Raw genomic sequence first — 115,343 nt, forward strand, 5'->3', positions numbered from 1 at the left:
CGACAATTGCCCAGAGTCCGTCGTCGACGAGAGGCTTGGCCATATGCGTGTCCTCCATGACACCCGGTGTCGTCGCATCCTGCAACACCCTGGCTATCGGCACTCTTCGTCATTGTTTATGAAGTTCTTTTAGGGACTCTAACAACAATACGCACCGTTCACGGCTGTCGCGAATCATCGCGTCGCCTCCCTGCAACCGGCGTCCACTCAACCAACGCGACAAAATGTACAAAACGGATTACTCTTCCCCAAGAAAAAAAACGGACTTTTCAACAGCCCCCCCTGTCCCTAGTTTCCAGTTTTTCAACAGTCCCGCTGTCCCTAATTGTTATTGTCTGCGCCCAGCGTGGCGCTGCGCGAGATTCATTTGCCGTACACTTCATTGACGATGGCCGTATAGCAGGGGATGCAAAAACCTGAATTAATCCCCAATTCGACTGACAATATTCCGCACTTGGAAATCGCGCTGCGCAGTGCTTCCTTCTTGTCCACTCCTTTTACACGATACGCGTCGAAGCTTTCGAGTTCGCGAATAAGAGACGAGTCTGGCATTGGCTTTCCGTCGTAACTGCACGCCATCCGCAGCTCATCGTTGACAACAAACGGGCCATGAGGCGGCGTGTAATCACAATATCCCTTGAGTCCACCACCCACCACGATGCAAATGACGATTGCAATTACCTTGACCTTGGATACGTTTCCCTGTCGATCCAGCCACAAAAAGGAAAACGGATGGTCCTTTGACAACGACATGATGCCGCAAACTGTAGCCCAGCCTCGCCATTTTGTCGATTCAACCGCCGCCCCAATTCGATCCACGCCTCGTCATCGGCCTCGCGGGCGCAGTCGTCATCGTCGCCGCTTATTCCGTTGTCGCCCTAGTCCGCTGGATGGCGGCGTAGCCCCGCCAAGGTCAGCATAGCCTTGACCGCCGCCTCGAAGTCCGCGCGGCGTGGGGGCGTCAAATCCACCGGGCAATTCTCAATCCAGACCGCCAGCGCCCCGTCGTCGGGCCATATTGGTATTTCAGGGCTTGAGCGCGCATCCGTTTGCAGCGCGCCGACCGATTCGCGCGATTTTCCTAATGATTTGCGGGTGTGTTCGAATCCTTGGGGGATTAAGAGCCAGGGCCGATCTTCGACTTGGGGCTTGTGGCTTGAGGGAACCTGGAAGGGGATGGAACGTCGGAAGCCCGCCGCGGCGGGCGGAGGAGGGGAGCGGGGGTGGGAGGATCGCGTCGTCCCGTGACCCATGGCTGAAGCCCTAGGCTAACAGCCCTCCGGGAAAGGCGGCTGAAACGGCCTGAAATGATCATCGTTTGAGATCATCGTCAACGGTAAATAGATACTCCTGCGTTTTGACCTTCGTGCCTTTTCTTCCGTCAAGCCAATCGACGAAGGCTTGGGCGACGCCCCATGCGAAATTTGATCTATGCGTGCGTGGCGAGGGATTCGATGACTCGTACGCGACCCTTTTCATGAATTCTTCTATGAGAGTTCCCTCGTCGGCCTTGGCATTAAGCCGCTCAGCGAACGCCTCGATGCTGCCCTCTGCGTTGCGATTCCTCGCAATTGCTTTTACCGCCTCGAATACCGGCAGAACCTCTCGTAAAGTTTTTTTATCCACGGATTCGTGACTTATCAGCCATTGCTCCAAGACTTCCTTGGATACAGCGTCAGGTTGTTCTTTGTGGCACACTTCGCACAGCAGGACATAATTCTCGGGGCTATTTGCTCCTCCTCGGCGATCTGCAAGAACATGAGCTCGCTGGGGTTTGAAGTCCTTTGAATAATAACCACAGGCCCAACAGGTATGAGCGGCGTACTCAAATTCGATGTACTTCGCGTCCACGACCTCCGCGTTGATCGCCTCAATGAATTCCCTATTCGCCTTGGCTATTCGTGCATATCCCGGAGGTGGTGGTCGCCGTTCTCGGTTCATGGCTAATTTCTGTCTCCCCGGGGCTTTGGTTTCTGCAATGGGCGATTGCACGATTCGATTAGGGAGAGGATCAGGCATTCTACTGCTGCCCGATCCTTCAACAAATCGGTATTGGGGATTCGCAGGATGTCCACGCCGCGAGCCTGCATGAAATGGTCACGCTCGGCATCCTGCTTGCCGCGATTGGCGTGGGAGTGACCGTCCAGTTCCACGACGAGGGAGGCGGATTCGCAGAAGAAATCAGCGATGTAGGGGCCGATCGGTTGCTGCCGTCGGAACTTGAGGCCGCCGAGGCGGCGGTTGCGGAGGCAGTGCCAGAGCATTCGCTCGGGGACGGTCATCCTGGCGCGAAGCTCTCGCGAAAACTTCTTGGTTCGTTCAGAAGACTTGGGTTGCTCGCGATGAAGCACCGTTGGCGCTCCATTAAGAAAATGCCTCGCCCTGGGGAGAGGAAGGGGAGAAGACCAAACCATGAGGTTAGCCCTCACCCCGTCCCTCTCCCAAGGGGAGAGGGGGGTTTACATTCCCATACCACCGCGCGGGCCGCCCTTGGGCTTCTCTTCCTTGATCTCGCTGACGACGCAGTCCGTCGTGAGCAGGAGTGTCGCCACGCTCGCGGCGTTCTGCAGCGCGATACGCTCGACTTTCGTCGGGACGATCACGCCCATGTCGATCATGTCGCCGTACTCGCAGGTCAGGGCGTTGTAGCCGAAGTTGGCCTGCTTGGACTCAAAAACCTTCTGGGCGACGATTGAGCCGTCGAGACCGGCGTTCTCGGCGATGCACTTGATGGGGGCCCAGAGGGCGCGGCGGACGATGTCGACGCCGGTCTTCTGATCGCCCTTGAGCTTCTTCTCTTCCTTCTCCAGGACGGCCGCGAGCGCTCGCAGGGGAGCGACGCCGCCGCCGGGGAGGATGCCTTCTTCGACGGCCGCGCGGCAGGCGTGCATGGCGTCTTCGACGCGGGCCTTTTTCTCCTTCATCTCGACTTCCGTGGCCGCGCCGACGCGAATCTGCGCCACGCCGCCGGCCAGCTTGGCGAGCCGCTCGTCGAGCTTCTCCTTGTCGTAGTCGCTGGTCGTCTTGTCGATCGCGGTCCGAATCTGGGCGATGCGGCCTTTCACGTCGTTCGTGCTGCCGGCGCCCTCGATGATGGTGCAATTGTCCTTATCGACGACGACGCGCTTGGCCGAGCCGAGGTCCTTGAGTTCCAGGGCTTCGAGCGTGATGCCCAGGTCCTCAAAGATCGCCTTGCCGCCGGTCATGACGGCGATGTCCTCGAGCATCTCCTTGCGGCGATCGCCGAAGCCGGGGGCCTTGACGGCGCAGCACTGGAGCGTGCCGCGAAGCTTGTTCACGACGAGCGTCGCCAGGGCCTCGCCCTCGGCGTCCTCGGCGATGATCAAGAGCGAGCGGCCGGCCTTCGCGACCTTCTCCAGGACGGGGATCAGGTCCTTGATGGACGAGATTTTCTTCTCGTGGATCAGGATGTACGGCTTCTCCAGCCGGACTTCCATGCTCTCCGGGTTGGTGATGAAGTGCGGGGAGAGGTAGCCCTTGTCGAACTGCATGCCTTCGACGAGTTCGACGGTGGTCTCAAGTCCCTGGCCCTCTTCGACAGTGATTACGCCGTCCTTGCCGACCTTGTCCATCGCCTCGGCGATCTTCTTGCCGATCTCGGCGTCGTGGTTGGCGGCGCAGGTGCCGACCTGGGCGATCTGCTTGGATTCTTTGACCGGGCGGCTGATCCGCTTGTATTCCTCGACGATGGCTTCCACGGCGATATCGACGCCGCGCTTGAGTTCCATCACGTTCGCACCGGCGGCGACGTTCTTGAGTCCCTCGTTGAAGATGGACTCGACATAGACCGTCGCGGTCGTGGTGCCGTCGCCCGTGTCGCTGGAGGTCTTGCTGGCGACTTCCTTGACCATCTGGGCGCCCATGTTCTCGTACGGATCGTCGAGTTCGATCTCCTTGGCGACCGTGACGCCGTCCTTGGTGACGGTCGGCGAGCCGAAGGACTTTTCCAACACGACGTTTCGGCCGCAGGGGCCGAGGGTGACCTTTACCGCGCGGGCGAGTTGGTTGACGCCGCTGCGAATCGCCTCGCGGGCTTCCATCTCAAATGCAATTTTCTTTGCTGCCATTTCCTGTTTCTCCCTGTCGCTCTCTTGAGTTACTCGGTGCTAATTCTTGTTTTTGCGGGACGACGTGATCGCCGCCCGATACGCCTACTTGTTTTCCAGGATGAACTGCTGCGGGTCGTAGCCGATCCCGCGCGCCGCCGTGGCGGCCTTTTCGCGGATGATCATGAGCAGATCATCGGAACCGGCATCCACCACGCCTTTGGCGAGTTCGCTTTGATCGTCGAGCGACAGCGCCCGCCAGGTGCGCGTGATCGCCGGCTCGCCGATTCCCGCCGCCGCCTCGGCGCTGATCGCCAGGCAGCACGGTTTCATCTTCGCCTGCTTGATAGCCGTCGTCGGAATGATCGGAGCATCAATCATTGCTCGTCTCCTTCTTCGTCGATGCCTTGAAAGGGCTCGTCCTGCCAGACGCTGCCCTGCTGTTTCACCTGCAACTCGACGGTCTCAATCGCCCCGCAGTCGACAAAGACCACGTCGTCCACGACCTCGGCGTCGTCGTATTTCGAGACGCGGATTTCGATGCGAAAGCCGCCGTCCTCGATTTTGTTGTAGGCCAGCGGGTGGATGTGCATCGCGTCCTCGTTGCCGGGAAACGTGAGCACCAGTCGCGCCGCCGACCCGAACTTGATCGCCTCTTCCAACGCGGACTCAAACAGTTTTGATTTCATGGGTGCCAGCCAATAGGACCTATTGGGCCTATGGGCCCTTTGATCCGCGTTAGTCCAAAATCGCCAGGATGTCCGACTCGTCCATGATGATCAGCTCTTCGCCGCTGACCTTCACTTCCGTCCCGGCATAGCTGGTAAAGAGCACTTCGTCGCCCTTCTTCACCTGGAGCTTGGCGCGCTCGCCCGTGTCCAGCAGCTTGCCGTCGCCGACGGCCTGAATGCGGCCGCGCTTCGGCTTTTCCTTGGCGCTGTCCGGAAGGACGATCCCGCCCGCCGTCACCGCCTCCGCCTCGATCCGCTTGACCAGTACCTTGTCGCCCAGCGGGCGAATCTTTACTTTCGTCACCGACATGGAAGCTACTCCTTCTTTCACTCTTTCCAGAAAACTACGATTTCGCACTTAATTCCGGTTTTCGGTCCCCGCCACGGGGGGCCAATCCACATGATAGAAACGCTGAAACACCTTCAGCACCTGCGGGAGCAGGGAGGCCTGCGCCGTCCCCTCGTCCACCACGCTGAATACATCCAACTCCAGGGCCTCGCGCAGAATCCGTGGGTCCGGTCGCGGAGAGACCAGCAAGGCGGGCATCGCCAAGCCCAGCCGTCGAATCCGCCGCAAGAGCGCCAACCCGCCGATGCTCGGCATCCGGTCATCGACGACCGCCAGGTGCACCGGACGCTCCGATACCACGCAGATCGCCTCCGTCTCGGAACGGGGCCAATGCAGGTCCACGGGCCGATCCGCCAGGAACCCGGCCAGGTCGGTCGCCCACGGATTCTGAGACCCATGGGCGATGAGGACATTCCAACGATTTTCGATATCGATGACCATAGTTCGCAAGGCGCGGCCCGAGCGCCTACATCGGTTCAAAGCAACAGATATGCCAACCCGAACCTAAAGCAGGTCTCGGCCTGATTCTTTTATAACACCATGTCATATAAATAGTTATGGCTAAGTTACTGATTGGTGGAATTGGCGTTTTCCCGCGCAGATAGGCCCATTTGGCAGGCCTTGTCGGAACTCACGTCAGGTAGCTGTCAATATGGCACCTCCCGGCCCAGCGCCCGCCGCCCCCGCGACCGGCTAGCATTAGGCCAATGTCCACCAGGGAACCGCTGCCCCCGAGTCTCCCTTATTGGCTGGCCAGCGAGTCGGTTGCCGCACCGGCGAATCTCTTCGTAACCGACAAGTTTACCGGCGAAACGTGTACGCGCGTCGCGCAGGCCGATTCCGCCGCCATCGAAAAGGCGATCACGCGTGCAGCGGCTGCCGTTGATGCATGCCGCAAGATGCCCAGCCACGCCCGCGCGGGCGTCCTTCATCATGTCGTGCGTCGGCTCGGCGAACGTGCCGAAGAATTCGCCAGGGTGCTGGCCGGCGAAGTCGGCAAGCCCATCCGCGACGCCCGGGGCGAAGTTGAACGGGCGATCGACACGTTTCGCATTGCTGCCGAAGAGGCCACGCGGATCACCGGCGAGTATCTGCCGCTGGACATTTCCCCGCGCGCCGAGGGTTGCGAGGCGATCTGTAAGCGCGTGCCTATCGGCGTCTGCGCTTTCATCACGCCGTTCAATTTCCCGCTCAATCTCGCCGCGCACAAGATCGCCCCGGCCATTGCCGCCGGCTGCCCCTGGCTGCTAAAGCCGGCATCGCTGACGCCCATCTCCGCCCTGATGCTCGGCGAAATCCTCGCTGAGACGGATTGGCCCCGCGGCGCGTTCAGCATTCTCCCCTGCAAGAGCGAAGACGCCGGACCCCTGACCACCGACGATCGGATCAAGCTCCTTTCCTTCACCGGCTCGCCCGAGGTCGGCTGGAGGCTGAAATCCAAAGCGGGCAAGAAGAGAGTCGTGCTCGAACTCGGCGGAAACGCCGCCTGCATCGTGGACGAGGGCGCGGACCTGGACTACGCCGTCAGCCGCCTCATCGTCGGGGCGTTCTACCAATCCGGCCAATCCTGCATCAGCGTGCAGCGGATCATCGCGCACCGTTCGGTTTACGACCCACTCAAGACCAAGCTCGCCGCGGCGGCGGCAAAGCTCAAGTCCGGCGATCCCCTCGAAGAGGAGACCTTCCTCGGCCCCATGATCACGGAATCCGACGCTCAACGGGTCGAGCAATGGGTCGGCGACGCCGTTCAGCGCGGCGCAAGAGTCCTTTGCGGCGGCCGACGAAACGGCGGGTTTTATGACGCCACGCTCGTCGAGAATGTGCCCGACGACCTGCCCCTCTCCTGCCGCGAAGTTTTCGGCCCGGTCGCCATCCTGGAGCCCTTTGACGACTTTGCTGACGCCTGCCGCCGCGTCAACGCCAGTCGTTACGGCCTGCAGGCCGGCCTCTTCACCAGAAATATCGATGCCGCCTTCTACGCCTTTAACGAGCTGGATGTCGGCGGCGTTATCCTCAACGACGTCCCGGCCTTCCGCGTGGACAGCATGCCCTACGGCGGTGTAAAGGACAGCGGCCTGGGCCGCGAAGGGGTCCGCTACGCCATTGAAGAAATGACCGAACCCCGCCTCCTTGTCCTCAGTAAGGTGGGCAGGAAGCCGGGCTAAGCTTCTCGCCGCTACAATGGGGCAGCGGCGCGGGCAAACTTGGCCCATGCACGATACGGAGCGAAAGATGTATTTCAAATCCGCCATTACGACCGAAGCGGATCCGACCGCCGCGGTCAGCCACCTGAAAAAATCCCTGGACGGCGTCCATCCGGACCTGCTCTTGATCTTCGTCTCGCATCACTACGGTCCGGATTACGACGAACTCCTGACCGCGATCCGCGACGCCATCAATACCCGCAATCTCATCGGCTGCACCGGCGAGAGCATCATCGGTCCCGACCGCGAGATCGAACGCGCCCCGGCCATCGCGGTGTGGGCGGCGAAGCTGCCTGACGTCCGCGTCCTTCCCTTCGTGGTGGATCAGAACGACGTCCAGTCCCTCGACGGCGCCGAGGCCTGGCGCGATCACCTCGGCGTCAAGACCGACGAGGCACCCGGCTTCATCGTCCTGCCCGACCCGTTCTCCATCGATGCCGAATCCTGCCTCGAGCAGATGGACGACGCCTTCCCCGGCAGCAAGATCGTCGGCGGCCTGGCCAGCGGCGCGAACGCCCCTGGTCAGAACCGCCTCTTCCTCGGCGATCAAGTCCTGCGCCAGGGCTTGGTCGGCGTCTCGCTCTCCGGCCCCATCGCCATTCACGCGGTGGTGTCACAAGGCTGCCGTCCGATCGGCGAGCCTTTTGTTGTGACCAAGGCGGACCAAAACGTCATCTTTGAATTGCGCGGCAAGCCGGTTCTCGAAGTCCTCCGCCAGGTCTACAACGCCGCCCCGCCCGCCGATCAGGAACTGATGCAACAAGGGCTGCACGTCGGCCGCGTCGTCGATGAACGACTCGGCAAGTTCGGCCCCGGCGACTTCCTCATTCGAAATCTCATGGGCGTCGTCAACGATGAGGCCGTCGCCATCAACGCCCTCGTCCGCCCCGGTCAGACCATCCAGTTCCACGTCCGCGATTCCAAGACCGCCGACGAGGAGATGAAGAACTTGCTGACCGGAAAGGTGACGACGATGCCCCGTCCGCCGATGGGCGGCCTCTTGTTCTCCTGCAATGGCAGGGGATCACGCCTCTTCGGCGCGGCGAATCACGACATCGGGCTGGTCAACAAGATCGCGGGCAATTGCGAAGTGGCCGGCTTCTTTGCGGCGGGCGAGATCGGCCCCGTCGGCGACAAGACCTTCATCCACGGCTTTACCAGCAGCCTGATTCTTTTCCACAAGGCGTGAGGCTAGAGCATTTCACGATTGCGCGGTTCGTGGTCCTTGACAGCTTCGCCGGTGATCCACGGCCGGCGCCCTTGACATCGCTGCGCGACGTCAAGGGCGAGTGGCCGAAAAGCCCTACGGGCAAATATGAACTACTCTACTTGAGCGTGATCAGAACGCGAATCTTGCCCGTCCCCTTATCGAGCCCTTCGATGGCTTTTCCGAGGATCGCGCCGGTCGGGTACACCTCGGCGTCGCCGATTCGGATGGACTTTGCCTTCATGGCGTGTCCGGGCGTCGTTGAGGTCGTCAACAAATCGCCGGGTGCGATGGGGCCGTTTTCGCAACTGACCTTCGTGGGAACAATTCCCGTGATCGCAACGGGAATGTCCTGCGGATCGATCCGCGTTTCACCGTGTTTCTCCGCGCCGAGGACGCCGGGCCGCGTGGAATATGCGCCGGCCAATTTCGTGTCGGCTGGACGCCTGCATTTCTCGACGGAGCCGGCGGCGGCGGCGCTGAACACGACGACGTCACCGGGTTCGAAGGACTTCCGATCTCCCGCGACCGGCAGGGCTTCGGCGAAGTCGCTGCCGGCTACGAATGTGCCAGCTCCATTGACGTGGAACTTGCGGACCGCGGCGTTGATCCCGTCCCAGGTGAGGCCATCGATGAAGTTGTTTGTGCCGGTCGGATGCCGGTGAAGCTTGACGACCGGCGTGGTATGGTCGGCGAGTCGCGTCCGCAGCCACATCGCCTCGCCCATGGTATTGCCTATTTCCGCCTGGATCACTGCCCTTGTAAACACCGCGGGGTCTGCGTCGACAGTAAATACGCCGGCTTGAGCATCCCCGGTCTGTTTGGTCTCGAGGGCCGCGGAAGTTCTGTTGACTTGAATATCCACCAGGCCCGAGAAAACGCTGTCTCCCGATTCGCTGATTCGCAGGCGCTCGACGGCATTTGTCCTGAGGGATAGCGGCCTGAAATCCGTAGTGCCAAAGTAGTCGCTGGCCGCGTCAATGTTCGTATTTCCCCCTAGCTTCCAATACAGCCCATCCGTGAAGGCCACGTCGAGCGCGACCTCTCCGTTGTTCACAGTGATCCCGCTCCCGGCGGTAACGCTCGCATTGCTGCCGGGCGCTCCTGGAAGACCGGCCGGACCGGCTGGACCGGGCACCGGACTGCCTGCGGGAAGCGTAGGCCCCGGGTCCGACGGGCAGGCTTGGCCCATCAAAACAAAAGCGCCGCACAGGGAAAGTAAAACCATGCTCAATGTACGTTTGGTGAACATAGGACGGCTCCTTGAAAAAAGACCTGCCGGCTCGCAACAATATGCGATACCTCTTTTTTGCCACGGGGACGGCTGATAGCCCGGCCGCGGGTTTCAAGGACATAAAGGACATCGGGGCGGGGAGTTCTCCGGGTTTTTTGGAGAAAAAACGAAGCGGTGCTTCATTGCCGCAGGTTGAGGTGGAAACCGAGAATATGATCCAATAATCGGTCGATCTCTGCCGCTGGTGAAACCGACCCCCTCGGCTACAAGGCCTTTGCGGTAGCCTCACCTTGTTTCACGAAGCGCGGTAACCGAATCTCGCTTCTCGCTCACTGCCTTGTGGGCCGTGAAGAACAGCGCGCCCCCGCACTTCCCGGGAAACGTCTTTTCGATAAGGCGTATCGCCCAGCGCGGATAGAGCCGCCACCAAATCCGGTAGGGCACCGATTGATACTTCTTTCCGGGCTTGATCAGCAACAAATCCCCGAAACTGATCTTCGCGATCACTTTCTCGACGGTGAAACCTGAGGCCGTCAACAGGTCTCCGGCCTCTTTGCGCGTATAGACCTTCGTCCCCGGGCTCTCCAGGTTCTCGAAGACGGCCTGACGAACGGATTTGAACGGCCGGCCGGCCAGGAGACCGTAGCGCAGCCACATCATAAACATGACCGGTGAGTACAGGTGGTAGATCATCCCGCGGAAGATGCCTCCCGGCCTTAGCACGCGATAGACCTCCCGAAAGGTCCGCGCCGTATCCGGCGAATGGTGCAGAACCCCGAAGGAGTAAACGATGTCAAAGGATTCGTCCTTGATCGCGAGGTTCTCGGCGTCGCCGACCAACAGGCGATAAGTTCGCGGGTCGAACTGCTTTTGGGCAAGATAGGTGCGGGCCATTCGGATGCCCGCCTCCGTCAAGTCCACGCCGGTCGCATCCGCCCCGTTCGAGACCCAGCCTGAGAAATCGACCCCTCCGCCGATCCCGAGTTCCAGCACGCGCTTGCCGCGGGCCGATGGAAAATCGGCAAAAGGCGGAATATAGGGTTCCAGCCGATACCGAGTCTCGGCCATTCGATCCAGGTCGACGGCGCCATCCGGGCTCGCGCGGCCATACGTCGCCCCACAGACCTTGGCTTCCCAGTAATCCTTAACCGCGCTCTTGGTGGCCACGCTCGTCTTTTTCCGCCTCGACAATCGCTCGTCAGCCTCTGGGCAGCTTGTCAATCTTCGCCGCCAGGATGAAATCATTCTCCGTCAGCCCGTTGATCGCGTGCGTCCACGTCTCCACCCGGACCATGCCCCACGACAGATAGATGTCGGGATGATGGCCTTCCGCTTCTGCCACTTCGCCGACCTTGTTCACGAAGGAAAGGGCCTTCTTGAAATCCGGAAACGTAAACGTCCGCAGGAGATGGTGATTTTTCTCCACTCCCCATCCGTCCAGCCGCCCAAGCAGTTCGCGCACTTTTTCGTCACTCAACGGAGGAACACCGCCCTCGCAAGGCACACATTTCTGACTTGCCAAATCCGCCATGCGTCTACCTCCTCACCGCTCCCTTTTCCACGATTCGATACACGACACCGACTGGCGACAGATCATAGACCTGCCCGAACCAGGGTGGTAGGTAGGCCGGCGCGTCCGTACAGGAAAACGCGGTCCCCTGCCAGACAAATGGGCCGATCGTCTCCGGTCGCAACCTCCGAACGACGGGAGCCGCGGGCCGCACGTCGGCCGTGGCGCCCACCGCCACGCCGTGACAGACACCCAGTACATCCCGCACATAGATGATGGCGTTGAGAATTGTCGCGTCACCGATGAGCAGGCCTTTGGGAGCGGCTGTCGCGAGTGCCTCGCGCGCGAAGCGCTCCGCTCCGCCGTCGCCATTCTTGCGCGGTCGAAGAAAGAAGGAATAGGGGTCCCGGTAGGGAAGGTGTCGGTTCTGTCCCAAGGCCAGGCCGCGATCCCGCGCCAGTTTCGGGGCAATTTCGTACACGCCGGCCGGCAGTAGCGCGAAGATGAGGCACATCACCTGCAAGGACCGCGACCGCGCGACGCTCGGAATTGCCAGGGCCGCGAAGAGGGCGAATGTCACGTAGCACGGAAAATAAAAAACGAACTGGTCGGGCACTCGATACCGGAATGCGAAAACAAAACCGACGAGAAAGATACCGCCTGCGAAGAGGGCCATCCTCCGTAGCGCAGCATGGCGGCAGGCGGCCCAGAATCCAATCGGCGCCAGGATCACCAGAGGCGTCGGAAAATTCAGCGTGAAATATTGAACCGCCTTCACCAACTGCTCCGCCAGCGAGAATGAATGAGTGAGGACGACCTCCGCGCGCTCCGGTGGGCCGACCAATGCCTCGGTCAGCGTGCTGCCGATCGGTCGGCCGGCGAGGATCTTGGCGGCGACAAGCGCCAGATACTGCAACCCGCCAAAGAGCACGATCAAGGGGAGCAGGGGCAGCCACCGAAGGGTCAGGGCCCTGGCGCGCACCGCCCAGATGATGATTCCCACATAGGCCGGCCAATGCAGGATCGCCAGGAGATGATTGGAGAGATTCAGCCCGTTGAGAAAAAGCGCGGCGAACAACCACACGCGCCGGCGCGTCAAGCAGAACCGTTCGACGAGCCACAATTCGCCGAGCAGCGCCAGGGCGTAGAGGCTGTAGACCTCCGCGATCACGGCGTGCATCCAAAAGGTATGGCTGACTCCCAGGAGGACCGCCCCGCAGACGGCCGACCACTTCGATCGCGTCAGCGAGTAAAGCAGGTCCGCCAGGATTCCCAGAGCCACTGCCGCGCAGACGCCGGAAAACAGGTTCACGCGGAACGCAAACGGCCCGAGCGGCAGCCAGCAAAAAGCCCTGGCCAGGAGGATGTACAACGGGTGCGCCAGCGGCAGCCCCTGTATCCCCGCGACATCGCCGTGCCACACACGAAACTGAAACATCCCGCTGTCCTGCCACAATACGCCCGGCGCGCAGGTCAGGGCGTAGAGCAAGAGGAAAGCAAGCGTGACAGGAATGGCCGGAGAATGACGAATGGCAAATGGCGAATAGCGAATTGAAGAGAGGGTCAAAGGGTCAGTGGCGTGTGAAACGATCCTATCGCTATTCGCCATTCGCCATTCGCTATTCGATGTTGACCCCATGTTGCCCAAGCAGCCGCTTCAACCCCGCGACGGATTGATAGTCCGCCAGATTCTCCGCGGTCAGATGGACGCTGAACTCCTGCTCCAGCGCCCCGATCAGATTGATTTGGTTCAGCGAGTCCCACGTGTCGACCGTATCGGGCGAAAGCCTCTCGCCAACCTCCTCGGGGCGGACTCCCAGCACGGCGCAGACCACGGATCGAAATCGGTCATCAGCGGAAGGCATCATCTACTCTCGTCGGCGTTGTTTACGGTGATCTTCAACCAATCAGGCAGCGTCGGCGACCGGCCATCCAGCGGCTTCATCCATCGCTGCAGCGTCCCCTCCGCAGGACCTGCCGCGAACCCACAGGAACCGTAGAACCCGGCGAAGGGAGCATTCTTTTTGGTCGGCACGAATTCACCCACCAGCTTGCTTGCGCCCGAGGCGCTCGCCCGCGCGGCGATCCAATCCACAAATGCCTGTTCGACGGTTCGGCCCAGGATGCGACAACTCATCAGCAGCAAATGAAGGACCCATTCGTCGCGGCCGCGCCTCACAACGGCCAGCCCGACCGTCCCATTGTCCCCGAATCGATCCTTCAGGGCAAGCGTGACCACCAGGCTGTCGCCGGACGCCATGAAGCGGCGGATGTCATCCTCACTGCACCGGATCGTGTGCATGTTGAACTGATTGGTTCGCTGCGTCATCTGCGCCGCCCGTGAAACGGCCGCCGGCTCATTGACGCCGAGCGTCATCTCCATTTCAAGCTGTCGATAGAACGTCGGCATATCCACCGCCGCTGTTTGCAGCGAACGCCGGCCCGCCTCCGCGCGATACAGCGCGCCGCGCTGCCGGTCTTCGGCCGAGATCGACCACTGCTCGAAGCAATCCAGCGCCTCGATCGCCGCCGCATACTCCGCCGGCTCCGCCGGCAGCGCCACCGTCAATACCGAAGGCAACGTCGTACGCACCAAATCGCACTCGACGGGGCTGTCATCCACGAACACAAAACTGTCGATCCCCAGGTTGAGTTCCGCCGCCATATCCTGCAAATTTTCCGGCTTTGACCGCCAGTTGATCCGCATCGCCGAGAAATGCTCGCGCCGCAGGACCATCTCCGGATGCCGGTCCAGGACTTCCTCGACGCTGCCCGGCTCATTCTTGCTAGCGATGCACAACACAATGCCGCGATGATAAAGCTCCAGCGCCCGCCGCTGCATCGCGACATACGCGCTGCCGGGATAATCCGGCCCCAGGGCGATGCCTTCCATCCCGACATCACCCACCACGCCGCCCCACAGCGTGTTGTCCGCGTCCAACACGAGCACCTTCTTCGACAATCCGTACAGCGGCCGAAGGTGCTGTACATAAAAACCCGCCAGCGCCCAATAGTTCTCCGCCGACACGGGAATCCGCGCATAGAGGGCCATCCGCCGGTCGGTCCACCGCGCCCGACCGTGCCGCGCGACAAGGGCGTCGTAATCCATTACGTAGACATTTTCCATCGACGACGCCAATTCACGGAGTGCCTGGCCGGCCCTCTCAATCAACGCCGCTTGCGACAGTGGGGCGGCCGCGCCCGCGATCCCCAGCGCCGGCCAGGCCGGCACTTCGTAATTCTGAAGGAGCACTGTCGCTGCCGAGTGCTGACGAAACGTCGTCAACGCCGAACGCAGCCGTGCCATCCAATCGTCTATCCGTTGCTCGGCCTCAACGGACGACAGGGAATTAAACCCGTCGTAAATCGCCGGCGATACGTCGTGCAATCGAACGGCGAGCAGGACCACATCGGGCTTGAAGGCCGTCGTCCCCGATGCGGGATCAATCAACTCACGATCGAACTGCCCGTACGGCCCGATGTGTACATCGAACGCGAAACCCGCGCGCAATCCCTGGAGTTCCAGCGCCGACTTGAGTGGATCGAAAGTGAACGACGACAGACACGCCACCCGCACCGGCGCCGTCGCAAGTGCCGATCGGTGGGGCCCGAGAACCCGCGCCGCCTGAGCGATCTTCGCGATGGTCGGCTGCCGATGGACCTCGTCCAGCAGCGCGTTCGCTTGTCGCGGATCGAATTCCCCCCCGAGTGGTTTGGACGACGCCATCAGCCTATTCGCCCTCCACGAGCTCGATCATCAGTCCCTGCACCATCACAAATGCGACCCGCCGACCGCCGAACGCGACGGCCGGCTTGGGCGCGGACAGTAAATTCGCCCCACCGTTCACCAGGCCAAGCAACCGCTCATCCAGATCGTCGACTTCGTAACAAATATGATAGAGAGCGATGCCGCGCCGCAGGATCGAGTCCAGTGGCCCGGGCGATCCCGCCGGCTCCAGCAGTTCGATTCGCAAGTCCGCCGCGCGGAGAAACTGAACGAATACGCCTTGATTCGAATCTTCGTACCGCGGTCCTTCCGGCTCCGCCCCCAACAGCGCGCGCAAAAGTCCCATCGCCTGTCCCGTGTTTTGCACGGCCATCCCCACATGGTGAAATCGTCCGAAGGGTGTTCCTGTCATGCCGTAGCCTTGATGGGTGCCCTCGTCATGATTTCGATCGCTGCGAGGATTCATTGCGTTCGTCGATCGCCGGGGAATTTGATCCCTGGGGGGTTGTGCGCTCCGTTGTCTTCTGCGGCGACTTGCCCCACTCCGACAAATTTCCATTTCCATCCGTTCCCAAAAGGAGGCTTCGCCGCAGCGGTTTTCGCCAGCCGATGTGACGGCCCCGCGGGGTGCCCCCGAAGTTGGAAAAGGCAGGCACGCTACGGGCGAGCTCGGTATTCGCATGAATGATCGCCCCGCGGCCAATGGTCACTCCGGGCATGATGCGAGCCATGATTCCGATGAAGGCATAGTCTTCGATCAGCACGGGCGCTTCGTTGACCAATTGTTGATCCTTCGGGGCCATGTGCGACATGCTGACGAGCAGGCCGGGATCGCTGGGAATCATGGCCACTCCCGTCGCACTGTAGATGTGCGCGTTGGCCGAGACACCGACGAGATCGCCGATCTTCACGCCCCCGCGACCGGCAATGTGTACGCCGGGCCCGAGATGGACGTAGTTGCCGATTTCGATCGAGCCCCGTTGGCCCTGTTTGCGATTGCCGGCCCCCAGGCGAACGAAGGTGTCGATGTGGCAATGCGATCCGATCGTCACGTTTTCGGCGCCCCAGATTTCGACGTTCTGATCGATGATGGTGTTCTGGCCGAGGGACTTCAGCTGCCCTTTCCAATAGGCGCTCCGCAGAAAGAAGCCAAAGCCATTGCGAGTAAAGGTACGGGCAATTATCTCAACGGCCCAAGATAAAACAGGGATTCTCGCCAGACCAATGATTATCGCCTGAAGCACGGCCATGACGGCCATGACGATCCGCGTCAGCAGCATCCACGGGCCGGTCGGCCGGGCCAGTGTCGGATCGGCCATGCAGCCCTGCAGCGCGGCGAGGACAAAGTCTTTATTAAAGACCAGCCAGCCACGTGGCGGCGGAGGCGTCGGAGCGGTGTACCACTGCCGCCCAATGGAATCTGATTCCTGCTGGATCGGATCAGCGGTCATCGTGAACACCCATCTCCCTCCTCAGATTTCCCGGCCGGCGCGATCTTGGGGCAATTCACCATTTGAGGCCGGCGCCTTAATGACGAAGCACTGGCCATTCCGAAGCGAAATCGGATTCTCCGGCTTGTCGGCAAAGAACTCGTCGACCGCCAGTTTCGCAGCACGGATGTAGGCCGGTGCGCCGTAGTCGTCGCAAACCATGATGCCGCCGGGAACGACTCGGGAATAAAAGAACTCGAAGGCGTCGCGAGTAGATTGGTAAAGATCGAGGTCGATGTGAACCATCGCAAAACGTCGATCCTTGACCACGCCGAGCGTGTGCGGAATGAAACCGGGATTAAACGTGATATTTGGATAGTCGCGCAACAGGGACTTTACATGGTCCAGGCTGGTGTTGCCGAAATCCCCTTGTCGGTGGGAACTGGCATCGCCATCCGCGGACTTCGGCATCCCCTCGAATGTGTCAAATAGATGGATCTGCTTGTCGGTCTCCCCGGATTCACGCAGCGTCGAGGCCAACAGAAGCGCCGTTCCGCCGCGGAAGACGCCGCACTCCGCCAGGTCGCCAGGCAGCCTGGCGCAATGCTGGCAAAACCGGTAAAGCGAGTAACAGCGGTCCTCCTTCACGCAGGTGTGGTCTTGGATGCGGCGATACTTCTCTTGGAACCACTCTTCGAACCACGGCGCGTAGGTGAAGTAGCCGTAGGGCGGGCAAAGCGTGTAGGTCTCCGGCGTCCCGCGGCGGGTGATTTCGTAGCCAAGGGCACGGACACATCTCTGAATAATGCCCTTCCACGACATGTCTGAACATTAGCTCCTAAGAGATAGAGGGCGTCGCGGCGAACCTGCGCGGCGACGCTTTTCGCTTAATTCCACTCTTGTTGTACAAATCGTAATGGCGACATTTGCACGTGTCCAGAATAGTCCGGCCGCGCCGACGCATCCTCCGAAACATCCAACGCGTTCCGCGCGCTGCGAATGCGATCGAAAACCTGTATCGCTGACGTATCCCCCCCGACGGACCCGGATCGGCCGTGAATTCGCAATACACCCGCCGGGTGGCTACCAGTCGTTTCGATTTCCGTCGAATCACCCCCACGGTCAGTTTACCGCCGACGGTCGGCCACACTCGGCCGTGACCAGCGCCTCGCGGCGCGCGGGGAGTGCCCGCGCAATCACCTCGCCCAGCGGACCGAATTGATTCCGAGACAGGATCGCCCGCAACTTCGGCTCCACCGTCTCCCGATTGCGCATCTGCATCGCGTGCATTCGATGGAACCTCCGCGCCTCCTCCACTGAAAGCATGCTCGCATCCAATTGCGCCGGGCATGTCGTCTCAATCTCGTAGGGATGTAAATACACAATCGCCGGTCGCTCGCGCCCGATCCGCCGCAGCGCCCATTGCGTATAGGCCGCGGGAAAATGCCGAAAATAGCCGCCGCCGCACGCCGGCAGCCTCTTGCCGAACAAGACCACGGGCGTCATCGGCGCCTCGACGATCGTCCGCCCACCGGACAACTGCATCTCGTGGATATCCAATGGAAATTCCGGCCACCCATACCGCCGCCCCTTGATCGGAAACACGCTCGAATCGTATCGAAACCCCAGATCGACCAGCACCTCCAGCGCCCAACGCGTCTCCGGCATGATGGAGAACGCCGGCGCCCGATGCCCCTCCGTCGCCGTCCCCGTGATATCTTCAATGAGCTTCTTGGCCGGTTCCACCTCCCGCCGAAATCCCTCCGGCGTGAGCTTGAAGACCTGCCGGTGATAGTACCCGTGGACCCCCAACTCGTGACCGGCTGCCGCAATTTCCCGGATCAGCTCGGGAAACGTCTCCGCCACTTCCCCCAGCACAAAAAAGGTCGCTCGCACAGAATGATCCGCCAGACACGCCAACAGCCGTTGCGTATTCTCCACCACCGCCCGCGTCGGCCGGCCATCACCCTTCTGCCAGTCGCGCGCCGTCACGCTGTGGTAGTCTTCAACGTCGATGGTCAAGGCATGAATCATGCGATGAGGGTATCGTCCCGCAGAAAGGCCGACCGAACTCTCGCCTTGGGGACGACGCGTCCCCTTCAGCATTACCATTATAGTTACGTTTAGCGGTTCATGCGTATCGGACGTTCGATCAGAGCCGCGTGGTGCGAGCCCGCGGTTTGAACTCCAGGTGACCTCATGACAAACAAGAATTCCCCTGAATCTGCCCCGCCGCCTCCTCCCCCAGTCCGACCGCGCCGCCGTTGGCTTCGCTGGATCGAGCACGCCCTCGCCCTTATCGGCGGCGGTCTGCTCCTGATGGTCTTCACCCCTGCGACTCAATGGCTCTACGATGCCCTCGATCGCCAGACCGCACTCGCCAAGTCCAAATACGTCATCTGTCTCGGCGGCGATCCCGCGCGGGTGATCGAAGCCTGTCGCCTTCTGAACGAAGGTTACGGCGAGAATCTCATCCTTAGCAATCACGGCGAAAACACCGACCGCATGCGCGACCTCGCCCTCGAATGGGGCGCCCCCGCCGATCGCATCCTCCTTGACCACCGGTCACAAAAAACCAGCGACCACGCCCCGGCAATCCGCGACGGCCTGCACGTCGACCCCGCCAACGACCTCTGCATCGTCGTCACCAGCTACACCCACCTGGCCCGCAGCAAGGCCTGTTTTGAAAAGGCCGGCTATCGCCATTTGATCCTGCGCGAGCCCCGCTGGGAGCGCCAGTTCCGCGCCGCCGGCGGTTGGAAGTACCGCTTTCGCGTCCTTCCCACCGTCGTCTACGAGTATGCCGCCTGGCTCGAGTATTACGTCCGCGGCGCTGTGTAGGATTCACCACAGAGGCTCAGAGACGGACGAGATCTCGTTAAGAGAACTCACTGTTGCCAAACCAACAACAATTGTCTTCGTCTCTGTGTCTCTCTGCCTCTGTGGTTAGACTTTCTTCTTTTGGCGTTTTGTCGTTTCGGCGTTTTAATGGTCCCCATGGCCCCGCACGAACCCGCCTCCGCCGACGACCACGCCTCCGCCGTCTCACTCGGCGAACTGCCCCCTGACGAACTCCTCCGCTATGCCCACGCCCTCGGTCTCGAACTCGACGCCGGCGCTTCAGCCCCCGAAATGGTCCGCCTTATTCGCAAACGCCAGGAACTCCTCATCGAGCTCGACCGCGATGCCATGCTCGACATTATCGTCTGGGCCCGCCGTCCCATCCGCCAATCCGCCGGCAAGGAGGAGCTGGCCCGCGAGATCGCTCGCGTCCAGCGGCTGGACTACGACCGGCTCTCCCCTCGTGGTCTGGCCTCCCTCGCCAGGCTTCGGGGCGTGTCGTGCCGTGAATCCGACACGCCCGATCGGCTTGTCGACGCGCTTAAGCACCAGGACGGCTTCTGGAAGCGGCTCTCGGGCAAGCGCCGTGCGTGGGTCGGCTCCATGCTCACCAAGATGATCGAGGGCAAGAGCGAATCGGAGAGCGATTATCGCTTCCTCCCGGAGGACAAGGGCGCCGCCGCCGAATTGAATCGCCGCACCCTGAAGACCCACGTCGAGGAGCGCGGCATCGTCGGCGGCATCGCCGAGCGCCTCCGCGGCGCGGCCGACGACTACATCCGCGTCAAGCTCGACGAGATCGAAACGCGGATCGACGAGAAGCTCGATCAGATCGACGCCCGCCTCGCCGAATGGCGCGACCGCGAAATCGCCAACCGCCTGAAAATCCTCCGCATTACTCTCGTCTTCACCGTCCTTGTCGCCGCCCTTAGTTTGGGGTACAATTGGCTCAAGCATCTTTGGCAGTAATTGATGTGGTGGGCGGGTTGGGTCATTGAGTCCCGCCGCCGATTTGAAGCGCATAGCTAAAGGCTAACGGCTTATTCCGATGTACGAAAAACTCACCCCGCGAATGGAACAGGTCATCAAGCTCTCGCAGCAGATCGCGCGGGACTACGAGCAGGACTACGTCGGTACGGAGCACCTGCTCCTCGCCATCCTCCGCGAGGGCACCGGTCTTGGCGTCGCCGTCCTCCGCGAGCTGCGAATCGATGAGGCCAAGGCCAAGGAACACATCGACCGTTTCATCAAGAACAGCCTGGAGGACACGTGGGTCTTCGGCCGCCTTCCCGGCACGCCGCACTTCCGTAACGTAATGGCCGTGGCCATCGAGGAAGCCCGGCAACTGGAGAGCAAGCAAATCGACAGCGAACACCTGCTCATCGCCCTCGCCCGCGAAGACGGCAGCGTCGCCCAGGCCACACTCAACGAACTCGGCGCCAAGGCCGGCACCCTCCGCGCCCGCCTCCGCGAACACATGGACCGCACCCCGGCCAATCCCCCCAAGCCCGAAATGTAGCTCAGCCGCCCTTGGCTGAGTTTTCTTGCTCAACAAATCGATGCGCTTCGATCAAAGCCGCGACCGTGGCGCAGCGCCTTCCGTAACTTGAACGCGGAACGCTTGTCGCCAGCGGCGCGATCATCGCCCCGTTATCGGCCGCGCCGCGCGCAACATTCGCGCCCTTTGCTTAAGCGACGTGCCGCATGGGCCGAAATGACGAGGGCGACAGGCCCGCCGCAGCGCGGAGGGAACGCGGGAAGCGGCAGGAGAGAAGCAAAGTGGATATTGCCAGTCTTATCGGCGTCCTCCTCGGCATCGGTGCCCTCGGCTGGGTCGGCTTCGAGGCCTCGCACGGCCATTGGGGAATGTTCTACTCCTCCGAAGGCGTGCTCATGGTCTTCGGCGGCTCCATCAGCGTCACTTTCATGGCGATGCCCATGGACAAGCTCAAGTGTATCCCCGGCTATCTCAAGCGCTTTATGTTCAACAAGGGCCGCAGCTCCACGGAGACCATCAAGCTCCTCACCAACCTCGCCGACAAGGCCCGCCGCGAAGGCATCCTCTCCCTCGAATCCGAATACGACGGCATCAAGGACACCGATCCGTTCCTCGCCTCCGGACTGCGCATGGCCATCGACGGCGTCGAGGCCTCCAACGTCAACACCACACTGCGCATGGAAATCCTCGCCATGCAGGACCGCCACAAGGCCGGCAAGAAGTTCTTCGACCTCATCAAGCTCTACGGCCCCGGCTACGGGCTGGTCGGCACGCTGGTCGGCCAGATCGGCATGTTCGGCCAATTGGGCGGCGACGTCGGCACGATGGGGCACATGCTCGCCGTCGCCGTTGTCGCCACGATGTACGGCACGATTTTGGCGAACGCCGTCGCCGGCCCCATCGGCGACAAGCTCTCGCTGCGCTCTTCCGAGGAGATGCTCAATCGAGAGATGATTCTCCAGGGCATTCTCTCGATCCAGTCCGGCGACAACCCGCGAATCACCGTGGACAAGATGATGGCGTTCATCCCGCTGGCCAGCCGCCAGCGTCTGAGAGCCGCCGCGTGACACTGGCCACTAACCCTGATCCCGGCGCGCCGGGACCACGAATCCCATGGCCGATCAAGAACACGACAAAGAACACAAAGACCACGGCGCCCACGACCACGGCCCTCCGCACGGCGGCGGTCACGAGGAAGGACACGAGGGCGCGCCGGAATGGCTCATCTCCTTCGCCGATAACGTCACGCTCATGATGGGCTTCTTCGTGATCCTCCTGGCGATCAACATGAAGCCTGATGCGCCTGCAGCCGCCGCCGCCGCATCGCCGCCGGGAACGCCCTCGGCCGCGGCGCTGGACATGGCCATTGCCGTCCGTGACGCGTTCAACAACCCCGTCGATCTCAACTCGACCAACCCCAACGACCTGCCGCTCATCGCCCGCATCCGCCAGCGCCGCATGGACGGCCTCGCCGAAAACCCCAATGCCGAAGGCACGGAACACGACGTGCAGACCGTGCGGCCCGGCGAGCGGCATGACATGGGCGGAAATCTGCCGTTTGAAGAGGACTCCGCTGATTTAACCTCTGCGGCCCGCGACGCCGCGGGCAAGCTCGCCGCCGAGCTGCGCGGCAAACGCACCATGATCGACGTCCGAGGCCACGTCAGCGCCGCTGAGGCCTTCAGTTCCGACGACAAAGGAATGCGCCTCTCCTTCGATCGTGCGCTGGTGGTCGCCCGCTATCTGACCCAGCAGGGCCTCGATTGGCGGCAGCTCCGCCTCGTCGCCTGCGGCGAAAATGATCGCGTTAGGCCGATCGCCTATGAGAAGACCGGCCATCACGCCAACGCGCACGTCGAAGTCATCGCCACCGACGAGATCATGCCGGTCTATACGCCGCGCGACGCGGCGGCGACGAGTTCGCCCGCGGATTGACTCACGATAAGTCACTCACCCAAATCATTTACGATCTCATCCAACAACCGCTGCGCGAGGGCGTCGGGCACGGCGGACGTAATGTACGACAACATCAGGTTGATCCGGCCCGAGAACTGGTTCACCTGAATCGTCACGCCCGGCGGCGAGAGCGCGGTGTTAAACGTATAGACATTTTTAACGGGGATCCCGCAGAAGCGCGTCAACTCCTTGATCACCGGTCCGAGGTAACTGAAGCCCAGCGTGAAGGGGCGGCGCTTCATCCGCGTGATAATGTGCGAGCGCAGCAGCGGCGCGAAGCGGCACATGACGGCCATCATTTGCAGGTTTCCCACATCGATTCCCCGACGAAGTTGGTCGCGCATTTGCGCGCTGAGCCGCCGCGTGGCTTCGTCGCGGTCGGCCAGGTCGCCCTGCCGCGCGCAGATCTGAATGAACGACATGAAGTTCCTGAACATCGGCTCGCGCGTGCCCGGTGGCCGGAGATTCAACGGACAATCGGTCTGATACACGGTCCGATCCGTCGTAGGATGCGGCGTGCAGCGGGATATCGCGCGGAAGATACTCGCGGCAAGGGCGGGAGTGAGGTTGGGGAAACCACAAATCCGTTTGACGCGATCGGATAGCTTTGCCGCCGCCGCCTCGTCAATCGTGCGTGCTAATACTCCGAAGGGGCTGACGCACCATTCCTTTTGCTCCGGTGGGGCCAGAGTGACCGGCGTCACGGGCAGCCCGATTTGGCTGCGAATCACTCGGCCGGCCCAGCGCGCGCGTTGCCATCGATCAAATCGGCGGAGGTGGGCGTTTATTGCGTCAAGCGGTCCGCAGGCGTCGCACATCGCGTCATTTTCGGCGCGATCATCGAAGCATTCGTCCAGCGCCCGCAGCGTCCACTCGGGAGATTTTCCATCCATGAGGACGTGGCTGAAGCGAAGTACGAGCGTATCGCGGCCGTCCGGCGCATGCAGCAGGTGAAAGGAGATGGGCGATTCGCGCTCCAGATCGAGTGGCGCTTCCAGAAGCCGCGCCGATTCGCGCCATCGATCCGACTCCGACTCGATCGTCAACTCTTGCAATTCGGGAGGCGCGCCGGTCGGTTCCCAGTACGGTAAGCCGTGTTCGTCCCGCCGCAGCCGGGCGGAGACGACGGGGTGCTTCAACGTCAAACGGTCCACCGCGGCGCGAAGTGCGCCAAAATCGACTCGGCTTTCGAGGAGAATCTGCGATTGACAGACGAAGCCAGGATGCCCGATGCCGCGCATGCCGTCATGACCGACCAGCATGAGCCGGTCGGCGGCGTTGAGATAACGTGCTCCGTCGGCGCGCATGACAGGCTAGTGTAGGGTCGGGCCGTCGGGATCGGGATGGCGCTGGAAAAAGTTGAGGATCAGGCTGAAATAGTAGGCCCGCGCGTAGGCGGCGAATCCAACATGCCCGCCGCCGGGTAGAACGATAGCGGCGACATGGGGATTCGGCGTCTTGGCGATCAGGACGGCCACGTCCTGCGCACAGGCCAACGGGTCATTGGCCGCCTGCACGATAAGCACGGGCACGCGGGCGCTGGCGAGTTTTTCGCCGTCCGGCTTGTCTTTGTAGGGAAGAAACCGGTTCATGCGAAAGGTATCCTCCACGCAGCCGGGATAATAAATCTCCGATCGCTGGATTTCGTAATCGATCAATTTTCGCAGGCTGCCGGCGCAGGCGCGAGGATCGAAGCCGGGAAATTTGTCGTGCGACTTCTCCACGACGCGGCTCTGAACCGTCGCCTGCAGGTTCGTGAGCACGGGATTCACAAAGATCGATCGCTCGGTGTCCAACGCGTCGATGATCTCTTCAAATCGCAGGACGGGGGAAAACGCCATGATCCCTGCTTCGTAGTGCCGCGCCGCCGACACCGGTCCCAACGCAGACGCCATGCCCGGCGTCAGGCTCGGATGGGACTCGGACCGTCCGTCGAACCACGCGGCGAGCAAGGCCTGGTTCGCCCCCCAGCAATAACCGATCAGTCCCGTCCGGCGGATATGCGGTCGGCTCTGCAGCCATTCGGAGACGATCATCAGGTCGCGGGTCTCGATCGTGCAGAAGTTGTAATACACATCCGGATACTTGACGCCGGTCTGACCGTGGGAGCGCAGCTCAATCGCCAGGACGTGCAGCCCGGCGCCCACCAGCGCGGCGGTCAGATCGCGTGTCCGCCGGGAGCCGTTGTGACCCAGAAGGCCAGGCAACAACACAATGCAATCGGCGTCCCGAAATTCGCCGTGTTCGTCGCGGGCATAGCACAAGAGACCGTGCAAAGAGAGATCGTCGCCGACGGGTATCCAGACATCCTCGCAGCCGGGCAAGGTTGTTGGCGGCCGATTTGGATTGAAATCGGGCCCCGTCAGTTGGGCGGAGTGTTCCAGTCCCTTGCAGTTGCCGACTAACGATTCCAGCGTGTCGCGATTGACGTGAAAGTGCTGGAGGACATCGATCGGGCGCCCTTGCGCGTCGAGCAGGTCTTCGGTGAGCAGCGCCTTGGGGCGTCGGCGCGGCAGCAGGTGATGGAGTTCCTGGTGCGCGCTTCGGAGCCATTCGCGCGTCGAGGCCGGGTCGTCCGCCACATCGCCGTGAGACGACAACCGCACGTAATCGCCGTGGCGCATGGGAAACGACTGTTCCGAGAAACAGCCGGTCGAGATGACCAAGAAGCAGGCCATCAACACCGCGACGAGAGTGGCGCGAACTTTGACGTGAATCATGTGCGTGGGCGAGGGCCGTCGTAAGGCGGGCCGGTCATGTAGAGGTCCGAGTTGAAAATAAAGCTGGCCAGATAGCGATCCCAGTCGAACTCGCTTCGCAGGTAGGTAAGGTCATCGAAATCGTGGCGATGCAGCCAGAGTTCGCGAAGCTGCTGGTCGTCGATGCTCGTTTGCCACCAGTCGCGGAGCCGCTGCCAGTCCTCGCGGCTAAGCTGCGGACGATCGAGGATCGATTGCACCGGCGCGCCGGTCGCGCGGGCCATGTATTGGACGACGGGGAATAGCGATTCGGAGGCCTTGCCGGCGGGTTCGACTTCGTTCGACAACACGGCCCCAAAGAGCGGCATCGCCGCGGAGGCATGTCCGGCGTCCAACTGGGCGCCGGCTTCAATTAAGTTCAAAGAGCTGGGGACGTCCGCAAGTTGTTGGCCGGTCGTACGAAAGCGAAGCCGCGCCGCGCCGCAATCGACACTGGTTAGATAAAAACAATAGCTCGGATCGTTGAGGGGCCTGGGGAAGGTGAACATCATCTTCCATACCCCCTCTACGTCAGCCTCCACTATCTTCACATCGAAGGCCTTGCCCGCGAAATCCTGTCCCTGCAAGAAGGTCCCCTTTCCGCGAAACGCCTCGAGGAGGAAGCGGCCGAGCAGACGCGAGAAGTAGGGCTGGCCCTGGATCGCGACAGTAAACCGGCGATCATCCATTTGCTCGACGATGGTCGTCAGCCGGGTTTCGTCGACCCCGGTGGCCAGCGAAGTCCGACGGTCCAATGCGTGCGGCTGCGGCGCGTAGGTAAGCACATGGACCGTCGTATCTTCAAACCACGGCCCCAGCCGCGCGACGAGATTCGGTTTGCAGTAAATATTGACAAAGGGCATGTTGATGAAAAAGACGTCGCGGGCCTCGCGCGGCGGGGGCGAAACCATTACCCAACTGGGAAGATGGCGCTCAGCGGAATAGGTCGCGACCCATTGAAGGCGATTAACCGGCGACATGAAGGCCATGCCGAGGATTAAGAGCACGATCAAACCCCCGGCGGTTCGGACGAGCCATTTCTGGGAGACGGCCTGTAGGCACGCCCCGGTCAGGGCCATCCCGACGCCGAAGCCGACGCCGCACATGTAACCGGAGTGCGGCGTGGCGATAACAGCCGTGACAGGCAGGACGGAGAGGCCGATCCAGAGCGGCCAGATCCACCAGCCGCGGGCGCGGCGCGTTACGAGCGCATAGACCGTGCCGATTGCGGCAATAATGGAAAGCATGAGCAGGCAATCGCCCGGGACGGTGCTCCACGGATTGAAACGGCCGGTCGGACCAATGGTCATCGGCGCGGGCCAGATGGAGACGCAAACGTAATGCAGGAATTTGGCCGCAAGCCAACCGGCGTATTCGAGATTGTCGCCATCCGGTCGGCGGCAGTACACGTCGGGCAAGGGGTGAATCTGCATCCACTCGCGCCAGGCCATGAAGGCGGCGACGACCACACCAGCGACGACGTAAAGCCGGCGCCTGGCCCAGAGCCGCCGCCATGATCCGAAGGCGACCTCAAAGGAGGCGAGAATCGCCGGAAGGAGGATGGCGTTTTCCCGCGTGAAGATGGCCAGGAGCCAGAAGATCGCCGCGAATGCGAGGGGACGGCGAGCAACCGGTGGAATGGACATCGCGGGATCGTCGTGATCGCGATCAGCGAGCCGGAGGCCGACGTCGAGCTGCGAGGCGCGAAGATAGCAGAGTATCGTCCCCAGCAGGAGCGTTGTTTGTATCACGCAATTCAGCGATGAAGGCCAGGCCACGCTGATGATCGAGTGCGGATAGATGACAAACATCAGTCCGCCGATGAGGCTCCACGGTTCATTGCGCGTCAACTTTCGGCAGAGTTGCCAGACCAACAGGCCGGAAATCGTGTGCAGCAGGATGCTGAAGGCGTGCAGGGCAACGGGGTTTTGGCCCCCGAGGAAATACACGGTCTTCATGCAAACGATGAAGAACGGTCGCAGGTAATGCCAGCAGACGTCTTTCGTCTGCCACCAGGTTTCGAGGAAGTCCACGGGGGCAATATTGAGGGTGCGGAGCAGTTCGGAGAAAGACCAGCCGTGTTCGCGAAGGCCCTTTTGATGCCAGAAGTCGTCGAGCACGACACCGTCGAAAAGGGCCAGACCGTGCGCGGCGAGGGTAATCGCGACGAGCAGCAGCGCGCGGCCGATGGTATGAGGACGTTTTCGGCGCGAGGGCGTATGGATGTCGGGCGTCGGCGCGACGGAGACGCGGGTTGGGATGGGCTCGGCGGTAATCAAGGGTGAATAACCCTGGTATCAAGGGGTACGATACTATAACCGCGGAGGACCGGCCCGGCAATCCATGCAGATGAGGCGATCAAGAGGTCAAATGGTGTGCGAGCGACGCCGACGAGCCGCGACCGGGTTCGGCGCGCGGCGACAAACCGTCGACGTACGTTTCGTATGCGCTCCATAACATATCCGCGTCGGAGTAGTGCGGCCGCCATCCGAGTAGTTGCATCGCCCGCGACGTATCCAGGACATAATCGACGTCCGCGATGCGGAATTGTTCCGGTGACAACGGCGCGGCGCGGAAGGCGTGCAGTCCCCATAGGCCCCCGCGAGCGAGAAGGCGCGGCCACGCGCGCGGCCTCGAATGCGACCCGGCGCGTTCGCAGAGCGACTCCAGCAGAGCGCGGACCGTCGGCGGGTCCGCGGAGCCGAGATTGAGCGTGGCATCGACCGGCTTCTCGATCGCGAGCCGGCATGCCGCGACGACGTCGGAGACCGCGACCATTTGATAGCGATTGCGGCCGTCGCCGAGCATGGGCACGGAGAGGCCGGCGCGAATCCGATCGAACAGCTTCTGGAGGACGCCGAGGCGGCCGGGGCCGATGATGAGGCGGGGGCGGAAGATGGTCACCTTAAGGCCGCGGTCGCGCGCGGCGGAGCAGATCGCTTCGGAGGCGACCTTGCTTTCGCCGTAGGGTCCGATGGGTCGGGGGGTGTCGGATTCGGTAAATGGGCGGCCAAGGGGAAGGCCGTAGACCATGTCGCTGGAGATGAAGACCAAATGACCCGCGCCTGCGGCGAGTGCGGCGTCAACGAGATTGCGGGTCATCCCACGATTGGCGTCGAAGAAATGGCGGCGGCCCCATCGAGGGACGTTGCTGTGGTATTGCCGCGCGGCGGTGTGGACGATCGTCCGCGCGTCGACGCAAGCACGGGTGCACACACCGGCGTCGAGCAGATCGCCGACCATCTGGTCCGCGCCGCCCGCTGATTCCATCGGTCGAAGGTCCACCGCGCGAACGCGGGCACCGGCGGCGGCTAATTGGCCGACCAGTTCTCGCCCCACCAGACCCGCCGCGCCGGTGACAAGGATCATGCGGATGATTTGAGGCGCGGCGGGCGGTATGGTCAAGCCGCATTACACAGCGGCGGCGTAATTCAGAAGGCCACTTCGAAAAGCACGATGGAAAGATTTCCGTAGGCGTCGTCGAATCGGGCGACCGGCCGGCCGGGGACCGCGATGTCCGGTCGCTCGACCACAAGAACTCTGGCGCGCGGCGGCAGGCGCCGGGCTACCTGGTCCAGTTGCTCGCTGGACACGAAATAGAACTTGCCGAACTGCACCAGGTAATCTCCGCTTTCGATGGGTTGGTAGCGGGGATCGGAATGAAGAAAAGTAGCCGGATCGGTCGCGCTCCAGAAGAGATAGAAGACGCCGGCGTTCCCGCTTCCGAACTCCGTGATCATGACGGCGTCGTAGTGTGATTCAATTCGTGCGACCTCCTGGAAGGCTGGTCCCCACTCGGCGAGGAAATCGTGCGCGGCCTCCACCGGATAACGCACGAAAAAGTGGTACCCGAAGTGCGCGGCGGAAGCGACGACCACTGACAGCGCCGCGGCGCGGGCGGAGCCAAGGACCGGAGGCCAGAGGCGGCAGGCGGCATCCAGAAGGACGCCTATTCCAAGCGCCGCCAATATGTCGTACGCGGGCACGGCGCCGGCGGCCCGGAGGCAATGGCCGGACGATTCACCAATTTGCGTCAGGGCGGCGGGGATCGGGGCGAGAACGATCCAACAGATGATGAAGCGACCAAAGCGCTCCTGCCGCCATCGGCCGATCACGCGAACAAGTCCCAGCGGCAGCAGGAGCGCATAAAGATGGTGCAACTGCCCGTAACGGGAAACGGACTGCATGAGCGACCGGTCACCTTCCAGAAAGAGAAACGAGGGCGAGAAGTGGCGGAAGTAATTGGCGGCGACTTGTTGTGCGGCGGACATGGCGTCCGGGGCCTGGCGGAAGAGGGACTGCGACGACGCCCGCGTCCAGACCTGCTCAGGTGTGCGGATTGACGCCCAGGCAAATGGGGCAACGCCGATGCAGAAACCGATGAACAATGCCGACAACGCCGCGCGGCTGCCGCGCCGCTTCATGAAGGCGTGAATTCGACGCCAGCCGATCAGCACGGCGGCGAACAACAGCAGGGGGACAAAAACGATCATCGCATGATAGGTCCAGGGAGTCACACCGAATGCCAGCCCGGCACCGGCCAACGCCAGCATCGTTCCTCGATTCACCGGGGAATCACCGGCACCGCCGCGCATCCGACTGGCGACCAGATAGATACCGAGGGTGATGAGACAGAGCGCAATGGCGATACCAAAGGCCAGGCGCGAAAGGTGAATATGCCACGGCGAGACCGCCAGCAGAGCGGCCGCCCAAAACGCGGAGCGCTGGCCGTAGAACATACGGACCAGCAGGTAAGTGAAGACGATGTGCGCGATGCCAAACAAAGCATCGGGCAATCGCGTGCTCCAGATGTTTATCCCGAGGACTGCCTGAAACGGGATTTGAAGGTAGATGGGCAGCCCTGGGTGGTAGTCTCCAAAGGACCGAAAGAAGATGGGCCAGGGTGTGCCATAGTGATCCGTGCCAGTCTTGAGGATGCAATACGCGTCGTAGGCATTGACCGCCTCATCCTGACCGATGGCCGGGGGGACGCGATCGAGCGCGATCAACCGCAGCGCGGCGCCGAGGAGGACGATGACACCCACGGCCAGCCGAGCGGAGGGAGTCGGTCCCGAGGTAGGAGCGACAGACGGCGCGAGGGGTCCATGAGCATCCGTTGCGATCATGAGTCTCTGAAGTATGCCGATTCGCGGCCTCGCCCGATAGGTTATTGAGTTCGCACTTCGTATAGAACGGCCATGGGGTTGCCCTTACGGTCCAGGAACTGTTTGAGTACGTTGCCGGGTACGGGGAGTCCCGGCCGCTCAACCACGAAGAGCCTCGTTCCCGGGCGAAGCACCGCGACCACTTCGTCGATCCTTTGTGCACTGGTAAAAAAGGTCGTGCCTACTTGTATCAGGAAGTCCGCCTCAGGCCCCGTGACAATGTTCGGTCTGGCTTTGAAGTAGGCGATAGGATCCGTCTTGCTCCAAAACAGGTAGTGTGCGCTGATGTGTCCGTTTCCAATATTCGTGATGATCACGGCATCGGAGGATGTACGACGCCGTTCGATGTCCGTTATGATCGGGCCCCAATCTCCGTTGAAATACAGCGCCGCTTCATCGGGATAGCGAAAGAAAAACTGATACCCGAAATATGCCGTGCCCAAAGCCATCGGAGCCAGGACAAGGGCGGCGGCCACGGTCGCGGCTCTGCGGAACCGGCGAGCCAGGGCACGCACGAGAAGATCGGCGCCCATCGCGGCGAGGATGTCGTATGCCGGCAGCACACCCGCCGCCCTGAGACAATGCCCCGACGGCGTATCCAGTCGGGCCAGCGCGGCTGGAATCGGCGCGATCACAATCCACCACAGGACGAAACGACCGAATCGCTCCGTCCGCCAATGGCGGATCACTCGATAAAGTCCGAAAGGCAGAAAAAGGGCATAAACGTGATGAAGCTCGCCATAGCCAGGGATGGATTGCACAAGCGAGTGATCGCCTTCCAGAAAGAGAAATGACGGCGTGAAATGGGCGGAGTAGTTGTGGATCACGAGCTTCATTGCCGCGAACCAATCGGCGGACTGATGAAAGGGCGACAGCGAGGAAGCCCGCGCCCAAACTTCCTGCGGCGCATGTGCCCACGTCCAGAAGAAGGGGAAGGTTCCCACGGCAAGTCCGCCTGCCATTGCGGCGCCGGCCATGATTCCGCCCGGCGTTCGCGCGAGCGTCCGCAGCCGCCCAAGGTTGAGCAGGATGCCGCCTGCTAACAGAAGCGGCACGACCGCGCGCATCGCGTGGTACGTCCACGAAGCGGCGCCGAGGGCCACCCCCGCCCCGGCCAGCTCCAAATACGCCGCTGCGGAGAAGCGTTTCGAAGCCGATTTGCCGCCGATCCGTCGCGCGATGAGCAGCAAGCCGAGGGTCGTGAGGGAGGTTGAAATGCCGATGCCGAACGCCAGCCGCGAGAGGTGAATGTGCCAGGGAGAAACGGCGAGGAATGCGGCTGAAAGGAGCCCCACCCCATCGCCGTAGAATCGCCGGACGAGAAGGAAGACCCAGAGAACCAGGGCCGTACCGAACAGGGCGTCGGGCAGGCGTGTGCTCCAGACGTTCAGCCCCAGGATCGCCTGGAAGGGGATTTGCAGGTAAATCGGTATGCCCGGGTGGTAGTCTCCGAAGGAGCGGAAGAAGACGGGCCACGGCGTGCCATAGTGGTCGGTCCCCGTCTTGAGTAGGCAATACGCGTCGTAAGCGTTGACCGCCTCGTCCTGATTGATTGCGGGCGGCACGCGATCGAGGGCGATCAGGCGTAGCGCGGCGGCGAGCAGCACGATCAACAGGATTGCTCCGCGCGACGTGCGTTCGATCGGCCCGACGGGAGCGATGTGATCCGGCGCGATCATGTCGCGATCGTACGCCGGGCGGCGGCGTAGAGCGACAGGCCGTTGATGACGCTCAAGTTCGTGACTGTGAATCCCTGTCCGGCGAGCACGCGCCGGAGATGCCGCTTCGCGAAGTGGTTCACGTGACCGCAACGGTAACGGTGATAGCGACTGCCCTTGACATAGCCTTGATAGAGACAGTTGATGTTGAAGAGGATGAAAAAGGGGCCCAGGAAAAAATCGTAGGGGACGGTAATCAGAAACGTGCCGTCGGGCTTGAGGATCCGGCGGACTTCGGCGAGTACGCGGTCGACGTCCAGCAGATGCTCCAGCGTCTCGGACATGATGACGATATCGAACGCGGCGGCGGGCAGTCCCGTATTGCCGAGGTCGGTGCAGATGCGGTATTCGCTGACGCGGCCGTGCGCCTGGGCCCAGCGGAGCATGTTTTCGTTGATATCCGCGCCGGTGACCGGCAACCGGGAGTTGTTCCACCAGCAGTTTCCGCAGCCGAGATCGGCGATCGTCATACCCGGCCGGTAGCGCGCCGCCACCCAGCGCTCCAGTTCTTCGTATCGGGCGCGATGAAACCAGGCGCGGAAGCGGCCGACCTTGCCGGCGTCGGTCTGGTCGTCGTAGAACGTCTCGCCCATTTCACGGTACTCGACCTCAGCGAGTTGGGCGGAGCTGAAGGTGGAAATGCGAATCAGGAGAGAATTGAGCAAGGAGAGGAGGATGATGGTGGACAGCACCGCGGTGATGAATTTCAGCCCCACGACATTGAGAAAGAACCAGAGCGGGGCCTGCGCGAGGATCGCTACGAGGACATACATCGCGAACAGGACGAGCAGTGAGTTGCGGAGCTTGATCTCCTGGTTGACGTGGACGAGGTGGTAGTAGAGGTAATGGAAAAGCTGGTTGCCCATTGTGCCGGCGAAGAAGGCAGCGTAGTGGTTGAGGCCAAGCCACGAGTGCAGGGCCGCGCTAAGAGCGAGGTTCAGTCCCGAACCGAGAAATCCGCCCAAAAGAAAAATGAGAATGGCGGGGTGGCGCAGGCGCTGGGGACGAAGAGAGTTCATGGAAGGAGCTATTCGGATACCTGCTTCGCGCGGCGCGTGGGATTGTCCATTAAAAGTCGAAAGATTGCGACCTGAAGTTGGAGGGCGTGAAGCGATCGGTGTTTTGCCAGCGGAGCGAATCGACCGGCGACGCGAGGAGGCCCGCCACGGCCCGGCGTGGGCGCTTTCGCGCCGGCCAATGACGGCCAAAAAGTACAAAGGAGCGTGGCGGCGGCGAGTTTCAAGCCAGAAATTCGATGGGGCGCGAGGAATGGTTTCACCGATAACTACCTACATGGAAGCGAGATACGATTCGCGACGGACGGGCTCTGGACATTGCCACGCCGCGCGTCAAAAATATAGTGAATCGGCGGCGTTGAGGGGAGCCCGCGCCTATCGCCGAACCACCTCGCGCTTCAAAGGGTAAGGACTCGACCATGGATCTCGGTCTTCGGCATCGGGCGGCTTGGAGCCTAGCGGCGTTGACATTGCTTCTCGTCGTCGGTCCCGGAAGGGGCGACGTCACCGGCGTTCGCGGCAGCGCGACGGCGCGCGTCATTCAGTTCACCAACGGAATCTCCGTGCAGACGGATTTCGGGCAGGAGATCGTCCCGCTCACGAAGGCCACTCCCCCGGCGATCGCCCGCGCGCGGCTGGAGCAACTTAACGAGTTGGAAGAGGCCACGGCGGTTGGCCAGGGCGTCACGGTCATGACGGAACCGAACATGGCGCTGTTTGGGAACCCGAACGATGTCGGAATGAGCATCGGCGGTTTCTCCGACGACGAAAAAACCAGTTGGACGATTGAGGGCGGCGCCACATCGACGCGCACGCTGATCCTTTCGATCGCCGACGTGGGCGGACGAGTCGGCCTGGGAGACACGGGTCAGGCGAAAAGCACCCTGGTTCTATCCGGATTCCTCATCCTCTTTTCCCAGGATGCGGCGGCCGATTTGACCGGCAATCAAGTGGACTTCTCTTTCAGCCTTTCGCGCCATCAAGCCGGACGCGAGAGTACCACGCCGCTGACCGGCAACATGACCATGGCCGGCGGTCCGAACGGCGAAGTCGTGTTTCCCGTCCGCGCCGGCGCGCTGAACACGATCGACGTCCCAGTGGCCGATTTTCCCCTGGGGGACGAGTTTCCGCTGGTACGGGCCGTGATTTTTCAGGGCGTGCAGTTCCCCTTCGAGTACGACTTTACCGTGGGGGAGTCCTTCGATCTCGAATTGAACGTGGCGGCGAAAGTGGCGACGACGCCGGGTGGGGTCGGGGCATGGGCCCTGTTCGGTCTGCCACAGGATGAGATCGCTTCCATCATCGACAAGGTAAAGAAGGATGATCGGGGGCAACGCCTGACGCGTATGCTCGCCGAGCACGTCGACACTACCGGGGCGGCCTATGTGAACCGGCCGCCCGTGAGTTTTTTGCCCGCCTGCGGGGTGCTGGGATTCGAGTTGGCGGGAATGTCGGTGGTCGGCGGGTTTCTCGCCGCGCGGCGCCGCAACCGCCGCCGAAGGTGACGTCGCGCCGTGCCGTCGAAAAGCACAGACGCGATCGACGCAGCCCTGTGGGGGGCCGTCCTGATCTTCGCCATCGTCGTTCTGGCGCTGGCCGTCTGGCTTTTGAAACGCCGGCTCTTTTCCACACCAGACCGGACTGAGCAATTCGATGTGCTGTCGCTGCAGCAATTGCGCAAGATGCTGGCGGACGGTCAGATAACGAACGATGAATTCGAACGTCTGAAGACTACGGCCATTGGCGAGGCGCAGCGTCCGGCCATCGGCAAAAGCGGCGGCGCGCGATCGGCGCCGCGCGGCGAGGGCGGCGCGAAAGGCGTAAAGTAACCCTGTTAGGCCAGTCGATATGTTGCAAGCCGCGCGATAGAATACCGTAACAGGCCCGGAGTGTCGGGCGGCGAGCACCAATCGCCTCGGCGAGATAATCGAAGGAAACCCTCCCTTGAAAAATGGATCGAAAGACGGCGGCGGAATGGGCGGCGACTCCAATCGCGGCGGCGGCCTGCCCCCACCCGGCGGCATGAAGCGTCGCCGGGCGAGCACGTGCAGCTTCTGCGGCAAGACGCATCGCGAGGTCGGCCCGATGGTCGAGGGGCCGAACGACGCGTACATCTGCTCGAACTGCGTCGACCTGTGCCACAACATCATCCGTCAGGAGAAGCGCCGCTCGACGGGGCTTCGCCCGCTGTTTCACAAGATCCCCACCCCCCGGGAGATCATGGAATTCCTCGAACGCTACGTCGTCGGCCAGGAATACGCCAAGAAGACACTCTCGGTGGCCGTACACAACCACTACAAGCGCCTGACCTACGCCGAGCGGACCGAAGCGGAAGACATTGAGATCGACAAAAGCAACATCCTGTTGATCGGTCCGACCGGCTCGGGCAAGACGCTGCTGGCCAAGAGCCTCGCCCGGTTGCTCGATGTGCCCATCGCCATCGGCGACGCGACGACGCTCACCGAGGCCGGGTATGTCGGCGAGGACGTGGAGAACATTCTCCTCCGCTTGCTGCAGTGCGCCGACTTCGATCTGGAGTCCGCCCAGCGCGGAATCGTCTATATCGACGAGATCGACAAGATCGCGCGGAGCGCGGGCAATGTCTCCATCACTCGCGACGTATCGGGCGAAGGCGTGCAGCAGGCGCTGCTCAAGATGCTCGAAGGGACGATCGCCAACATCCCGCCCCAGGGCGGCCGCAAGCATCCCGAACAGCAGTACATCCAGATGGACACGTCGCAGATCCTCTTCATCTGTGCGGGGACCTTCTCCGGCGTCGAGGAGGTCATCAAGCGCCGCATCGGCGGCAAGAACATCGGCTTTGCCAGCGAGGCCAACGGCGAGGAGGAATCCGCCAACGCCCGGTCCGAACTGTTGCACCAGATCGCGCCGGAAGACCTGATCGAATCCGGCATGATTCCCGAGTTCGTCGGCCGCCTGCCGGTCGTGGCGACCCTCGGCCCCCTCGACGAAAAGGCGATGGTTCAGGTCCTGACGGACCCGAAGAACGCCCTGTGCCGGCAGTATCAGAAGATGTTCGAGCTCTCCGGCAGCACGCTCGAATTCACCGACGGCGCGCTGCACGAAATCGCCAAGAAGGCCCTCAAGCGCGACACCGGCGCCCGCGCCCTCCGCGGCGTCGTCGAGGATTTGATGATGGACATCATGTTCCACCTCCCGGAGGAGAACATGCGCGGTCATTACGTCATCACCGAAGCCATCGCCCGCGGCGATGAGCCCGTCATGGACGCTCGAACGGCGCTGCGCAAAGAATCCGCCTGAGGGCGATCCTGCCAAAACCCGTTGAATGAGCCAGCGTCCGCTTTCGTTGCGATGAAAGTGCGGACGTTGACGATCGGGCGATTTAACTCCCGTCCCGCGGTCGCATTTCATCAATTTCTCGGACCGCCGGATCGCCCGTCATCGACTTGAGATAAATCGTAGAATTGACTCGCTTACGTTTGCGGCTGGCCGATAGTAATGACGAAGCCGGCCGCTGTTTTTTTTGAAGGCCCGCTGCCCCTCGGAGGCGCCCATGGAAGCTACTACCTCTACTGCTCCAACCGTGATGATGATCTGCCCGAACTTGAAGTGCCGGAAGGTCTTGCAGGTCCCCGCGCAATACCGCGGTCTGCAGGTCCGGTGCCACTATTGCAACATGACGTTCGCCGTACCGACGGGGAAGGCGAATGAGAAAAGCGGCGGCGAGGGGAAGGATCAGTAGAGCAAGCTCACGTCCAGAAATCGGCGGGCAGTGCCCGCCCTACGTTATTTTCAATTCCAACGGCGCCGGCTGCGTGGCCGCCTTGATGCTGACCTGACCCGCAAGGCGGCGGACGTAGTTCATGACCGCCTCCTGCGTGGCGGCGTCGGTCTTCTCGAAAACATCCGCCGGAGTGCCCTCGTCTCCGCTCGTGCGGATGAAGACGTTGACGGGAATCTCGCCGAGAAACGGCACGCCGACGCGCTCGGCTTCCGCTTTCGCCCTGCCCCGGCCGAAGAGGTCGTATTCCTTGCCGGTATCGGGGGCCTTGAAGTAACTCATGTTCTCGACGATGCCGAGGATGGGGACATTGAGCTGCTGATACATCCGTAGCGCCTTGATCGAGTCGAGCAGCGCGACGGCCTGCGGCATGCACACCACGACCGCCCCGGTCATGGGGATCGACTGCGCCAGCGTCAGCGGGACGTCGCCGGTGCCCGGCGGCAGGTCGATGATCATGTAATCGAGTTCGCCCCAGTCGACCTGGTCGAGGAATTGCTTGAGCACGCCGTGGACCATGGGCCCGCGCCAGATCACGGCTTTTTCGGGATCGACCATGAAACCCATCGACATCACCTTAAGACCGGCGGCTTCCAGCGGCATGAGCTTCTCGCCGCGGACGCGGGGCTTTTCGTGTTGCAGCCCGACCATCATGGGGATCGATGGTCCATACACGTCGGCGTCCAGCAGGCCGACCTTCGCTCCCTCGCGGGCGAGACCGACGGCGGAGAGGACCGCGATCGTCGATTTTCCGACGCCGCCCTTGCCCGCGCCGACGGCGATGACGTTTTTGACTCCCGGCAGGCGCTGGGAGAGGTTGGGCGTCGCGCGGACCTGCGCGGACCATTCGATCTCGACGGCCGCCGCGCCGATCTTCTTTAATTCGCGCTCGACGTCCTTTTGGATCTGGTCCTTCATCGGGCAGGCGGGCGTGGTCAGCTCGATACCGATCTTGACGCGATCGCCGGACAAGTCGACGCGCTTGACCATGTTGAGCGTGACGAGGTCCTTGCCGAGTTCGGGGTCCTTGACGCCGCGCATGGCGGTCGTGACTTGGTCGTTGGTGATATTCATTAGATTCCCGAAAGTATGGCGTCGACGAAGGGTTGCAGGTCCGCCGTGGTCACGGAACCGCTCGCGTTGAGATCGCCGCGGAGGAGGCTGCAACAGGGACATGATAGCGCGGCGGCGGGCGGGTCGAGCAGGGCGAGGACAAATCGATCCACATCGTCGAAGTCGGTCGCGCCGTCGCAATTCATGTCGCCCGGCATCTGCGCGAACGAGGGGCAGTCGAGTTCGGAGATAAAGAGGGAGGATTCGCCATTCGCCGCGGTAAAGAAACCGCCGGTAAAGACGTCCGAATCGGAAACGGCCAGCGCGCGGACGCTGTCGTTCGTTCCTTCACCGATCGCGAACCAGCCGGCGCCATCCCAATAGGCGATATGCGCGGCCGTCACGCCGCCCGCCGTCGTAAAGGAGCCGCCCGCGTAAAGCCGGCCGCCGATGGCCGCGAGGGCGAAGACGCTGTCGTTCGTTCCGGTCCCGAGCGCGTGCCATCCATGGCCGTCCCAGCGAGCGATATTGTTCGCCGGTGTGCCGGTCGCGGAAATAAAATCGCCGGCGACGATCAAATCGCCGTTGTAAGTTGCCAAAGCGTAGACATAGCCGCCGATCCAGCCGTAATAGGGCGTCAGATTCGCGCCGTCATACTGCGCGATGCCCATCGCTGGTGAGTGATTGACCTGAGTAAACGATCCGCCGACAACGAGCACGCCGCCATATTCCAGAAATGCGTACACATATGGAAATGCACCGCCGGTTATGCCTTGACCGAGCGGCGCCCAATTGAACCCGTCCCACCGAGCGATGCTTCCGATGTTCGTGAACCAGCCTCCGATAAAGAGTTCGCCGTCGAAGACGCGAACCGCGCGGACGGTTGCGTTGACGCCGCCGCCAAAAGCAGCCCAGGCGTTTCCGTTCCACGCGGCAACGCGGTTGACCGTGAGCGCACCAGCATTGGAAAAATTGCCGACGGCGATCAATTGACTCTCAAAAACATCGAGCCCGAAGACCGGCCCGTTTACGCCGGTCACCAGGGCCGACCAACTCGTCCCATCCCATTTCGCAATGTTGCCGACAGGCTGCCCGCCGGCAAGGGCAAACTGACCGCCGACGAAAAGCGCGGGGCCATTGCCGTCGTCGTAAATCGCCAGTGCATGGATGGGCGCATTGGTGCCGGGCGCGAGGTCGCCAAATGACCAATCGGGTTCGCAATCTTGCCCGACCGCACGGCCCAGGGACAAGAGAAGCTCGATGGCCGCGATCACGAAAGCGTTTCGCATGATGCCAGTGTACCGCACGAGGCGGGGCGAATCCAAGAGTTGCGACGCGCGTTATTCGCCGACATCGTCGGGCGTGTGCGGCACCCCGCATCGGCGGGCCATGGCCTTGAGGCGTTGATAGTGGTCCGCGCCCTCCTCCGCAAGTTCCTGGAAGAGCGCACGAAGATGCGCCGGGGGAATGATCTTGGCGTGGTGCGCATAAAAGGCCGCGGTCTTGCGCTCGGTCTGGAGAATCATGCGCATGGCCTCGTGGAAGGAGGCCTCGTCGCGAACATCGAGCAGACGCGTGCCGGTCACGACGAGTTCCTTGTCTTCGGGAGTCAGCACGAAGTCGGCCTGCGGATACATCTCGGCGAGGAGCGCTTGCAGACGCTGTTTGTGGCCCTGTTCCTCGTCGGCCATCTCGGCGAATTCGCGGCGGTCCTGCGGGTTCGGCGCCTTCTCGGAGAGGACGAGATAGCGATAGGCGGCGACGGTCTCACCGTAGGCCCCGATGGCCAGGAGCTTGTCGGGCCCGCGGCCTTGCGCGGCATCGGGAGTGGGGTCTTCGGACATGGCATTATTCTGCCCTAACGATCAGTCAAGAGCAATTCCAACATCACGCGATTCGCCAAAGTGAAAGATCTCGCTTAGAATTGCGGGGCTGAACACATTGCCATTCAACAGGAAAACACACCATGCAGTTTCGCAACCTTGCCATTATCGCCCACGTCGACCACGGGAAGACCTCGCTGGTCGATTGCCTCCTGCGCCAGTCCGGTACGTTCCGAGAAGGGACGATGACCGGCGATTTGATTATGGACTCCAACCCGCAGGAGCGCGAGCGGGGCATCACCATCTTCGCCAAGAACTGCGCGATTCACTACAAGGATTACAAGATCAATCTCATCGACACGCCCGGTCACGCGGACTTCGGCGGCGAGGTCGAGCGCGTGCTCAAGATGGCGGACGGGTGTTTGCTGGTGGTCGATGCCTTTGAAGGCCCGATGCCGCAAACTCGGTTCGTGCTCAAGAAGGCGTTTGAGTATCACCTCAAGCCGATCCTGGTCATCAACAAGATCGACCGCCCCGACGCGCGGCCCAAGGAAGTCCTCGACGAGACGCACGACTTGTTCATCGATTTGGGGGCCGATGAGCACTGTCTGGAGTGGCCGGTGATCTACTCCAGCGCGAAGCTCGCCTTCGCGAGGCGGCATCTCTCGGACAAAAACGAGGACATCGCGCCGCTTTTCGAGGAGATCATCCGCAGCGTCCCGCCTCCGACCGGCTCCGAGAGTGCGCCGGTACAGATGCTCGTCGCGTCGCTGGACTATTCCGACTACGTCGGACGGATCGCCGTCGGCCGGGTCTTCAACGGCGTGCTGCGCAGCGGACAGGAACTGATGCTGATTTCGCGCACCGGTCACCGCAGCAAAATCAAGATCGACACCCTGTTCACTTACGAAGGTCTGGGGCGCAAGAAGACCGACGCCGCGGTCTCCGGCGATATTGTGGCGGTCACGGGCATTCCCGACGTGGGCATTGGCGACACGATCGCCGATGCGGATGACCCGCATCCTCTGCCGATCATCCCGGTGGACGAGCCGACGCTCACGATGGTTTTTTCCGTCAATACATCCCCGTTCGCGGGGCGCGAGGGTGAATTCCTTACGACGCGGCACGTCCGCGACCGGCTGATGAAGGAGTTGCAATCGAACGTCGCGCTGCGTGTGGAGGAGATGCAGCAAAAGGACAGCTTCCGCGTATCGGGTCGAGGACTTTTGCACTTGGGCGTCTTGATCGAGACGATGCGCCGCGAGGGTTATGAACTCATGGTAGGCAAGCCCAAAGTGATCTACCGCGAGATCGGCGGGAAGAAGTGCGAGCCGGTCGAGTACCTGGTCGTGGATGTCCCCGCCTCCGCGGCCGGCTCGGTGATCGAACTCGTCGGCGGCCGGCGCGGCGAGATGCTCAAGATGGACACGAAGGAAAATATGTGCCACCTGGAGTTCACGATCCCCGCCCGCGGGCTGATCGGCCTGCGCACGCGGATGCTGAACGCGACGCGGGGCGAGGCGGTCATGCACCATTCATTCTACGAGTACGAGCATTTGCGCGGCTCGATCCCGACTCGCCACGCCGGCGTCATGGTGGCGATGGAAACGGGGCGCGTGACGGCGTTCGCCCTGGAAAATCTGTCGGATCGGGGGATGATGTTCGTGAAGCCCGGCGACGAGGTCTACAAGGGCCAGGTGGTCGGCGAGCATTGCAAGGACGATGACATCGATGTGAACGTCGCCAAGCTGAAGAAGCTGTCGAACATCCGCGTGGCGTCTGCGGATAAGACGGTCGTGCTCAAGCCCGCCCGGGAGCTTTCGCTGGAGGCGATGCTCGAATTCATCGAGGATGACGAGTGGGTCGAGGCGACGCCGAAGAGCTGCCGAATGCGTAAACGGATACTCGATCCGGTAGAGCGCAAGCGGGCGAACCGGGCGGCGGAAGAATAGCCATTCGTGGCGCGGGTGGCGGTGGGGCCAATCTGTTCGTATAATTGAGTGTATGACCGTAGCTCTTCCGGATAACGTGTTGCGGCAGGCCGGACTTGATGAGCGACAGGCAAGGATCGAGTTTGCCTGTTGGCTATTTGATTCCGGGCGAGTGGATCTTTGGCCAGCCGCCCAGATGGCAGGATTGGCGCGGGTGGAATTTGAGGCCGAACTATTGAAACGCGGCATTGCGATATACCGCTACAGCGAAGTGGACTTCGTGCAAGACATGGCGACAGCCGAGAAGCTCGGTCTATAGCACCGTCGCCACCATCAATCAGGGCTCCTTGTGCTCGCCGTCGTCAGTGATACCTCACCACTCCGATGCCTCGCTCATGTCGGTCAATTGGCACTGCTCGAACGACTTTTTACTTCGGTCGTAATCCCTCCAGCCGTCCTGGAGGAATTACGAAATGCCCTGCGAGGAGACGTTTCGGATGCCGTATTGAAGGTGTCGTGCGTTTGATGATGGACTCTCTTCGGACAACCGGTGGGTTTTATGTCTCGGACGCGCTTCGTCGTAATGTGCTGCAGCAATGCGGCGAAGCGATTTGATAGACCCTGAAACGAATGTCCAACACCGTCGGCATTCTCTCTACGGTCCGCCGATCAGATCGAGCGCTCGCCGAACAAGTCTCGACGTGGGAATCGTTGGAGTTCGGCGTCGCCCATAGTTCGGTGAGCTTTCCAACGGTTCTCGGCGCCAATCAACTTCGGGATGCCTGGCTCGTGGAGGTGGATGCGGCGACGGCATACGAGCGGGCCGAGACGTATTATCGCGAACGCAACCTGACGTGCCTTGCCTGGACGCCGGCAGTGGATCAGGCGATGGAGCCAATAGAGGCGCTGCTCATGCCAAAGGGCTGGCGGCGAGTGGACTCCCTGGCCATGCACATGACCGACTGGAGCGCGCTGGACGCCCCTTCAGACCAGGCGATCCGCGTATTGCCGGCACGGGCGATGCCAAAGGCCCTTCGGCGCAGCTTGACCGAATCAGGGGCGAGTGAGGAAGAGACCAACGCCGCCTTCGAGCGCTTGAACGATTCGAATTACGACGCCTTCGTCGCCATGTCGGGAGACCAGCCCGTCGGTCGCGCGGCGTATCTGGAGGTCGGCGACATCGGCCGCCTGGCGGAGCTCTTCGTGGCGCCGGCCCGGCGCGGACAGGGCATCGGCCGCGGCCTGCTTTTTCATGTCATGCAGCTTGTGCGCCGGCTGGGGCCGCGGGCCTTTGTTGCGAGCGTCCCCACCGGGGACGATCCCGGCGCGTCTTTTCTGCAACGCACCGGGTTTTCCCAGGCGGGCACGCTCACGCAATTTGTTCGACCGACCTGATCGCGATTACCGCGACGCGCCCATCGTTTTCGTCGGCTCGTCAGGGCCACTGGCCGTCCACTGGCGGCCGAGGTCTTTGATTGACTTGGCCGGAGGGATTTGCGGAACCTGGAAGCCGTACGACTTTCGGCGCTGACGGATGGCGTCCGTCGAGATGCCGAACTGCGCGTCGCGCTTGCTGATGAGCTTCGGATCGATCTGGTTGTCGCCGTTGGCCGACCACATCAGGATCGGTTCGCCCATGGGGATCGGCGTCGAGGGGTCCGGCCAGGTATGCCACGTCTTGCCCCACGTCGTAATCAAACCCGGGAAGATCGCGTCGCCCTGGTTGGGCATGTCCGCGGCGATGAGTTGCCCGGAGAGGATCTCGTAGGCGTGCGGGTGCCAGTACTTCTTCTCTTCGTCCGGCAGCTTGCGATAGGTCTCGTCGCTGACGATGTACTCGGTACCCAGCATCTTGGGAGTGCCGCCGCGCGCGTCGTAGATCACGCACTGATGCAGATCGCCGGCCACCGGTGCGCAATAATGATGTGCCTCGATCTGGAAGTTGGGATTCTCCTTGGCGACGTGGAACGCGCACAGGTACAGGTGCATCTTGTCCACCGGCGCCCAGTTCGCCGCGTTGCGGCCGCCGTGGTCATGACCGGCATGAGGGTCCGGCGATTTGTCGTCCGCGGAAATCGCTGCCGGTCGGCCCAGAAGCGTCGCCAGCGCGAAGCCCGCCGCAACGCCGACGCCGACAAGTCCTGCTTTGCTGAGTAAAAAGCCTCTCATATCGTCCGTCCTTTCTTCTAATAAATGCCGCTGCCCGCCCACCGTGCCCGAACACGGGGCTCGCTGAAAACGATAACTCATGCATCAACCTTCGAAAAGTAGGCTATCTGTGCGGGTGGCATCTGAAGCTCCCTGAAGGAGTAGCCTGCTCGTGTAAGACATGGCCAATGTGAAAGTTAGCACAGGGTGTCGGACGAGCGGAGAGAGAGTGACGATGCCGCGGGGGTCGGTATAAATACCGATGAATTACAATCGCAGAATATTGAAGCTGACTATTGCGAGGACCAATGTCGGGCGGTGTAATGACCTGCCACATTGCGGTTTCTGGCGCGTGAAAGTCCTGGTGCCCCTTCGGAGGATCAAATCATGCACGCAAACAAAACTCTTGTGTGGGTTCTGGTCGTTGTTGTCGCAGATTTGCTATACGCCGCTCCAAAACGGACAGGCGACCAGCCTTTGAGCCTGAATCGCACGCCGCAAACGACTGAGACGGAGACCGGCGCGACGACAACCGAAACGACCGAGACAACCACGACCGTAACGACGGAATGCGATTACGGCTTCAAAGGGGTCAACGACTTCTTCAACATCCGCGAGGCGAATTCCGACGTGAAGGCCTGCGAGTGGGAGTTCATGCTGGGCAGCGCCTGGTCCACCTTCCATAGCCGCAAACATCGCGATGATGATTTCACGTTGACCCCCAGCGTCAAGTACGGGATTACCGACGATCTGTTCGCCGAGCTTGAACTTCTTCCTGTGAACATTGGGGATGGCCTGAACCTACCCGACAGCGATGGGGCGGATGGCACCGGAGATACGGCCTTGAAGTTGTTCTGGCAGTTTCTCCACGAGGACGGATGCCTGCCGGCCATGGCGGTCTGGGGTGAGATGCGGATGCCGACCGGAGAAAACTCGGAGAAGGTCGATGGCACTCTCAATTTGAACATCACGAAGACAATCTGTGGACCGTTGCGGGCTCACTTGGGGGGCTTCGTCCAGACGGCCAACGGCTCGCGCGGCGACTGGGATCGCGAGGAATTCGGCGACCGCCGGCACTTCCAGTGGGGCGTCGGCCCGGGGCTGGATTATGCCATCAACGAATGCAACATGATTGTCTTCAACTACCTGAATCGCAGCAGCGAATATTACGGCTCACAAAACAACAACATCCTGGAACTTGGCTATGTTTACACGATAAACGAATGCTCGTATTTGCGGGCTGCGGTTGACACGGAATTACATGCCGACGCCGATGGGCCGCATTGGACCGCCAAAGTGCAGTACGCCTACAGCATTGGGGGCCGATGATAGGTATTACGTGACCGCCCGGCCCCTGCGCTAATCTACATCTTAAGTGGGAACGAGGTCATTTGTTTTCCGGCCTCCTTGGTTTCGATCTCGACCCAAAGCTTGCTGCTGACGGGTAGAGGGTCCGGCACCTCCGCGTGGGTATGCCAATGACCGGCTTCCACGTCGGCCTTGGCCTTGACCGAGCCCTTGGCATCCTCGGCGCCGATCCAGAAGCGCACCGCCGCCGCATTTCCAAGTCCGCCGTCAATCCAGATGTCGATGGGAGAATCGCCACCGGGTTTGATCTCTCCCTTGTCGCGCGAAGCCTTGACCTTGATACCGTCAATGGTCGTTTCTCCAAGCTCAATCACTTCCCCGGAGTGCCCGGCCGCGGGTGGCTCGGCCTTCGGCGCGGGGCTTGGCGTGGGCTCGGAGGTTTCGGGTTTGCGCTCGCAGCCGATCAATAGCGCGGCAGCGGCGAACACGGCGATTGGAAACAGGGCAATTCTCATCAGTCAAGCTCCTTCAATTTGGGTCGCCCTAGGCGACACAGGAACAATGGACGGCTCCGGCCCCACCTTGACGCCGAACACAAGCGAGTACCCGGCGGGTACAACGACGACGTTCAGAAACGTCGAGGTAATCAGCCCTCCCAGGACGACGATGGCAAGCGGCGCGAGGAGTTCACTGCCTGGCTCTCCTTTGGCGATGGCCAGCGGGAGCAAACCCAACGCCGCACATAGTGCGGTCATCAGGATGGGCACAAGACGCTCCATCGAGCCCTGAATGATCGCTTCGCTGAGCGCTTTCGATTCCTGCACAATGAGATGCTGGTAGTGATTAACGAGCAGGATGCCGTTGCGAACCGCGATGCCGAATAAGGTGACGAAGCCGACCATGCTGGCGATGGAAATGACGGGGGCCTCATACCGCGCACTGGAGAGCCCGAAGAGCGCAAGAGTGTTGCGGAACGGGTTGTCACATTCCGTCAGATAGACGGCCACGATTCCGCCGATCAGGGCCAGCGGCAGGTTGACCATCACCAGCAATGCGGCCCGCCATGAGCCGCTGGAGACTTGCAGCAACAGGAGCATTAACAGGATGACGCCTGCGCCGGCGACGTAAATGGTGCGGGCCGCTGATTGCTGAGCCTCGAACTGACCGCCGTAATGAATCGTGTAGCCCGCGCCATGCGCGATCGGGTCGATGCGTTGGCGCACGGTCTCCACGATGTCCCCGAGGTTGTAGCCCTCCGCCACGTTGCAGGAGATCACCGCTTTGCGACGCGCGTTTTCTCGTGCGATGAGATTGGATGTCTGTTCCGGACCGATGGTCGCGACTTCTGCCAGTCGCACGAGCGCGCCGTCCTGTCCGCGGAGCTGGAGGCGACGGACCTGTTCGATGGTCTGGCGATCCTCGGCGGCGAGTCGGACGACCATGTCGTACCGGCGAATGCCCTGATGCACCTCCGCCACGCGCTCGCCGTAGAGCGCCTGTTGCACCTGGGTCGCGGCCGAAGCCGGCGTCAAGCCGGCGGCCGCGAGGTCCTCCAGGCGATAGCGCACCGGCAGAGATGTGATCATGACTTCCCGCGCCGCATTCACGTCCCGCACCCCCGGGGCCTTGTTTAATTCCGCTTCAACCTGGCGCGCGATCTCGCGAAGTTTCGAAAGATCGTCGCCGTAGATACTCATGGCGATGGCGGCCGGCGTTCCCGAGAGGATATGTGACAGACGATGTTCGATCGGCTGGCCGACGCTGGTCACGATGGCGGGCACATCCTGGAGAATGTCTTGAACATGCCCGCGGACCTCTTCCTTGTCGGCTTCCGGATCAAGGACGACATCGATTTCCGAGTCGCTGGGCGGCTGGGCGTGTTCATCACGTTCCGCGCGGCCGGTGCGCCGCGTCACGCTGGTTACGCCGGAAATCGCCGTCAGCCGCGCCTCGATGCCGCGAGCGACGCGGTCGCTTTCGACCAGGGACGTGCCCGGCGGATTCATCAGGAAGACGGTGAATGTGCCCTCGTTGAATCCGGGCAGAAAACTGGTGCCAAAGGATGAGGCGAGCCACAAGGAGAGCGCGGTCGCCCCTACCGCAGATGACAGCACCCATTTTCGATGCCGGATCGCATATCGGAGAGAGGGCTCGTAACGTTGCTTGAGCCAGCGGACCAGAAGGCCGTCGCTTTGACTCCCGACCGCTTCGTCGTCTTCACCCGTACGGCGTCTAAGCAGGAATCGACAGAGCGCCGGCGTCAGGGTCAAAGCCACGACCAGCGACGCGAGAATCGAGACGATATAGGTGATCCCCAGCGGACGGAAAAAGCGCCCCTCCAGGCCCTGAAGGAACAGCAGCGGAACAAAGACCATGACAATGATGATGGTCGCGAACACGACGGCGCTGCGGATTTCATTGCTGGCGTCAAAAATCACCTGAAGATCAGGCCGGCGCTCATCCCTCGGTCGCTGTCTGTTCTCGCGCAGGCGGCGGTATACATTTTCCACATCGATAATCGCGTCGTCGACGAGTTCACCAATAGCGATAGCCAGCCCACCCAGTGTCATGACGTTGATCGACAGGCCCCAGATCCACAGCACGAGCAGCGCCACCGCGATCGAAATCGGCAGCGCGGTCAGGGTGATGATGGTCGTACGGACATTCATCAGGAATAGTACAAGGATGATGGCCACAATGATCGTGGCGTCACGCAGCACATGCCGGACATTCCGAACCGCGCGATCGATGAAATCAGCCTGCCGGAACACCTTGCGGTTAAGCACGATTCCTGCCGGGAGACTCTTTTCAATCTCATCCAGCGCACGATCCACGTCTTCCGTGAGCGCCAGCGTGTTGGTGCCCGGCGACTTCTGAATTGTGAGGACGACGGCCGAGCGCCCCTGGTCGGCTGCGGTGCCTCGCTTGGGTGAAGCACCGAGCACGACCTCGGCCACACTTCCGATCAGGACCGGAGTACCCTCGTAGTACTTGATGATCGTGCCCTTGATGTCCTCGACGCCCTTGACGCGGGCGGACTGTCGGATGGGCAGCTCGCGGCGCTCGACATTGGGCAGATATCCCGCGCTCGCTGTGCTGTGCGCCGCCCGCGCGGCCTCCACAACATTCGCAATGGTCAATCCGAAGAGATGCAGCCTGTCCTGGTGAACGTTGATCTGGTATTCGGGCAGCTCTCCACCAATGGCCACGACCTGCGAGATCCCGGGAATGGACAGCAGTCGGTTGCGGAGATCGAATTCCGCATAGGCGCGCAGGTCGAGATCGTTCACCCGGCCGTCGGGCGACGAAAGCGCCAACAACATGATTTCGCCCGTGATGGAAGTGATGGGCGTGATTTCTGCGTGGGCGTCGGGCGGCAGCGACTCACGCACCGCCGCAAGTCGCTCGGTGACGAGCTGCCGCGCACGATAAATGTCCGTCCCCCAGTCAAACTCCACCCACACGAGCGACAGGCCGCCGGCACTGCCGCTGCGCACACGCCGCACGCCCGGCAGGCCGTTGACCGAGGCTTCAATGGGAAAGGTCACATACTGTTCCATCTCGTCGGCCGCCAGGCCGCCGCTATCGGTCATGATGACGACCGTCGGAGCATTCAGTTCGGGAAAGACATCGACCGGCATCTGAGGAAGGATGTACCCCACGAATGCAAGGAGCAGTCCGCATGCGATCAGGACTAGCGTCGAGTACTTAAGGGAGAGGTCGATCAGCTTTGAAAGCATCTGCCTCTCCCTTTGCCGGGTTGGTTCGAGCAATTCATCCGGTGCTCCCGACTTTCAAATCCGGCTTCCACGGTCACCTGCGTTTGCAACTTTCTCATTCGTTCCCTTCGTGGAAGGTCCCATCAGGATGAAAATGACCGCCCTTTGGCGACCCGGCCGAGGTGGCCAACATGAGCTGGTAAATGCCATCCAGCACCACTTCGTCTCCTTCGCCCAAACCGCTCAATACCGCGACCCAGCGGTCGTCACTTACACCAAGATCCGGCTCCATGCGGATGACCTTGTTCGGATCTTTGGGATCGCGTCGAAAAATGATTTTTGACAGGCCGTCCTGAATGACGGCGCCGGTGGGGATGGCGAGTTCTTCCGTCGATCCGGCAAGCGTCACTTCGAGATAGGCGGTGACGCCGGGTCGTGCCCAATTACTCAGGGATGTTGGCGTGACGTAAAGGTCCATCGTCCGCTGCTGCGGATCGGCGGAGATACCGAGCATGAGCTTTCCTTCCATGGTGTCCTGAAGCGCGATGCTGCCACCGCGTGGGGGAACGACGCGCGCAGGCAGGCCTTCGCTTAGTTGTTGGAGATCGCTTTGCATTCCGTGGGCGTGGAAGCGAATGCGCTCCGGCTGGACTGTTGTGAGCACCAGGCTTGTGGCGTCGGCCCATGCCCCGTTGGTCAGCGTAATCGAATCGACGTAGCCCGGCGCGCCGGCGGCGACCTCTACGTGCTCGCGCGTGCGCCACATCGGCGCGGAAGTATCGCCATCTCCGTTTGGCTGTAGCAAGCGGCTCTTCGGGACATCGAGCAAGGTCGCGGCCGACTCGAGCAGCAGGTTAAACCGCGTTCGCGCGGTATCCAGCCTGGCCTGCACCTCCACGCGCATCACGTTGAGTTCCGCCTCTTTTTCCTTGGTTTCCGCCAATTTGATGTTGGCCTCGGCCAGCGACACCTGCGCTTGGGCCAGTGCCGCTGCGCTTATGCTGCCGGTTTCCGATCCTTTTGCGAGCTGCGCCGCTCGGGTGGTCAGGATATCGACCTGTCTCTCGATGCTGCGATGATGTTGTTCATGTGCTTCCCGGAGCGGGCCCATCATCTCAACCCGCTTTTCCGATTCTCGAATCTGCGCTTCGGCCTCGGCGAGTTTTTGCTGAAGCTCACGCCAGGGCGGAGAATCGAGGCGATACATCGGCGTTCCGAGATCGACGCGCTGAAATTGGCCGACCAGCAACTCGACGCGGCCAGAAAGCATCGTGCGATATTCCCGCCTGGCGTCCGGCAGGAATTCGAACTTTCCGGGAACACGCAACGTCCTGGCAACGGCCCGCGATTCAACCCTGGCGAAGGTAATGCCGAGGTTCTTTCGCACCGCGTCGGGAACATCGACGCGGTTGGTGATCGCTGCGCCGCTGCTTCCCGCAGCGGGTATCGTATCGCGCTGCTCCGCGGGCCCGTCATTCGGAGAGCGATCGCACCCTCCGATGAAACCGGCCGTCGCAAGAACAAGTATCAAAAAATATTGCATAGGAGCACTTTGATTCCCGCACAGGCGGGGCGCTCGTTGAGCGCGAATGCTCAACGATGACGCAAACTAAATCACTTGTTTGTAGTAATGCGCAGGAGGGCAGGAATCAGATCAACAAGGCGTTGCTGGAGCTCAAGATCATCGCCAGAGAATTGCCGGCGCGGTGATCCAACGGACAGCCTCGCGAATCGGGCGGATGCCATGCGGGCTTCGGCGCGATTCCATTCGTTGTTCCGGCGTAGATTTGAATCGGTGCGTCTTTTATGATCAGATCACCACGGCGCGGTGATGCAATATCAACGGGAACAACAAAGTAAAGCAGACTCGTCGATTCCTCGATCGCCGATGAGTTTGGAAGTTCGTTCGGCGCCGATCCGTCATGCGAATGTCGATGCGCTTCGCGCAAAAAGGTCGTCCCGTTTGTTCGGCCGACGGCGTCGGGGACGAGCGGAATATGAACATGAAGGCCGTGGTCGTCGTGATCGTGCAGAAGGACGGGGTTTCCCGATAAAGGAGCAAGCAGCAAGTGCGGCATGCACGCCAGGATCGGCAACCAGCGGATCAATGGGCGATTGAACATGAAACTAGAAAGTTCGCGACGGTCCAGCATTTTGGTCATCAATGAAACCCGGCACTTGAGATTACTTTATACGATAACCACGAAGCACAATTTGGTCAATCGCCGGTGTTGCGGATATCGCCGCCAACCAGGCGTCAAATTTGTTCTTTGCGACCGATAAGCCGCCTCATCCTTGTCGTCGGGACCCTGTCAGCCGGTTGCGCCCGCGTTTCACCGGAGGGGGACGACGAGGACGCCGCCCGGTTCGTAACCGAGCGAACGGGGGTGGAGTAAGTCTACGATCCAAGCGCGGACGCTGAAGCTGGGCAGGCCGTGAGCGCGCTGCTCGAGGGCGGGCTGACCTTGGATGAAGCCGTTCGCGTTGCGCTCCTGAACAACAGAGACTTCCAATCGGTGTTCGCCGAGGTGAGCGGCTTGGGACCTCTGCGGCTCTCATACACCGCGGCACTCATCATGTAAGTCCAAGTAGATACGAAGGTTGCTGGTAGCGTTTGGGCTTACGGCTGGACGAGCGTAATGCCCGATATTTATGACTATTGCGTACGAGAGGGCACAGATGTGTAATCGTTGGTGGCGTAATGGTTTCCCGATGTGCGCTAGCTCTTTTCAAACCTGGAGTTTTCGATCATGTCCAGAAAAAAAATAATTGCGCGAGCTGTGATTGCTGCGGCACCTATTTTTTGGCTTTCCGCTCCGAGCCGAGCGGATGAGCCGATGAGCCTGGGTCAATTTCCCCAGGACTCGAGGGCAGAGGGGGGTTCCACGGCTTCCGAGACCACAACGGAGACGACCGTCGAAACAAAGTCGGAGATATGTGACATCTATGGGTACAAGGAGGTCAGCGACTTCTTCAACATTCGCGAGGCCAATCCCCAGGTAAGTGCATGCGAGTGGGAATTCGAGCTTGGAGCGGATTGGGCGACTCGATCGGATGGCGAAGATGACGAGTTCGGTCTCGAGCAAACAATAAAATACGGGATCACCGACGACATTTTCGTCGAGTTGGAAGTGCAGGAGCCCAGCCTGGGGGACGGTGGGGACCAGGGCACCGGCGACCTGAACTTGATCCTCTTTGAACGGGTATTGAAGGAAACCGAGTGCCTCCCGGCGATCGGGCTCCAGCAGGAGATGCGAATTCCGTCGGGGGACGGCTCCAGTGGCGTGGATGGTAGGTTCCACCTGGTGTTAACGAAGCACATCATTGACAAGCTGCGTGTCCACTTGGATGGCTACATTGAAACCGCCAACGGATCGCAGGGGGCCAGCGACGAGGACGAAGATAGGCGGCACTTCCAATGGGGCGTCGGTCCCGGTTTTGATTATGAGATCGACGAACAGACGCTGGTGCTAATCAACTATCTGAATCGCAGCAGCGAGGAGTACGGCCATCACAACCAGAACATTCTTGAGCTCGGCGCAGTCCGTGAGATCGCACGGACGGAGTGCACCGCACAGCACGTGAAAATCGCCGCCGACATTGGACTCGACGGACAGGAAGAAACGCCCAACTTTGGCGCGAAGCTCATGTGGTCCATCGACTGGAAGTAACCTCCTGCAAAAGGGCCATGGATCGGCCATGATTTCACCGACTAGGTTGATGGTCTTGGCCTCACGTCGACTTTTCGAACTCTTTTCGTCGGCAGCTTTTCTTGCAGTAGCGGGCTGCGCGCGGGTGGCACCGGAGGGGGACTATCAGGAGGCCGCGCGTTTCGTGACCGAGCGAACGGGGGTGGAGCAGGTCTACGATCCAAGCGCGGACGCTGAAGTCGGGCAGGCCGTGCGCGCGCTGCTCGAGGGCGGGCTGACCCAGGATGAAGCCGTTCGCGTTGCGCTCCTGAACAACAAAGACTTCCAATCGCTGTTTGCCGAACTCGGCGCGTCGCGGGCCGACGTGGTGCAGTCCGGGCTCCTGACCAACCCTTCACTTTCACTTCTCGTCCAATTCCCCGAAGGGGGAGGGCGCAGCAAGCTGACGTTCGGCTTCGGCCAGCAACTGGTCGACCTGTGGCAAATACCCGTCCGTAAGAACATCGCCGAAGCCCAGCTCGAGCAGGCCGTGCTCGCGATTGTCCGCCGGGCGGTCGATCTCGCGGCGGACGTGCGCGTGCGCTACAGCCGCCTGGCCGCGCTGCTACGCGCCGAGGCGATCACCCGCGAGAATCTGCAGCTCGTCGAGCGGTCCCTGCAGCTCGCCCAGGCGCGTTACACCGCGGGCGAGTCGGGTCAGCTCGACGTGTTCCTGGTTCGGGGGACCCTTCTGGACGTTCAGGTCGCCTTGATCAACCTGGCGCGCGATCGTCGCGTCGCCCTCGCGGACCTGGAGCGGTCGATGGGGTTGACTCGGTCAACTCAGCGCGTCGAACTCACCGAGGAACTCAAGCCGCCACCGCCCATCGTCTTTGAAGAGTCGGAACTCGTGTCGTTCGCCCTCCACGAGCGGCTCGATGCGCAATCGGCGGCCGCCCAGGTTCGCGCGGCGGAAGCCGAACTCCGCCGACAATACCTCAACATATTTCCCAGCGTGGTGGCGGGCGCAGAAGTGGAACGTACGGACCGCCGGTCGCTGCCCGGCAGAGACATCGTCGCCGACACGTTGCGTACATCCATCGCCAATGGTGGACTGACGGCGCCGGAAATTCAGTCCAAGGACCAGCGCGACCAGGAACGACGACAGATCATCGATTCAATCATCGGGCCGTCCCTGGCCATTACGCTTCCCATTTGGGATCAGAATCAAGCGCAGATTGCCAAGGCCGATTTCACGGTCCGCCAGCGGCGAAAGTCCTTTGAAGACCTGCTGGACCAGGTGGCGCTGGATGTTCAGCAGTCCAGCGCGGCCATGCGGACGGCGCAGGAACTCGTGAGTTTTTATGAGAAAGAGACGCTGCCCCAAGCGCAAAAAAACGTCGACGCCGCCACCCGGAGCTACCAGGCCGGCGAGCAGAGCGTCGTTGCGCTCATTGAGGCGCAGCGATCCCTGATCGACCAGCGCCGAACTTTCGTCGATATTGTTCGAGACAGCGCAATTGCCAAGGCGGAATTGGAACGCGCCGTGGGCGGCCGGCTCCCGCGCAGCGCGACCACGCAGGCGACACCGAACCAGCCGGCGTCGATCGAATAGTAAGAAAGGAAAGGTAGACGAAATGGACACATCAACGTTCTTCACCGACCTGATTGGCTTGTTTTTTTCCGGTTTCCTCTCCTTCGGTCTCGACTTTATTCTGCAGTTCCTCGCTGCGTTTCTCGTCTAAGGCGGCGGAATGACTCGCGACGTTTTACGATGGTTCGTGTTGGCGATCACGCTCGGGCTGTCGATTCCAGGCTGCTCACCTGACGACGACGAGGAGGAAGCGGGCGAGACGCACCACGCGGAATCACAGCCCGTCGCGCGCAACGAACGCGGCGAGACCGTGGTTACGCTCGACGTTGAGGACCAGAAAAACGCGGGAATCGTCACTCAGCCTCTCGTCGCCGGCGCCTTGCAGCCGGAATTGACCGCCTACGGCCGCCTCGAAGAGGACCCCTCGCAATCGTTCACCCTTCGGGCCCCGGTCGCCGGGATGGTCAAACCGCCCGACTCCGGCACGTGGCCCCGCCTCGGACAGACTCAGGAGGACGGCGTCCTTATCGGCCGAATTGAGCCTCGGCTCAGCCCCGTGGAGCGGGCGGACCTTGCGTCGCGCCTCTCCGCGGCCCACGGCGAAATGGAGGAAGTTTCTGCGGAACTGTCGGCGGCGCAGGCGTCGTACGAAAGTAAGAAGCAGCTTAACATCCAGGGCCATATTGTCTCCGACCGAGCCATGGAAGAGGCAGAAGCCAGGGTCAAAGGGGCCGAGGCGCGCCTGAAAACGGCGGTGGAGACCATTCGACTGATTGAGGCGTCGCTTACCGCTACATCGGGACCAACGGAGCCCCTCGTATTGCGCCTGGTGTCCGGCGGTGAGGTCGTCGAAGTGGGCGCGCAGCCCGGCGAGTCGCTCGAGGCCGGACAGACCATCCTTCGCGTTGCGCGATACGACCGACTGCTGGCGCGGGTGGAATTGCCTGTTGGCGAATTCGTCAGGCCTCCGCCAAGACACGCGCGGGTCGTGGTGGTGGGCCGCGACGAGCGCCCCTGGCAAGCCCAGGCCGCTGCGATCGCGCCGGCGATCAATCCGCTCACGGGCGGAGAGGCGTTCCTGTTTCTATTCACTTCGGACGATCCAACGCTACGCCCCGGATTGGCGATCGTCGCCTACATTGCACTGACCGGCGAAGCACAAAAAGGCGCGATCATCCCACGATCAGCGGTGGTGCGTCTCGAGGGCGGCACTTGGATTTATGTAAAAAGCGGCGAACAAGAGTTTACGCGACGCGCGGTAAACGACTTGCGCCCCACTGAGGCAGGGTGGTTCGCCGCCGGCCTCGATCCGGATCAAATCGTCGTGGTCACCGGGGCGCAGGCGCTTCTTTCAACGGAGTTCACTTCCCGCGCGGTAGAAGAGGAAGAAGAATGATCCCTCTTTCGCCCTGACGCCCCGACAAGTCGGCGAAGATCGGGAACAAGGCACTCCGGCTCATGCTCAGCAAGATCGTCGATTTCTCGATTCGCTTCCGCGTCGTTGTCGTCGCCCTCGCCGCGCTTTTGGTCGCTTACGGCGTTTATGTCGCCTACCACGCCAAGCTCGATGTCTTTCCCGACTTCGTTTCGCCGCAGGCCTCGATCCAAACCGAAGCGCCCGGCCTTTCCGCCGAGCAGGTCGAGGCGCTGGTCACGCGGCCCGTGGAAAGTGCGCTTTCCGGCGTTTCCAGTCTCGAATCGATCCGTTCGCAGTCGATCCAGGGCCTTTCGGTCATCACGGTGTATTTCCGCGAAGGGACGGAAATCTTCGTCGCCCGACAGATGCTCAATGAACGGCTCAGCGAAATCCGCGCCCTGCCTGCGGGCGTTCAAACGCCGAGGCTACGTCCGATCACCTCTTCGACGATGGACCTGCTCAAAATCGGATTGGTCTGCGACAAGCTCACGCCAATGGAATTGCGCACTTTTGCAGATTGGACGGTCAAGCCCCGCCTGCTTGCGGTGCAAGGTGTAGCCGGCATCAGCATCTATGGCGGAGACGTTCGCCAACTGCAGATTCGCGTTCGCCCCGATCGGCTGGCGGCCTTCAATCTTTCCTTGGACGACGTCCTGGCGGCCGCGCGAAACTCCACGGGCGTCCGCGGGGCGGGTTTTGCCGAGACGCCGGCCCAGCGAATCCCCATCCAGACGGAAGGTCAATCGCTGACGCCCGAGCAGCTCGGCGAAGTTGTGGTCCGCCGCGATCGCGGTGTGAGCCTCCGCCTCAAGGACGTCGCCGATGTGGTCGTCGGTGCGGAGCCTAAGTTTGGCGACTGCGTCATCATGGGACGTTCCGGCGTACTCCTCACCATGTTGAGCCAGTATGGGGCCAACACCATGGAAGTGACTCGGGCGGTCGAGGCGGCGCTGGAGGAGATGAAACCCGCCTTAGCCGCCCAGGGCATTACGCTCTATCCGCGACTGCACCGGCCGGCTACCTTCATCGAGACGGCGATCGGCCACATGCGTTTTTCGCTGCTCTTGGGCGGCATCCTCGTGGCGGCCGTGCTGTTTCTATTCCTGTTCAACCTCCGGGCCGCCTTCATTTCGCTGACGGCCATACCGCTGTCGCTTTTGGTTGCCGTCATCATCCTCGATTACTTCGGCGTGACGCTCAATACAATCACCCTTGGCGGCCTGGCGATCGCCATCGGCGAGGTCGTTGACGATGCGATCATCGATGTGGAGAACATCCTCCGGCGGCTCCGCGAAAATGCTGCGGGCCCCCAGCCCCGCTCACCGCTCGCCGTTGTATTTCAGGCTTCGCTTGAAGTCCGCAGCGCCGTCGTCTATGCCACCTTCGTCGTGGCGCTCGTTTTCCTTCCGGTCCTGACGATGTCCGGCCTGCAAGGCCGGCTCTTCGCACCGCTCGGTGCGGCCTACATCCTGGCGATCGCGGCCTCGCTCGTGGTCGCACTCACACTGACGCCCGCGCTTTCCCTTTTGTTGTTGCCGCAGCGCGCCGACCGAGCCGTCGAACCGGCCTTCATCGAACGGCTCAAGGAGCGCTATCGCCGGCTGTTGGCGCGAATCGGCGGCAGACCGCGAATGGTCATCGTCTCTAGCGCTATTCTGTGTGTGCTTGCGGCCGGCCTCTTTTTCAGCCTCGGCGGCGAATTCCTGCCCGAGTTTCGCGAGGGGCACTTTGTCTGCCAGGTCTCGGGACTTCCCGGCACCTCACTCCCCGAGATGATGCGGATCGGCAAACAGGCCACCAATGAGCTGCTCAAATTGCCGGAGATAGACACCGTCGAACAGCAGGTCGGCCGGGCTGAACTCGGCGAGGACCCCTGGGGTCCCCATCGCAGTGAGTTACACATCGAATTGAAGCCCACCACCGGAAAAAGACAGGATTTGGTGCAGAACGAAATACGCGAGGTCCTGTCCAAGATCCCCGGAATCAATTTCGAGGTCCTTACGTTCCTGGGAGATCGCATCAGCGAGACGATCACCGGTGAGACGTCGTCCGTTGTGGTGAGCCTCTTCGGTGACGATCTCGACGTGCTCGACGCCAACGCAGAGGAAGTCGCGCGCGTCCTCTCGAGTGTTCGCGGGGCCGTCGATGTCCGCGTCTCGGCCCCGCCGGGGATTCCCCAGACGATCGTGCAGCTTCGCCCGGACCGGCTTCGGCAATTCGGCTTTCAGCCGGTCGGCGTCCTGGACGCGCTCCAGACTGCCTATCAGGGAACGACGACGGCACAAGTGTACGAAGGCAATCGCGTCTTCGATGTCGTGGTCATCATGGACCCGTCGCTGCGGCAGGATCCCGAGCAATTGGGCTCGTTTCTGTTGCGCAACAGCGAAGGCGCGATGTTGCGTTTGGATCAGCTCGCGGACGTCACTCTCGTGTCGGGCCGCTTTATGATCCTGCACGATGATGCCCGTCGCCGGCAGACGATTACTTGTAACATCGAGGGCCGCGACCTCGCCTCGTTCGTTGGGGAAGCCAAGGCGGCCGCCGCGAAGCTCCATTTCCCACCTGGAGTTTATGCCCAGTTCGGCGGCACGGCGGAATTGCGCGAACAAGCGCAGAGCGAACTTCTGCTCCATTCCGGCCTCGCCGGTCTCGGCATACTGATCTTGCTCTGGGCGGTCTTCCGCAATGGGCGCAACCTGTTACTGGTCTTGGCCAACTTGCCGTTCGCCCTCGTCGGTGGAGTCCTGGCGGCCTTCGTGACCGGCGGCAATCTATCGCTGGGATCGCTCGTGGGGTTTGTTACGCTCTTCGGTATCAGCACGCGAAACTCCATCATGATGATTTCGCACTTCGAGCACCTTGTCACTGTCGAAGGACAGCCTTGGTCGTTCAATACCGCACTTCGCGGCGCCTCGGAGCGCGTTCTCCCGGTAGTGATGACGGCCTTGGTCACCGGACTGGGACTGCTGCCCATCGCGCTCGGGACAGGAGAACCCGGCCGAGAAATAGAAGGGCCAATGGCCGTCGTGATCCTGGGCGGGTTGATTACTTCAACCATCCTTAATCTGCTCGTCCTTCCCACCCTCGCCATTCAATTTGGGTCGTTTCGCCAACAACCGGCGGATGCTCGGCCATAAGATTCCTAACCTTCTTCATGGCACGGTGTTGCTGCCAGCGACACGACATTGGAAGCGTCCCGGAATCTGGATTGACGGGAACTCCTATCGCCTTATAATTCCATGCCTTAGGGCAAGACAGCCACGCTGCCCAACGTGTAACCCTATGGCTCGCGTGACTTTAACCGACGTGACCAAGGTTTACCCCGGCGGCGTAAAGGCGGTGGACCGCGTCTCGCTGGCGATCGCGGACCAGGAATTCATCGTCCTCGTTGGCCCCTCGGGGTGCGGCAAGAGCACCACCCTGCGGATGGTGGCCGGTTTGGAGGAGATTAGTTCCGGCACGGTGCGGATCGACGATCGCATCGTGAACGACACCCCGCCGAAAGACCGCGATATCGCGATGGTCTTCCAGAACTACGCCTTGTACCCGCACATGTCGGTGTACAAGAACATGGCCTTCAGCTTGAAGCTCCGCCGACGCGAACTGGGGCTGAAGCGGGCTGAGATCGATGCCAAGGTCCGGGAGACGGCCGCCCTGCTCGGCATCACGGATCTGCTCGATCGCAGGCCCAGAGCCTTGTCCGGCGGTCAACGGCAGCGAGTGGCCGTGGGCCGGGCGATCGTGCGGAGCCCGCGGGCGTTCCTCTTCGACGAGCCGCTGTCGAACCTGGACGCGAAGTTGCGCGTGGAGATGCGCAGCGAGATTAAGCGGCTCCAGCGCCGCCTGCGGACGACGACGATTTACGTCACGCACGACCAGGAAGAGGCGATGACGCTGGGCGATCGCGTGGTGGTGATGAAAGACGGCGTAGTGCTGCAAAGCGCTCCGCCGCTGGAAATATACGAGCGGCCCGTCAATCGGTTTGTGGCGGGCTTCATCGGGACGCCGCCGATGAGTTTCATCGACGGGCGGCTGACGCAAACGAACGGCACGACGTCGTTCGAGGACGGTGCGACGAGTTTGACGCTCGATCGCCGTCTGGCCGAGGCCGGCGCCGAATACGCCGGACGGCCGATGGTGCTGGGGCTTCGGCCCGACGCCTTCGCGTTGGAGGCGGTTCCGGGAGCGGCGCGGATGAGCGTGCGGATCACGCTCGTCGAGACGCTGGGCGACCGGAAGGATGTGTACATGACCACCCGATCGGGTCGGCCTGTCGTGGGACGCGTCGATTCGCGGGCGGACGTGAGGGAAGGCCAGGAGCGAGAGATGTATGTCGAGTTGTGTCGCGTGCATCTCTTCGAGCCCGGCGAGTTAGGTCGCAATGTGACGGCGGTTCGCCCGTGAGGCGGCGGTCCATGCGAACTAGAAGCGGCTCCGACGAAGCCGGCGAGCTCTTGTGGGGCGCGCCGCGCGTCGGATGCGGGAGACGATCCATGCGTTGATCGATCCTGCCTCGGAAAGACGGAGCCCGCGGGAGGACCGCTCCCGCAAAAAGAAAGTGGGAACGCACGACGGCCCACTTTTTTGTTTGGCGAAACGCGGCCAATGGGGCCGTCCGCAAAGACAAGGCGTGTGCGGCCGCCGGAAGCCGTGCGACAAGTGAATAAGGAAGCGAAACGTGAATGCAGAACTAATTCGAATCGTCGACGGGCTCTCCCGCGACAAGAACATAGACAAAGACCTCGTCCTGGGCGACCTCGAGGTGGCGATGGAATCCGCCATCCGGAAGCGCTACGGCCAGGAAGAGGAAGTGAAGGTCGAGATCGACCGCCTGAGCGGCGACATTGCCGCCACGCTCAATGGCGAGGCCATCTCGCTGACGGAGCTGGGCCGCATCGCCGCCCAGACCGCCAAGCAGGTGATGATCCAGAAGATTCGCGAGGCCGAGCGCGGAAGCATCTTCGAGGAATTCACCGAGCGCAAGGGGACGATCATCACCGGTACGGTCTCGCGATTCGAAGGCGGCGCGCTGGTGGTGAACATCGGCCGGACGGAGGGGTTCCTTCCGCGGAGCGAACAGATTCCCGGCGAGACGCACCAACCCGGCGAGCGAATTCGCACGCTGATCCTTGAAGTCCGCGAGGCCCCGCACCAGGTCAAGATCATCCTTTCGCGGAGCCATCCGGACTTCATCCGGCGCCTGTTCGAACTGGAAGTGCCCGAGGTCGCCGAGAAGATCATCGAAATGAAGGCCCTTGCCCGCGAGGCGGGTTACCGAACAAAGGTCGCCGTTTCTTCGATCGACACCAAGGTCGATGCCGTCGGCGCCTGTGTCGGCGTTCGGGGAAGCCGCATCAAGAACATCGTCGAAGAACTGGGCGGCGAGAAGATCGACATCGTCCGCTGGAACGAATCGTCGCAGATTCTCATCTCCAACGCCCTCAAGCCCGCCGAGATTCAGGACACCGCCCTCTGCTTCGAGTTGGGCCGAGCGACGGTTGTCGTGCCGGACGAGCAGCTTTCCCTGGCCATCGGCAAGCGCGGCCAAAACGTCCGACTCGCCGCGCGATTGACCGGCTGGGACATCGATATTCTCACGCCCAAGGAATACAACCGCGGCCTGGACCGCCTGGCGACGACGCTGCGGAAGATCGAAGGCGTGGACGAGATGATGGCCGAGCGGATTTCGCTGCTCGGCATGATCAGCGTGATGGATGTCGAAGAAGTCGGCGCCGCGACGCTGGTGGAGGAGTTGGAGCTGACACAGGAGTTGGCGGACAAGATCGTCGAAGTCTGCTCCGCCGAGGCCAAGATCGTTCAGGTGGAACTGGCAGAAGAAAAGGCCCAGAAGGAAGCCGACAAGAAGGCGGCCGCCGCAGCGGCCGCGGCCGGGTTGACCACGCCGGCCGGCGAAGATCCTGCTCCGGCGACGGAAGGTACACCCGACGCTGCGCCTCCGGTGTTCGAGTTGGCAGAGCCGCCGAGCGACGTCGCGGGGACGACGGACACGGAATCGTCACCGGACGCCGAACCGTCCGTGGCGCCCACCGAGGAGCAACCGACGCCCGCCTCATAAAGCGCGCGAGACGGCGACTCCGCGGAGGTGATTGCCGTACAGAGACTCAGCCGAGGTCGGCTGGGCTGAACTCAGGGATCGTGGAGAAGACCCGTTGGCTGAAAAGAAAGTGCGAGTGCACAACCTGGCGAAGGAGCTGGATGTCAGCAGCCAGGACATTATCGAGAAATGCCGCGCCGAAGGCATCGAGATCAAGAACCACATGCACGTGGTCTCGGCCGGCCTCGAAGCCACGATTCGCGAGTGGTTCAGTGAAGGTACGCACGCGACGACTTTGGAGGAATCCAAGCGCGTCGATCTGACCACTGTTCGAAAGCCTGCGCGCCGCAAGAAAAAAGCGGAGTCCGCCCCCACGGACGAAGGCGGCATCGCCGTCATGGAACCGCCGCCGGAGGAAGCAAAGCCGGCGGAACCCACTGTCAAGAAGCCGTCGGTTCGCAAGGCCGCGGAAGAAGAATCGCCGACGGTCCCGGCGGAACCGATGGTCCAGGTGCCGAGCGTCGTCGGAGAGCCGCCGGCGGCGCCCTCCCCGGAAGAGGCCCCTGCTCAACCGCAAGAGCCCCTTGCCGCGCCTGCTCCCGAAGTTCTCAAACCCGCCGCCAAGGTCCAACCTCCGGCGCCGCCCGCAAAGCCGGCCACCGCCGGGCCCCAGAACATACCGCGGCCCGCGAAGCTCTCCGGACCCAAGGTCGTCCGCATGGACAAACCTGAGACGATCGAGCCGCGGCGGAGTTTTCGCCCGCCGCCTCGGCCGCCGGTCGGTCCTCCGCCGCGCGCGGAGACGGAAGAGGAGCGCCGGGTCCGGGCGCGCGGACCGCTCCCGGCAAAAGGTCGCACGGGCGATAAGGACGAAGGTCCCGCCGACACGCGCGTCCATCCGCGCCGCGGCATTCGCGATCAGCGCGAAGAAGTCAACGAGAAGCTCAAAGAATGGCGCGACCGCGACCTCGTCGAGCGAAAGGACCGTCTGGCCCACGCCTCCGGCCGGGGCATCGGGGGACTTCGCGCCATCGAGGGGAAACAGTCCAGCCGCCGTCCCGGTCAGCGGGCCGCCGCTCCCGTCACGGTCAAGAAAGACAAGGTCGAGTTGACCGAGCCGATTCTCATCAAGGATTTTTCCCGCGAGACGGGCATCGCCGCCGCGCAGGTCATCAAGAAGTTGATGGAGGAGCATGCCCAGCTCGCCGGCATCAACAGCGTCGTCCCTACGGAAGTGGCCCAGGCGATGGCTCTGGAAAACGGCATCGAGCTGACTGTCGCAAAGGCCAAGACCGCCCTGGATCTGCTCCAGGACGAATTCGCCGCCCTCGAGCGAAAACACGTGCGTACGCGTCCGCCCGTTGTCACGGTCCTCGGACACGTCGACCACGGAAAGACGAGCCTGCTCGATCGAATTCGGAATGCAAAAGTGGCGGCCGGCGAAGCGGGCGGAATCACCCAGCACATCGGCGCCTATCAGGCCCACGTCGGCGACAAGGCGGTCACGTTCCTGGATACGCCCGGCCATACGGCGTTCACCGCCATGCGCGCCCGTGGGACGCACCTGACCGACGTGGTCGTGCTGGTCGTCGCGGCGGACGATGGGGTGATGCCCACGACCGTCGAAGCGATCAACCACGCCAAGGCGGCGGATACGACGATCGTCGTGGCGCTCAACAAGATCGACCTGCCGCACGATATCAACAAGATCTACGGCCAGCTCACCGAGCAGGGCCTGACGCCCAGCGGAGACTGGGGCGGCCATACCGACGTCATCAAGACCTCGGCCATTAGCGGCGAGGGCATCGATGAATTGCTGACGCACCTGGCCACGCTCAGCGAGGTCATGGATCTCAAGGCCGATGCGAAGATTCCGGCGACGGGCACCGTGATTGAGGCCGAGCGCAGCGAAGGCCTCGGCAACGTCGCCCGCGTCCTGGTCCAGGAGGGTACGCTTCGCGCCGGTGACCTTATCGTTTGCGGCCCCGGCTATGGCCGCGTGCGCAACATCAAGGACGACCACGGCCGCTCGCTCAAGGAAGCCGGCCCCTCGACGCCGGTCGAAATGACGGGCCTCTCCGACGTGCCGGACGTGGGCGATCGCTTCTTCGTGGTGGACAGCGCGCAGCGCGCCAAGGAGATCGCCGAGGACACCGCCGCCCGCCGCCGTGAGGCCGCGCTCTATCGCGAAGCGAAACCGACGAACCTGGAGTCGGTGCTGGCGACGGCGGCCGAAGGACAGATCCCTGAGCTACGCGTCATCATCCGTGCGGACGTGCAAGGCTCCGTCGACGTGCTCAAGCAGGCCCTGTCGGAATTCCCAGAGGACCAGGTCCGTCTCGACGTGATCCATACCGGCGTCGGCACGGTGACCGAGTCCGACGTCGTATTGGCCCAGGCGAGCCAGGCGATCATCATCGCGTTTCACGTGGTGCCCGATTCGACGATACAGAAATTGGCGGACAACGTCGGCGTGGACGTGCGCACCTACCGGATTATCTACAACGTCATCGACGACATCCGCAAGGCCCTCGAAGGGCTGCTGACGCCGGACGAGAAGATCGAGTCGCGCGGCCGCGTCGAGGTTCGCGAGATTTTCAATATTTCCAAGATCGGCAAGATCGCCGGCTGCTACGTTCGCGAGGGCGCGATCCAGCGGAACAACATGGTGCGCGTCGTCCGCGACGGCGTCGTGGTCAAGGACAACGGTACGATCGATTCGCTGCGCCGCTTCAAGGACGACGCCAAGGAAGTGAAGGCGGGGTTCGAATGCGGCGTGCGCGTGGCGAATTTCGACGACGTCAAGCCCGGCGACGTCATCGAGGCGTTTGAAGTCGTAAAGGTCGCGCGAAAGCTGGAATCGTAGCCGGCGACGCGGCGCGGTCGCCGCGAAATGCGGCGGAAACAAGGAAGTCCGCCCGATCCGATGGTCATTGGTGTGCTGCAAATGGAGTTGACGATTCCCGGGGCCCAGTCCCTCAAAGACAAACGCCGCGTGATCAAGAGCGTCAAGGACCGGCTCTCGGCGCGGCACAACGTCTCCGTCGCCGAAGTCGACGACCAGGACGAGCATCGCCGGTGCGTGCTGGCCGTTGCGATGGTTTCCAATGACCGGCGCTTCACGGACTCCTGTCTTTCCAAGATCGTCGATGAAATCCGCGTCGTTCGCGATCTTTCGCTGGTGGATTATGAACTGGAATTCCTCTAACAAGTTTGCCGCCGGCCACGCGCCGGCGGGCTGAATCGTCGGGGCCGCGAGATGTCCTATCGCCTGGAAAGAGTCGCCCACGTTATTCGCGAGGTCGTCAGCGACGCCATCGCCCATCACATCGCCGATCCGCGCGTGAGCCGGTTCACCAGCGTCACGCGCGTCGAGATGTCGCCCGACCTGCGCCACGCGCAGGTCTATGTCAGCGTCATGGGGGAAGATGCCGAAGGCGCCACCACGATGAAAGGCCTCGACAGCGCCCGCGGCATGATCCAGTCGCGACTGGCCAAGCGCCTGGACATGCGCCAGTGCCCGCTCCTTCGCTTTCACCTGGATCGCGGCCTGAAAGTCGCGGCCGAAATCTCCCGACAGATCGACGAAGCCCTGGGACGAACGTCCCCGGCCAAGGAGTCCCCGAGCGCCGATGACCGGACGGACGACGCCGTATCCGATTCGACCGGCGCTCCCGGAGCAGATTCATGAAGAATGTTGCCGAGCATTTGCAGCGCATACGCAAACTGTTTAACCAGGTCAAGAAGGAAGGCGGCTCGACCGCGTTGCCGCCGGTGGAGGAGCCCATGGACGCACTGCTGCGCGGCGTCCTCAGCGACTACGCCGCCGATGCCCGCGCGGGCGCCGCGCTCTCGCGCCTGCGCACCGCCGTCGTGGACCTCAACGAACTTCGCGTCACCCCGGTGTCGGAGATGGTCGAGATCATCGGCGCGGATTACCCGATGGTCCGCAAGGCGGCGACCGAAATGTCCACCGTCCTCAACGCCGTCTACAACAAGCTGCATCACCTGGATCTTGCGTTTATGAAAAAAGTCGCCCGACGCTCCGCCGAGACGTTTGTCAATTCGCTGGAGACTGTCAACGCGCACGCGCGGGCCTCCGTCGTTCTCCGCTGCCTCAAGGGCCACGCCGTGCCGGTGGATGCGGCCATGTATCAACTGCTGCGCCGCACCGGGTGCATCGAATCGGACGCGTCCGTCGATCAGGCCCAGAAGTTTCTCGCGGCGCACCTTCGTGAATCGGAAGCCGTGCCGTTCTATGTCCTGGTCAAGCGGTACGCCGCGGCCCACGCGCCGCGAAAGGCCGCGGAGCCCGAGCCCGCGTCCCCCGCGGAGGATGCCGATGAGGCCGTCCACGCCGAGCGGAACAATGTTTCCACGCACACGGCGGCAAAGGAGAAAAAGGCGGCGCCGACCGTTGCCCCTCCCTCCCGGCAAAGCCCGAAACGCGAGCCGTCGCGAAAGCACGCTTCCGTCGCCTCAAAGCACCGCCGGCCTGCGCAGGCGCGCTCCAAAGCGGCGCGCCGACATCGATAACGCGACGCTCGGTTCTCAGGGTATGCCGCCTCTGACTATTGCCGCGGGCTGAGCGGCAGCGGCTTTTTGAAGGGTCTCGATGTCGTGAGCGGCGCATCCGCTCGTGGGCGCGGCAATCGATCGGCCGGTCGGCTCGACGCCTCCTTCTTGGCCAGCGGGGCGACCGGCGCTTCCCTCTCCTGATCGAGGGCCTTGAGCTTTTCTCTGATGCCGGCGAGGACGCGGCGATCCTCGGCGTTCGGCGGGGAGAGATCGTCCGGCTTGTGAACTTTGAGGGCCTTTTCCCAATTCTCCCTGGCTTCCGCGACATCGCCCTTGCGATACAGCGCGTCGGCGAGGTGATCGAACAAGACGGCATCCTCGCTATCCGACAGGCGAATCGCGCGGCGGAGATGAACGATGGCTTCGTCGAATTGGCCGCGCTTGTAAAGGACCCAGCCGAGGCTGTCGACGTACGCCCCGGTCGTGGGCTTCTCGCCGACGGCGAAGCGGATCATTTTCTCCGCCTCGTCCATGCGCCGGCCCGCATCGGCCCACGTGTATCCGAGGTCGTTGTTGATGCCGACAAAGCGGTCGAAGAAGGGAGCGCCGGGTTGCCCGGAGTCCGGGGGCAATGTCTTGAGGATCTCCTCCAGTTGCTGTGCGGCCTGGTCTTCGCGGCCCATCAGTTGATAGATACGGACGAGTGAGCCGCGCACGGCCAACAGCGCCAGGATGTCAACGCCTCGCTCATCCGGGCGGGGAGGGGGGGCTGGTGCCAGGCGGCTAAGGGCAAGGTCTTCCGCTTCGGTAAAGCGCTCGGCGTCAATCAAGACGTCAATGAGGGTGAGATCGCTGTCGAGGCGTCCGGCCTGCTCGCGATAGAACTCGATGGCTTTGTCAAAGCGGCGGGCGAGTCTTTGAGTATGGCCGAGCATCGCTTCGTAGGCTTCGCGCTGTTCGACCTCTTCGGCCGCCGACTGGGCCAGCTCGATGGCGCTGTCCCATTGCCGGCCCGCCCAGAAGAGACGTATCAGCAGACGAAGTAGGGGGGGATCGTCGGCGTCGGAGGCCATCCAGGCCAGCACGCGCTGTTGACCCTCAACATACCGCTTCGCCCCGATGAGCTGCCCGATGTACTGGGCGCGAAGATCGTCGTTGGTCGGGTCGTCGGCCAGCCATTTTCGGGCGGCTTCAACGGCCTCGTCTCGGCGCTCGGCCAGTTGCAGCGCCGCGAGGTAAAGGCCCCGACGAGCGCTGTCGGTCGGCGCCAGGTCCAGCCAGCCTTTCGCCACTTCGACGGCGTCGTCGCCGCGATGATCGAGGAACAGGACCTCCAGCAGTCGGCGGACAAACAACTCCCGGCCTTCCTTGAGATCGTCCCGCGCCGCGAGCGCCTTCAGACGCTGGGCCGCGTCAACGAAATCCGCACGGGCGATCGCCAGTTCGGCCATTCGCTGTAGCAACGCGGGATCGCGCGGTCGCAGCGTCATCAAGGCTGTCGTCGTAGCCGCGGCGCCCTCAAAATCCAGAAGCTTGATCTGGTAATCGGATTTCCTTTTCATGGCCCGCGGATGCTCAGGTGCGATGGCCAGCGCCGCGTTCGCCTGCCGAAGCGCCGCCTCGTAGTCGCTAATGGCCTCGTAACTCATCGCCAGGTCGATGTACGTCTCCGGATCTCTCGGGTATTCCTTGACAATCTCCCCCAGTGCTTCCGAGTAACGCTTCAGGCGCGCCTCACCTGTCAATTCGCGGCTCGTTGCGAATTCCATCAGGGAACCGCAGCGCCGCGCCGCCGCCGTCCCAGCCTGACCCAGCCGCTCAAAGTCAGAAAAATATTCCTTGGCCTTTTGCAGCTTCCCTGAGTTGATATAGAGCCGCACGAGCTGTTCGCGGGCCCTTTCATGTTTGGGCTCCACGTCGTCCACGATGCGTCGGTAGATCTGCTCGCAGCGCAGAACCTCGCCGCGGCGCTCGGCGGATTCGGCCAGGCGAACGAGCGGTTCGGCGGACTTGCGATCGAGTCGAAACGACTCCAGGAGGGCCGTTTCCGCGTCCTGGAACTTGTCGAGCGCTTCGAGGGCCGTGCCCTTGACCAGATAAACGGATGCGTCGGCGAGGCCGTTGTCGATGGCGTCCTCCGCGTGCTGGGCGGCCTCTTCCCATCGCTTTTGCTCCGCGGCAATGGTCGCCAGAAGAACGTGCGCCGGGCCGAAGTCTTTGTCCAATCGTAGAGACTCCTGGAGCGACTGTTGGGAATTGGGGATGTCCTTGCTGGCCCAATAGATAAGGGCAACGAGGTAACGCAGGACGGGATTTTCTGGTTCCTGAACCGCGTTTTGTAACGCAGTCAAGAGCGCCTTTTCCCTGTCCCGCGCGATGAAAGATGATATTAAGGTCACGGCGTCCTGGTAGGTGCTGGGATGGCTGCGGAGTGCGCCGGCCATGATCGCCACTGCTGAGTGAAATTCCTTTTGGTCAAGATGCAGCCCGGCCAGAAGGTAGGCGGCTTCCGACTCGTCCGGTGAATCTTCAATCACGCGGGTCAAAATCTCCGTGGCCTCGGCGGTCTTTTTGCGGTCGAGGAGCAACCTGGCGAGGCGCTTCCGCATCTCCGTCGATTGGGCCTGTCGGGCGAGTTCGACCAATTCGGCATCGAAGCGCTCCGGCGCCTTGGAAAGCTCGCATACTTCCTTCAGAAGATCCAGGGCCGACGCATCATCCGGCTTCTCCGTTAGCGCCTTTCGGGCCTGTTCGACGGCCTCGGCCGTCCGACCGCCGCGGGCCAGCGCCAGCGCGAGGCGTTTGCGAAGATTCGGGTCCTCCGGGTTCTCGGCCGCGGCGCGTTCGTACGCCGCAATCGCGCGATCAAACGCGCCGAGTTTTTCATGAAGCTCTCCGATCATGACGGAGAGCTTGGCGCGGTACAGCAGCATCGCTTCGTTCAGTTCGTGATACTCGCGCATTTCTTTGGTCGGCTGCGCCGTCAACGCTGCGAACGCCTCCAGTTCCTCGGCTGCCGCCGAAAAGTAACCCACCTCTTTTAGCGCCAATGCCAGGGACAGGTGCGCGAGCGCCACCTCCGGATTGTTGGACGAGGACTGACCGGCCAGGATCGCGGTGCGGAACGCGGCAATCGCCTCGTCAAAGCGCCGGTCCTGAAGCGCGACCTCTCCCAGCAGGCGATGAATCGCCGGATCGCGCGGCCGGTCTTTGAGGGCCTCTTTAAGATGACTTTCAGCCAGCGACGCATTGCCGTACTGCATCGCCGCGCGGGCCAGAAGCACTCGTGCCTCGGCGAGGCGCGGATCAATTTCCAGGGCCTTCTCCAGCGCCGCCGTCGCATCCGCCCAGAGCCGTTCGTCAAACCGCTCCTGACCCGTCCGGAGATAGCGCTGCGCCTGCGGAACCGGCTCGGCGGGCCCCGTCGTTGTTTCCGGGGGCAATTGCGGCGCCGGCGTGATCTGTTCAAGCCGCAGGTGTGCCCTCGGCGGCGCCGGTTCGGGACGCTGCGTTTGGGCGGCGGCCGGTTGCTGACACGATGCGGCCGTCAGGGCCAGGAGACTAATCAGGGAAAGACTGAGAGGTCGTCGAATACGTCGAATCATGGCCAAAACGTCCTCCGAAACGCGTTGCCGGATTCTAGGACAAAACTCCCGCCCGCGCCATGGCGGTGATCGAAGGCGCTGGAACTCGAGAACTCGGTTCGAAAGGGCTACAGCGATTCTTCCGGCAGCGCGCCGCGGGTGATCTGCAAAGCGCGGTTGCCCCGGAGCTTCCCGAGACGGCCGGCGAACTTGTTTCGCCCCTCGATGCGAACGACAAAATCCCGTTCGACCAGCTTCTCCAGCTTGATGACATCGCCGGGGGCCAGCGAGAGAAGGTCCGCCACGGTCATCTGTGTTTCACCGAGATAGGCCCGCAGATCGACGTCGGCGCGGTGCAGGGTTTGCGTAACGCGGCGTACTTCGCCTTTCGCGCTGGCCACGCCGGGACGGACCTGCCAGCTTTGCGTCGCCAGCTTGCCCACGACCGGCTCGATGACGTTGAAGGGCAGGCAGAGGCTCATGGTGCCGGCGCGCGAGCCGACCTTGATCTCGAAGCCGATGACCACGACGACTTCGTTCGGGGCCACGATCTGCACCATGTGCGGGTTGCTCTCGGTCCCGGCAATCTCAAAGCGAACGTCGAGCAATTCCGACCACGCCTCGGAAAGGTTGATCATCGCACGCTCGAGGAGGCGATGGACCAGCCGCGACTCGATAAACGTGAGCGGCCGCTGCGGGATGAAGATATCCGCGTTGGACCCGCCCAGGAGCCGGTCCACAATGGGGAAGACGATGAGCGGGCTGATCTCCAGGCAGATCTGACCGGAGAGTTGCGGGGCGGAGATGAGCGTGAAGCAGGTCGGGCTAGGAAGGGAGTGGATGAACTCGCTGTAGGTAAGCTGCTCGGTCGTCGCGACGCGGGTCTCGACGATCGTTCGCAGGAAAGCCGAGAGGCTGGCGCCGAAATTGCGGGCGAACCCCTCATGGATCGCCTGGAGCGAGCGCATCTGGTCCTTGCTGACCCGTTCGGGACGTTTGAAGTCGTAAACGACGGCTTCTAGTGCCGGGTCTGGCGATCGTGGCGCGGTCCCGCCGGCCTCGCCCGTGGGCGTTGTGGAAACCGCCGCGAGAAGGGCGTCAACCTCGCTTTGATCAAGGATTTCCGTCATTAGGGCCTTTTAGGCTGTTCCTGTTATCGGATGGCCCCGGAGGCCCCCTTGAAGAGGTTGGCCGCAATCCGGCCTTGGGAACTGGACCCGCAAAATCGGCCGTGATCATTGGAATAAATCCGGGCGTCCCCTCAATATTACCGGTGAGGATGACGCCTGTTTCGGGTCGTCGCTGCGGCGGCGCCCATCAGACCTGCAAGGAGACAGCCATGTTCAAAGACACCGGAACCACGGTCGTACGAAAGCCCGTTTCGTTTCTATCCATCGCGGCGTTAGGGATCAGCAGCGTGCTCATTACCGCCATCGTATCGGTGGTGGGCCTTGCGGCTTATAGCGTCCACGTCTTTGACAAGAAGACGAGCGACCTGCCCACGCTCATTCAGGAGACCGTCGAAATTCTTCCCGAACTCCGCGCCTCGCTACCGCCGGCCCTGGCCGACACCCTCGACGATGTCCGGAGGCCGGAATATCGCGATTCGTTGAAGATCACGGTCAAACAAACCGCCAAGGCGGACCGCTGGGGCGGCAGGAAGGTTGGGGTCGTTGTAGAAAACCAGGGAGATGAGATGATCTCACTGCTGTCGATGCGCGTGGTCGGAACGGACGAGGAGGGGACGCCCGTCACCGAGAAGAACATCTGTGCGGCCACCCCGCTCCAGATCGACAACGATTGGCGCGGCCCGCTGATGCCCAGGGAAACCCGCCGACTCGTGGTCTATTGCCATGATGCCGAGGAGGCCGCCGAGTTTACCTCGGAGATTACGGAAGTCCGTGTCTGGCAGAGAGATAAGACCGAGAAGGCGCAGTCGAAACCGGCGTCAGCCAAGGGAAAAACAGACGATGATGCCCAAGTCGATGAGGATGCTTGACGGGCGTACGCCCGGCCTATAACCTGTCATTGAAGTGTGCGGGCTCCAGACTCGTTAAGTGGGTCTCTGGAGCCCGTTTGATTTGAAACGACCCAACTCGCCGGGCCAGAGCGTAAGGAAATGCTATTCAACCTTTGATGCGAAAAGCGGTTACGCGAATTGAGGTCTTGCTCGGCCTGTTGGTTCTGGCGGGCGCGACATGGCTGTTGCTGCCGAACATCGGCTCCAGCAACATTGACGCGAAACGCACCCAATGCCTTTCTAACTTGGACACCATCGGCAAGGCGCTAACATCCTACTTGGCGGATTCCGACCAGCGTTGGCCATATGTTGCCAAGCTTGCAACGGTGGAGCTGCATACGCCGCCCTGGCCAACCCTCCCGAATGTCCTGGATCGGTACGTTAGTGGCGGTCGGGCGGTTTTTCATTGTCCAGCCGACCAGCGCGAGCTGTCGCCCGAGAGTGCGTTAACCAAGAAGTTTCCCAAAGAGACGACGTGGTTCGAGACCGAAGGAACGAGCTACGAATGGCTCTGGGGCGAGGCATACGGCGGTAAGAAGGTCGGGGAGGAATCGCTGGCCCAGGCCAAGGGTTTCGGCATGGGCCGGGCGGACCAGCCGCTGCTCGCGGATTTCGCGCCGTTTCACGCGGGCGACGGCGGCGGATCATTCAACACACTGAACGCCGACTTGAAACCGCGAACTGCCCGGAACGAAAAGAAATAATCGATCGGCGCGCGGCCGTCGCGGCCGTACCGAGATTGGAGAACCTTGGATGACGACCGGTGAAGTGAAAAGCACAATTAAGCGCCATCGCACCGCGGCGTACGCCGGGGGCGCGGTCGGCCTGGCGCTTCTGGTCGGGTGGATCGCATACAACTCGGCGATGACACCGGCGCGGCCGATCATCCAGACCGCGACGGCGGGCGAGGTTGTCGAGTACATCAGCAACGAGCGGGGCCTGAACAGCCTGGCGCAAATCGAGCAAAAGCAATTCCTCGAACAGTGGAAGGCCCAAGTCATGCAGGAGGGCCCCCGGAAAGAACTCAAGGAGTACTTCGAGGGCATGGATGAGGATGCACGAAAGCGATTCGTCGCCGCCATCACGCGGCATTTCAAGCGGGCTGGGATGGAGGATGCCCGGCGATATGCGCAGCTCACAAATCCCGGCGATCGTAACGCGTTTATTTCCGAACGCCTGGATCAGTACATTAGCGAAGGGTTTCTATTCAAGGACCTGGGCCGGAGCTTCAAGAGCGACTTTGCCGGCGGTCCCGACGAAGTGCAGCGCTGGATCATGGAGAATACGACGCCGGAGGAGCGGGCCGTTTTTGAACCCTACGCCGACGCCCTCAAGCGTGTCCGCGAGCAGAAGCGCCAACAGGAACAGGCCCCCAAATCCCCCACGGCCTCTGCAACTCCGCGGTAGGGGGGGCCCTTACGTCGGCTGCCACTTGATGACCGGCCGCAGCAGAAACTCCTCGCCGGCGAGGGCCTGCCGCAATCGCGCCGGCGCCTCCAAGACCTCCTTGTTGGCCTCGAAGAATTTCTCGACCATGGCCCAATTCCGCACGACGACCGCGTGCGAACGGAAGCGATTGCTGTCGGCATCGTCGATGATGATGGGAAGAAGTCCGTTCGCCGCGTAGGCCTCGGAGTCCGTCCGCGCATTTCCGATTCCGATCAGGAGTCCGTCGGAGAGGACCTGCAGATCGGCGATCGTTCCACCCTTGAACTTCTGCACGCGAATCGCCTCGGCGAGGCTCGGCGTGGTGATGACCGGCCCGGCGGGAAAGCCGTGGCGGGATAGCCAGCGACGCGTCTTCTCCAATAAAAACCGGGGCCGGGCGCTCACATAGAGGACGTTGAACCTCTTGGCCAATCGCCCCACCGCCTCGGCCGCGCCAGCAAGCGGTTGCGATCCGATGTCCTCCTCCTTGCCGTCGATGAGCGTTCCGTAATTCGTCGCTGAGATCGTCTCATCGATGTCCACCACGATGGTCGTCCGCACCGGGTCCCAGACAAACACACGGCCCAGGCCCTTTAATGCACGGCCATCGATCTCGGCACGGCCCTCAATCAGTTGGGCCCCCTGGGGGACACGACAACAATACCGCGCAAACCCGCGGGAGTCGGTGGTCGCCGTGCCGATCTCCTTGCCGTCGGCGAGGAACGTGACGTTGACGCCGAGCAGTTTGTCGACGTGACCAATAGGGGCGGTATGTTCCGCGTAGGCATCGAAGGTCGTCTGCAGGCCATTGACCGCGATCACATCGTTGACGGTGAGCATCGGCCGGGCACAGCCGGAGGCCAACAGGAATGCGGCGATGGCCAGGGCGAGAAGCGTGAGGCGGGGTTCAGAGTCTTGTTGAGTGTTCATGGCATCCGATTGGATGCCCGAGACACGAGGCGGTTACCGGCCAGGTGGACTTTTTTGCCGAACGGCCTCTTGCAGGGAAAAGCCGCCCCGCGGCCGAATTACGGATTTCTGGCACCGATTTGTGAGGCCGGGTTGCCCGGCTGCGGCACCGCCCGATAGTGGCCCGGGATATAGCCGCTCGGCGTATGCTCCGGCCGAGTGTAGGTGCCGTCGCCGCGATAGTGGCCGGGGATATATTCCCGCGACGTATGCTCGCCCGGTGTAAAGTCGCCGGTTCGGCCGTAGCGGCCTTCGATGTAACCCGTCGAGGTGTGCTCCGGTCGCACGTAATAGGTCTGCGGATAAATCGGCTCGGCCGTAGTCCTGTCGATCGGCGGCGGACCCTTGCCGACCGGTCGGCTGTAGCGGAGCCGCACCGCCTCCGGCAACCCCTCGCCGCTGCGCCACCGCGAATCCCGGAGATCATCATCACCCGCCTGCTGCTCGGGCACGAGCCCGCCATCCGCCGTGCGGACATAAATTACCGGCCGATCCGGAATCGACACCTCGCGCACCGGCGGATGAACCGGTTGAGAACACGACGCGCCAACCACCAAGAGCATCAGCGATTTGTAGCTTTTACGAAACATGCGCCACCGGTTGATTCTAGCGCGTGTGATGCTGCCCGGCACGTTGGAGCGAAGAGAAGATACGACCCTTAATTATCTCCCAACCGATTGATCGTCGACGCCAGATACCCCGCCCCGAACCCGTTATCGATATTCACGACGCCTACCCCCGTCGCGCAGGAGTTCAGCATCGTGAGCAGCGGCGCGAGGCCCTGAAAGCTCGCCCCGTAGCCGACGCTCGTCGGTACGGCGATGACCGGGGCCTCAACGAGACCACCGACGACGCTGGCCAGGGCCCCTTCCATCCCCGCCGCGACGACGACGACGCGCGCCTCGCGCAGGGCCTTGGAGTGCGCCAGCAAGCGATGGATCCCCGCCACACCGACGTCGTAAAACTGCGCCGTCTTTTGATCCATGATCTCGCACGTCACGCGGGCCTCCTCAATCACGGGAATGTCGCTCGTCCCGCCGGTCACCAGCGCAATCGTCCCCGTACAGGCGCGCGGCGGCAGTTGGCGCAGCGTAATCGAGCGCGCGGCCGGATGGTAATCCGCGGCGGGGAAGGCGAAGCGGACAGATTCGTATTGCTCAGGCGCAGCGCGCGTCGCCAGGACATTAACACCGCTCGCGGCCAAGCGGGTAAAGATGGTCACGATCTGTTCGGTGGTCTTGCCGGGGCAGAAAATGACCTCCGGAAAGCCGCAGCGCAGCGACCGATGGTGGTCCACGTTGGCGAATTCCAGCGGCTCAAAAGGCAGGTGCTCCAGGCGCTCCAAAGCCTCCGCGATGGTTGTCCTACCGTCTTTCACTGATTGAAGCAGGGTTTTCAGTATGTCAGGCTGCATAATTTTGCTGAACCGAGAGGCCCGGCAATCATTGCCGTTAATTCACAGGTGATGCTAGTGCGGCGGCCAAAGAAATAACAGGGTCCGGGTTTGACTGAGCGGGTGCGAAAAGGTATACTTGTTTTTGCAGTTCGAAAGTTGCGCGAGGCGAGCCGCCAATCTCGAAACCGCCGTCGCGCCGGACCGTCCGGGGGCCCCGGAGCAATGCGGGCTGGTCATTCGCCGCAGCCCGCTTAACGGACATTCTCAGGGATTTTTTCATGGATGAACAGCGGTACGCCGGTCAGCGGCTGGTTCAACTTGCCGCTCCCTACCTCGATCGGAAAGACCGGGTCGGCCTGGCTGCCGCCCTCGAAGGCGAGTGGTCTCCGGAATGCCTCGCCCTCCTGCTGGAAGATGACAATGAGGCGGTCGTCCGCGCGGCCGCTGTTAGCCTGGGAGTGGTTGGAAGCGGCAAGGCCGGTCCCTCCCTGATACATCTCTTGGGACACGAAAATCCCGACGTGGTCGAAGCGGCGGAAGACGCCCTGTGGTCGATCTGGTTCCGCGCCAAGGGTTCCTTGCCGCAGGCCGTGCTGGGCAAGATCGCCCAGGCCATCCGCAACGGCGAAACGGAAAATGTCGTGCCGATGCTGACCGAGTTAATCCGCACGCAGCCGACATACGCCGAGGCCTTTCACCAGCGAAGCCAGGCGCACTACCTTCGCGGGGAGTACGAAGAAGGGCTGCGCGACGCGCGGCGGGCGTACGAACTCAACCCGCTCCACTTCGGGGCCCTTGCCAACATCGCCCACTGCTACGCCGCGATCGGGCACTATGCCGAGGCGCTCAAGTCCTACCGCGACGCGCTCGCCCTCTATCCCCACCAGCCGCTCATCCGCAAAGCCATTCGCGAGCTCCGCGAACGCGTCGCCCGGACCCAGCTCACAGGCGAATTGATGCTTGTCGAAGCGGAGTAGCGGCTCTCCTCAGGGACTGATCGCCCGCAAATACCGAAAATCGTAAATCCCCGTCGAATGACCGTCCGCCCACGTGATCTGAATTGCGTAACGGCCGACAAGATGCGCGTCCGCGAAGACCGTCGCGCGCTCGATCCCCGCGGGCAGGATCGTCAGCGACATCCCCGTAAGCGCCGGCGGTTGCTCGCGGGTCTCGCGGCAGGTCGCGCACGGGCAGCGCTTTCGCAAGTAGGCTAGAGGGAAAAGGCTCTCCGCGCCGTCGGCCCACTTGATCCGCAGCCCCTCCTTGCGATCGAGGTGCAGGTCCACCGGCCGAACCTCATCGTCCGTCAGCGGGCGTTCGAGCGCCAGGGCGATCCGCTTTTCTTCGGCGATCTTTGAAGTGTCTGAAGGGGTCATCGTTTCAATCGATTGAGAGTCCAAACTCATCCTTGACGCAGGACGTATGATAGCAGGTGCGTCTGATGCGGCCATATTACTTCGGAGCGACGTCATGATCCTGCGACCGGTGAGGGCGGCGGATATCCCGGCAGTCAGCGCGATCTACAACCACTACGTCCTCAACGCGACATGCACGTTCGCAACGGAGCCGGAGGGCGAGGCATATTGGCGCGACTGGCTGGCGGCGCACGACGGTGCGCATCCGGCGATCGTCGCCGAAGACAGCGGGCAGGTCGTGGGCTGGGGCTCGCTCTCGCGCTGGAACAATCGCTGCGCCTATCGGTTCTCGGTCGAGGACTCCGTGTACATTCGCACGGACCAACATCGCCGCGGCATCGGCCGGTTGCTCTTGACGGAACTGGTCGCCCTGGCGCGAACGCACGGCCATCGCAATATCGTCGCCCAGATCGCCGACCACCAGCCGGCTAGCGAGAAGCTCCACGAGGCGCTGGGATTTCGCCAGGTTGGCGTGCTGGAGGCGATCGGCTTTAAGTTCGACCGGTGGATCGATGTGGCGATCTGGCAACTTCGTCTGGACGGCGATTGAGGAGGTCGACGTGGAAGGTCTCGAGTCGCCGCCAGTGCTCGATGTGCGCGATCCGGCGTCCTTCGAACGGCTGCATCGAACGGGGGCTGTGAATATTCCGCTGGAGGAGTTGGGGCGGCGGATGCACGAACTGCCCGCGCGAGACACACCGCTGGTGATCTTTGACGGACAAGAGGCCAGAGCGATGTCGGCGGCGGAGCGGCTGCACCGGGCCGGACGGAACATCGCCAAAGTCGCCTTCGGGGATGCGTGGCTGCACGAGGGTCCGACTCGGACGGGCCCTTCAACCAGCCAACTTTGGTCTCCGCACGGAATCGTCTGCGAGGCGATAGAACATGCGAAGCCACTTTGGGGCCACGTTGCAGGTCGACGGGCGCTGGACATCGCCTGCGGTACCGGCCGCGACGCCATCTATCTGGCGACGCAGGGCCTTCACGTCGACGCCTGGGACATTCTCCCCGACGCCTTGGAGCGTTGCGACGATCTGGCATTGCGGAATGGCGTCTTGGTGCAAACGGCCTGCCGGGATGTCGAGGCCCAGGGCCAGATTATCGCGCCGGACGTGTTCGACATCATCGTCTGCGTCAATTTTTTACACCGCCCCCTAATGCCGCAGATCGCCGCCGGGGTGCAGCCTGGCGGCCTGGTCGCCTATGAAACCTTCGTCGAACCCCAACGAGAACGCTTCGGAAAGCCTGCCCGCGAGGCCCACGTGCTCAAACCGGGCGAATTATCCACGTGGTTTGTCGGCTGGGAGATATTGACCCACCGCGAGGGGCCGGCTGGGCCAAGGCGAATCGTCGCCGGGCTAATCGCACGAAAACCTTGAGTTGTCCACTATCGCCTGGGCCCGGGACGGGTCTAAAATGAAATAGTCGTGGGCTTGGGGGCGGAGGTCCTGTCATGACGCAGCGATCCTGGGTCGCCGGTCTGGCCGTCGTTCTTTCACTTACTTCGACTATTATCTCTGCACAACAGCCAACATTCGATGGCGATCGCGCACCCGGTCGCATGGAGGCCGCGGGCGGCCCTCCGATGACGCCCAGCGGCGATCCCTATCAAATGAACCCGGGCCATTACGTCGTCCCCGGCCCCGACGCGCCGGACTACTGGAGCCCGCATCTTCGGCCCTTCCCCGATTACAGCTACGAGCGCAGTCCCTTTTCCGCACCGCTGAGCCGGTCGCACACGCCGTTTCGCCATTACGGTAGACAACCCGCCAGCAACGGTGCATCCACATACGGATGCGGGCCGGTATTCGGTGGCGGACATGCCTATGGTTATGCCGCGCCGTTCTGCGGCGACACCGCCGACGCCTACAACCAGGGCCGCTACGACGCCGACCGGGAATACAACTGGTTTCTCGCCTCGCAGCGCGCCGGCCGCCTGCTGAACCAGCATTCCGCGATGTTCGATCAGGGCATGAGTGAATTCCGAAACGGCCATTACGATCAGGCCGTCGTCCATTGGCTCGGCGCCGCGGAATCCAATCATGCGAATGCGGCGTGCCGCCTGCACGCCGGTCACGCGATGTTCGCCCTCGGGCGCTATCGCGAGGGCGTGCAGCACATCGCGCGGGCCCACGAGCTTTCGCCAAGCCTGGCCTACAAGACCTTCGACATTCGCGACGAATATGGCGACACGGCGGAATTCGACGAGCACCTGGCGGCGCTGCAGGCATTTGTTGCCCGCCACCCCGACGACCCGTCGGGAATGGCAATGTTGGGCTACGTCACGTTTCATACGCAAGGTCCCGCCGCGGCGCTGCCCGTCCTGGAGCGGGCCGGTCGTCTAGATCGGCAGAGCTTCTTTATTCCCAAGCTGCTTCAATTGGCACGGCAGGCAAGTCCGACGACGCGCGAATTTCGCTCCAACAAGTCTCAAATCGGACACAACAAATCGACATTACGGAATTCCCCTAACCGCACATCGACGTTGCGTATGTAAACGCGCAGTCCTCATCACGAATTCAACATGCTGGCTCGAAGAGCCAAATTTCGCTTCGTATAATCGAATGAATTCGACGAGGAAAGTCTATGATTGCGCAAAGCGCGGCGCGATGTATACAGCGGCGCCCTTCACGGCCAAAGTGGCTGTTTCGTGTAATGGCCATCGTCTGCTCGCTTGTCGTCTTGGAGGCATTGTCCTGGCTTGGGCTTCATCTGCTGAATCTTCGCTATCCGATGGATCCCATGGGGGCGATCACGCCGGCAAGCGTGAATTCGTTTCTCGACGGCACGAATCGGTTGTGGCAATACGACGCGGACTTGGGATGGACGGGTCGACAGAACTCGCGTGCCGGTCCGATCAACTCGCTGGGCGCCAGAAGTCGACATGAATACCACAACTTGAGGCACACCATCAGCGCCTACGGCGACTCCTATACGTTTTGTCACGGAGCCTCGGTCGACGATGCATGGCCGACGCTCCTGGAGTCGCGCCTCAACGTCGGCGTTCTCAATTTCGGCGGCACCGGCTACGGCACCGATCAAGCCCTCCTGTGCCTGGAAAAGCAATACGATCGCGCGCCCTCATCAACGGTACTGCTGTGCATACAGCCTGAGAACATCAACCGAGTCGTCAGCATCTTCAAAGGCTTCTACGAGAGCGGTTTCGCGCCGCCCAAACCTCGGTTCATCTTGAAAGCCGGTGGGATGGAGCTCTTCAATCCCTGGAAGACGCCCGAGGCGGTGCGCGATATTCTCATCGATCATCCCGAAAAACTGCTCGAAATGGCGCGCCGGTATGACTATTGGTTCGGATATGGCGCTGCGTTGGGAGCGGGCGCGCCGTGGCAAATCCGCTTTCCCTATTCCTATCGATTGGCGGCGAGAGTGCCTTTTCTGTACAGCCGAGTACGAATCGCAGTCACGAATAGAGCGGCGCACACTGCGCTTTACGATCCGAATTGCGAGGCCTTCGCCGTCATGAAAGCCATCATCCTGCGCTTTCGGGCATTCGCCTCCGCCAAGGGGAGCAACGGTCTGGTCGTGATCCTACCTCCTCCCCGCGACATTTACCGATTCGCCGAACACGGTGAACTCACCTACCAAAGCCTGCACGATTTTCTGAACGAGGAGAGAATTCCCTTCACGGACCTGATTGAAGAGTTGGCCGGCGAACCGGATATCCCGGCGAGCTTCGTCAATCGCAGTGATCACTACTCTCGCAAAGGCAGCGAAATCGCCGCCCGTGAAATTGCCGCTTTCCTTGCCCGTGAAAACGCGGTCCCTCGACCGACTTTGTCGTCGGGCACACCAGCCCGCACCACAACCACTTTGCCGGTTTCTCCATAGGCGATTCGCCGTCGCCTTCCCCTATCCTCTGGCCGATCGTGTACATCGCCGTGATACTGCTCGACGAGGTGCTCGTCGTGGTGCGACAAGGAAGGCCGGTCATTTTTGCAATCGCGGCGGGGCTTTATCTGGCCTGTGCCCTGTATCCCTGGCACGACCAGATCTCCATCCGCCGCGCGACCGGGATCGTGTTGGTCACGCTCGTCCTCTGGATCACGGAGGTCGCGCCGTTGGGTGTCGTGGCCATGGCCATCCCTATCGCGGCGACTTTTGCAGGGCTGCTTTCATGGAAGGACGCCGTCGCCGCGTGGGGAGATGAGATCATTTTTCTGTTTCTGGGGGCCTTCCTGCTGGCGCGCGCCCTTGAAAAACATGCCGTCTTCGACGGTCTCTTAGGAATGCGCATGCTGGGAGGCGGCGGACGAAGATCGGATGCCTGGCTCGTCCTGGTGGTGCTCGCCGTTTCGGGCGTGCTGTCTACCATGCAGAACAACACGGCCGTGACGGCGATGATGCTCCCGCTGGTCATCACCATGTCGCGGCGGAGCCGCACTCCCGCGGCGCTGCTCATTGCGCTGGCCTGGGGAGCCACCTTCGGCGGCATGGCCACACCCGTCGGGACCGCGCCGAACTTCATCGGCTATGCGGCAATGAAAAAACTGGACGCGACCGTCAGCTTCGTCTCGTGGATGAAAGTCGGCGTGCCCGTCTGGCTGGGGACGACGCTCATCGGCTGGGGCGTCCTACGTCTGGCGACGGCCATGGGGCGTGGTTCGGCCGCAGCGCGCCGCAACGCCCCTGGAATATTCGACGACCCGACGCTGACCGACGTCGGGCCGATGCTGGGAGATGATGCCGCTGACCGCCCGGCGGGGAGCTCGCGGCCGGCGCGACGCTGGGTCATCGGGGCCTTCATCACGGCGATACTCTTGTGGCTGGTTCCCGGTATCGTGAAGAGCGTGACGTCGCCGGACGAACCCGCGGCGATTTGGATCCGGACGTATCTGCCCGAATCGCTCGTCCCGATCGCGCTCGCCTGGGTGCTGTTTGTCGTTCGGCCCGGTCCCGACGCGCGGCCGATCCTCGATCGCCGCGACTTTCAGGCGTTGGACTGGGATACGCTCTTCCTGATCGCCGGCGGTCTGACACTGGGGCGGATGTTGGAGACCAGTGGCTTCGCGGGTGCGCTCGCGCAGGGACTGGCAGGAGTGAAACTGCCGCCGCTGGTACTTATGCTTGCGCTGGCTTTCGCGACGGTCCTGCTCTCAGAGCTGACGAGCAACACTGCGACCGCTTCGCTCATGGTCCCGATCGCCGGTTCACTGGCCGAGGCGCTGTCGATTTCTCCAGTACAGGCGATCTGGCTGGTGTCGTTGGCGGCGAGCCTGGGCTTCGCCCTGCCGATCTCCACGCCGCCGAACGCGATCGTCTATGGCACGCGGCGCGTGCCGCTGCGCTTCATGGCCGCGACGGGCATCGTCGTTGACATCCTCGCCACGGTCTGGCTCGTCTGCTGCGTGACGATGTTGGGGTAACCGGAGGGATTAAGGGATTAAGGGATTGAGGGATTGAGGGGTGGGGCGCTCCGCAAGTGCTTTCTTCAACATCGGCGGAAGTTGAAACGTCGTGCTTTCTTCGGCCGTGGTACAGAGTTGAACATCGCCCGCCCCGAGTGACCGCAGGTGATCGAGGACTGCCTGCACGACGGTCTCCGGCGTGCTGGCCCCGGCCGTGACGCCGATCGAGTTCGCGTCGCGAACCCACTCCGGGCGAATCTCATCCGCACTGTCAATCAAATGACCTCGGACACCGCGAGCTAGGGCGACTTCCACCAGTCGGGCGGCATTGCTGGAGTTCCGCGAGCCGACGACAAGCAGCAGGTCCATGCCGCTGCCGCTCATCGCCTTCACGGCATCCTGGCGGTTCTGCGTCGCGTAACAGATATCATCCGTCGGCGGCAAATCTAGTGCGGGAAAGCGCTCCCGCAGGACGGCCAATACGCCCGCGGTGTCATCGACGCCGAGCGTCGTCTGCGTCAGGACCATGAGCTTCTTTTGTGGAGCAGCGGCCCCCGGCTGCTGTTCGTTCGGCGGCAGCGTAACAGTGCGGGCCTGCGCTTCGTTTTCGACGAGCGTGATATGACCGGGGGCCTGGCCCATCGTGCCGATCACTTCGTCGTGACCGGCGTGGCCGATCAGGACAATGTGATAGCCCTGCTTGACGAAGCGGTGGACTTCGAGGTGGACCTTGGTGACCAGCGGGCAGGTCGCGTCGATCAGCCGCAGGCCGCGGGTCTCGGCCTCTTTGAAGACGGTCGGCGCAACGCCATGCGCGCTCAGGATCGCGACCGCCCCGGCAGGCACCTCGGACAATTCCTCTACAAAGACGGCTCCTTTTTCGCGGAGCCCGCGGACGACGTGGCTGTTGTGTACGATCTCCCGGCGAACATAGACCGGCGGCCCGAAGACTTCGAGGGCCAGATCAACGATCTTCACGGCGCGGTCAACACCGGCACAAAAGCCGCGGGGATTGGCGAGGAGGATATTCATGGGGGGGAACACACATCGGAATTATACGGAGGAAAGTGGTAGAGGACTATCCTTTTAGAAATCCGACTCTAGGGGCGTCAAAATCATCCCATTGCAACGACCGACGCCTCTACGGCTTCCGTGACTTGTTGCCAACCTTCGCGATCATTCGGCATTTCACCGAACGACTTGGGCAGTCCGATCTTGAGGAAAATCCTGGCCGGCCGAGGCAGGCGACGGTTGGGAGGCAAGGCCTGGAACGTACCGATTAAGCGGCATGGCACAACAGGCACCGATGTGCCGGCAACCATCATTCCCAGCCCTGCTTTAAACGGGGCCATTTGGCCCGTTCGAGTTCGAGTGCCTTCGGGAAACACGATGTAAATGCAGTCGTCCTCCGTCAGGCGCTGCCGAAGGTCCGCCAATGCGTGGCCGCATCGGCGTTGGCGCCACATCGGCAGGGCATTGATCAGAAGCGCGGAAAGTAATCCAGTGATAGGGCTTGAGAAGAAGGTATCGCCTGCAGCGATCGGATATACTCGTGTACGCTGTTGCCGGGAGACCGCCGAAGCCAGCACAAGCGAGTCCAGGTGACTGGAATGATTGGCCGCCAATACATACGGCCCTGAGGTCGGCAGATGGTCCTGGCCTTCGATAGAGAGTCGATGAACCGTCTTTAGGTAAAAGCCGATCACAACGCATGAGGCGTAGTTCGCCACGGCGCTGATCAACCCCCCTTCACGATGCGTGCTTCGAACTTGGTCGCCGAGCGACAACCCGTGATCGCGCGCCGGTCGTAATTCCCATTTCTGCATCATCAACCATCGCGAAGGCGATCGCTATAGAGATCCCGAGAAGACACGAACCTGTTCGTTCCATCCCTCGTCGAGATAATATTTCAAATAATGAAAGATGGCGGGAGAGACCAATAAAAGACTGTTGAATCGATCCAAGACCCCCCCGTGACCAGGAAACGCCGCGCCCATATCCTTAATTCCCACGTCGCGTTTGACGCTGGACAGTAGCAAATCGCCGATTTGGCCCATCAGGCTGATCGTGATTCCCATGAATATGACGTGTCGCCATTCAGCCAGGACCGTGTCGTAAAAGACGATCCTCGCAAGGCCCGCCGCTAGGATCGTCGTCAGCGCCAAGGCGCCCGCGGCGCCGCCGATCGTCTTGTTCGGACTGGTGTGCGGGGCGAGCTTGCGTCGCCCAAAGGACTTTCCACAGATGTAGGCGAAGACATCGTTCATCTGAACGCAAAAGAGAAGCCAAATCATCATGGGTCGGAAGCGGAGGTGGTTGCCCAGGAAGCCGAAGTGGGCCAGGCACATGCCGAAGAGCATGAAGCCCAGGACGCTCAGCCCGACGCGTTGAATGTACCCCGACGGCCGATCGGCAAGAATGGCGACGGCCGCAATCAGCCCCACAATCAACGGCGCTAGCGACGTGAAGAGCCCATACCAATTGTCCAGCGACGAGAGCGCCACGCCGACAATTCCCAGGACGGCCATCGAACTCATCAGCCGTTCGCGGAACAGACCCGTGGCGCGCGCATATTCTCGATAACAAAGCAAACTGAGTACTCCAACCGCCATGATGGCGTAGGGCGCCCCCAGGAGAACCGGCCCGATCATCAACGGGGCCAGAATTAGCCACGAAAAGTACCGGGTCCACAATTCCTTCACGAGCGGAGGGCCGACGGAGCCGGACTTTCCAAGTGCGACAATGAAAAGGGGCGTCAATCCGAGCATAGCGCCGATGGTGATAACAGAATACAGAACGAACGCATCGTCGATTACGCCGTGGACTTCGAAAAACCCTCGGCGAGACGGGATCATCGGGGTCGGCTCCGCAGCGCCGATGCAATGTTCAACATGCGGCGTCCTATCGTAATCAAACAACCGACGCAAATCACTGCCAGACACCACAACACCGGGCTCAATTGTTGGAGGCCTGAAGGAGCAGCGGCATTCAAAAGGGCCACGACAGTAACGAAGAACATTCGATGCGGCTTGGCCATCGGGCCGCGGAAATCCGAGGGCACTCCCAATGATTTGCCCAGCACGCGAACGTAAGCAGTCAGGAGCGCCAGTAGCGCAGCCACCCAACCAAGGATCGGGTGACCCCCCAGCGCGTAACCCATGCCGATGAGGATAGCGACATCCGAAATGCGATCGGGAGCATCATTAAAGAGTTCGCCAAGCGGTGAGGCTTTTCCGGTCGAAATGGCCACCATTCCGTCGAGCAGATTGGCCAACAAACGCAGTTGGATCAAGGCTGCTGCCGCCAACCAGGTAATCCTCAACGGGATGACATCCGCGGTCGCCGTCTGCCATAGACACACGCCGCCAAGGATTGCGCAGATCATTCCAGAAAGGGAGATGGCGTTTGCCGAAACTCCGGCACGGGCCAACGCCGCCGCCAATCGATTCATGACGGCCCATTGTCGTGCAGCGATCGGCCGACGATCGGTGGCGTGATACACATCGCTTCCCATTATCGTCCCATCAAGTACATTCCCCCGACCAGCAGGATCATTCCTCCGATATTAGCCGGTTTGATGGGTGTCCCATAGGCGGCCCGGGCAATCACCGCGGCCCAAATAAATGTACTTGCGTATATTGGGTAGAGCGTCGCTAACGCGCCTCCCCGTTTGAAGGCCGCAACAAATAAGACCATCACCGCGACGTAACACAATACGCCGCCCGCCAATCGAAGATTAAAGAGGTACGACCCTATAGCGCCCGACGCTTGGTCGGCTCCGCTCTTGTAAAGATACTGTCCAAGGGCTCCGAGAATCGCAGCGATAGCAAAGTACAAAATCGAACTTGCGGGTGTCGCCATCACGGCCTCCTTTGGAGGCAACGATACCGTCGCTATAGCGGTTTCACCATGTCGCGCAGCATGGCACCGTCAGTCTACAACCGGCTTGAAGTGGGAGGAGTCCGGGCAGACTTTATGCCTTTTGGGCCTACCGGCACTGACAGGCGAAACATGAGACGAACGTCTGCCCGCTAGCGGGGCGGCTACGAGCCCTTGCCGTCCTTGGACGCGCCGGCCCTGTTCAAACTCGCCCGTTCCCTGGCCGCCAGGTCGGCGTACTGCGTCGTCGCGCAATCTTTGGCCACTTGGTCGTAATACTGCCTCGCCTGGCCCGGGTGCCCCGCGTTGGCCAGGGCGCGGGCCAGGTGCAGCAGCTTGTCGCAGCGCGCTTCTTGTTTGGCGTTGGCTTCGGCGCGGGCGATCATTTCCGCCAGCTTGGGATCCGACTTCAGCGACTCGATCTGGCTGGAGGCCTGTTTGGCCACCGGCGCGTCTCCGAAATCCGAAACGATCCGTTGGTATTCCCGCAGGGCCTCGACTTTTTTTCCTTCTTTAAGCAGCCGGTCGGCCTGGGCGATCCGTTCGTCCGCATGCCGCGTCGCGACCGATTTCGCGACTTTGGGCGGCTTTTCCACAAGCAGCTTGTCGATCGCCGCCTCGGCGGCCCTGGCGCTCGTCCCCCAGAACGCGACCTTGCCGTCAGGATCGATCACATAGACGGTGGGAAAACCACGGGCCCCGTACGCGCCACGCGTGCGCGAAGACTCCAGGCCCACGAGATAGTTGACCTTCATCGCGGTCATGAGGCGAGACACCGTCTGCAACCGCTCATCGGTCAGCGCGAGCAGTACAACGCCCTTGTCCTTATATTTGTCTTGCATCTGAACCAGATGCGGGATGCCAGAGCGGCAGGGCGCTCACCACGTCGCCCAGAACTCGAGCATCACGATCTGGCCTTTGAGGTACTCCAGTGGGAGCGTCTTCATGCCGGGCGGCAGGTTGGACCACGCGCCGGCCGTAATGTCCGGCGCCGGGTCGCCGATCTTGACGCCCGCCAGGGCGGTTGAAGCGACGCTGCCGAGGAGGGCCAGCAGCAAGAGCGATCTTGAGACCATCGCACCAAATCTCCAAAAAAACGCGGCTGCCGTCCTCTCAGCGCAACTCTGCGCGAGAGCCCCGCAGCCGTAGCCGTATTGTAGCCGAAACGCACAAGGAAGTGACCCCCGAATTTGGCCCGTTTTGCCGGGTTTATGGCGCGCCACGAAGGGGCCCGCCCCTCTAGTCAAGATTGATGATGTAGCTGTAACCGTGCCTGACAAAGCCCAGGGATTCATAAAACCGATGGGCCTCGGCGCGTTTAACATTTGTCGACAGGGCGAGCTTGTAGCATCCCTTCTGACGGGCGAGTTGCATGGCGTGTTCCATCATCCGGCGACCGATCCCCTGACTCCGGCATTCCGTCGCGACGATGACATCGTCCACAATCGCCGAGGGCGTTCCCAGATGATTGAGTTTTTCCATGACCAGCAAGGCGAACGTGCCGACGATGCGGCGGGCCTGCCACGCCACGTAGATGTGGTAATCGGGATACCGTCGCAGCCCCTCGAAGCGATTCCGTGCCTCGTCCAGGCTCAGCGTGCGCCCGTCGTCAAACTCCGGAAGGGCATACAGACGCAGGATGTCCGGTAGATCGTCCGCCGTGGCCGAGCGAATATCGAGTGATGGCGTCATGCCGAGCCCTCGTTATAGACGGAAAGGTATTGTAACCCGGCGTGATCGTGGTCATCCTATACTCCGGGACCATTAGGCGAGCGATAGGGAGAATCAATATGTCAAGCCATTTGTTGGAAACCGGTCTGGCGGCGTTGGCCTTTTCGCGAAAAGTGTCATTGGGCCTGTTCGAGGACATTCCCGACAACAAGATCTGCCACCAGCCCTGCGCGGGCGCCAACCACCCGCTGTGGATCCTGGGGCACCTCGCCTGCACCGACGAGTTCTTCCTCAAGGGCGTCGGCGGTCGCCCGTACAACCGCTTTGAGAAGTGGGAGAAGCTCTTCTTCATGGGCTCCAAGCCGACCTCCGACCCGAAGGTCTACCCGCCCATCGCCGAGGTGAAGGAGGCCCTCGACAAGAACCGCCAGGAGATGATCGGCTGGTTCAAGTCGATGAGCGACGCGGAGCTGCTCAAACCCCTCGAGAGCGACCTCGCAGACTTCGCCGCCAATCGCGCCGTCCTCATGTCCATGATCGCCTGGCACGAAGGACTGCACGCCGGTCAGTTGTCCGTCGTCCGCAAGAGTCTGGGGCTAACGCCGAAGTTCGGTTGATCGGCGGCGGACCGTCGCTCACCGCCGGCGCTTCTGGCAGCGGGGGCAGTAGTGTGTCGAGCGCCCCGCGGCGAGAATGCGACGAATCTTCGCGCCGCAGCGAGTGCACGGGCCGCCTTCGCGATCGTAGACCCGCAGCCGATTTTGAAAATCGCCCTGTTGGCCGTCGGCTCCCCGGTAATCGCTGATGGTCGTACCACCGGATCGGATGGAGGCACGAAGCACCTTCCGGATCGCGCAGGCCAGGTTCCGCACTTGCGATTCGGAAAGTGCGGCGGCGAGCGTGAGCGGGTGAATCCGCGCGGAGAACAGGGCCTCGTCACAATAGATGTTGCCCAAACCGCTGATCGCCTGCTGGTCCATCAGAAGGGCCTTGATCTGCCGCCGGCGTTTGAGCAGGGTGCGAAGCACGGGCACTCGAATCGAGAGGGCATCAGGGCCCAACGTATTCAGCCGCTGCGCTTGGCCATTCTCGCCGGCGCCAAAGAACCAGATCCCGCCGAATCGGCGTGGATCGCGAAAGCGCAGTTCATCCGTCCGACCGGTGAAGGCGAATCGGACGTGGGTGTGCGGCAGGACTGGTTCCGACGCGGGCAACAGTGTGAGCCAGCCCGTCATTCCGAGGTGGACGACGAGATCGCCGCCGTCCAGTCGAACAAAGAGCCGCTTGCCGTGCCGATCGACGGCCGCAACCCTCATGCCTGTCAATCCGCTCGCCACGGTCTCGCCGCCGTGGTGAATAATGTCCGCGCGGTGGATATGGACCGACTCGATGACCGCCCCCGGCAGATGGGCGGCCAGTCGGCTGGCGATCGTCTCGACTTCAGGCAGTTCAGGCACGCCTAAAGAAAAGCGGCGATATATCGAAAAGTCAAAGCGTCGAGACGGATTGCTCGTGTGACATTGACGATGAATAAGGGGGCGAATAGCGTTCGAGGCAGCGGGAGCGCGGTCATGTGGTCGATCTTCAACGGCACGATAGTCAATGTGGCCACCGTCGCGGTCGGCTCCACGGTCGGCCTGCTGCTGGCCGCGAAGATCCCCCAGCGCTATCAACGGATCATTTTGGATTGCCTGGGCCTGGTGACCGTCACGCTGGCCATCGATGCGTCGGTCCTGGGCATGGGCCGCGCGGTAAGCAACTTTGGGGCCGGCGTGCCCACGTATGGTGCGCGACTCGGTATGGTCATGATCGGCTCACTGATCGTCGGTTCGATTCTGGGAACGGCTCTGCGACTGCACGAGCGGATTGAGGGCCTGGGTCGACTCATTCACCTCCGGATGGGCGGAGGATCAGGGGACACGGGCGGCGGGCGGTTCGCTGAAGGCTTCCTGACGGCCAGCGTAATCTTCTGCGTGGGGCCGCTCACCTTGTTGGGTTGTTTGCAAAATGGAGCTGACGCGAAGCCGAACCTGCTCTATATCAAGGCGTTCCTCGACGGCTTCTGTTCGATGGCCCTGGCGGCGTCATTGGGAATTGGCGTTCTTTTCAGCGTTTTAACGGTACTACTCTTGCAGGGCGGCTTGGCATGGGCGGCATACGGTTTCGCTGAGAGGATTCCCGAACTCTCACTGGAGCTGATGAACGTCGTCGGTGGTGTCGTTCTGCTGGCGACGGCCCTGATGATCCTGGAGATCAAGAAGATCCCCGTGGCAAACATGCTGCCGGCCATCTTCCTGCCGCCGCTCGCTGTTTGGATCGTGGAGCGTATTTCTCCGGGAACGCTTTTGCCCTAGACCGATCGGTCATCGGCGGATTATCTTCTTCACTCAGCCAGGAGTCCTGACCCCGCGATGAATTGGCAAGGTTGGTTTACCCTCGCTCTAGTCCTGGTGATGCTTCTCGGGCTGGCGCGCCGTGCGCATCTGGCCGACATCATTTTTCTGGGCGGCCTGACCCTGCTGGCGCTCCTCGGCATCATCTCGCCGGCCGAGGCCCTCTCCGGTTTTTCCAATCCGGGAATGTTGACCGTCGCAGCGCTCTTTGTGGTCGCGGCGGGCCTGCGGGAAAGCGGCGCCTTGGACGGTTTGGCCCGACGCATCCTGGGGCAACCGCAAAGCGAGCGGCGGGTATTGGGCCGGCTTCTTCTCCCGATCGCTGCAATGTCCGCGTTTCTCAACAACACCACGATTGTCGCGATGGGCATGCCGATCGTCGTCGACTGGTGCCGCAAGCATCGGCAATCGGCGTCGCGATACTTGATGCCCATGAGCCATGCGACCGTGGCCGCGGGCCTGTGCACGCTCATCGGAACGAGCACCAACCTCGTCGTCCACGGGATGATGGTCGACAACCCCGAGACCCGCCACACGGGAATGGGGTTCTTCGAGATCGGTTACGTCGGGCTCCCGGTCACCATCGTTGCGATCCTCTACCTTGTCTTCATCGCACCCAAACTCCTCCCCGCGCGGCAGGAACTCTTCGAGCAATTGGGAGAATCGCGCCGCGAATACATGATCGAGATGCTGGTTGAGCCGGCGTGCCCCTTCGTGGGCCAGTCCGTGCAGGCCGCCGGGCTGCGGCAACTGCCCGGCCTTTTTCTCGTGGAGATCGAGCGGGACGCGCAGGTGCTGTCGCCGGTCGGCCCCGACGAACTCCTCGAGGCCGGCGATCACCTCGTCTTTGTCGGCGTCGTCGGCACGATCGTCGATCTGCAAAAGACCAAGGGCCTCGTGCCGATTGAAGAGCAGGGACGGACCTCGCGCCTGGACCGCCTCGATCGCCGCCTGTGCGAGGCGGTCGTCAGCCCGGCGAGCCCGCTGGTGGGCCGCAGCATCCGCGGGGCGAACTTCCGTACGGTGTATGACGCTGCGGTCATCGCCGTGCATCGCAGTGGGGAGCGTTTGCAGGGCAAAATCGGTAATATCGTCCTGCGACCGGGGGACACGCTGCTGTTGCAAACGGCGACGGGCTTTCTTCGAGCGCACCGCAACAACCCGGACTTTTATCTCGTCAGCGAAGTGGACGAGGCGGTGCCGGTGCGCCATGAAAAAGCGACGCTCGCGCTGGTGATCCTGGGCGCGATGGTCGTCATGATGGGGCTGCCCGACGTCCTGCAATGGACCGGCGCCGACCCTCAGTTGGCAAAGAGCCTGGACCGAAGCCGCGTGTTTTTCGCCTTCGCGGCGGCGGGGCTGATGGTGATCGCCCGCTGCGTGGCGCCATCCACCGCCAGGCGCAACATTCAATGGGACGTGTTGTACGTTATCGCGGCGTCTTTCGGGATCGCGCGCGCGATGGAGAATACGGGGGCGGCCAAGTTCATCGTCGATTTGTTCCATCCGCTGATCACGCCCTTCGGCCCCGTTGCCGCGGTCGTTGTGATCTATCTCATCACCAATCTGCTCACCGAATTGCTGACGAACAACGCCGCGGCGGCCCTGGTGTTTCCGGTGGCCATATGGACGGCCAAGGAGTTACAGATCGATCCGCGGCCGCTGGTGATGACCGTGACGATCGCGGCGTCGGCCGCCTTCGCCACGCCGATCGGCTACCAGACAAACATGATGATCTTTGGTCCCGGCGGCTATCGATTTTCCGACTTTGTGAAGGTCGGGCTGCCTTTGAATGTCCTTTGTTTTCTGATTAGCGTGCTCTTGATCCCGCGCATCTGGAGTTTGTAAGACGAAGCAGCGCATGGACAGCGGCGGAATCGACGATCCACCTTCTCATCGAGCCGCCAAGGCGCTTGGGCTGGCGGTGCTCCTGGCGGCACTGCGGTGGGCCTACCTCGAACATCCCTGGCCCGTGCATGGCGATGAAATGAGTTTCGTCTCGGCCCTCGGATTCCCCGCGCAGTATCCTGTGCACCACCCCGGTTATCCCTTGTGGGTGGCAATGGGGACGGCGCTCAACGCCCTTGGGTTTTCACCTTATGCGTCGTATCAGGCGTGGTCCGTTGCCGCATCCGTTCTCCTGCCGGTGCTGTGCTATCTTGCACTCCGTCGAAGCGTTCGCGATTCTCTGGCGTGGTGGACGGCGCTGGCGCTGGGCGTGTGTCCGTTGCTCTGGTTCGTGGGGACGACGGCATTGAACTACGCGGCGGGATGCACGCTTGGGTGGGTTATTATTGTATTGTGTCATCAGTCGATGGCGGAACATCGCGCGAGGCCGCTTCTGGCGGCGGCGCTGGTGATGGCGATCGGATTATGCCTGCGCGTCGACTTGTTGCTGACCGTCGGGCCGGTCATCGCTTTCGCCGTCTGGCGAGGCCGCGCCGTCGGGGGATTCAAGGCGCTGCTTATCCTGGCCGGCGGTGTCATTCTCCTGACCGTTGCGACGGCGGCTGTGTATGGCCGAGCCGATGTCCGCCTGCCGGCGCCGCATTTGAGGCATACGGTTGACGTTGTCTTAAATACGAGCGTCTTTCGGCTGGGCCCCGTCGACGGTCTGGCGCGAAACGCAGTCAAGCTGGGAATCAACATCGGGTGGCATATGGGAGCTGCGGCGTTGTTGCTCCCCTTGGCGGTGATGTATAACGGTCGGGGAGCGAAACGCGATACGCGGATTCTCCTTCTCTTGTGGTGGATGCCGACGGCGGCGTTTCTGCTGCTGATTCACATGACCGAACCAGGACACATGCTGCCGCTCCTGCCGCCGGCTTATTGTTTGATCGCCCTATGGCTGAACGATCGATTTCGGCCCGAGGCGGCCGACCGGTGGATGCGGGCGATCGTATTCGTATCAGTGATCCAATTCGTTGCGTATCCCTGGTCGGCGTCGAGTACGGGATTCAAACGCATCCTGGACGCAAAAATCGGATACGTGAGCGGTGAGGGGCTGCGCCACATCGATCGCCGAGCGGAGATCCATGCCCCCGGTGATTTCTGGCAGACGCCGCTGCACCGGAAGGAACCGCCGACAAACCAAGACAATGAAAAGTCAAAACAAGAGGAGGCCGACGGGCGGTGAACGGCTTCTGGGCGGTCTTGTTGAAGGAATTCTCGCACATCCGGCGCGACCGGGGGACGATCTTCTTCGCGTTCGTCGTTCCGGCGCTGCAGCTTACGATCTTCGGGTATGCGATCGAGGTCACGATCGAGAACATCCCGCTCGTCGTGATGGACCTGGACGGCCATCAGGAGAGCCGGCGCCTGGTGGAGGCGTTGACAGCTTCGCGGACGTTTCGCGTGAAGGCCCGCGTCACGGACGCGGACGCGTTTCGGCGGGCCCTGACTTCCGGAGAGGCGAAGGCGGGCGTCCTGATCCCGTCGGATTACAGTGAGCGGCTGCTTCGGCAGGAGCAGGCGCACGTCCAGGTGCTCATCGACGGCAGTGATTCTCAGGTGGCCACGACGGCGCTCAACACCGTCAACTTGCTCGCCTTGCAGCTTTCGATCGGCAAGGCGCGGGCGATGGTGGAGTCGCTGCAGATCGGCCCGGCGCGGGACGAGCGCGGCGAATTCGCCCCGCCCATCGAGGCCCGCTCGCGGCTCTTGTTCAATCCCAACCTGGAAAGCTCGCACTTCTTCGTGCCGGGACTCATCGCGATCATCATGCAGCTTGTGCTGGTTTTCCTGACGAGCTTTTCCATCGTAAAGGAACGCGAGCACGGGACATTGGAGCAGCTCTTCGTAACCCCCGTCGGCCGCGCCGGCCTGATGTTCGGAAAGCTCGTGCCCTACGCCTTGATGGCCTTTGGCGAGTTGCTGATCGTTCTGACGGTCATGACCGCGGTATTTGGAGTGCCCATCAACGGGAGCCTGACGCTTCTCCTGGCGTTGTCGTGGCTGTTCATCGTGACCGCGTTGGGCCTGGGGCTCCTACTGTCCACGCTCGCCAAGACGCAGCTCCAGGCGATGCAATTCTCGTTTCTGGTAATGCTGCCCTCGGTACTCCTGTCGGGCTTCATGTTTCCGCGGTCGGAGATGCCGACTGTGTTGTATCTGGTCGGGTTCATTTTGCCGGTCACCTATTTCATCGAAATTCTGCGAGGTGTCATCCTTCGCGCGGCGGATTTCGCGGATATGTTCACGCACATTTCCGGGCTGGTGATCGTCGGCGGGGCCATCCTAACAGCGAGCGTCCTGCGGTTTCGCAAGCAGCTCGACTAGGCGCCGGATCGTGCGAGCCGAGCACATGGAACGTCCGCAGCCCACAACCCCGGAACCATCGTGGGTCCGGGGTTGGAAGCCGCGTGATGCGTCATGGGAGTTGAAGCGTCGTCGTGGCCGGGGCCGATGTGTTGCCCGCCTCGTCGGTGGCGGTCACCTCGATGATGCTTTCACCATGCTCGCCGTATTCCGTGACGCGGGTGCGTCCGACGGTCCAATCCAACAAGACGCCGTTCATGTAGATGTCGTAGCGTATGTACGGTTGCTCGGTGACGTTGTCAGTCGACGCCCCCCAGACCACCTCGAACTCCGTGTCGCCGTCAAAACCGATCGCATAGAGATTCGTCGGCGTTGTAGGAGGCGTCGTGTCATTGGGGTCCGGCGCCGGGGTCGTCACCGTGATCGCATTGCTGTGTGGCGAAAAGCGATTCTTCCCATCCCGGGACTGTACGGTAATCGTGTGCGTGGTCTGCGGCTGGAGGTAGTAAAGTGTGTGGGACGTCGTCTGGCCCGCAGAAAAGAGCAGCTGGCCGTTCCAGTAGAACCAGTAGCGGATGGGCGGACCGTTGTCGGACGCGGGCGTCCACGCGAGTGCGATATGGTTGGGCCCGACATGAGTCAGCGTGAGAGTGGGCGCGCTCGGCTGACTACCGGCAGGTAGCAGCGTCGCGGTCGCGATATTGCTGTTCTGTGACACATTACCGGCTTGATCGCGAGCATAGACGTAAAACGTATAAGTGGCCCCCGCGTTGTGTCCGGTTGTAAACGTGCAGGTGGGGTTCGTCATCCCTGCGTTTGCGATTTGCCCGGAGCTGGAGACGATGACATAAAAGAAGCTCCCGGAGTTGTCCGAGGAGCCGTCCCAGGCAAGGGAGACGTGGAAGTCGGAAACGCCCGTGACGTGCAGGTTGCTAGGCGTCGTGGGCGGCGTTCGGTCCCGGGGGGGACGGGGGGGGAAGGCCCCAGCCGTGGACGCGCAAAGAAGTGTGGCAAGAACGAGCGCTGTTTGCGCGATCTTAATGTTTGTTCCCAGAAAATGTCCGATTGTCATAATCTTCTCCCAGGAGTAAGGGTTTGAACACGTACACCAAATCCAATGTCGGGGGAAGATGGGGATATTGCAGAAATGTCGAATCGCCTGGTGGTTAAGACGGCGTCGAAGCGTATTAATCTCTTGCCGTTAACGTCTTGCCTGGGCCGTATATCAATTCAATTCAGACGACTTCCACTCCCTCGGTCTCGGTCAATTTTCGGTACAATTCGCTCAGGCGCGCGGTCATCGGCCCCGCACGACCATCGCCAATCACTCGGCCATCCACTTTGATGACCGGCGCCAGCTCACCCATCGTGCCGCTGCAGAAACACTCCTCTCCGCGATAGAGTTCGGTCAACGACAGGTCCACCTCGGCACAGGGAATTCCATGCGACTGACACAGACCCAATACGGTCGCCCGGGTGATGCCCTCGGGACAGGCGATCGGCCGGCTGGTTCGCACCATCCCCCCTTCAACGATGAACACATTCGTCGCATTCGTCTCGGCGATGAAACCCCGCGTGTCGAGCATCAAGGCGTCGTCCACGCCCGCGACGTTGGCCTCGATCTTGGCGAGGATCGACTGGATCAGATTGCAATGATGGATCTTGGGATCCAGACAGTCCGGAGGAAAACGGCGGATGCTGCTGGTGATTAAGGTGACGCCCGACTTGTCGTAAACCGGCGGCTTGTGCTCGGCGACAATAATCAGGGTGGGCCCGGCGGTATTCAGCCGCGGATCCATCCCGCTGGTGTACTTCACGCCGCGGCTGAGGGTCAGCCGAACGTGCACACCGTCTGTCATGTGGTTGGCGGCGAGTGTGCGGCGAAGTTCGCCGACCATGTGTTCATCCGCGGGAATCTCGGCAAAGGCGAGGGCCTTGGCCGAGCTGCGCAGTCGCGCCAAATGCTCATAGAGCTTGAAGATGCGACCGCGGTAGAGTCGTAGCCCCTCCCACACCGCGTCGCCGCCCTGGACCGCCGAATCGAACGGGCTGATGCCCGCCTCGTCGCGGTGGATCAGCCGACCGTTGATATTGATGAGGAGGTCCTTGTTCAGCGGGTTGAAAGATTGGAGCATGGTCTTCCAATGATGGCGCAGACGTCGCCTTCAATCAACGGCCCAGGCGCTGGGCATAAAGCGCTTCATAACAGCCCAGGCATTCTTCGAGAAGGGGTCGCAGGTGCTCCGGCATCTCTTCGTGTTTGGGTCGATACGGCTCAAAGCCGGTGGATTTCTCGACCGCCGCATACCAGTGTTGGGCCCAGATCCCGTCGGTGGATCGTCGTCCGGCGGGCCAGGAGAGCATCGACTCTGAGAATTCAACTCCCAGTGCGATGCAAAGCAGTTCGAGCATCCGGCGAGGGTTCTCCAGGACGTCTCGTGCATCAACGATGGGCGGCGCGCTATCCGTAGCGCCTTCGATGAACTGAAGAATCTCGAGTTGCTGGGGAAGGCCGGTGTCCGCCAATCGCGGGTGTGGAAGGACTTTGGTGAGCGATGTCAGCATTTCTGCGGGATGGCGGATCAGCAGCCCATTCGTCAAATGCCGCAGGAAACCACGGTCGATCTCCGGCAACAAATGATGCGCCATGTGCTTTTGATAATAGATGCGCTTGCCCTCAGGGATGGGGCCCGTCAGAGAGGCCACGACCTTCCGCCAATCCGTCTCGTGATGAGCGACGACTTCGTCACGACCGGGATGATCCACATCGGTTTTCAACAGATAATGAGCGTAGAGTGGCTCGTCGCACACCGCTGTGTCGGGCCGATTGCCCCAAGCGCGCATCAACGCCGTAGAGATGTTGCGCGGGCCGGACCACATGGCTATGCGCAAGGGGGATTTCATACTTGGGTTTTTGAGCCAATCGACCGCAAAAGAAAACGCGGAGAGTGCGCGAAAAAGCCCGTCCTTATTGGCTTTTTCGCAACACTCCGCGACTGGAGGCGGCGGGAATCGAACCCGCGTCCCGTAGCACTTCAGAAAAGGCCTCTACGTGCATAGTCGATGGTTTGTCGTCGACCCGGTGGGCGCCCATCGACAGGCTACCATCGGGTCCAGCTCCGCTGTTTTCTCACCGGCTCACGGCCGAGCAGCGCAAACCAGCCAGCCTGCTGGTTACCGTCGCCCCGCCTAGCAGGCGTTGGCGGATTGACGGGCAGTCGTTTTAGGCTGCCATGCTTAACTGAGAGTTAGCATGTAAAATTTTGCCAGGTGTTTTACGAGGCCGCCTGACCACCTCGGCACGCCACCTTTCCGTCAACTTGCCCGGTCGAAGCCAGATCGCCCCCGACCTTCAAGGAATAACTCACTATCCCGAATAGGCCGAGATAACGAGACGTTCATCCGGATTATAGAGATGCGCGACCGATAGAGCAACGCCGGTATCCCTGCTAATGACCCTGTTCGCACAGCGCGTTGTGTGAGCATGCGCTGGTAACGTTTTCGTTAACGCCGGGGGGATCGAGTTTTCGAGTGTGAAACACGATTTTGGCCGGGAAGGCGATTTCGGCACGCAAATTGCTAGAGATGACGGGCCGGCCCATCTGGGCGGTGCCGGGAATTTATCGAAGCAGGCGTTTTAAACTTGCGGTGAGGGCGTGATTCCACGTCCGCGCAGAGCGTGCGCATTCGTTCGATGCTGGGTTGGGGGAGAGGGAGTCATCGAAGGTCCATCGGACCGGCGCGGTACCACTACAAAACTGATTCTGACGAAATCCGTGCCCGCAGGTCCGCGGCCAGATGGTCATTAAAGAGAGGAAATTTCCATGAGCCGAACCCATCTTTTCGCGTCGTACTTGATGAGCATTCTTTTTGCCGCGCCGGTCAGGGCCGGTGAAGCCCACCCTCCGTCGGCCCTGCCGGATTTTGACTTCGCCGGAGGTATTCGGATGGAAACCGGCGCGAGCGTCGCGCTGAAGCCGGCCCAGAAGGCGAAACTGGCCGAACTGGAGGCGGCAATCGGGGGCGACTTGCGCATCACAGTTAACACGCAGGGTCTTGCGCCAAGGAGCCTGGCGGGCTCGAGGCCGCTGACAGCTCCTTCGGGTCAACCTGCCGAGGCCATCGCGGAGGCGTTCCTGCGCGCCAACAAGGCTTTTTATGGATTCACAGACCAGGAGATCACCAACCTCCAGCTTGATGCGCAGTACACGGACGCGCACAACGGCGTGACGCACGTTTTTTATGGGCAACTGGCCGACGGGATTCCTGTTTTTCCGGCCAGCCTGGGTGTCCACATCAACGCGCGCGGGCAAGTGCTAAGCGTTCAGGGCGATGTATTCCCGGGGGTTCGCGTTCCGGCCGCGGCCGCGCTGACCCCCGAGCGGGCGGCGGAATTGGCCGCACAACACGTGGGTGTCAACTACCACGCGACTCGGACAGGAGCCAGAGGTGACAAAGTCGAATTAGCTCAAGGGGCGTTTTTGGCTCCGGTTAGCGTTACGCGAGTGGTTTACCCGCTCTTGGGCAATCCCCGGCTGGCGTATCGGATGTTGCTGGAGAAGAACGGCTTGGAATGGTATGACGTGGTCATCGACGCCAATTCCGGGCAGATCCTGAATCGCCGAAACCTCTACGCTTGTACGGGCCTGCTAACGCCCTCGTCGCCCCCCGAGGCTAACCCCGCCGGGCCCCGCGCCCTCGTTTATACGGATCATCCGCTGGCGACGGTGCGAGGAACCGGCGATCAGTCGCGAAAGTATCCCTACACGTGTGACCCGTCCGGGCATGCGCGCGGCTATGCCAATGCGCCGCTGAATGGAGCGGACAGCTATTCGGTGACGCCGCACGCAGGCGAATTCGTCATCGACCAGACGCTTTTGCCAATGCCCAATTCGACGAACCCGGTGCGATCCAACAGCCTGCCGCTGGTGTCGACTCCGCAGTCGCCGAGTGGATGGTTCACTCTGCAGGCCGGTCATTACACCACGATCGGCAACAATGTGGATGCCAAGGATGATCACGCGGCGGATAACGAGGCGACCATCGGCTTTCGGCCGGATGGGGGCCTAAATGGTGACTTCAGCGGCCCCGCATATGTGTACCAGCATTATTACGCTCAGAACGGTCCCTACGCCGACACCGCGGCGCGGCTGGCCGGGGCGGCGCCCGATCTACCTGCGGTCGTCACGAATTTGTTCTATTACAGCAATTGGTATCACGATTTTCTCTATCACTTGGGGTTTACGGAGGCGGCGGGAAACTTTCAACAAGATAATTTCGGGCGCGGCGGCGCCGGCGGTGACTATCTTTACGCCGACGCCCAAGACGGCTCGAGCACGGACAACGCCAACTTCGGCACGCCGCCGGACGGTTCCCATCCACGCATGCAGATGTTTCTCTTCACATCGCTGCTCCGGGATGGAGATCTCGACGCCGATATCGTGTATCACGAGATTTCTCACGGATTGTCAAATCGACTCGTCGGCGGGCCAAACAATACGTCTTGTCTCGGCGTCGGGTTGGTGGGCGAATCCGGTGGCATGGGCGAAGGATGGGGCGATTGGTACGCCGCAATGATCGCCGACGAGCCGGTGATGGGAGAATATGCCACTGGCGATACGGCGGCCGGCATTCGCCGCTTCGCGATGAATGAAGGGCCCGACGACTTCACGTACGGCTTCATTTGTACGGGTCCTCCCAGCAACCCCAGCCTGGTAGCGTGTGAAGTTCACGACATCGGCGAGTTTTGGTCCATCGTTCTTTGGGAAGTGCGCGAGGCGATGATCAATCGCTTTCACAATCGGGCATTCCCCGGCGGACCGACCTTTCCCACCTTTACCTCGGCGGGCTCCCCTGCCGGCAACATCAAGAATGCCCAGGGTCGAACGACGGACGGCAGCAACAGCCCCGCGCAAATCGACAACGCGACGATCGAGAACGCGACGTTCGCCGTGTTGTTTGATGTGACCGACGGCATGAAGCTCGCACCGTGTAACCCCACGATGGTGGACATGCGCGACGCGATCCTGGCGGCCGACCGGGCGATAGGCGGTTCGCTCGTCGACGTGATTTGGCGGGCATTTGCCAATCGCGGTGTCGGCAGCGCGGCGTTCTCGACCGGCGGACAGGATTCCGGAGCGGCCGCAATTGTCGAAGACTTCACGGTGCCCCAGAGTGTGGCGGATTGCGAAGCCGCAGGCGGGCCTCTCTCCGCGCCGGTATTTACGGCAGTCTCCAACTCTCCGAACACGGTCGATATTACGATCACGCCCAATGGGGCGGCGGAGTACATTATCTACCGCAGCACGACGGGCGCGGGAACGACAGTTCAGCCCACGCCGTATGTCGAGATCGCTCGCTCAGCTTCGACCGTGTTTACGGATACGGGCCGCGATGGCGGTTTGACGCATTACTACCGTGTCCGCGCGGCGCGCAACGATGATTGCGTCTCCGACAGCAATGTCGTCAGCGTGATTCCGCTCGGCGGGGCGCTGCCGTGTGCGACGGATCCGTTCTTTAATGGACTAACCCGGGTGATCATACCCGGCGACTGCGCGCGGGTCCTGTTGGATTGGCTGCCGGCGCTTTCAAACTGCGCGGGCGGGCCGGTCGTTACCTACAACATCTATCGCGATACGTCGGCAACCTTTACTCCGAGCGCCGGCAACCGAATTGCCACGGGTGTCGCGGGCAACAGCTATTCCGATACGCCTGGCGCCTTGAATACCTTGTATTATTACGTCGTGCGGGGCGAAGATTCGACGACAGGTAATGGCGGGCCGGCGAATGACGGAAACGAGGATACAAATACGCTGCGTCGCTCCGCGCTGGTTACCAGTGCGGCACTCGTGTCCCAGGGCTTCACTGACGATGTCGAGAGCGGGCCTGACAACCAGAGTAGCGCTCACTTCACTTCGATTGGGTTTACGAGCCCCGCACAAATGGAACGCGGTGGCTGGTTCCGGGACAGCAATTCGGACCTGGTGACCCCGCACTCACCGGCCACGATGTGGCATACCTTTAATCCCGACAATAAGTCCGTCGCCCCGTCGGGCGATACGATTTACACGCTGACCAGCGACGTCATCACGATCACTCCGACCAGCATTCTGAGCTTCTACCATTCGTACCTGACGGAGCCGGCATTCGACGGCGGCGTGGTCGAAGCGGCGCTCGTCGACGACACGACCGGCCTCGTCGGCACATTTGTCGATATCGGGCACTTAATCTACGAGAACCCCTACAATGGCGTGCTCGACGCGGAGGGAAGCGACAATACGCTGGCAAACCGGCCGGCTTACACCGGCGGCAATCTGGGATCCATGATTCGCTCGCGGGCCTTCCTGGGCGCCTTGGTTCCGATGAGCGAGCCGGATCAGGAAATTGTGGTCCGCTTCGTCTTCGGCAGCGATGTCGCCAACACGATCACCGTCCCGCCGGTCGTGGAGGGGAGTTATTACCCCGGCTGGTATATTGATGATATCACGATTGACCAAAGCTGTTGTCCGCTCTCGTCTGCACCGGAAAACCTGATTGCAGCCGCGGCGGGAAACAATCAGATCGCGCTCAACTGGACCGCGCCCGGAGGCGCCGTGAGTCAGTATCTGGTACTGCGCGAGCAGGTCGGCGCGGGCGTCCCCGTCGTCTTTGACGATCTGATCGGCTCGGTGCCGGGCACGCAGACGACCTTCACCGACACCCAGGCCGAAGGTGGCATCACTTACGCCTATGTGGTGCGCGCAGTGCCGGATTCGGGATGTCCTTCAGGCGATAGCAATGTCGCGACTGCCACGACGACCGGCGTGTGCCTGACGCTGCCGAGCTTCCTGGGAGTCCGTCGGGTGACCGAGCCTCCGCTGGCCACCTGCGGACTGGATTTGATGTGGCAGGAGGGCATCGCGAATTGTGTCGGTGCGACGGTCAGCTATAACATCTATCGAAGTACTAGTTCAACGTTCACACCGGGCCCAGCGAATCGGATCGCCGAAGGCGTCAGCGGGCTTACATTCCGCGACCAGAGCGGTTTGGTCAGCGGCGCGACCTATTACTACGTCGTTCGCGCAGAGGATTCCACACCAGACGGAGGCGGTCCGGCCAATGGCGGTAACGAGGACCAGAACTTGGTTCGTCTGAGCGGCGTACCGCAGGGATTGCTCACGTCGGGTCCCGACTTCAGCGACGACATCGAGCCGGCGGCCAGTGCCGGGTATACGACGTTCAGCACTCGTGACGCGGGTGGGTGGCAAGTGCTGCCTGACGCGACGGCCCACAGCGCGACGAACGCCTGGGTCGTGCTGGACGACCAGCCGGGTTCCCCGACGCTTACCTCCAAGGACGATCGCCTCACACTGCCGCCGGTCAACCTGACCTCGACCAGTGTGATGACGTTTTGGCACAATTACGATTTCGCCCGGTTCTCGGATACGCTCCCTCCGCCCGATTTCCATAGCGGCGGCATTTTGGAGATTTCCGCCGACGGCCAGACGTGGTTTGACCTGAAAGACCACATCACATCTGGCGGATACACCGGCACCATCGACAGCGGGGCGACGAATCCGTTGGCCGGGCGGATGGCATGGGTCGGCTCCAGCGACGGCACCCCCGGAAGCCCCATTCCTGGGCGCGCGGACGCCATGCACCAAGTGCAGGTGAACCTCGGCGGGGCGATCCAGGACGTGAATTTCTTCGGCGTGACAAGCCTGCCGGGCGCGCTCGTTCGCTTCCGACTCGGCGGGACGTTCCAAGCCCTGCTAGGCGGCGTCCAGGGCACGGGCTGGGGCGTGGATGACCTCACGATCACCAACGTGCTGCAGGCGCAGGCGTGCAGCTCCTGCGCGGCCTGCGTGGGCGACCTGAACGCCGACGGCTATATCAACGGTGGCGATGTCCAGGTCTTTACGGATTGCGCCCTGGGCGGCGGATGCGCGGCCCCGGCGTGCGCCGACTTTAGCGGCGACGGCGTCATCGATCTGGACGACCTCGCGCCGTTCGTCGATGAGTTGATGAGCGACGACGACAATATCTGCCCGTAGCCAAAGGGCCGGGAGAAGAAGGTCGGCTTACTCATGGCGCGGACGGGCTCCGCGCCATGAGACATTTCTCAATGTTGCAGAGAGGAACTCGCTCCGGCCGCCGAGTCTAACACCGAAGCCGCTGTCCGAGCACCGGAGAAAGTTCGGCAAGGTGCTGATCGACCAGCCGCTTGGATCGGGCTTCCAGGACCAGGCGTAGCGCCGGCGGCGCTTCGGCGCGGCGAAGGTTGAACCACCAGTCGGCGTAGCGGACGGTCAGACCGTCAAGGTCGTCCACGTGTGCATCGGCATGGGCGGCGGCGATCTCGTTGAAGAGTCGGTCGGCGTCCTGATGCTCGAAGCCAATTTCTCCGGTGCAGCGATAACGCACGATGGGCCGTACGAGATTGGAGAGGGAGCGACCGGTCTCGGCAAGAAGGCTGACGACGTGGGCGACGGCGAGGAAAGCGGATTCGCCGTAGAAGTTGTCACGGAAGTAATAGTGGCCGCTAATGTCGGCGCCGAAGATGGCCTGCCGTTCAAGCATCATCTTCTTGAGCAGTTGTGAGCCGATGCGGCTGGGGATGCAGACGCCGCCGGCCTCGTCGATTTCCTCCAGCGCGGCGCGCGTGCACCGCAGGTCGAGAACAATGGACGCCCCGCGCTCTCGCTCAATAAAGCGGCGGGCTAATAACGCGGCGATGATGTCCGGGGCGACCACCTTGCCCTTGTCGTCGACAAAGACGCAGCGGCTGGCATCCCCATCGAAGGCGACGCCGAGATCGGCGCGGCGGTCCTTCACTGCGGCGCGCAGCTCGGCGGTGTTGGCCGGGTCGAGGGGGTCGGGAGTGCGCGCTAACCGGCCCTCCTTGTCGAAGTTGAGGCGTTTCACGTCCAGTTCCGGAACATCGTCGAAGATAAGGGGCCACCACTTGCTCGCGGCGCCGCGCGCGGCATCCACCACGATTTTGACCGGTCGACCCAACGCGCCGCCGCCGATGAGGAAGCGCCGGATGAAATCGCGATATGGCTCCTTCAGGTCCTCCTCGCGACAGCCGGCGGTGGAGCCGGAATCGTGCCGCGGCACGCGAAGGGCAATATCGCGAATACTCATCAAGCCGGTCTCCGCGCCGATGGGGAAGCCCTTGGCGGCGGAGATGCGAAAGCCGCTGTAGCCGGCGGGATGGCGGCCGCCGGTCGTCTGGATTCCGCCGCACGCGCGAAAGTAGTTCACGGCGAAATAGAGCTGGGGCGTATCGATCGCGCCGATGTTGATGACATCGATACCGGTCGAGCGGATTCCGTCGATCAGGCCGATTTGAAGCTGCCGGCTGATGCTCCGCAGGTCGCGGCCGACGACGAGTGAACGAACCTGGGGATCGGCGCGCTCGAGGCCGCGCAGGCGCCCGTGAAGATATTGACCGGCGGCGTGACCGACACGCCAGGCCACGTCCGGGGAGAGCGGATAGGGCGCCGGGCCAAGGATGTCATGGGCGCGAAAGAGGGCCTCGATGGTCGCGACATCGCGCGGTCGGCCCCCCGGGGCGATGGCATTGCCGGGCTTTTCGTCATCATTGAATTGACAACCCGGGCACCTGGGAAAGTTGGTTCGGCGTCGGCCGCGACAGATGGCGTTGGAGATCTTGATGTGCTCTTCGCCGGGGCAGAACTTGAAATAGTCAAGCGTCGGCGGGGTAGGGGCCATGATGGGGATGTTACCGACAACGCGGCTGAAATACCACGGCGTGCGAAATGAAGTTGCCGCATCGCACGGACAAACAAATGTGCGTACGGCGCGCGTCCGGCGCGAGCTGCATCGGAACCGCCTTTGCCGGGCGCGCTGTTTTCCAGTAAAATCGCGGTCGCTCGCCCGGTGAAATGGCCAATGAGCGTTTTCGGAGGTTAAACATCATGACGGACACCCACATCGAATCGGTTATGACCGGGTCGGAAAAATACCCGCCGTCGGCGGCGTTCTCCGCGCAGGCCCACGTGAAATCCCTGGCGGAATACGAGCGTTTGCACCAGCGCTCGATCAAAGACCCCGAGGGCTTCTGGGGCGAAGTGGCGGGGAATTTTCACTTCTTCAAGAAATGGGACCGCGTTCTGAAATGGAACCTGCCGTTTTCGGAATGGTTCGTCGGCGGACAGACGAACATGAGCTACAACTGTTTGGAACTCCAGATCGAGCGCGGTCGCGGCGATCAGACGGCGATCCTCTGGGAAGGCGAGCCGGTGGATGAACACGGGCGGCCGAGGGAGGTGCGAAAATATACTTATCGCGAGCTTCTTCGTGAAGTGTGCAAGTTCGCCAATGGCCTCAAGTCGATCGGCGTCAAGAAGGGCGACCGCGTCACGATCTACATGCCGATGACGCCGGAGCTGCCGATCGCGATGCTGGCCTGTGCGCGGATCGGCGCTCCGCATTCCGTAATCTTCGGGGGGTTCTCAGCCCAGGCGATCGTCGACCGGGTCCAGGACGCCGAGTCGCACTACATCGTCACGTCGGATGGCGGTTATCGCCGGGGTTCTATCGTCCCGCTCAAGACGAACGTGGACGAGGCCTGCGCGATGACCGACCTGGTTAAGAAGGTCGTCGTGCATCGGCGTTGCGGCAACGATGTCACGATGAAAAGCGGGCGCGATGTGTGGTGGCATGATCTCGTGGCAAACGCGACGGACAACTGCCCCGCCGAGCCGCTCGACAGCGAGCACATGCTCTTTTTGCTGTATACCAGCGGCAGCACCGGCAAGCCGAAGGGCATCCTGCACACAACCGCCGGCTACATGGTTTACACGGGCTATACGGCGAAACTCCTCTTTGACTTCAAGCCCAATGACATTTTCTGGTGTACGGCCGACATCGGTTGGGTCACCGGACATACCTACATCGCGTATGGTCCGCTGCTCAATGGCGTGACCGTAGTCATGTACGAGGGCGCGCCCAACCATCCCGACTGGGACCGCTTCTGGGCGATCTGCGCGCGGCACAAGGTAAACAAATTCTACACGGCGCCGACGGCGATCCGGGCGTTTATGAAGCAGGGTCCGCAGCATCCCGAGAAGCACGATCTGACCGGCCTGCAACTCCTGGGCACCGTGGGGGAGCCGATCAACCCGGCGGCCTGGACGTGGTATCACGAACACATCGGCGGCAAACGCTGTCCAATCGTCGACACGTGGTGGCAGACCGAGACCGGCGCCGCGATGATCGCGCCGTTGCCGGGGGCCATCCCCACCAAGCCGGGCTCGGCGACACGGCCGTTTTTCGGGATCGATGCGGCGATCATGAGCAAGGAGGGAGTCGTACAAAAGGCCAACAGCGGCGGGTTCCTGGTGATCCGCAAGCCGTGGCCCGGGATGCTCCGCGGGATCTACGGTGACGAAGCCCGTTTCCGCAAGCAATATTGGTCGGAGATCCCCGGCGTTTATTTCACGGGCGACGGGGCGCGCTGCGACGAGGACGGCTACTTCTGGATCATGGGCCGCGTCGACGACGTCATCAAAGTCTCCGGTCATCGCCTGGGAACGGCGGAAGTGGAGTCGGCGCTCGTCTCGCATCCCAAGGTGGCGGAGGCCGCGGTCGTCGGGTTTCCCGATGAAATCACAGGCGAGGCCATTGCCGCGTTCGTTACGGTGAAGGGCGGCGCGAAGCCGGACGACGCACTCAAAGATGAGCTGAAAAAGCACGTTACCGCGCAGGTAGGGGCGATCGCCCGGCCGAAGGACATCCGTTTCACCGAGGCGCTGCCCAAGACGCGAAGCGGAAAAATCATGCGCCGCCTGTTGCGGGAGATGGCCACGAAGGGACGCGTGGAGGGCGATACCACGACGCTGGAAGACTTTACGACGATTGCCAAACTTCGCGATGACGAAGGATAAGCCCTATCGCGTTCGGCCCGGACCTGATATAATCCGCTCCCGGTACGTTGGGCATTGAAGTACTCGCGGCGGGCAGCACGTGGAACGGCCGACCGGCCTGGACGATATAGCTCCCGTTTAGAGGGTCCCACGGACGCGGACCCTGAAGACGACGGACCGACCGAGGGTTGGAAGGCGCGGCGCGGTCGCCTCGGGCCTCGCACAAATGCGGCTCGCGATGGATCGGAGTTTTCCGCCGAGGGCGGGTTTCCGAACAGGCGGGCGGCGATGAGTCGCGAATTCTTGCAGAAAGGATTGTCTGCATGGCAATGGAATCAGCGTGTAAGCTTCAAGTCGGCCGGGATCATTACGACGGGAAGGTGCGCATGGAGGCGGACCACATCGATTTTGCCGGCCAGACCAAATTCCGCTTTCGCATCCACGAAATGACGGCCCCGCGGCGGCAGGACCTGACGATTCAGTTCGGGTTCCACGGCCACGGCGTGATCATCGAACTGGCCAGCGAGCGGGCGGTGCAGAACTGGATCGACTATATCCTCCACCCGCGAACGCTGGCGGACAAGCTGGGCGTCAAAGAGGGGCATACCATCCGGGTGATGAACCTCGACGACACGGAGCTTTTGGATTCTCTCCAGACCAAGAAGACCAAACTGGTCTCCCAGGCGTCGTCGCGTTGCGACCTGGTCATGCTCGGCGTCGAACGGTCCAGCGAACTGCGCCAATTGGAAGACCTCAGCGAGAACCTGCGTCCCAACGGCGCCATCTGGGTCGTCCTGCCCAAGAGCGGCCGGACGGTCACCAAGGCCAACGTCGTCGCGGCGGTCCGCGAAGCGGGCCTGAACCATGTCGAAGTCGTGGATTATTCCGAGACGCAGTCGGCGCATAAGATCGTTCGCAATCACCTCCGCAAAAAATCGGGCAACGGCGCCTATTCGAGCGTGGTGGACCCGGATCCGCCCACTCCGCGCCGTGTGTCCGCGAAAGACAAGTAAGCGCGACGGACTCGATCGACAATTTCGTACCATGGATTGCACGCGCGGGGCCGTAATCTTTGACATGGACGGCACGCTCACGCGGCCAACCCTCGATTTTGACTTGATCCGCGCGGAGATCGGCATCGTCGCCTCCCCGATTCTCGAAGCGGTTGGAAGGATGACGCCGGGGGAGCGCGAGCGGGCCGAGTCGATCCTCCGCCGCCATGAGTCCGAGGCGGCAGCCAACAGTGAATTGCAGCCCGGCGCGGCCGAAGTCGTGGCGGCACTTCGAACGGCGGGCTGGCGGGTGGCCCTGATGACGCGAAACTCGCGGGCGTCCACCCGCGTCCTTCAGGAACGTCATGGGCTGATTCTCGATTTCGTGCGAACGCGCGAGGATGGGACATTCAAGCCGTCGCCGGAACCGATCTTCGACATCTGCCGGGCCCTGGAGCGGGACCCGGCCGCGTCCTATGCCATAGGAGACTATCACTACGATATTCTGTGCGGGAAAGCGGCGGGCGCAACGACCGTTCTGCTACTCGACGGCGGCGGGGATCGGCCGCCGTGGGCGGACGAGGCGGACCTGGTCATTTCGCAGTTGACAGAACTGTTAACCCATATGGGTCTCCGGCCCTAGGCTCGCCAGGAGAACGCCTCGTGCCTAGAATCGTCAGCATGATCTCCAATTTCCAAAAGGATCGTCCCGCAGGATCGCCCTCGTGGCCCATCGTCCACGTGCTGGTTGCGACAATCGTTGCGACGGGTTGTCTGGCCGATGAGCCGCCGCCGAAGGAGTCCGCGCCGACGAACGTCCAGCCCGCGACCGACCGACTGTCGTCGGGGGACGCGAAGCTTGACGCCATCCTCGATCGTCTCGAGACCAAAGGCAAGACGATGAAGGGACTCTCGTGCAAGTTGCTTTATCGATACGTCATGGTGGAGGTCGTACAAGACGAGCAGGTGAAAGAGGGCTCGCTCCTTTTCGCCCGGGGAGAGCCGAATTCCCGGTTCTTCATCCACTTTAATAAGTTGCTCGCCGACGGCGTCGTCAAGGATACCGGGGAGTATTGGGCCTTTGACGGCCGTTGGCTCGTCGAGCGCAATGATTTGACGAAGAAGATTATCCGGCGGGAGATCGCCCGCGAAGGACAGCGCGAGGATCCTTTCAAGATCGGCGAAGGGCCGTTTCCTCTGCCCCTCGGGCAAAAGCGCGAGGACATCCTGGCGAACTTCAAGGTCAAGCGCGAGGATTTCACGCTGGGCGATCCGCGAAACACCGACCATCTGCACTGCGTGCCCCTGCCGAACACCGCCCTGGCGGACAAATACAGCCGCGTCGAGATCTACGTCGATCGCGCCCTGGAGTTGCCGGTGCGGGTCGTCTCCGAGCGGGTGAAGGACGGCAATCGCATTGAGGTCGATTTCAGGGACATCGACGTCCGGCAGGCGCCCGACGGTTCAAGATTTCGCATTGAAGAGCCGAAGGATTTTGAAGTGTCGATTGAACCGCTCACGCCTGCAAATCCATGAATACCCGCAATAACTGGATCGGAGTTTTTCGCACGGTCGTCGCGATGACGGCGCTGGCAGTTCTGTCGAGCTGCGCGGCCGATCCGCGCCCGACGACCCCCCGCCCGACGACGCCGCGAAACGACTTTTCGAAGATGCGGACGGCGACCATCGTCATCACCGGCCGAACCACGTACACGGCCTACGTCGCGGACACGGAGGTCACGCGGGAATTCGGGCTCATGAACGTCACCGAGGCGGAGTTGCCCGCCGATCAGGGAATGATCTTCGTCTTCGACCAGGACCGGCTGCTCTCCTTCTGGATGCACAACACGATTATCCCCCTGGACATCGCCTACATCCGATCCGACGGAACGATCGTGAAGACCCACACCATGCAGCCGCTCGACGAGCGCGGCTATCCGTCCATCGAGCCGGCCCGATTCGCCCTCGAGGTCCGGGCCGGCCAGTTCGCGCAGTGGGGTATCCGGGCCGGCGATCATGTCGAATTACCGGCGGAACTGCTCAACTAACTGCCCTTTCCCATCGCTTCGCACTCAACCCTTCGACCGAGAGGACCGAAATAGCGAGACGGGCCCTTTTCGTGGGCTTCGAAAGGGATGGAAGCGATGCCATCGATCTCGCGCGCAAAGACAACAGCTGGGTCCGTCGGGACGGTCCCGTCAATTTCGGGCCCTGGTCCGGTAATTGAAATTGCGCTCGTCGCCTGTGAATCCTCAATCCCTGAAATTGCGCGAGGCCTCCTGAAAGAGCGAGAGTGGTGTCGTGTAAAGCAATTCAATGTCGGTGCGGCCCTGGAGGCGAATCTGGAGCGGTTTGACGTGGCGCTGATGGCGGATGCGTCAGGCCCGTCGCATGCCGGTCGCGCCGCCTGGGGCGAGGCCCTGGGCTGCCAGGGGATCGGTTACGTACGACTCGCGAAGGAAGCCCTTCCTCAGCACGAGGGCGTGGTGTGGCTGCCGCCGGATGTGCCGATGGAGCGGCTTCGGGGCGCGCTGACGGCGCTGGCCCAGCAGCGATCAGTCCTGCGGGCACACGCCCGGCAACTTGCGGGAATGCATCGCCTGCAACACAGACTCAACCATCATTTTGACGAACTGGACCACGAGCTACAGATGGCCTCGCGGCTGCAACGGGAGTTCCTGCCGCGCAGCGAGATGAACATCGGGCCGATCCGTATCAGCACGCTGTACCGGCCGTGCACGTGGGTCAGCGGCGACATCTTCGACATTTTCATGCTCGACGATCGGCACTTCGGGTTTTATCTGGCGGACGCCATTGGTCACGGAGTTTCTGCCGGACTTCTCACAATGTATATCAAGCACGCGATCCAGCCCCGGCGCGTCAGCTCTGCCGGCGTGGAGATCGCCCGACCGTCCGAGGTCATGGGGAAACTCAACGATCAACTCGCGGCGCAGGAACTTCCGGACTCGCAGTTCATCACGGGATGGTACGGGGTGATCGATACGCAAACGCTTCGACTGGAGTACGCCGTCGCGGGCCATCCGCCGCCGATGATCTTCGAGGGCGGCGAACTCGTGCAGGAACTGTACGGTGAGGGGCCGATGCTCGGCCTGGTCGGCGGTCAGAGCTACAGCGACGAGTCCATCGTGCTTGAGGCGGGACAGCGGCTTCTGCTTTTCAGCGACGGCCTGGAGCCAGCATTGATCGCTGAGCGAAGACCACGGTCGGAGCTTTCGATCCTCCAACCCGACGCCCGGAATTTCGTCGCGGCTCCGGCGGAGATACTGATCCGCGCCATCGTTTCGCAACTCGATGCCCAGCCGGGGAGCATTGCCCACGCGGACGATGTGTCGATGCTGCTCTTCGACGTTGAGCGCTAAGCACGTCCACTCGAAGCGCCGGTTGAGTCCATGAGGTCGGCTGGCAGTGGAATTCGCTACGCCGCCGGTTGCGCGAGATTGGCGTGCATCTTTTCCAATTCAGCCAGGTGACGCTGGTAGTCGGCGAGGAGGCGGGCGATAAGGGCGTCGGCCTGGGGACGGCCGGTCGAACCGGCGGATTCATAGGTCTTGACCAATTCCCGCACGCTGGTAATGACCTGCGGCATTAGGTACGACAGTTTGAGATAGTGAACGCCGCCCATTGAGGAGGGATACCTCGGCGGAACCGCTGCGCCGCGGAGTGTCAGGATCATTTCGACCAGCTCGCGCCGATGGCGGCCGACGTCGGCCACGATTCTCTCCACGACCGCGCGGTCGGCGGCGGCGGGCCACGTCACAAAGGGGTTCGATTCGCTGAGCCGATGCACCAGACTGCTCGATTCGGCATCCAGCAATCGGTTCAAAGTATCGACGGCATGTTCCATGTTTCATCCGTTGAAAGGAGGCGAATCGCTAGGGCTTCTCCGCAATGACGTTGCGCGGCGTCTGCTGTTGGGCGTAGGCGTCACGCGATCGGGCGTCGGAGAAACTCTTGAGCCGGCCGGCGGCGAACGTGCCGGTCAGCAGGATGCCCACGGCGCAAATCGCGACGGACACTTGTCCGAGCGGCGCGGTGTGTAGGGTGGGCTGGCCGTCATCCGTGAAGTACATCGCGTAGGCGATCCGGGCGTAGTAGTAGAGGCTGATGAGCGTGTTGAAGACCGCGACGAAGACCAGCCAGATCAGCTTCGCGTCGAAAAGGGCAAGGAGCAGATACCACTTGGCGATGAACCCGCCGAAAGGCGGCAGGCCGACGAGGGAGAAAAGGCACACGGCCATGACGACGGCCAGGAGCGGGGCGCGGCGGCCCAGGCCGTTGAAGGCGTCGAGCGTCTCCTTGCCGGTCGCCCAATAGACCAGGGCGACGCAGCCGAAGGCGCCGAGGTTCATCAGGAGATAGACGACCATGTAGGCAATGACGGCGCTGAACGCGGGATTGGCGGCGACGTCGGCATCAGGGCTCGCTGCCGGGACCCAGAGAATGGCGGCGGCCATGAGCATGTAGCCGGCATGGGCGATCGAGCTGAAGCCCAGCAGGCGCTTGAGGTTCGTCTGGCGGAAGGCGGAGAAGTTTCCGACCGTGCAGGTCAGCGCGGCCAGGATGGCAATGGCCAGCGAGATATTTCGCAAAGCTTCCGGCGAGTTCAGCGAGGCGGTCAGGACGGAGACGATGCGGAGCATCAGACCGATGCCGGCGGCCTTGCTGGCGACGCTCAGCCACGTCGTCACCTCAATCGTCGCGCCTTCGAAGACGTCGGGCGCCCAGAAGTGGAAGGGAACAGCGGAAACTTTGAAGCCGACGCCGACAAGGAAGGCGAAGATGGCGACGCCTTGGAGAAGCGAAACTCCCTCGAGGGCGATTCGTTCGCCGATCGTCGCCAAATCGAGCGTATGAAAGCTACCGTAGAGAAGCGACGCCCCGTAGATCATGATCGCGCTGGTGACAGCCCCGAACAGGATGTACTTGAGCGAGGCTTCGGCCGCGGGACGATGCTTCTTGCGAAACCCGGCCAGACCGTAGGAAGGCAGCGATGCGCTTTCCACGGCGAGGATGATCATCAGCAGGTTCGTCGTGCTGACCATGAGGGCCATGCCAAACGCGCTGCCGATGAAAAGGACGAAGAATTCGACGGCATCCTTGCGCTGCGTCCGCAGGCCGGTCAGATCGGAAGACTGACCGACGCACCACATGCCGGTGATCAGCACGAGGAAAAGGCTGATTAGAAAAATGAAGAAGTTGCTGAAGGGATCGACCACGAGCATCGGCCCTTCGGACTTGGGAGTAAGGCCTGCCCACGTCGTCGGATGGGCGAAGTTCCTGTAGCAGAGCCACGCTGTCAGCAGGCCCCCGGTGACCGCCAGAATGCCGCAGAGCCGCCAGTTGCGACCGCCGATGAGCGCGCCGAGCAGGATGGCGACGATCGTGGCGGCGATGCACCAGAGCGGGCCGAGCCGGGCCAGCTCTTCGGCGGATGGCATCCAGATGGTGGAGAGCACGGCGCTCGTCATATCAGCTTGCTCCGCCCATCACAGCGATGATGTCTTTGAGAGTTCCGTTCATCAGATCAAATGTGTAGCCCGGGAGGATCCCCATAAAGATCGCCAAGGCGGCCATGGGGAAGAGGATGGCCGTCTCGCGGGCATCGGCGTCGGGGAAGTGCGCGTATTCTTCGCGCTTCTTGCCGAGATAGACCCGCTGGATCATCCACAAAATGTACGCGGCGGTCAGGACGACACCGAAGGCGGCAATGACCGCGAAGGTCTTGGCCCAGGGGAACGGGGCGTTAAACGTCCCGATCAGCACCCAGAACTCGCCGATGAAGCCGCACAAGGCGGGCAGACCCAGCGAGGCAAAGAAGCCGAGTGTCGCCAATGACCCGTAGCGCGGCATGGCCAGCCACAATCCGCCGAAGCGATTGAGGTCGCGATGGTGCGCGCGGTCATAGATGACGCCGACGAGGAAGAAGCACATCGGGCTGGAGATGCCGTGGGCCAGTATCTGGAACATCGCCCCCTGAAAACCGACGGTCGTCATGATCGCGATGCCGAGGACCACGTAACCCATGTGGCTGATAGAGCTGTAGGCGACGAGGCGCTTGAAGTCGGTCTGCGCGAGGCAGCAAAAAGCCCCGTAGATGATGTTGATCAGGCCGAGCGTGGCGACACCGTACGCCAGCGCGGAGGCTGCCTCCGGGAAGATCGGATAGCACACCCGCAAAAATCCGTAGGCTCCGAGCTTTAAGAGGATTCCCGCCAGGATCATGGAGATCGGCGTGGGGGCTTCCACGTGCGCGTCGGGCAACCACGTATGGAACGGGAAGAGCGGCACTTTGATCATGAAGCCGATGAAGAGCATCACGAACATGGCCTGGCCAAAATTCCAACTGAGGAACTTCGTCGCCTCGCTGTTGAACATCTCGCGAATGGCGGGATTCGTCGCGTATTCGATGAGATTGAACGTCCCGCCGGGCGTGCCCATCGCCGTGGCGCTGGTGTAGTACATGGCCAGCAGCGCGACGAGCATCAGCACGGAGCCGGCCAGCGTATAGATGAAGAACTTGATCGCGGCGTATTCCTTCCGCGGCCCGCCCCAGACGCCGATGAGAAAGTACATCGGCAGCAGCATCACTTCCCAGAAGATGTAGAAGAGGAAAAAGTCGATCGCGGCGAACGTGCCGAGCACGCCAGTCTCTAGGATCAGAAAGAGTGCAAAAAAGCCCTTGGCCCCGCGATTGACGTTCCAGTGATCAAAGTTCCAACTGGCCCATGCGGAGA

At 61.9% G+C, this 115,343-nt stretch carries 102 protein-coding genes, 1 other RNA gene and 1 pseudogene (1 of these 104 running past the window's edge); 47 read left to right on the plus strand and 57 right to left on the minus strand.

The window, feature by feature from the left end; genetic code table 11:
* Window positions 1-363: 363 nt before the first annotated feature.
* From VJZ71_01935 to VJZ71_01970, 8 genes are all read right to left on the minus strand, one after another.
* Window positions 364-819: a hypothetical protein gene (locus tag VJZ71_01935; protein ID HKQ46810.1), complete on the minus strand. Its 456-nt coding sequence runs from the start codon at window positions 817-819 to the stop codon at window positions 364-366.
* Window positions 820-1,311: 492 nt separating this feature from the next.
* A complete protein-coding gene (locus tag VJZ71_01940) occupies window positions 1,312-1,941 on the minus strand; it encodes an HNH endonuclease signature motif containing protein (GenBank protein ID HKQ46811.1) in 630 nt (209 codons plus the stop codon).
* A gap of 2 nt (window positions 1,942-1,943) precedes the next feature.
* A complete protein-coding gene (locus VJZ71_01945) occupies window positions 1,944-2,351 on the minus strand; it encodes a DUF559 domain-containing protein (protein ID HKQ46812.1) in 408 nt (135 codons plus the stop codon).
* 108 nt (window positions 2,352-2,459) lie between these two features.
* Complete coding sequence (gene groL, locus VJZ71_01950) at window positions 2,460-4,088, minus strand: chaperonin GroEL (GenBank protein HKQ46813.1); 1,629 nt, start codon at window positions 4,086-4,088, stop codon at window positions 2,460-2,462.
* Between the two features lie 84 nt (window positions 4,089-4,172).
* Window positions 4,173-4,448 carry a hypothetical protein gene (locus tag VJZ71_01955; protein ID HKQ46814.1) on the minus strand — a complete coding sequence of 92 codons (276 nt, stop codon included), beginning with the start codon at window positions 4,446-4,448 and terminating at the stop codon, window positions 4,173-4,175.
* Complete coding sequence (locus tag VJZ71_01960) at window positions 4,445-4,756, minus strand: hypothetical protein (GenBank protein HKQ46815.1); 312 nt, start codon at window positions 4,754-4,756, stop codon at window positions 4,445-4,447. The genes VJZ71_01955 and VJZ71_01960 overlap by 4 nt, the downstream gene beginning before the upstream one ends.
* Window positions 4,757-4,805: 49 nt before the next feature.
* Complete coding sequence (gene groES, locus VJZ71_01965) at window positions 4,806-5,108, minus strand: co-chaperone GroES (protein HKQ46816.1); 303 nt, start codon at window positions 5,106-5,108, stop codon at window positions 4,806-4,808.
* 48 nt (window positions 5,109-5,156) lie between these two features.
* On the minus strand, window positions 5,157-5,588 hold the full coding sequence (locus VJZ71_01970; GenBank protein ID HKQ46817.1) for a response regulator: 432 nt from the start codon (window positions 5,586-5,588) through the stop codon (window positions 5,157-5,159).
* Between the two features lie 266 nt (window positions 5,589-5,854).
* Between VJZ71_01970 and VJZ71_01975 the strand changes: the two genes are divergently transcribed.
* Both VJZ71_01975 and VJZ71_01980 read left to right on the plus strand, forming a co-directional pair.
* Entirely contained in the window at window positions 5,855-7,312 is a 1,458-nt protein-coding gene (locus VJZ71_01975; GenBank protein ID HKQ46818.1) for an aldehyde dehydrogenase family protein, read from the plus strand.
* A 67-nt stretch (window positions 7,313-7,379) separates the two neighbouring features.
* Window positions 7,380-8,540 carry an FIST N-terminal domain-containing protein gene (locus VJZ71_01980; protein ID HKQ46819.1) on the plus strand — a complete coding sequence of 387 codons (1,161 nt, stop codon included), beginning with the start codon at window positions 7,380-7,382 and terminating at the stop codon, window positions 8,538-8,540.
* A gap of 136 nt (window positions 8,541-8,676) precedes the next feature.
* Here the strand turns inward: VJZ71_01980 and VJZ71_01985 are convergent, their stop codons facing one another.
* Complete coding sequence (locus VJZ71_01985; GenBank protein HKQ46820.1) at window positions 8,677-9,810, minus strand: collagen-like protein; 1,134 nt, start codon at window positions 9,808-9,810, stop codon at window positions 8,677-8,679.
* An 11-nt stretch (window positions 9,811-9,821) separates the two neighbouring features.
* Here VJZ71_01985 and VJZ71_01990 point away from each other — a divergent pair, with 11 nt between their 5' ends.
* Window positions 9,822-10,016, plus strand: coding sequence for a hypothetical protein (locus tag VJZ71_01990; protein ID HKQ46821.1), 195 nt, complete (start codon window positions 9,822-9,824; stop codon window positions 10,014-10,016).
* 61 nt (window positions 10,017-10,077) lie between these two features.
* Here VJZ71_01990 and VJZ71_01995 read toward each other — a convergent pair whose 3' ends face one another.
* The 9 genes from VJZ71_01995 to VJZ71_02035 form a co-directional block, all read right to left on the minus strand.
* On the minus strand, window positions 10,078-10,959 hold the full coding sequence (locus tag VJZ71_01995) for a class I SAM-dependent methyltransferase (protein HKQ46822.1): 882 nt from the start codon (window positions 10,957-10,959) through the stop codon (window positions 10,078-10,080).
* Between the two features lie 31 nt (window positions 10,960-10,990).
* The gene (locus tag VJZ71_02000; GenBank protein HKQ46823.1) at window positions 10,991-11,323 is read right to left on the minus strand and encodes a 4a-hydroxytetrahydrobiopterin dehydratase; all 333 of its coding nucleotides are present in this window, start codon (window positions 11,321-11,323) and stop codon (window positions 10,991-10,993) included.
* A 4-nt stretch (window positions 11,324-11,327) separates the two neighbouring features.
* Window positions 11,328-12,911 (minus strand): DUF2723 domain-containing protein, encoded by a 1,584-nt coding sequence (locus tag VJZ71_02005; protein ID HKQ46824.1) that lies wholly within the window; start codon window positions 12,909-12,911, stop codon window positions 11,328-11,330.
* A 10-nt stretch (window positions 12,912-12,921) separates the two neighbouring features.
* Window positions 12,922-13,170 carry an acyl carrier protein gene (locus VJZ71_02010; GenBank protein ID HKQ46825.1) on the minus strand — a complete coding sequence of 83 codons (249 nt, stop codon included), beginning with the start codon at window positions 13,168-13,170 and terminating at the stop codon, window positions 12,922-12,924.
* On the minus strand, window positions 13,167-15,029 hold the full coding sequence (locus VJZ71_02015; GenBank protein ID HKQ46826.1) for an HAD-IIIC family phosphatase: 1,863 nt from the start codon (window positions 15,027-15,029) through the stop codon (window positions 13,167-13,169). The genes VJZ71_02010 and VJZ71_02015 overlap by 4 nt, the downstream gene beginning before the upstream one ends.
* Before the next feature lie 4 nt (window positions 15,030-15,033).
* Entirely contained in the window at window positions 15,034-15,441 is a 408-nt protein-coding gene (locus VJZ71_02020; protein ID HKQ46827.1) for a VOC family protein, read from the minus strand.
* A 25-nt stretch (window positions 15,442-15,466) separates the two neighbouring features.
* A complete protein-coding gene (locus tag VJZ71_02025; GenBank protein HKQ46828.1) occupies window positions 15,467-16,480 on the minus strand; it encodes an acyltransferase in 1,014 nt (337 codons plus the stop codon).
* Window positions 16,481-16,501: 21 nt separating this feature from the next.
* Window positions 16,502-17,281 carry a TylF/MycF/NovP-related O-methyltransferase gene (locus tag VJZ71_02030; protein ID HKQ46829.1) on the minus strand — a complete coding sequence of 260 codons (780 nt, stop codon included), beginning with the start codon at window positions 17,279-17,281 and terminating at the stop codon, window positions 16,502-16,504.
* Between the two features lie 300 nt (window positions 17,282-17,581).
* Window positions 17,582-18,493: a DUF3473 domain-containing protein gene (locus VJZ71_02035; protein HKQ46830.1), complete on the minus strand. Its 912-nt coding sequence runs from the start codon at window positions 18,491-18,493 to the stop codon at window positions 17,582-17,584.
* Window positions 18,494-18,658: 165 nt separating this feature from the next.
* Between VJZ71_02035 and VJZ71_02040 the strand changes: the two genes are divergently transcribed.
* The 5 genes from VJZ71_02040 to VJZ71_02060 all read left to right on the plus strand — a co-directional run bounded on the left by VJZ71_02040 (window position 18,659) and on the right by VJZ71_02060 (window position 22,733).
* Window positions 18,659-19,300, plus strand: coding sequence for a YdcF family protein (locus VJZ71_02040; GenBank protein ID HKQ46831.1), 642 nt, complete (start codon window positions 18,659-18,661; stop codon window positions 19,298-19,300).
* Window positions 19,301-19,456: 156 nt separating this feature from the next.
* Window positions 19,457-20,269: a hypothetical protein gene (locus tag VJZ71_02045; GenBank protein HKQ46832.1), complete on the plus strand. Its 813-nt coding sequence runs from the start codon at window positions 19,457-19,459 to the stop codon at window positions 20,267-20,269.
* A 79-nt stretch (window positions 20,270-20,348) separates the two neighbouring features.
* The gene (locus VJZ71_02050; GenBank protein HKQ46833.1) at window positions 20,349-20,819 is read left to right on the plus strand and encodes a Clp protease N-terminal domain-containing protein; all 471 of its coding nucleotides are present in this window, start codon (window positions 20,349-20,351) and stop codon (window positions 20,817-20,819) included.
* Between the two features lie 260 nt (window positions 20,820-21,079).
* A complete protein-coding gene (locus VJZ71_02055) occupies window positions 21,080-21,865 on the plus strand; it encodes a MotA/TolQ/ExbB proton channel family protein (GenBank protein ID HKQ46834.1) in 786 nt (261 codons plus the stop codon).
* Between the two features lie 46 nt (window positions 21,866-21,911).
* Window positions 21,912-22,733 carry an OmpA family protein gene (locus VJZ71_02060; GenBank protein HKQ46835.1) on the plus strand — a complete coding sequence of 274 codons (822 nt, stop codon included), beginning with the start codon at window positions 21,912-21,914 and terminating at the stop codon, window positions 22,731-22,733.
* An 11-nt stretch (window positions 22,734-22,744) separates the two neighbouring features.
* Here the strand turns inward: VJZ71_02060 and VJZ71_02065 are convergent, their stop codons facing one another.
* The 7 genes from VJZ71_02065 to VJZ71_02095 all read right to left on the minus strand — a co-directional run bounded on the left by VJZ71_02065 (window position 22,745) and on the right by VJZ71_02095 (window position 33,394).
* A complete protein-coding gene (locus VJZ71_02065) occupies window positions 22,745-24,061 on the minus strand; it encodes a hypothetical protein (GenBank protein ID HKQ46836.1) in 1,317 nt (438 codons plus the stop codon).
* Between the two features lie 6 nt (window positions 24,062-24,067).
* Window positions 24,068-25,474, minus strand: coding sequence for an alpha/beta fold hydrolase (locus tag VJZ71_02070; protein HKQ46837.1), 1,407 nt, complete (start codon window positions 25,472-25,474; stop codon window positions 24,068-24,070).
* Window positions 25,471-27,771, minus strand: coding sequence for a hypothetical protein (locus tag VJZ71_02075; protein ID HKQ46838.1), 2,301 nt, complete (start codon window positions 27,769-27,771; stop codon window positions 25,471-25,473). The genes VJZ71_02070 and VJZ71_02075 overlap by 4 nt, the downstream gene beginning before the upstream one ends.
* A 79-nt stretch (window positions 27,772-27,850) precedes the next feature.
* Entirely contained in the window at window positions 27,851-28,861 is a 1,011-nt protein-coding gene (locus VJZ71_02080; protein HKQ46839.1) for an NAD(P)-dependent oxidoreductase, read from the minus strand.
* A 62-nt stretch (window positions 28,862-28,923) separates the two neighbouring features.
* Window positions 28,924-30,618, minus strand: a complete 1,695-nt coding sequence (locus VJZ71_02085) for a glycosyltransferase family 39 protein (GenBank protein HKQ46840.1) — start codon at window positions 30,616-30,618, stop codon at window positions 28,924-28,926.
* Window positions 30,619-30,659: 41 nt separating this feature from the next.
* Entirely contained in the window at window positions 30,660-32,336 is a 1,677-nt protein-coding gene (locus tag VJZ71_02090) for a hypothetical protein (GenBank protein ID HKQ46841.1), read from the minus strand.
* On the minus strand, window positions 32,333-33,394 hold the full coding sequence (locus VJZ71_02095) for a class I SAM-dependent methyltransferase (GenBank protein ID HKQ46842.1): 1,062 nt from the start codon (window positions 33,392-33,394) through the stop codon (window positions 32,333-32,335). Before VJZ71_02095 ends, VJZ71_02090 begins: the two co-directional genes overlap by 4 nt.
* Window positions 33,395-33,810: 416 nt before the next feature.
* On the opposite strand from VJZ71_02095, the gene VJZ71_02100 reads away from it, so the two are divergent.
* From VJZ71_02100 to VJZ71_02115, 4 genes are all read left to right on the plus strand, one after another.
* Window positions 33,811-34,896 (plus strand): hypothetical protein, encoded by a 1,086-nt coding sequence (locus VJZ71_02100; GenBank protein HKQ46843.1) that lies wholly within the window; start codon window positions 33,811-33,813, stop codon window positions 34,894-34,896.
* 9 nt (window positions 34,897-34,905) lie between these two features.
* Window positions 34,906-35,220 (plus strand): hypothetical protein, encoded by a 315-nt coding sequence (locus VJZ71_02105; GenBank protein HKQ46844.1) that lies wholly within the window; start codon window positions 34,906-34,908, stop codon window positions 35,218-35,220.
* Between the two features lie 193 nt (window positions 35,221-35,413).
* A complete protein-coding gene (clpX, locus tag VJZ71_02110; protein HKQ46845.1) occupies window positions 35,414-36,673 on the plus strand; it encodes an ATP-dependent Clp protease ATP-binding subunit ClpX in 1,260 nt (419 codons plus the stop codon).
* 253 nt (window positions 36,674-36,926) lie between these two features.
* Complete coding sequence (locus VJZ71_02115) at window positions 36,927-37,115, plus strand: hypothetical protein (protein HKQ46846.1); 189 nt, start codon at window positions 36,927-36,929, stop codon at window positions 37,113-37,115.
* Window positions 37,116-37,154: 39 nt separating this feature from the next.
* Here VJZ71_02115 and VJZ71_02120 read toward each other — a convergent pair whose 3' ends face one another.
* From VJZ71_02120 to VJZ71_02130, 3 genes are read right to left on the minus strand one after another with little or no spacing between them, the layout of a single operon-like run.
* On the minus strand, window positions 37,155-38,228 hold the full coding sequence (locus tag VJZ71_02120; protein ID HKQ46847.1) for an Mrp/NBP35 family ATP-binding protein: 1,074 nt from the start codon (window positions 38,226-38,228) through the stop codon (window positions 37,155-37,157).
* Entirely contained in the window at window positions 38,228-39,496 is a 1,269-nt protein-coding gene (locus VJZ71_02125) for a hypothetical protein (GenBank protein HKQ46848.1), read from the minus strand. The genes VJZ71_02120 and VJZ71_02125 overlap by 1 nt, the downstream gene beginning before the upstream one ends.
* Window positions 39,497-39,547: 51 nt before the next feature.
* Complete coding sequence (locus VJZ71_02130) at window positions 39,548-40,051, minus strand: ferritin family protein (protein HKQ46849.1); 504 nt, start codon at window positions 40,049-40,051, stop codon at window positions 39,548-39,550.
* 122 nt (window positions 40,052-40,173) lie between these two features.
* On the opposite strand from VJZ71_02130, the gene typA reads away from it, so the two are divergent.
* From typA to VJZ71_02145, 3 genes are all read left to right on the plus strand, one after another.
* Window positions 40,174-41,982, plus strand: coding sequence for a translational GTPase TypA (typA, locus tag VJZ71_02135; GenBank protein ID HKQ46850.1), 1,809 nt, complete (start codon window positions 40,174-40,176; stop codon window positions 41,980-41,982).
* A 52-nt stretch (window positions 41,983-42,034) separates the two neighbouring features.
* On the plus strand, window positions 42,035-42,280 hold the full coding sequence (locus tag VJZ71_02140) for a UPF0175 family protein (GenBank protein ID HKQ46851.1): 246 nt from the start codon (window positions 42,035-42,037) through the stop codon (window positions 42,278-42,280).
* 311 nt (window positions 42,281-42,591) lie between these two features.
* On the plus strand, window positions 42,592-43,356 hold the full coding sequence (locus VJZ71_02145) for a GNAT family N-acetyltransferase (GenBank protein ID HKQ46852.1): 765 nt from the start codon (window positions 42,592-42,594) through the stop codon (window positions 43,354-43,356).
* A gap of 6 nt (window positions 43,357-43,362) precedes the next feature.
* Here the strand turns inward: VJZ71_02145 and VJZ71_02150 are convergent, their stop codons facing one another.
* Complete coding sequence (locus tag VJZ71_02150; GenBank protein ID HKQ46853.1) at window positions 43,363-44,130, minus strand: DUF1264 domain-containing protein; 768 nt, start codon at window positions 44,128-44,130, stop codon at window positions 43,363-43,365.
* Between the two features lie 366 nt (window positions 44,131-44,496).
* Between VJZ71_02150 and VJZ71_02155 the strand changes: the two genes are divergently transcribed.
* Window positions 44,497-45,438: a hypothetical protein gene (locus VJZ71_02155; protein HKQ46854.1), complete on the plus strand. Its 942-nt coding sequence runs from the start codon at window positions 44,497-44,499 to the stop codon at window positions 45,436-45,438.
* A gap of 35 nt (window positions 45,439-45,473) precedes the next feature.
* Here the strand turns inward: VJZ71_02155 and VJZ71_02160 are convergent, their stop codons facing one another.
* The 5 genes from VJZ71_02160 to VJZ71_02180 all read right to left on the minus strand — a co-directional run bounded on the left by VJZ71_02160 (window position 45,474) and on the right by VJZ71_02180 (window position 51,649).
* Window positions 45,474-45,932, minus strand: coding sequence for a hypothetical protein (locus VJZ71_02160; protein ID HKQ46855.1), 459 nt, complete (start codon window positions 45,930-45,932; stop codon window positions 45,474-45,476).
* A gap of 3 nt (window positions 45,933-45,935) precedes the next feature.
* The gene (locus tag VJZ71_02165; GenBank protein HKQ46856.1) at window positions 45,936-49,157 is read right to left on the minus strand and encodes an efflux RND transporter permease subunit; all 3,222 of its coding nucleotides are present in this window, start codon (window positions 49,155-49,157) and stop codon (window positions 45,936-45,938) included.
* Window positions 49,158-49,251: 94 nt separating this feature from the next.
* The gene (locus VJZ71_02170; protein HKQ46857.1) at window positions 49,252-50,679 is read right to left on the minus strand and encodes a hypothetical protein; all 1,428 of its coding nucleotides are present in this window, start codon (window positions 50,677-50,679) and stop codon (window positions 49,252-49,254) included.
* A 106-nt stretch (window positions 50,680-50,785) separates the two neighbouring features.
* Window positions 50,786-51,298, minus strand: a complete 513-nt coding sequence (locus VJZ71_02175) for a hypothetical protein (protein HKQ46858.1) — start codon at window positions 51,296-51,298, stop codon at window positions 50,786-50,788.
* Between the two features lie 171 nt (window positions 51,299-51,469).
* Complete coding sequence (locus VJZ71_02180; protein ID HKQ46859.1) at window positions 51,470-51,649, minus strand: hypothetical protein; 180 nt, start codon at window positions 51,647-51,649, stop codon at window positions 51,470-51,472.
* A 324-nt stretch (window positions 51,650-51,973) separates the two neighbouring features.
* On the opposite strand from VJZ71_02180, the gene VJZ71_02185 reads away from it, so the two are divergent.
* From VJZ71_02185 to VJZ71_02230, 10 genes are all read left to right on the plus strand, one after another.
* Entirely contained in the window at window positions 51,974-52,807 is an 834-nt protein-coding gene (locus VJZ71_02185; GenBank protein ID HKQ46860.1) for a hypothetical protein, read from the plus strand.
* A gap of 163 nt (window positions 52,808-52,970) precedes the next feature.
* On the plus strand, window positions 52,971-54,380 hold the full coding sequence (locus tag VJZ71_02190; GenBank protein ID HKQ46861.1) for a TolC family protein: 1,410 nt from the start codon (window positions 52,971-52,973) through the stop codon (window positions 54,378-54,380).
* Between the two features lie 139 nt (window positions 54,381-54,519).
* Complete coding sequence (locus VJZ71_02195) at window positions 54,520-55,755, plus strand: HlyD family efflux transporter periplasmic adaptor subunit (GenBank protein HKQ46862.1); 1,236 nt, start codon at window positions 54,520-54,522, stop codon at window positions 55,753-55,755.
* 62 nt (window positions 55,756-55,817) lie between these two features.
* Window positions 55,818-58,913, plus strand: coding sequence for an efflux RND transporter permease subunit (locus VJZ71_02200; protein ID HKQ46863.1), 3,096 nt, complete (start codon window positions 55,818-55,820; stop codon window positions 58,911-58,913).
* A 145-nt stretch (window positions 58,914-59,058) separates the two neighbouring features.
* A complete protein-coding gene (gene ugpC, locus VJZ71_02205) occupies window positions 59,059-60,180 on the plus strand; it encodes a sn-glycerol-3-phosphate ABC transporter ATP-binding protein UgpC (protein ID HKQ46864.1) in 1,122 nt (373 codons plus the stop codon).
* A gap of 274 nt (window positions 60,181-60,454) precedes the next feature.
* Window positions 60,455-61,852: a transcription termination factor NusA gene (gene nusA / locus VJZ71_02210; GenBank protein HKQ46865.1), complete on the plus strand. Its 1,398-nt coding sequence runs from the start codon at window positions 60,455-60,457 to the stop codon at window positions 61,850-61,852.
* A gap of 94 nt (window positions 61,853-61,946) precedes the next feature.
* A complete protein-coding gene (gene infB / locus VJZ71_02215; protein HKQ46866.1) occupies window positions 61,947-64,697 on the plus strand; it encodes a translation initiation factor IF-2 in 2,751 nt (916 codons plus the stop codon).
* Between the two features lie 27 nt (window positions 64,698-64,724).
* The gene (locus VJZ71_02220; protein ID HKQ46867.1) at window positions 64,725-65,039 is read left to right on the plus strand and encodes a DUF503 domain-containing protein; all 315 of its coding nucleotides are present in this window, start codon (window positions 64,725-64,727) and stop codon (window positions 65,037-65,039) included.
* Window positions 65,040-65,090: 51 nt separating this feature from the next.
* Window positions 65,091-65,522, plus strand: coding sequence for a 30S ribosome-binding factor RbfA (gene rbfA, locus VJZ71_02225; protein ID HKQ46868.1), 432 nt, complete (start codon window positions 65,091-65,093; stop codon window positions 65,520-65,522).
* On the plus strand, window positions 65,519-66,367 hold the full coding sequence (locus VJZ71_02230) for a hypothetical protein (protein HKQ46869.1): 849 nt from the start codon (window positions 65,519-65,521) through the stop codon (window positions 66,365-66,367). Before rbfA ends, VJZ71_02230 begins: the two co-directional genes overlap by 4 nt.
* 35 nt (window positions 66,368-66,402) lie before the next feature.
* On the opposite strand, the gene VJZ71_02235 is transcribed toward VJZ71_02230, so the two are convergent.
* The gene (locus VJZ71_02235; protein ID HKQ46870.1) at window positions 66,403-69,954 is read right to left on the minus strand and encodes a tetratricopeptide repeat protein; all 3,552 of its coding nucleotides are present in this window, start codon (window positions 69,952-69,954) and stop codon (window positions 66,403-66,405) included.
* 107 nt (window positions 69,955-70,061) lie between these two features.
* A complete protein-coding gene (fliM, locus tag VJZ71_02240; protein HKQ46871.1) occupies window positions 70,062-71,063 on the minus strand; it encodes a flagellar motor switch protein FliM in 1,002 nt (333 codons plus the stop codon).
* Between the two features lie 209 nt (window positions 71,064-71,272).
* Here fliM and VJZ71_02245 point away from each other — a divergent pair, with 209 nt between their 5' ends.
* The 3 genes from VJZ71_02245 to VJZ71_02255 all read left to right on the plus strand — a co-directional run bounded on the left by VJZ71_02245 (window position 71,273) and on the right by VJZ71_02255 (window position 73,360).
* Window positions 71,273-71,932, plus strand: coding sequence for a hypothetical protein (locus VJZ71_02245; protein HKQ46872.1), 660 nt, complete (start codon window positions 71,273-71,275; stop codon window positions 71,930-71,932).
* Window positions 71,933-72,069: 137 nt separating this feature from the next.
* On the plus strand, window positions 72,070-72,657 hold the full coding sequence (locus VJZ71_02250) for a hypothetical protein (GenBank protein HKQ46873.1): 588 nt from the start codon (window positions 72,070-72,072) through the stop codon (window positions 72,655-72,657).
* Window positions 72,658-72,706: 49 nt separating this feature from the next.
* Window positions 72,707-73,360, plus strand: a complete 654-nt coding sequence (locus tag VJZ71_02255) for a hypothetical protein (protein HKQ46874.1) — start codon at window positions 72,707-72,709, stop codon at window positions 73,358-73,360.
* A 9-nt stretch (window positions 73,361-73,369) separates the two neighbouring features.
* Here the strand turns inward: VJZ71_02255 and VJZ71_02260 are convergent, their stop codons facing one another.
* From VJZ71_02260 to larB, 3 genes are all read right to left on the minus strand, one after another.
* Window positions 73,370-74,311 (minus strand): hypothetical protein, encoded by a 942-nt coding sequence (locus tag VJZ71_02260; protein HKQ46875.1) that lies wholly within the window; start codon window positions 74,309-74,311, stop codon window positions 73,370-73,372.
* Between the two features lie 98 nt (window positions 74,312-74,409).
* Entirely contained in the window at window positions 74,410-74,940 is a 531-nt protein-coding gene (locus tag VJZ71_02265; protein ID HKQ46876.1) for a hypothetical protein, read from the minus strand.
* Window positions 74,941-75,008: 68 nt separating this feature from the next.
* Window positions 75,009-75,764, minus strand: a complete 756-nt coding sequence (gene larB, locus VJZ71_02270; GenBank protein HKQ46877.1) for a nickel pincer cofactor biosynthesis protein LarB — start codon at window positions 75,762-75,764, stop codon at window positions 75,009-75,011.
* Window positions 75,765-76,024: 260 nt separating this feature from the next.
* Between larB and VJZ71_02275 the strand changes: the two genes are divergently transcribed.
* Window positions 76,025-76,723 (plus strand): tetratricopeptide repeat protein, encoded by a 699-nt coding sequence (locus VJZ71_02275; GenBank protein HKQ46878.1) that lies wholly within the window; start codon window positions 76,025-76,027, stop codon window positions 76,721-76,723.
* Window positions 76,724-76,732: 9 nt separating this feature from the next.
* Here the strand turns inward: VJZ71_02275 and VJZ71_02280 are convergent, their stop codons facing one another.
* Window positions 76,733-77,122 (minus strand): DUF971 domain-containing protein, encoded by a 390-nt coding sequence (locus VJZ71_02280; protein ID HKQ46879.1) that lies wholly within the window; start codon window positions 77,120-77,122, stop codon window positions 76,733-76,735.
* 94 nt (window positions 77,123-77,216) lie between these two features.
* Between VJZ71_02280 and VJZ71_02285 the strand changes: the two genes are divergently transcribed.
* From VJZ71_02285 to VJZ71_02305, 5 genes are all read left to right on the plus strand, one after another.
* Complete coding sequence (locus VJZ71_02285; protein HKQ46880.1) at window positions 77,217-77,711, plus strand: GNAT family N-acetyltransferase; 495 nt, start codon at window positions 77,217-77,219, stop codon at window positions 77,709-77,711.
* Window positions 77,674-78,540, plus strand: a complete 867-nt coding sequence (locus VJZ71_02290) for a methyltransferase domain-containing protein (protein ID HKQ46881.1) — start codon at window positions 77,674-77,676, stop codon at window positions 78,538-78,540. Before VJZ71_02285 ends, VJZ71_02290 begins: the two co-directional genes overlap by 38 nt.
* A gap of 74 nt (window positions 78,541-78,614) precedes the next feature.
* Window positions 78,615-79,658 carry a hypothetical protein gene (locus VJZ71_02295; GenBank protein ID HKQ46882.1) on the plus strand — a complete coding sequence of 348 codons (1,044 nt, stop codon included), beginning with the start codon at window positions 78,615-78,617 and terminating at the stop codon, window positions 79,656-79,658.
* A 158-nt stretch (window positions 79,659-79,816) separates the two neighbouring features.
* The gene (locus tag VJZ71_02300; GenBank protein ID HKQ46883.1) at window positions 79,817-81,007 is read left to right on the plus strand and encodes an SGNH/GDSL hydrolase family protein; all 1,191 of its coding nucleotides are present in this window, start codon (window positions 79,817-79,819) and stop codon (window positions 81,005-81,007) included.
* A gap of 50 nt (window positions 81,008-81,057) precedes the next feature.
* Window positions 81,058-82,542 (plus strand): SLC13 family permease, encoded by a 1,485-nt coding sequence (locus VJZ71_02305; protein HKQ46884.1) that lies wholly within the window; start codon window positions 81,058-81,060, stop codon window positions 82,540-82,542.
* A 9-nt stretch (window positions 82,543-82,551) separates the two neighbouring features.
* Here the strand turns inward: VJZ71_02305 and ispH are convergent, their stop codons facing one another.
* From ispH to VJZ71_02345, 8 genes and pseudogenes are all read right to left on the minus strand, one after another.
* Window positions 82,552-83,556, minus strand: coding sequence for a 4-hydroxy-3-methylbut-2-enyl diphosphate reductase (gene ispH, locus VJZ71_02310; GenBank protein ID HKQ46885.1), 1,005 nt, complete (start codon window positions 83,554-83,556; stop codon window positions 82,552-82,554).
* An 83-nt stretch (window positions 83,557-83,639) separates the two neighbouring features.
* Entirely contained in the window at window positions 83,640-84,353 is a 714-nt protein-coding gene (locus VJZ71_02315) for a lysophospholipid acyltransferase family protein (protein HKQ46886.1), read from the minus strand.
* A 21-nt stretch (window positions 84,354-84,374) separates the two neighbouring features.
* The gene (locus VJZ71_02320; GenBank protein ID HKQ46887.1) at window positions 84,375-85,379 is read right to left on the minus strand and encodes a phosphatidate cytidylyltransferase; all 1,005 of its coding nucleotides are present in this window, start codon (window positions 85,377-85,379) and stop codon (window positions 84,375-84,377) included.
* Complete coding sequence (locus VJZ71_02325) at window positions 85,376-86,038, minus strand: CDP-alcohol phosphatidyltransferase family protein (GenBank protein HKQ46888.1); 663 nt, start codon at window positions 86,036-86,038, stop codon at window positions 85,376-85,378. Before VJZ71_02325 ends, VJZ71_02320 begins: the two co-directional genes overlap by 4 nt.
* On the minus strand, window positions 86,038-86,385 hold the full coding sequence (locus VJZ71_02330; protein HKQ46889.1) for a hypothetical protein: 348 nt from the start codon (window positions 86,383-86,385) through the stop codon (window positions 86,038-86,040). Before VJZ71_02330 ends, VJZ71_02325 begins: the two co-directional genes overlap by 1 nt.
* Window positions 86,386-86,567: 182 nt before the next feature.
* Window positions 86,568-87,266 (minus strand): annotated as a pseudogene (locus VJZ71_02335) (TlpA disulfide reductase family protein).
* Between the two features lie 15 nt (window positions 87,267-87,281).
* Window positions 87,282-87,479, minus strand: a complete 198-nt coding sequence (locus tag VJZ71_02340; protein ID HKQ46890.1) for a hypothetical protein — start codon at window positions 87,477-87,479, stop codon at window positions 87,282-87,284.
* Window positions 87,480-87,642: 163 nt separating this feature from the next.
* Window positions 87,643-88,095 carry a GNAT family N-acetyltransferase gene (locus VJZ71_02345; protein ID HKQ46891.1) on the minus strand — a complete coding sequence of 151 codons (453 nt, stop codon included), beginning with the start codon at window positions 88,093-88,095 and terminating at the stop codon, window positions 87,643-87,645.
* Between the two features lie 98 nt (window positions 88,096-88,193).
* Between VJZ71_02345 and VJZ71_02350 the strand changes: the two genes are divergently transcribed.
* Complete coding sequence (locus VJZ71_02350) at window positions 88,194-88,691, plus strand: DinB family protein (protein ID HKQ46892.1); 498 nt, start codon at window positions 88,194-88,196, stop codon at window positions 88,689-88,691.
* A gap of 18 nt (window positions 88,692-88,709) precedes the next feature.
* Here the strand turns inward: VJZ71_02350 and mutM are convergent, their stop codons facing one another.
* Entirely contained in the window at window positions 88,710-89,531 is an 822-nt protein-coding gene (gene mutM / locus VJZ71_02355) for a bifunctional DNA-formamidopyrimidine glycosylase/DNA-(apurinic or apyrimidinic site) lyase (protein ID HKQ46893.1), read from the minus strand.
* Between the two features lie 57 nt (window positions 89,532-89,588).
* Between mutM and VJZ71_02360 the strand changes: the two genes are divergently transcribed.
* Genes VJZ71_02360 through VJZ71_02375 form a run of 4 tightly spaced genes read left to right on the plus strand, consistent with a single transcriptional unit; the run spans window position 89,589 to window position 94,745 of the window.
* Complete coding sequence (locus VJZ71_02360) at window positions 89,589-90,428, plus strand: DUF554 domain-containing protein (GenBank protein ID HKQ46894.1); 840 nt, start codon at window positions 89,589-89,591, stop codon at window positions 90,426-90,428.
* Window positions 90,429-90,485: 57 nt separating this feature from the next.
* On the plus strand, window positions 90,486-92,315 hold the full coding sequence (locus VJZ71_02365) for an SLC13 family permease (GenBank protein HKQ46895.1): 1,830 nt from the start codon (window positions 90,486-90,488) through the stop codon (window positions 92,313-92,315).
* A 13-nt stretch (window positions 92,316-92,328) separates the two neighbouring features.
* Entirely contained in the window at window positions 92,329-93,603 is a 1,275-nt protein-coding gene (locus VJZ71_02370) for a hypothetical protein (protein HKQ46896.1), read from the plus strand.
* Window positions 93,600-94,745 carry an ABC transporter permease gene (locus VJZ71_02375; protein ID HKQ46897.1) on the plus strand — a complete coding sequence of 382 codons (1,146 nt, stop codon included), beginning with the start codon at window positions 93,600-93,602 and terminating at the stop codon, window positions 94,743-94,745. Before VJZ71_02370 ends, VJZ71_02375 begins: the two co-directional genes overlap by 4 nt.
* Window positions 94,746-94,836: 91 nt before the next feature.
* Here the strand turns inward: VJZ71_02375 and VJZ71_02380 are convergent, their stop codons facing one another.
* The 4 genes from VJZ71_02380 to ssrA form a co-directional block, all read right to left on the minus strand.
* A complete protein-coding gene (locus tag VJZ71_02380; GenBank protein ID HKQ46898.1) occupies window positions 94,837-95,796 on the minus strand; it encodes a fibronectin type III domain-containing protein in 960 nt (319 codons plus the stop codon).
* A 163-nt stretch (window positions 95,797-95,959) separates the two neighbouring features.
* Complete coding sequence (locus VJZ71_02385; protein HKQ46899.1) at window positions 95,960-96,859, minus strand: aminotransferase class IV; 900 nt, start codon at window positions 96,857-96,859, stop codon at window positions 95,960-95,962.
* A gap of 34 nt (window positions 96,860-96,893) precedes the next feature.
* Window positions 96,894-97,616 carry an HAD family hydrolase gene (locus tag VJZ71_02390; protein HKQ46900.1) on the minus strand — a complete coding sequence of 241 codons (723 nt, stop codon included), beginning with the start codon at window positions 97,614-97,616 and terminating at the stop codon, window positions 96,894-96,896.
* Window positions 97,617-97,718: 102 nt separating this feature from the next.
* Window positions 97,719-98,071: a transfer-messenger RNA gene (ssrA, locus tag VJZ71_02395) on the minus strand.
* A gap of 477 nt (window positions 98,072-98,548) precedes the next feature.
* Here ssrA and VJZ71_02400 point away from each other — a divergent pair.
* A complete protein-coding gene (locus tag VJZ71_02400; GenBank protein HKQ46901.1) occupies window positions 98,549-103,756 on the plus strand; it encodes a M36 family metallopeptidase in 5,208 nt (1,735 codons plus the stop codon).
* Window positions 103,757-103,862: 106 nt separating this feature from the next.
* Here VJZ71_02400 and VJZ71_02405 read toward each other — a convergent pair whose 3' ends face one another.
* Window positions 103,863-105,440 carry a hypothetical protein gene (locus tag VJZ71_02405; GenBank protein ID HKQ46902.1) on the minus strand — a complete coding sequence of 526 codons (1,578 nt, stop codon included), beginning with the start codon at window positions 105,438-105,440 and terminating at the stop codon, window positions 103,863-103,865.
* A 206-nt stretch (window positions 105,441-105,646) separates the two neighbouring features.
* Here VJZ71_02405 and acs point away from each other — a divergent pair, with 206 nt between their 5' ends.
* The 6 genes from acs to VJZ71_02435 all read left to right on the plus strand — a co-directional run bounded on the left by acs (window position 105,647) and on the right by VJZ71_02435 (window position 111,968).
* On the plus strand, window positions 105,647-107,617 hold the full coding sequence (acs, locus tag VJZ71_02410) for an acetate--CoA ligase (protein HKQ46903.1): 1,971 nt from the start codon (window positions 105,647-105,649) through the stop codon (window positions 107,615-107,617).
* Window positions 107,618-107,919: 302 nt separating this feature from the next.
* Window positions 107,920-108,609, plus strand: coding sequence for a DUF3052 family protein (locus VJZ71_02415; GenBank protein ID HKQ46904.1), 690 nt, complete (start codon window positions 107,920-107,922; stop codon window positions 108,607-108,609).
* A gap of 31 nt (window positions 108,610-108,640) precedes the next feature.
* Window positions 108,641-109,231, plus strand: coding sequence for an HAD family hydrolase (locus tag VJZ71_02420; GenBank protein ID HKQ46905.1), 591 nt, complete (start codon window positions 108,641-108,643; stop codon window positions 109,229-109,231).
* A gap of 20 nt (window positions 109,232-109,251) precedes the next feature.
* On the plus strand, window positions 109,252-110,124 hold the full coding sequence (locus VJZ71_02425; protein ID HKQ46906.1) for a hypothetical protein: 873 nt from the start codon (window positions 109,252-109,254) through the stop codon (window positions 110,122-110,124).
* Window positions 110,121-110,636, plus strand: coding sequence for a DUF192 domain-containing protein (locus VJZ71_02430; GenBank protein ID HKQ46907.1), 516 nt, complete (start codon window positions 110,121-110,123; stop codon window positions 110,634-110,636). The genes VJZ71_02425 and VJZ71_02430 overlap by 4 nt, the downstream gene beginning before the upstream one ends.
* Before the next feature lie 96 nt (window positions 110,637-110,732).
* Window positions 110,733-111,968 (plus strand): PP2C family protein-serine/threonine phosphatase, encoded by a 1,236-nt coding sequence (locus tag VJZ71_02435; GenBank protein ID HKQ46908.1) that lies wholly within the window; start codon window positions 110,733-110,735, stop codon window positions 111,966-111,968.
* A gap of 56 nt (window positions 111,969-112,024) precedes the next feature.
* On the opposite strand, the gene VJZ71_02440 is transcribed toward VJZ71_02435, so the two are convergent.
* The 3 genes in view from VJZ71_02440 to VJZ71_02450 are tightly spaced (at most 28 nt apart) and all read right to left on the minus strand, a layout consistent with a single transcriptional unit that may run on beyond the window.
* Window positions 112,025-112,453 carry a hypothetical protein gene (locus VJZ71_02440; GenBank protein HKQ46909.1) on the minus strand — a complete coding sequence of 143 codons (429 nt, stop codon included), beginning with the start codon at window positions 112,451-112,453 and terminating at the stop codon, window positions 112,025-112,027.
* 28 nt (window positions 112,454-112,481) lie between these two features.
* Complete coding sequence (locus VJZ71_02445; GenBank protein ID HKQ46910.1) at window positions 112,482-114,077, minus strand: NADH-quinone oxidoreductase subunit N; 1,596 nt, start codon at window positions 114,075-114,077, stop codon at window positions 112,482-112,484.
* 1 nt (window position 114,078) lies between these two features.
* A protein-coding gene (locus tag VJZ71_02450; protein ID HKQ46911.1) for an NADH-quinone oxidoreductase subunit M crosses the window boundary here: on the minus strand, window positions 114,079-115,343 show its 3' portion. It continues 301 nt past the right edge of the window; 1,265 of the gene's 1,566 nt are visible here — the last part of the coding sequence; the start codon falls outside the window, past its right edge; the stop codon is at window positions 114,079-114,081.

The organism is Phycisphaerae bacterium (assembly GCA_035275405.1).
Classification (GTDB): domain Bacteria; phylum Planctomycetota; class Phycisphaerae; order UBA1845; family UTPLA1; genus DATEMU01.

Bases quoted from the DNA above. Each gene is read 5' to 3' on its own strand.
- VJZ71_01940 (HKQ46811.1), bottom strand. From the start codon at position 1,941: ATGAACCGAGAACGGCGACCACCACCTCCGGGATATGCACGAATAGCC.
- groL (HKQ46813.1), bottom strand. From the start codon at position 4,088: ATGGCAGCAAAGAAAATTGCATTTGAGATGGAAGCCCGCGAGGCGATT.
- VJZ71_01955 (HKQ46814.1), bottom strand. From the start codon at position 4,448: ATGATTGATGCTCCGATCATTCCGACGACGGCTATCAAGCAGGCGAAG.
- VJZ71_01960 (HKQ46815.1), bottom strand. From the start codon at position 4,756: ATGAAATCAAAACTGTTTGAGTCCGCGTTGGAAGAGGCGATCAAGTTC.
- groES (HKQ46816.1), bottom strand. From the start codon at position 5,108: ATGTCGGTGACGAAAGTAAAGATTCGCCCGCTGGGCGACAAGGTACTG.
- VJZ71_01970 (HKQ46817.1), bottom strand. From the start codon at position 5,588: ATGGTCATCGATATCGAAAATCGTTGGAATGTCCTCATCGCCCATGGG.
- VJZ71_01975 (HKQ46818.1), top strand. From the start codon at position 5,855: ATGTCCACCAGGGAACCGCTGCCCCCGAGTCTCCCTTATTGGCTGGCC.
- VJZ71_01980 (HKQ46819.1), top strand. From the start codon at position 7,380: ATGTATTTCAAATCCGCCATTACGACCGAAGCGGATCCGACCGCCGCG.
- VJZ71_01985 (HKQ46820.1), bottom strand. From the start codon at position 9,810: ATGTTCACCAAACGTACATTGAGCATGGTTTTACTTTCCCTGTGCGGC.
- VJZ71_02000 (HKQ46823.1), bottom strand. From the start codon at position 11,323: ATGGCGGATTTGGCAAGTCAGAAATGTGTGCCTTGCGAGGGCGGTGTT.
- VJZ71_02005 (HKQ46824.1), bottom strand. From the start codon at position 12,911: ATGGCGAATAGCGATAGGATCGTTTCACACGCCACTGACCCTTTGACC.
- VJZ71_02010 (HKQ46825.1), bottom strand. From the start codon at position 13,170: ATGATGCCTTCCGCTGATGACCGATTTCGATCCGTGGTCTGCGCCGTG.
- VJZ71_02015 (HKQ46826.1), bottom strand. From the start codon at position 15,029: ATGGCGTCGTCCAAACCACTCGGGGGGGAATTCGATCCGCGACAAGCG.
- VJZ71_02020 (HKQ46827.1), bottom strand. From the start codon at position 15,441: ATGACAGGAACACCCTTCGGACGATTTCACCATGTGGGGATGGCCGTG.
- VJZ71_02025 (HKQ46828.1), bottom strand. From the start codon at position 16,480: ATGACCGCTGATCCGATCCAGCAGGAATCAGATTCCATTGGGCGGCAG.
- VJZ71_02030 (HKQ46829.1), bottom strand. From the start codon at position 17,281: ATGTCGTGGAAGGGCATTATTCAGAGATGTGTCCGTGCCCTTGGCTAC.
- VJZ71_02035 (HKQ46830.1), bottom strand. From the start codon at position 18,493: ATGATTCATGCCTTGACCATCGACGTTGAAGACTACCACAGCGTGACG.
- VJZ71_02040 (HKQ46831.1), top strand. From the start codon at position 18,659: ATGACAAACAAGAATTCCCCTGAATCTGCCCCGCCGCCTCCTCCCCCA.
- VJZ71_02045 (HKQ46832.1), top strand. From the start codon at position 19,457: ATGGCCCCGCACGAACCCGCCTCCGCCGACGACCACGCCTCCGCCGTC.
- VJZ71_02050 (HKQ46833.1), top strand. From the start codon at position 20,349: ATGTACGAAAAACTCACCCCGCGAATGGAACAGGTCATCAAGCTCTCG.
- VJZ71_02060 (HKQ46835.1), top strand. From the start codon at position 21,912: ATGGCCGATCAAGAACACGACAAAGAACACAAAGACCACGGCGCCCAC.
- VJZ71_02065 (HKQ46836.1), bottom strand. From the start codon at position 24,061: ATGCGCGCCGACGGAGCACGTTATCTCAACGCCGCCGACCGGCTCATG.
- VJZ71_02070 (HKQ46837.1), bottom strand. From the start codon at position 25,474: ATGATTCACGTCAAAGTTCGCGCCACTCTCGTCGCGGTGTTGATGGCC.
- VJZ71_02080 (HKQ46839.1), bottom strand. From the start codon at position 28,861: ATGATCCTTGTCACCGGCGCGGCGGGTCTGGTGGGGCGAGAACTGGTC.
- VJZ71_02085 (HKQ46840.1), bottom strand. From the start codon at position 30,618: ATGATCGCAACGGATGCTCATGGACCCCTCGCGCCGTCTGTCGCTCCT.
- VJZ71_02090 (HKQ46841.1), bottom strand. From the start codon at position 32,336: ATGATCGCGCCGGATCACATCGCTCCCGTCGGGCCGATCGAACGCACG.
- VJZ71_02095 (HKQ46842.1), bottom strand. From the start codon at position 33,394: ATGAACTCTCTTCGTCCCCAGCGCCTGCGCCACCCCGCCATTCTCATT.
- VJZ71_02100 (HKQ46843.1), top strand. From the start codon at position 33,811: ATGGATCTCGGTCTTCGGCATCGGGCGGCTTGGAGCCTAGCGGCGTTG.
- clpX (HKQ46845.1), top strand. From the start codon at position 35,414: ATGAAGCGTCGCCGGGCGAGCACGTGCAGCTTCTGCGGCAAGACGCAT.
- VJZ71_02115 (HKQ46846.1), top strand. From the start codon at position 36,927: ATGGAAGCTACTACCTCTACTGCTCCAACCGTGATGATGATCTGCCCG.
- VJZ71_02120 (HKQ46847.1), bottom strand. From the start codon at position 38,228: ATGAATATCACCAACGACCAAGTCACGACCGCCATGCGCGGCGTCAAG.
- VJZ71_02125 (HKQ46848.1), bottom strand. From the start codon at position 39,496: ATGCGAAACGCTTTCGTGATCGCGGCCATCGAGCTTCTCTTGTCCCTG.
- VJZ71_02130 (HKQ46849.1), bottom strand. From the start codon at position 40,051: ATGTCCGAAGACCCCACTCCCGATGCCGCGCAAGGCCGCGGGCCCGAC.
- typA (HKQ46850.1), top strand. From the start codon at position 40,174: ATGCAGTTTCGCAACCTTGCCATTATCGCCCACGTCGACCACGGGAAG.
- VJZ71_02140 (HKQ46851.1), top strand. From the start codon at position 42,035: ATGACCGTAGCTCTTCCGGATAACGTGTTGCGGCAGGCCGGACTTGAT.
- VJZ71_02145 (HKQ46852.1), top strand. From the start codon at position 42,592: ATGTCCAACACCGTCGGCATTCTCTCTACGGTCCGCCGATCAGATCGA.
- VJZ71_02150 (HKQ46853.1), bottom strand. From the start codon at position 44,130: ATGAGAGGCTTTTTACTCAGCAAAGCAGGACTTGTCGGCGTCGGCGTT.
- VJZ71_02155 (HKQ46854.1), top strand. From the start codon at position 44,497: ATGCACGCAAACAAAACTCTTGTGTGGGTTCTGGTCGTTGTTGTCGCA.
- VJZ71_02160 (HKQ46855.1), bottom strand. From the start codon at position 45,932: ATGAGAATTGCCCTGTTTCCAATCGCCGTGTTCGCCGCTGCCGCGCTA.
- VJZ71_02165 (HKQ46856.1), bottom strand. From the start codon at position 49,157: ATGCTTTCAAAGCTGATCGACCTCTCCCTTAAGTACTCGACGCTAGTC.
- VJZ71_02170 (HKQ46857.1), bottom strand. From the start codon at position 50,679: ATGCAATATTTTTTGATACTTGTTCTTGCGACGGCCGGTTTCATCGGA.
- VJZ71_02175 (HKQ46858.1), bottom strand. From the start codon at position 51,298: ATGACCAAAATGCTGGACCGTCGCGAACTTTCTAGTTTCATGTTCAAT.
- VJZ71_02185 (HKQ46860.1), top strand. From the start codon at position 51,974: ATGAGCCTGGGTCAATTTCCCCAGGACTCGAGGGCAGAGGGGGGTTCC.
- VJZ71_02195 (HKQ46862.1), top strand. From the start codon at position 54,520: ATGACTCGCGACGTTTTACGATGGTTCGTGTTGGCGATCACGCTCGGG.
- VJZ71_02200 (HKQ46863.1), top strand. From the start codon at position 55,818: ATGCTCAGCAAGATCGTCGATTTCTCGATTCGCTTCCGCGTCGTTGTC.
- ugpC (HKQ46864.1), top strand. From the start codon at position 59,059: ATGGCTCGCGTGACTTTAACCGACGTGACCAAGGTTTACCCCGGCGGC.
- VJZ71_02220 (HKQ46867.1), top strand. From the start codon at position 64,725: ATGCGGCGGAAACAAGGAAGTCCGCCCGATCCGATGGTCATTGGTGTG.
- rbfA (HKQ46868.1), top strand. From the start codon at position 65,091: ATGTCCTATCGCCTGGAAAGAGTCGCCCACGTTATTCGCGAGGTCGTC.
- VJZ71_02230 (HKQ46869.1), top strand. From the start codon at position 65,519: ATGAAGAATGTTGCCGAGCATTTGCAGCGCATACGCAAACTGTTTAAC.
- VJZ71_02235 (HKQ46870.1), bottom strand. From the start codon at position 69,954: ATGATTCGACGTATTCGACGACCTCTCAGTCTTTCCCTGATTAGTCTC.
- fliM (HKQ46871.1), bottom strand. From the start codon at position 71,063: ATGACGGAAATCCTTGATCAAAGCGAGGTTGACGCCCTTCTCGCGGCG.
- VJZ71_02245 (HKQ46872.1), top strand. From the start codon at position 71,273: ATGTTCAAAGACACCGGAACCACGGTCGTACGAAAGCCCGTTTCGTTT.
- VJZ71_02250 (HKQ46873.1), top strand. From the start codon at position 72,070: ATGCGAAAAGCGGTTACGCGAATTGAGGTCTTGCTCGGCCTGTTGGTT.
- VJZ71_02255 (HKQ46874.1), top strand. From the start codon at position 72,707: ATGACGACCGGTGAAGTGAAAAGCACAATTAAGCGCCATCGCACCGCG.
- VJZ71_02260 (HKQ46875.1), bottom strand. From the start codon at position 74,311: ATGAACACTCAACAAGACTCTGAACCCCGCCTCACGCTTCTCGCCCTG.
- VJZ71_02265 (HKQ46876.1), bottom strand. From the start codon at position 74,940: ATGTTTCGTAAAAGCTACAAATCGCTGATGCTCTTGGTGGTTGGCGCG.
- larB (HKQ46877.1), bottom strand. From the start codon at position 75,764: ATGCAGCCTGACATACTGAAAACCCTGCTTCAATCAGTGAAAGACGGT.
- VJZ71_02275 (HKQ46878.1), top strand. From the start codon at position 76,025: ATGGATGAACAGCGGTACGCCGGTCAGCGGCTGGTTCAACTTGCCGCT.
- VJZ71_02280 (HKQ46879.1), bottom strand. From the start codon at position 77,122: ATGACCCCTTCAGACACTTCAAAGATCGCCGAAGAAAAGCGGATCGCC.
- VJZ71_02285 (HKQ46880.1), top strand. From the start codon at position 77,217: ATGATCCTGCGACCGGTGAGGGCGGCGGATATCCCGGCAGTCAGCGCG.
- VJZ71_02290 (HKQ46881.1), top strand. From the start codon at position 77,674: ATGTGGCGATCTGGCAACTTCGTCTGGACGGCGATTGAGGAGGTCGAC.
- VJZ71_02295 (HKQ46882.1), top strand. From the start codon at position 78,615: ATGACGCAGCGATCCTGGGTCGCCGGTCTGGCCGTCGTTCTTTCACTT.
- VJZ71_02300 (HKQ46883.1), top strand. From the start codon at position 79,817: ATGGCCATCGTCTGCTCGCTTGTCGTCTTGGAGGCATTGTCCTGGCTT.
- ispH (HKQ46885.1), bottom strand. From the start codon at position 83,556: ATGAATATCCTCCTCGCCAATCCCCGCGGCTTTTGTGCCGGTGTTGAC.
- VJZ71_02315 (HKQ46886.1), bottom strand. From the start codon at position 84,353: ATGATGCAGAAATGGGAATTACGACCGGCGCGCGATCACGGGTTGTCG.
- VJZ71_02320 (HKQ46887.1), bottom strand. From the start codon at position 85,379: ATGATCCCGTCTCGCCGAGGGTTTTTCGAAGTCCACGGCGTAATCGAC.
- VJZ71_02325 (HKQ46888.1), bottom strand. From the start codon at position 86,038: ATGGGAAGCGATGTGTATCACGCCACCGATCGTCGGCCGATCGCTGCA.
- VJZ71_02330 (HKQ46889.1), bottom strand. From the start codon at position 86,385: ATGGCGACACCCGCAAGTTCGATTTTGTACTTTGCTATCGCTGCGATT.
- VJZ71_02340 (HKQ46890.1), bottom strand. From the start codon at position 87,479: ATGGTCTCAAGATCGCTCTTGCTGCTGGCCCTCCTCGGCAGCGTCGCT.
- VJZ71_02345 (HKQ46891.1), bottom strand. From the start codon at position 88,095: ATGACGCCATCACTCGATATTCGCTCGGCCACGGCGGACGATCTACCG.
- VJZ71_02350 (HKQ46892.1), top strand. From the start codon at position 88,194: ATGTCAAGCCATTTGTTGGAAACCGGTCTGGCGGCGTTGGCCTTTTCG.
- VJZ71_02365 (HKQ46895.1), top strand. From the start codon at position 90,486: ATGAATTGGCAAGGTTGGTTTACCCTCGCTCTAGTCCTGGTGATGCTT.
- VJZ71_02370 (HKQ46896.1), top strand. From the start codon at position 92,329: ATGGACAGCGGCGGAATCGACGATCCACCTTCTCATCGAGCCGCCAAG.
- VJZ71_02380 (HKQ46898.1), bottom strand. From the start codon at position 95,796: ATGACAATCGGACATTTTCTGGGAACAAACATTAAGATCGCGCAAACA.
- VJZ71_02385 (HKQ46899.1), bottom strand. From the start codon at position 96,859: ATGCTCCAATCTTTCAACCCGCTGAACAAGGACCTCCTCATCAATATC.
- VJZ71_02400 (HKQ46901.1), top strand. From the start codon at position 98,549: ATGAGCCGAACCCATCTTTTCGCGTCGTACTTGATGAGCATTCTTTTT.
- VJZ71_02405 (HKQ46902.1), bottom strand. From the start codon at position 105,440: ATGGCCCCTACCCCGCCGACGCTTGACTATTTCAAGTTCTGCCCCGGC.
- acs (HKQ46903.1), top strand. From the start codon at position 105,647: ATGACGGACACCCACATCGAATCGGTTATGACCGGGTCGGAAAAATAC.
- VJZ71_02415 (HKQ46904.1), top strand. From the start codon at position 107,920: ATGGCAATGGAATCAGCGTGTAAGCTTCAAGTCGGCCGGGATCATTAC.
- VJZ71_02420 (HKQ46905.1), top strand. From the start codon at position 108,641: ATGGATTGCACGCGCGGGGCCGTAATCTTTGACATGGACGGCACGCTC.
- VJZ71_02430 (HKQ46907.1), top strand. From the start codon at position 110,121: ATGAATACCCGCAATAACTGGATCGGAGTTTTTCGCACGGTCGTCGCG.
- VJZ71_02435 (HKQ46908.1), top strand. From the start codon at position 110,733: ATGCCATCGATCTCGCGCGCAAAGACAACAGCTGGGTCCGTCGGGACG.
- VJZ71_02440 (HKQ46909.1), bottom strand. From the start codon at position 112,453: ATGGAACATGCCGTCGATACTTTGAACCGATTGCTGGATGCCGAATCG.
- VJZ71_02445 (HKQ46910.1), bottom strand. From the start codon at position 114,077: ATGACGAGCGCCGTGCTCTCCACCATCTGGATGCCATCCGCCGAAGAG.